Source organism: Microbacterium aurugineum (assembly GCF_023101205.1).
Lineage (GTDB): Bacteria > Actinomycetota > Actinomycetes > Actinomycetales > Microbacteriaceae > Microbacterium > Microbacterium aurugineum.
On the sequence record NZ_CP078078.1, the window covers coordinates 1 to 113,955 of the forward strand.

Annotated in this window: 106 protein-coding genes and 1 pseudogene (1 of these 107 only partly in view); 59 read left to right on the forward strand and 48 right to left on the reverse strand. The window is 68.5% G+C overall.

The features are described from left to right. The first annotated feature begins 9 nt into the window (after window positions 1-9). Window positions 10-1,830 (forward strand): DUF7507 domain-containing protein, encoded by a 1,821-nt coding sequence (locus KV397_RS00005; RefSeq protein WP_456085685.1) that lies wholly within the window; start codon window positions 10-12, stop codon window positions 1,828-1,830. A gap of 17 nt (window positions 1,831-1,847) precedes the next feature. Then, the gene (locus KV397_RS00010; RefSeq protein WP_261811859.1) at window positions 1,848-3,044 is read left to right on the forward strand and encodes an RCC1 domain-containing protein; all 1,197 of its coding nucleotides are present in this window, start codon (window positions 1,848-1,850) and stop codon (window positions 3,042-3,044) included. Window positions 3,045-3,069: 25 nt separating this feature from the next. Here the strand turns inward: KV397_RS00010 and KV397_RS00015 are convergent, their stop codons facing one another. The 3 genes from KV397_RS00015 to KV397_RS00025 all read right to left on the reverse strand — a co-directional run bounded on the left by KV397_RS00015 (window position 3,070) and on the right by KV397_RS00025 (window position 5,722). Further along, window positions 3,070-3,816 (reverse strand): ankyrin repeat domain-containing protein, encoded by a 747-nt coding sequence (locus KV397_RS00015; RefSeq protein ID WP_153243179.1) that lies wholly within the window; start codon window positions 3,814-3,816, stop codon window positions 3,070-3,072. 104 nt (window positions 3,817-3,920) lie between these two features. Further along, window positions 3,921-4,544 carry a response regulator gene (locus KV397_RS00020; protein WP_134352529.1) on the reverse strand — a complete coding sequence of 208 codons (624 nt, stop codon included), beginning with the start codon at window positions 4,542-4,544 and terminating at the stop codon, window positions 3,921-3,923. Then, window positions 4,541-5,722 (reverse strand): sensor histidine kinase, encoded by a 1,182-nt coding sequence (locus KV397_RS00025; protein WP_165875468.1) that lies wholly within the window; start codon window positions 5,720-5,722, stop codon window positions 4,541-4,543. The genes KV397_RS00020 and KV397_RS00025 overlap by 4 nt, the downstream gene beginning before the upstream one ends. A gap of 133 nt (window positions 5,723-5,855) precedes the next feature. Here KV397_RS00025 and KV397_RS00030 point away from each other — a divergent pair, with 133 nt between their 5' ends. Then, window positions 5,856-6,416, forward strand: coding sequence for a GlcG/HbpS family heme-binding protein (locus KV397_RS00030; RefSeq protein WP_315972134.1), 561 nt, complete (start codon window positions 5,856-5,858; stop codon window positions 6,414-6,416). 118 nt (window positions 6,417-6,534) lie between these two features. Further along, the gene (locus KV397_RS00035) at window positions 6,535-7,149 is read left to right on the forward strand and encodes a class I SAM-dependent methyltransferase (protein ID WP_261811860.1); all 615 of its coding nucleotides are present in this window, start codon (window positions 6,535-6,537) and stop codon (window positions 7,147-7,149) included. Between the two features lie 4 nt (window positions 7,150-7,153). Here KV397_RS00035 and KV397_RS00040 read toward each other — a convergent pair whose 3' ends face one another. The 6 genes from KV397_RS00040 to KV397_RS00065 form a co-directional block, all read right to left on the reverse strand. Next, on the reverse strand, window positions 7,154-7,381 hold the full coding sequence (locus tag KV397_RS00040) for an RNA-binding S4 domain-containing protein (protein WP_131493235.1): 228 nt from the start codon (window positions 7,379-7,381) through the stop codon (window positions 7,154-7,156). Window positions 7,382-7,477: 96 nt separating this feature from the next. Next, entirely contained in the window at window positions 7,478-8,296 is an 819-nt protein-coding gene (locus KV397_RS00045; RefSeq protein WP_261811861.1) for a hypothetical protein, read from the reverse strand. 79 nt (window positions 8,297-8,375) lie between these two features. Further along, window positions 8,376-9,668, reverse strand: coding sequence for a sensor histidine kinase (locus tag KV397_RS00050; protein ID WP_261811862.1), 1,293 nt, complete (start codon window positions 9,666-9,668; stop codon window positions 8,376-8,378). A gap of 16 nt (window positions 9,669-9,684) precedes the next feature. Further along, on the reverse strand, window positions 9,685-10,362 hold the full coding sequence (locus KV397_RS00055) for a response regulator transcription factor (protein WP_047522895.1): 678 nt from the start codon (window positions 10,360-10,362) through the stop codon (window positions 9,685-9,687). Between the two features lie 118 nt (window positions 10,363-10,480). After that, window positions 10,481-11,011, reverse strand: coding sequence for a putative immunity protein (locus tag KV397_RS00060; RefSeq protein ID WP_261811863.1), 531 nt, complete (start codon window positions 11,009-11,011; stop codon window positions 10,481-10,483). Next, window positions 11,008-11,454, reverse strand: coding sequence for a DUF6194 family protein (locus KV397_RS00065; RefSeq protein ID WP_131493245.1), 447 nt, complete (start codon window positions 11,452-11,454; stop codon window positions 11,008-11,010). Before KV397_RS00065 ends, KV397_RS00060 begins: the two co-directional genes overlap by 4 nt. Before the next feature lie 79 nt (window positions 11,455-11,533). Between KV397_RS00065 and KV397_RS00070 the strand changes: the two genes are divergently transcribed. Beyond that, the gene (locus KV397_RS00070) at window positions 11,534-12,250 is read left to right on the forward strand and encodes a MerR family transcriptional regulator (protein ID WP_261811864.1); all 717 of its coding nucleotides are present in this window, start codon (window positions 11,534-11,536) and stop codon (window positions 12,248-12,250) included. Further along, window positions 12,247-12,423, forward strand: coding sequence for a hypothetical protein (locus KV397_RS00075; RefSeq protein ID WP_047522894.1), 177 nt, complete (start codon window positions 12,247-12,249; stop codon window positions 12,421-12,423). The genes KV397_RS00070 and KV397_RS00075 overlap by 4 nt, the downstream gene beginning before the upstream one ends. 26 nt (window positions 12,424-12,449) lie before the next feature. Here the strand turns inward: KV397_RS00075 and KV397_RS00080 are convergent, their stop codons facing one another. The 3 genes from KV397_RS00080 to KV397_RS00090 form a co-directional block, all read right to left on the reverse strand. Continuing rightward, window positions 12,450-13,832 carry an LLM class flavin-dependent oxidoreductase gene (locus KV397_RS00080; protein WP_232763850.1) on the reverse strand — a complete coding sequence of 461 codons (1,383 nt, stop codon included), beginning with the start codon at window positions 13,830-13,832 and terminating at the stop codon, window positions 12,450-12,452. Between the two features lie 98 nt (window positions 13,833-13,930). Further along, window positions 13,931-14,188: a type II toxin-antitoxin system RelE family toxin gene (locus KV397_RS00085; RefSeq protein ID WP_261811865.1), complete on the reverse strand. Its 258-nt coding sequence runs from the start codon at window positions 14,186-14,188 to the stop codon at window positions 13,931-13,933. Continuing rightward, window positions 14,185-14,433: a type II toxin-antitoxin system Phd/YefM family antitoxin gene (locus KV397_RS00090; RefSeq protein WP_153243174.1), complete on the reverse strand. Its 249-nt coding sequence runs from the start codon at window positions 14,431-14,433 to the stop codon at window positions 14,185-14,187. The genes KV397_RS00085 and KV397_RS00090 overlap by 4 nt, the downstream gene beginning before the upstream one ends. Before the next feature lie 78 nt (window positions 14,434-14,511). Here KV397_RS00090 and KV397_RS00095 point away from each other — a divergent pair, with 78 nt between their 5' ends. From KV397_RS00095 to KV397_RS00120, 6 genes are read left to right on the forward strand one after another with little or no spacing between them, the layout of a single operon-like run. Continuing rightward, the gene (locus KV397_RS00095) at window positions 14,512-15,954 is read left to right on the forward strand and encodes an adenosylhomocysteinase (RefSeq protein WP_261811866.1); all 1,443 of its coding nucleotides are present in this window, start codon (window positions 14,512-14,514) and stop codon (window positions 15,952-15,954) included. Further along, window positions 15,951-17,246, forward strand: coding sequence for an amidohydrolase family protein (locus KV397_RS00100; protein ID WP_131493249.1), 1,296 nt, complete (start codon window positions 15,951-15,953; stop codon window positions 17,244-17,246). Before KV397_RS00095 ends, KV397_RS00100 begins: the two co-directional genes overlap by 4 nt. A 31-nt stretch (window positions 17,247-17,277) precedes the next feature. Continuing rightward, window positions 17,278-17,706 (forward strand): cupin domain-containing protein, encoded by a 429-nt coding sequence (locus KV397_RS00105; RefSeq protein WP_261811867.1) that lies wholly within the window; start codon window positions 17,278-17,280, stop codon window positions 17,704-17,706. A 58-nt stretch (window positions 17,707-17,764) separates the two neighbouring features. Next, window positions 17,765-18,616: an ABC transporter substrate-binding protein gene (locus KV397_RS00110; protein WP_261811868.1), complete on the forward strand. Its 852-nt coding sequence runs from the start codon at window positions 17,765-17,767 to the stop codon at window positions 18,614-18,616. Further along, the gene (locus tag KV397_RS00115; protein WP_047522889.1) at window positions 18,613-19,479 is read left to right on the forward strand and encodes an amino acid ABC transporter permease; all 867 of its coding nucleotides are present in this window, start codon (window positions 18,613-18,615) and stop codon (window positions 19,477-19,479) included. Before KV397_RS00110 ends, KV397_RS00115 begins: the two co-directional genes overlap by 4 nt. Continuing rightward, window positions 19,476-20,213, forward strand: a complete 738-nt coding sequence (locus KV397_RS00120) for an amino acid ABC transporter ATP-binding protein (RefSeq protein ID WP_261811869.1) — start codon at window positions 19,476-19,478, stop codon at window positions 20,211-20,213. The genes KV397_RS00115 and KV397_RS00120 overlap by 4 nt, the downstream gene beginning before the upstream one ends. Before the next feature lie 20 nt (window positions 20,214-20,233). Here the strand turns inward: KV397_RS00120 and pnuC are convergent, their stop codons facing one another. From pnuC to KV397_RS00135, 3 genes are all read right to left on the reverse strand, one after another. Continuing rightward, window positions 20,234-20,950, reverse strand: a complete 717-nt coding sequence (gene pnuC, locus KV397_RS00125; protein WP_153243170.1) for a nicotinamide riboside transporter PnuC — start codon at window positions 20,948-20,950, stop codon at window positions 20,234-20,236. 2 nt (window positions 20,951-20,952) lie between these two features. Beyond that, window positions 20,953-21,480, reverse strand: a complete 528-nt coding sequence (locus KV397_RS00130; protein ID WP_261811870.1) for a GNAT family N-acetyltransferase — start codon at window positions 21,478-21,480, stop codon at window positions 20,953-20,955. A 124-nt stretch (window positions 21,481-21,604) separates the two neighbouring features. Then, complete coding sequence (locus tag KV397_RS00135) at window positions 21,605-22,813, reverse strand: hypothetical protein (RefSeq protein WP_261811871.1); 1,209 nt, start codon at window positions 22,811-22,813, stop codon at window positions 21,605-21,607. Window positions 22,814-23,583: 770 nt separating this feature from the next. Here KV397_RS00135 and sbnA point away from each other — a divergent pair. From sbnA to KV397_RS00180, 9 genes are all read left to right on the forward strand, one after another. Beyond that, a complete protein-coding gene (sbnA, locus tag KV397_RS00140) occupies window positions 23,584-24,516 on the forward strand; it encodes a 2,3-diaminopropionate biosynthesis protein SbnA (protein ID WP_315972135.1) in 933 nt (310 codons plus the stop codon). Further along, window positions 24,461-25,501 carry a 2,3-diaminopropionate biosynthesis protein SbnB gene (gene sbnB / locus KV397_RS00145; protein WP_261811873.1) on the forward strand — a complete coding sequence of 347 codons (1,041 nt, stop codon included), beginning with the start codon at window positions 24,461-24,463 and terminating at the stop codon, window positions 25,499-25,501. The genes sbnA and sbnB overlap by 56 nt, the downstream gene beginning before the upstream one ends. Next, the gene (locus tag KV397_RS00150) at window positions 25,498-28,836 is read left to right on the forward strand and encodes an amino acid adenylation domain-containing protein (RefSeq protein WP_205802354.1); all 3,339 of its coding nucleotides are present in this window, start codon (window positions 25,498-25,500) and stop codon (window positions 28,834-28,836) included. Before sbnB ends, KV397_RS00150 begins: the two co-directional genes overlap by 4 nt. Beyond that, on the forward strand, window positions 28,833-30,593 hold the full coding sequence (locus KV397_RS00155; protein WP_261811874.1) for a non-ribosomal peptide synthetase: 1,761 nt from the start codon (window positions 28,833-28,835) through the stop codon (window positions 30,591-30,593). Before KV397_RS00150 ends, KV397_RS00155 begins: the two co-directional genes overlap by 4 nt. Next, on the forward strand, window positions 30,590-31,300 hold the full coding sequence (locus tag KV397_RS00160) for a thioesterase II family protein (protein WP_261811875.1): 711 nt from the start codon (window positions 30,590-30,592) through the stop codon (window positions 31,298-31,300). The genes KV397_RS00155 and KV397_RS00160 overlap by 4 nt, the downstream gene beginning before the upstream one ends. A 367-nt stretch (window positions 31,301-31,667) precedes the next feature. After that, entirely contained in the window at window positions 31,668-32,597 is a 930-nt protein-coding gene (locus tag KV397_RS00165) for an ATP-grasp domain-containing protein (protein ID WP_194239308.1), read from the forward strand. Then, a complete protein-coding gene (locus KV397_RS00170) occupies window positions 32,594-33,838 on the forward strand; it encodes an ATP-grasp domain-containing protein (RefSeq protein ID WP_153243167.1) in 1,245 nt (414 codons plus the stop codon). The genes KV397_RS00165 and KV397_RS00170 overlap by 4 nt, the downstream gene beginning before the upstream one ends. Beyond that, window positions 33,835-35,088, forward strand: coding sequence for an MFS transporter (locus KV397_RS00175; protein ID WP_205802356.1), 1,254 nt, complete (start codon window positions 33,835-33,837; stop codon window positions 35,086-35,088). Before KV397_RS00170 ends, KV397_RS00175 begins: the two co-directional genes overlap by 4 nt. Next, window positions 35,088-35,759, forward strand: coding sequence for a 4'-phosphopantetheinyl transferase family protein (locus KV397_RS00180; RefSeq protein WP_131493274.1), 672 nt, complete (start codon window positions 35,088-35,090; stop codon window positions 35,757-35,759). The genes KV397_RS00175 and KV397_RS00180 overlap by 1 nt, the downstream gene beginning before the upstream one ends. Before the next feature lie 152 nt (window positions 35,760-35,911). Here KV397_RS00180 and KV397_RS00185 read toward each other — a convergent pair whose 3' ends face one another. Both KV397_RS00185 and KV397_RS00190 read right to left on the reverse strand, forming a co-directional pair. Continuing rightward, window positions 35,912-36,829, reverse strand: coding sequence for a DUF808 domain-containing protein (locus KV397_RS00185; protein ID WP_131493276.1), 918 nt, complete (start codon window positions 36,827-36,829; stop codon window positions 35,912-35,914). A 78-nt stretch (window positions 36,830-36,907) separates the two neighbouring features. Next, complete coding sequence (locus KV397_RS00190) at window positions 36,908-37,633, reverse strand: FadR/GntR family transcriptional regulator (protein WP_227991857.1); 726 nt, start codon at window positions 37,631-37,633, stop codon at window positions 36,908-36,910. 130 nt (window positions 37,634-37,763) lie between these two features. Here KV397_RS00190 and KV397_RS00195 point away from each other — a divergent pair, with 130 nt between their 5' ends. The 11 genes from KV397_RS00195 (at window position 37,764) to msrA (ending at window position 50,969) form a co-directional block, all read left to right on the forward strand. Then, window positions 37,764-39,362: an ABC transporter substrate-binding protein gene (locus KV397_RS00195; RefSeq protein ID WP_261811876.1), complete on the forward strand. Its 1,599-nt coding sequence runs from the start codon at window positions 37,764-37,766 to the stop codon at window positions 39,360-39,362. A 77-nt stretch (window positions 39,363-39,439) separates the two neighbouring features. Beyond that, entirely contained in the window at window positions 39,440-40,396 is a 957-nt protein-coding gene (locus KV397_RS00200; protein ID WP_153243164.1) for an ABC transporter permease, read from the forward strand. A gap of 1 nt (window position 40,397) precedes the next feature. After that, a complete protein-coding gene (locus tag KV397_RS00205) occupies window positions 40,398-42,449 on the forward strand; it encodes a dipeptide/oligopeptide/nickel ABC transporter permease/ATP-binding protein (protein ID WP_261811877.1) in 2,052 nt (683 codons plus the stop codon). Then, a complete protein-coding gene (locus KV397_RS00210) occupies window positions 42,446-43,246 on the forward strand; it encodes an ABC transporter ATP-binding protein (RefSeq protein ID WP_131493284.1) in 801 nt (266 codons plus the stop codon). Before KV397_RS00205 ends, KV397_RS00210 begins: the two co-directional genes overlap by 4 nt. A gap of 16 nt (window positions 43,247-43,262) precedes the next feature. Then, on the forward strand, window positions 43,263-44,210 hold the full coding sequence (locus tag KV397_RS00215) for a dihydrodipicolinate synthase family protein (protein ID WP_261811878.1): 948 nt from the start codon (window positions 43,263-43,265) through the stop codon (window positions 44,208-44,210). After that, window positions 44,210-45,145: an ROK family protein gene (locus KV397_RS00220; protein ID WP_261811879.1), complete on the forward strand. Its 936-nt coding sequence runs from the start codon at window positions 44,210-44,212 to the stop codon at window positions 45,143-45,145. Before KV397_RS00215 ends, KV397_RS00220 begins: the two co-directional genes overlap by 1 nt. Continuing rightward, entirely contained in the window at window positions 45,142-45,828 is a 687-nt protein-coding gene (locus KV397_RS00225; protein ID WP_261811880.1) for an N-acetylmannosamine-6-phosphate 2-epimerase, read from the forward strand. The genes KV397_RS00220 and KV397_RS00225 overlap by 4 nt, the downstream gene beginning before the upstream one ends. Further along, window positions 45,825-46,745: a DUF4862 family protein gene (locus KV397_RS00230; RefSeq protein ID WP_261811881.1), complete on the forward strand. Its 921-nt coding sequence runs from the start codon at window positions 45,825-45,827 to the stop codon at window positions 46,743-46,745. The genes KV397_RS00225 and KV397_RS00230 overlap by 4 nt, the downstream gene beginning before the upstream one ends. A 121-nt stretch (window positions 46,746-46,866) precedes the next feature. Then, the gene (locus tag KV397_RS00235; RefSeq protein ID WP_261811882.1) at window positions 46,867-49,812 is read left to right on the forward strand and encodes an exo-alpha-sialidase; all 2,946 of its coding nucleotides are present in this window, start codon (window positions 46,867-46,869) and stop codon (window positions 49,810-49,812) included. A 138-nt stretch (window positions 49,813-49,950) separates the two neighbouring features. Next, a complete protein-coding gene (msrB, locus tag KV397_RS00240) occupies window positions 49,951-50,427 on the forward strand; it encodes a peptide-methionine (R)-S-oxide reductase MsrB (RefSeq protein WP_047522879.1) in 477 nt (158 codons plus the stop codon). Further along, window positions 50,424-50,969 carry a peptide-methionine (S)-S-oxide reductase MsrA gene (gene msrA, locus KV397_RS00245; RefSeq protein ID WP_047522878.1) on the forward strand — a complete coding sequence of 182 codons (546 nt, stop codon included), beginning with the start codon at window positions 50,424-50,426 and terminating at the stop codon, window positions 50,967-50,969. Before msrB ends, msrA begins: the two co-directional genes overlap by 4 nt. A 156-nt stretch (window positions 50,970-51,125) precedes the next feature. Here msrA and KV397_RS00250 read toward each other — a convergent pair whose 3' ends face one another. The 11 genes from KV397_RS00250 to KV397_RS00300 all read right to left on the reverse strand — a co-directional run bounded on the left by KV397_RS00250 (window position 51,126) and on the right by KV397_RS00300 (window position 63,065). Further along, on the reverse strand, window positions 51,126-51,926 hold the full coding sequence (locus tag KV397_RS00250) for an alpha/beta fold hydrolase (protein ID WP_261811883.1): 801 nt from the start codon (window positions 51,924-51,926) through the stop codon (window positions 51,126-51,128). Between the two features lie 151 nt (window positions 51,927-52,077). Further along, window positions 52,078-53,544, reverse strand: coding sequence for a catalase (locus KV397_RS00255; RefSeq protein ID WP_047524506.1), 1,467 nt, complete (start codon window positions 53,542-53,544; stop codon window positions 52,078-52,080). 66 nt (window positions 53,545-53,610) lie between these two features. Continuing rightward, complete coding sequence (locus tag KV397_RS00260; RefSeq protein WP_047524503.1) at window positions 53,611-54,030, reverse strand: Fur family transcriptional regulator; 420 nt, start codon at window positions 54,028-54,030, stop codon at window positions 53,611-53,613. 59 nt (window positions 54,031-54,089) lie between these two features. Beyond that, window positions 54,090-56,117 carry a hypothetical protein gene (locus KV397_RS00265; RefSeq protein WP_261811884.1) on the reverse strand — a complete coding sequence of 676 codons (2,028 nt, stop codon included), beginning with the start codon at window positions 56,115-56,117 and terminating at the stop codon, window positions 54,090-54,092. A 4-nt stretch (window positions 56,118-56,121) separates the two neighbouring features. Then, window positions 56,122-57,123, reverse strand: coding sequence for a glycoside hydrolase family 130 protein (locus tag KV397_RS00270; protein WP_261811885.1), 1,002 nt, complete (start codon window positions 57,121-57,123; stop codon window positions 56,122-56,124). Between the two features lie 27 nt (window positions 57,124-57,150). After that, window positions 57,151-57,993 carry a carbohydrate ABC transporter permease gene (locus KV397_RS00275; RefSeq protein WP_261811886.1) on the reverse strand — a complete coding sequence of 281 codons (843 nt, stop codon included), beginning with the start codon at window positions 57,991-57,993 and terminating at the stop codon, window positions 57,151-57,153. Continuing rightward, entirely contained in the window at window positions 57,990-58,886 is an 897-nt protein-coding gene (locus KV397_RS00280; protein ID WP_047524561.1) for a carbohydrate ABC transporter permease, read from the reverse strand. The genes KV397_RS00275 and KV397_RS00280 overlap by 4 nt, the downstream gene beginning before the upstream one ends. 4 nt (window positions 58,887-58,890) lie before the next feature. Then, entirely contained in the window at window positions 58,891-60,156 is a 1,266-nt protein-coding gene (locus KV397_RS00285) for an extracellular solute-binding protein (RefSeq protein WP_047524541.1), read from the reverse strand. A 68-nt stretch (window positions 60,157-60,224) separates the two neighbouring features. After that, window positions 60,225-61,229: a LacI family DNA-binding transcriptional regulator gene (locus KV397_RS00290; RefSeq protein ID WP_261811887.1), complete on the reverse strand. Its 1,005-nt coding sequence runs from the start codon at window positions 61,227-61,229 to the stop codon at window positions 60,225-60,227. A 191-nt stretch (window positions 61,230-61,420) separates the two neighbouring features. Then, window positions 61,421-62,341, reverse strand: a complete 921-nt coding sequence (locus tag KV397_RS00295) for a DnaJ domain-containing protein (RefSeq protein ID WP_047524545.1) — start codon at window positions 62,339-62,341, stop codon at window positions 61,421-61,423. Between the two features lie 70 nt (window positions 62,342-62,411). Continuing rightward, a complete protein-coding gene (locus tag KV397_RS00300; protein WP_131494440.1) occupies window positions 62,412-63,065 on the reverse strand; it encodes an IMPACT family protein in 654 nt (217 codons plus the stop codon). A gap of 114 nt (window positions 63,066-63,179) precedes the next feature. Here KV397_RS00300 and KV397_RS00305 point away from each other — a divergent pair, with 114 nt between their 5' ends. The 5 genes from KV397_RS00305 (at window position 63,180) to KV397_RS00325 (ending at window position 69,366) form a co-directional block, all read left to right on the forward strand. Further along, window positions 63,180-65,309 (forward strand): MMPL family transporter, encoded by a 2,130-nt coding sequence (locus KV397_RS00305; protein ID WP_261811888.1) that lies wholly within the window; start codon window positions 63,180-63,182, stop codon window positions 65,307-65,309. Continuing rightward, the gene (locus KV397_RS00310; RefSeq protein WP_153243150.1) at window positions 65,275-66,582 is read left to right on the forward strand and encodes a sensor histidine kinase; all 1,308 of its coding nucleotides are present in this window, start codon (window positions 65,275-65,277) and stop codon (window positions 66,580-66,582) included. Before KV397_RS00305 ends, KV397_RS00310 begins: the two co-directional genes overlap by 35 nt. Beyond that, complete coding sequence (locus KV397_RS00315; protein WP_153243149.1) at window positions 66,579-67,202, forward strand: response regulator; 624 nt, start codon at window positions 66,579-66,581, stop codon at window positions 67,200-67,202. The genes KV397_RS00310 and KV397_RS00315 overlap by 4 nt, the downstream gene beginning before the upstream one ends. Before the next feature lie 139 nt (window positions 67,203-67,341). After that, window positions 67,342-68,814: an MATE family efflux transporter gene (locus KV397_RS00320; RefSeq protein WP_131494443.1), complete on the forward strand. Its 1,473-nt coding sequence runs from the start codon at window positions 67,342-67,344 to the stop codon at window positions 68,812-68,814. A 135-nt stretch (window positions 68,815-68,949) separates the two neighbouring features. Then, entirely contained in the window at window positions 68,950-69,366 is a 417-nt protein-coding gene (locus tag KV397_RS00325; RefSeq protein ID WP_131494444.1) for a hypothetical protein, read from the forward strand. A gap of 4 nt (window positions 69,367-69,370) precedes the next feature. On the opposite strand, the gene KV397_RS00330 is transcribed toward KV397_RS00325, so the two are convergent. Beyond that, a complete protein-coding gene (locus KV397_RS00330) occupies window positions 69,371-71,080 on the reverse strand; it encodes an AMP-binding protein (RefSeq protein ID WP_261811889.1) in 1,710 nt (569 codons plus the stop codon). A gap of 142 nt (window positions 71,081-71,222) precedes the next feature. Beyond that, window positions 71,223-71,690: an Lrp/AsnC family transcriptional regulator gene (locus KV397_RS00335; protein WP_047524371.1), complete on the reverse strand. Its 468-nt coding sequence runs from the start codon at window positions 71,688-71,690 to the stop codon at window positions 71,223-71,225. Window positions 71,691-71,802: 112 nt separating this feature from the next. Between KV397_RS00335 and KV397_RS00340 the strand changes: the two genes are divergently transcribed. Beyond that, on the forward strand, window positions 71,803-73,017 hold the full coding sequence (locus tag KV397_RS00340; protein ID WP_261811890.1) for a trans-sulfuration enzyme family protein: 1,215 nt from the start codon (window positions 71,803-71,805) through the stop codon (window positions 73,015-73,017). Window positions 73,018-73,034: 17 nt separating this feature from the next. Here KV397_RS00340 and KV397_RS00345 read toward each other — a convergent pair whose 3' ends face one another. Further along, a complete protein-coding gene (locus KV397_RS00345; RefSeq protein ID WP_261811891.1) occupies window positions 73,035-73,508 on the reverse strand; it encodes an acyl-CoA thioesterase in 474 nt (157 codons plus the stop codon). Window positions 73,509-73,632: 124 nt separating this feature from the next. On the opposite strand from KV397_RS00345, the gene KV397_RS00350 reads away from it, so the two are divergent. After that, window positions 73,633-74,247, forward strand: coding sequence for a ClpP family protease (locus KV397_RS00350; protein ID WP_261811892.1), 615 nt, complete (start codon window positions 73,633-73,635; stop codon window positions 74,245-74,247). Continuing rightward, on the forward strand, window positions 74,244-74,834 hold the full coding sequence (locus tag KV397_RS00355) for a ClpP family protease (protein ID WP_047524369.1): 591 nt from the start codon (window positions 74,244-74,246) through the stop codon (window positions 74,832-74,834). The genes KV397_RS00350 and KV397_RS00355 overlap by 4 nt, the downstream gene beginning before the upstream one ends. Window positions 74,835-75,086: 252 nt before the next feature. On the opposite strand, the gene KV397_RS00360 is transcribed toward KV397_RS00355, so the two are convergent. From KV397_RS00360 to KV397_RS00375, 4 genes are all read right to left on the reverse strand, one after another. Further along, entirely contained in the window at window positions 75,087-75,419 is a 333-nt protein-coding gene (locus KV397_RS00360; RefSeq protein ID WP_134352501.1) for a helix-turn-helix domain-containing protein, read from the reverse strand. Window positions 75,420-75,483: 64 nt separating this feature from the next. Next, window positions 75,484-75,957 (reverse strand): MarR family winged helix-turn-helix transcriptional regulator, encoded by a 474-nt coding sequence (locus tag KV397_RS00365; protein ID WP_131493571.1) that lies wholly within the window; start codon window positions 75,955-75,957, stop codon window positions 75,484-75,486. 29 nt (window positions 75,958-75,986) lie between these two features. After that, window positions 75,987-76,646: a GTP cyclohydrolase II gene (locus tag KV397_RS00370; protein WP_047524366.1), complete on the reverse strand. Its 660-nt coding sequence runs from the start codon at window positions 76,644-76,646 to the stop codon at window positions 75,987-75,989. 60 nt (window positions 76,647-76,706) lie between these two features. Continuing rightward, window positions 76,707-77,588 carry a DMT family transporter gene (locus KV397_RS00375; RefSeq protein ID WP_261811893.1) on the reverse strand — a complete coding sequence of 294 codons (882 nt, stop codon included), beginning with the start codon at window positions 77,586-77,588 and terminating at the stop codon, window positions 76,707-76,709. A gap of 173 nt (window positions 77,589-77,761) precedes the next feature. On the opposite strand from KV397_RS00375, the gene KV397_RS00380 reads away from it, so the two are divergent. Continuing rightward, a complete protein-coding gene (locus KV397_RS00380; protein WP_131493567.1) occupies window positions 77,762-78,601 on the forward strand; it encodes a sulfurtransferase in 840 nt (279 codons plus the stop codon). Here KV397_RS00380 and KV397_RS00385 read toward each other — a convergent pair. Further along, window positions 78,589-79,512, reverse strand: a complete 924-nt coding sequence (locus KV397_RS00385) for a hypothetical protein (RefSeq protein ID WP_153243142.1) — start codon at window positions 79,510-79,512, stop codon at window positions 78,589-78,591. The two genes, KV397_RS00380 and KV397_RS00385, sit on opposite strands and share 13 nt — an antisense overlap. A 303-nt stretch (window positions 79,513-79,815) precedes the next feature. Here KV397_RS00385 and KV397_RS00390 point away from each other — a divergent pair, with 303 nt between their 5' ends. From KV397_RS00390 to KV397_RS00400, 3 genes are all read left to right on the forward strand, one after another. Continuing rightward, window positions 79,816-80,466 carry an acyl-CoA synthetase gene (locus KV397_RS00390; protein WP_134352497.1) on the forward strand — a complete coding sequence of 217 codons (651 nt, stop codon included), beginning with the start codon at window positions 79,816-79,818 and terminating at the stop codon, window positions 80,464-80,466. Then, window positions 80,463-80,819 carry a hypothetical protein gene (locus KV397_RS00395; protein ID WP_047524192.1) on the forward strand — a complete coding sequence of 119 codons (357 nt, stop codon included), beginning with the start codon at window positions 80,463-80,465 and terminating at the stop codon, window positions 80,817-80,819. The genes KV397_RS00390 and KV397_RS00395 overlap by 4 nt, the downstream gene beginning before the upstream one ends. A 76-nt stretch (window positions 80,820-80,895) precedes the next feature. After that, on the forward strand, window positions 80,896-82,317 hold the full coding sequence (locus KV397_RS00400) for an MFS transporter (protein WP_194239305.1): 1,422 nt from the start codon (window positions 80,896-80,898) through the stop codon (window positions 82,315-82,317). On the opposite strand, the gene KV397_RS00405 is transcribed toward KV397_RS00400, so the two are convergent. The 5 genes from KV397_RS00405 to KV397_RS00425 are packed head-to-tail and all read right to left on the reverse strand — an operon-like array spanning window position 82,314 to window position 89,056. Continuing rightward, window positions 82,314-84,476: an alpha-N-acetylglucosaminidase gene (locus tag KV397_RS00405; RefSeq protein WP_131493561.1), complete on the reverse strand. Its 2,163-nt coding sequence runs from the start codon at window positions 84,474-84,476 to the stop codon at window positions 82,314-82,316. The two genes, KV397_RS00400 and KV397_RS00405, sit on opposite strands and share 4 nt — an antisense overlap. After that, a complete protein-coding gene (locus tag KV397_RS00410; RefSeq protein ID WP_261811894.1) occupies window positions 84,473-85,861 on the reverse strand; it encodes a Gfo/Idh/MocA family protein in 1,389 nt (462 codons plus the stop codon). The genes KV397_RS00405 and KV397_RS00410 overlap by 4 nt, the downstream gene beginning before the upstream one ends. Then, complete coding sequence (locus KV397_RS00415) at window positions 85,858-86,730, reverse strand: carbohydrate ABC transporter permease (RefSeq protein WP_131493558.1); 873 nt, start codon at window positions 86,728-86,730, stop codon at window positions 85,858-85,860. The genes KV397_RS00410 and KV397_RS00415 overlap by 4 nt, the downstream gene beginning before the upstream one ends. Beyond that, complete coding sequence (locus tag KV397_RS00420) at window positions 86,727-87,683, reverse strand: carbohydrate ABC transporter permease (protein WP_131493556.1); 957 nt, start codon at window positions 87,681-87,683, stop codon at window positions 86,727-86,729. Before KV397_RS00420 ends, KV397_RS00415 begins: the two co-directional genes overlap by 4 nt. Further along, window positions 87,680-89,056 carry an ABC transporter substrate-binding protein gene (locus KV397_RS00425; RefSeq protein WP_261811895.1) on the reverse strand — a complete coding sequence of 459 codons (1,377 nt, stop codon included), beginning with the start codon at window positions 89,054-89,056 and terminating at the stop codon, window positions 87,680-87,682. The genes KV397_RS00420 and KV397_RS00425 overlap by 4 nt, the downstream gene beginning before the upstream one ends. A gap of 168 nt (window positions 89,057-89,224) precedes the next feature. Here KV397_RS00425 and KV397_RS00430 point away from each other — a divergent pair, with 168 nt between their 5' ends. Continuing rightward, complete coding sequence (locus tag KV397_RS00430) at window positions 89,225-90,232, forward strand: Lrp/AsnC family transcriptional regulator (protein ID WP_165875479.1); 1,008 nt, start codon at window positions 89,225-89,227, stop codon at window positions 90,230-90,232. Here KV397_RS00430 and KV397_RS00435 read toward each other — a convergent pair. Then, window positions 90,222-92,441 (reverse strand): outer membrane protein assembly factor BamB family protein, encoded by a 2,220-nt coding sequence (locus KV397_RS00435; RefSeq protein WP_261811896.1) that lies wholly within the window; start codon window positions 92,439-92,441, stop codon window positions 90,222-90,224. The two genes, KV397_RS00430 and KV397_RS00435, sit on opposite strands and share 11 nt — an antisense overlap. A 321-nt stretch (window positions 92,442-92,762) precedes the next feature. On the opposite strand from KV397_RS00435, the gene KV397_RS00440 reads away from it, so the two are divergent. After that, on the forward strand, window positions 92,763-94,064 hold the full coding sequence (locus KV397_RS00440) for an alkaline phosphatase family protein (RefSeq protein WP_261811897.1): 1,302 nt from the start codon (window positions 92,763-92,765) through the stop codon (window positions 94,062-94,064). A 20-nt stretch (window positions 94,065-94,084) separates the two neighbouring features. On the opposite strand, the gene purB is transcribed toward KV397_RS00440, so the two are convergent. Beyond that, complete coding sequence (gene purB, locus KV397_RS00445) at window positions 94,085-95,467, reverse strand: adenylosuccinate lyase (RefSeq protein WP_052193805.1); 1,383 nt, start codon at window positions 95,465-95,467, stop codon at window positions 94,085-94,087. Window positions 95,468-95,490: 23 nt separating this feature from the next. Then, window positions 95,491-95,940: a low molecular weight protein-tyrosine-phosphatase gene (locus tag KV397_RS00450; protein ID WP_231555083.1), complete on the reverse strand. Its 450-nt coding sequence runs from the start codon at window positions 95,938-95,940 to the stop codon at window positions 95,491-95,493. 176 nt (window positions 95,941-96,116) lie between these two features. Between KV397_RS00450 and KV397_RS00455 the strand changes: the two genes are divergently transcribed. After that, window positions 96,117-96,374, forward strand: a complete 258-nt coding sequence (locus KV397_RS00455; protein ID WP_261811898.1) for a hypothetical protein — start codon at window positions 96,117-96,119, stop codon at window positions 96,372-96,374. Then, on the forward strand, window positions 96,371-97,654 hold the full coding sequence (locus KV397_RS00460) for a hypothetical protein (protein WP_261811899.1): 1,284 nt from the start codon (window positions 96,371-96,373) through the stop codon (window positions 97,652-97,654). The genes KV397_RS00455 and KV397_RS00460 overlap by 4 nt, the downstream gene beginning before the upstream one ends. 32 nt (window positions 97,655-97,686) lie before the next feature. Here KV397_RS00460 and KV397_RS00465 read toward each other — a convergent pair whose 3' ends face one another. The 3 genes from KV397_RS00465 to KV397_RS00475 form a co-directional block, all read right to left on the reverse strand. Then, window positions 97,687-98,091 carry a phage holin family protein gene (locus tag KV397_RS00465; protein ID WP_047524196.1) on the reverse strand — a complete coding sequence of 135 codons (405 nt, stop codon included), beginning with the start codon at window positions 98,089-98,091 and terminating at the stop codon, window positions 97,687-97,689. A gap of 66 nt (window positions 98,092-98,157) precedes the next feature. Continuing rightward, a complete protein-coding gene (locus KV397_RS00470; protein ID WP_248570021.1) occupies window positions 98,158-98,520 on the reverse strand; it encodes a type II toxin-antitoxin system death-on-curing family toxin in 363 nt (120 codons plus the stop codon). Beyond that, window positions 98,517-98,723, reverse strand: a complete 207-nt coding sequence (locus KV397_RS00475; protein WP_047524198.1) for a ribbon-helix-helix protein, CopG family — start codon at window positions 98,721-98,723, stop codon at window positions 98,517-98,519. Before KV397_RS00475 ends, KV397_RS00470 begins: the two co-directional genes overlap by 4 nt. A gap of 85 nt (window positions 98,724-98,808) precedes the next feature. On the opposite strand from KV397_RS00475, the gene KV397_RS00480 reads away from it, so the two are divergent. The 5 genes from KV397_RS00480 (at window position 98,809) to KV397_RS00500 (ending at window position 105,745) form a co-directional block, all read left to right on the forward strand. Continuing rightward, entirely contained in the window at window positions 98,809-99,876 is a 1,068-nt protein-coding gene (locus KV397_RS00480; RefSeq protein ID WP_261811900.1) for a histidinol-phosphate transaminase, read from the forward strand. 106 nt (window positions 99,877-99,982) lie between these two features. Beyond that, complete coding sequence (locus tag KV397_RS00485) at window positions 99,983-101,110, forward strand: thiamine pyrophosphate-dependent dehydrogenase E1 component subunit alpha (RefSeq protein WP_131493541.1); 1,128 nt, start codon at window positions 99,983-99,985, stop codon at window positions 101,108-101,110. 11 nt (window positions 101,111-101,121) lie between these two features. Then, window positions 101,122-102,087 carry an alpha-ketoacid dehydrogenase subunit beta gene (locus KV397_RS00490; RefSeq protein ID WP_047524248.1) on the forward strand — a complete coding sequence of 322 codons (966 nt, stop codon included), beginning with the start codon at window positions 101,122-101,124 and terminating at the stop codon, window positions 102,085-102,087. A 120-nt stretch (window positions 102,088-102,207) separates the two neighbouring features. Further along, window positions 102,208-103,548 (forward strand): dihydrolipoamide acetyltransferase family protein, encoded by a 1,341-nt coding sequence (locus tag KV397_RS00495; protein WP_134352492.1) that lies wholly within the window; start codon window positions 102,208-102,210, stop codon window positions 103,546-103,548. Between the two features lie 199 nt (window positions 103,549-103,747). Continuing rightward, a complete protein-coding gene (locus tag KV397_RS00500; RefSeq protein WP_081997088.1) occupies window positions 103,748-105,745 on the forward strand; it encodes a BCCT family transporter in 1,998 nt (665 codons plus the stop codon). Window positions 105,746-105,781: 36 nt separating this feature from the next. On the opposite strand, the gene KV397_RS00505 is transcribed toward KV397_RS00500, so the two are convergent. After that, window positions 105,782-107,002, reverse strand: coding sequence for an ROK family protein (locus tag KV397_RS00505; RefSeq protein ID WP_131493537.1), 1,221 nt, complete (start codon window positions 107,000-107,002; stop codon window positions 105,782-105,784). Window positions 107,003-107,103: 101 nt separating this feature from the next. On the opposite strand from KV397_RS00505, the pseudogene KV397_RS00510 reads away from it, so the two are divergent. The 6 genes and pseudogenes from KV397_RS00510 to KV397_RS00535 all read left to right on the forward strand — a co-directional run. Beyond that, window positions 107,104-108,423, forward strand: a pseudogene (locus KV397_RS00510) (ABC transporter substrate-binding protein). Next, entirely contained in the window at window positions 108,420-109,358 is a 939-nt protein-coding gene (locus KV397_RS00515) for a carbohydrate ABC transporter permease (RefSeq protein ID WP_261811901.1), read from the forward strand. Before KV397_RS00510 ends, KV397_RS00515 begins: the two are co-directional and overlap by 4 nt. Next, complete coding sequence (locus KV397_RS00520) at window positions 109,358-110,236, forward strand: carbohydrate ABC transporter permease (protein ID WP_131493533.1); 879 nt, start codon at window positions 109,358-109,360, stop codon at window positions 110,234-110,236. Before KV397_RS00515 ends, KV397_RS00520 begins: the two co-directional genes overlap by 1 nt. A gap of 62 nt (window positions 110,237-110,298) precedes the next feature. Further along, window positions 110,299-111,987, forward strand: coding sequence for a glycoside hydrolase family 13 protein (locus KV397_RS00525; protein WP_261811902.1), 1,689 nt, complete (start codon window positions 110,299-110,301; stop codon window positions 111,985-111,987). A 163-nt stretch (window positions 111,988-112,150) separates the two neighbouring features. Beyond that, complete coding sequence (locus tag KV397_RS00530) at window positions 112,151-113,173, forward strand: metal ABC transporter solute-binding protein, Zn/Mn family (protein WP_153243135.1); 1,023 nt, start codon at window positions 112,151-112,153, stop codon at window positions 113,171-113,173. Continuing rightward, window positions 113,170-113,955, forward strand: the 5' portion of a protein-coding gene (locus KV397_RS00535) for a metal ABC transporter ATP-binding protein (RefSeq protein ID WP_261811903.1). 51 nt of this gene lie beyond the right edge of the window; only the first 786 of its 837 coding nucleotides appear in the window; its start codon is at window positions 113,170-113,172; its stop codon lies off the right edge, out of view. Before KV397_RS00530 ends, KV397_RS00535 begins: the two co-directional genes overlap by 4 nt.

The following is a 113,955-nucleotide window of genomic DNA, read 5'->3' on the forward strand; positions in this document are numbered from 1 at the left end:
ACGGGGACGGTGACGGTGACGGATCCGGTGGTGGATGATCCGCTGGTGGGGTCGGTGACGTGTCCGGTGTCGATCGCGCCGGGGGAGACGGTGACGTGTACGGCGGATGCGGATTACACGGTGGTGGAGGCGGACATCCTCGCGGGTGGGGTGGTGAATACGGCGTCGGTGTCGGCGACGCCGCCGGCGGGTGTGACTCCTCCGGACCCGGTGGAAGACACCGTCATCGTACCGACGGCGATTCCTGATGCGGGCCTGTCCTTGGAGAAGATCGCGGATCTCGCAGAAGCGGATGGTGACGGGATCGCCGAGATCGGCGATGTCATCAGCTACGAGTTCCTCCTCACCAACGTCGGCAATGTGACGCTGGTGGATGTCGGGGTCAGTGACCCGACAGTCGGCACGGTGATCTGCGACACGACCACGCTCGCGATCGGCGAATCCACCACGTGTGTCGCTCCTGCCACGCACGTGGTGACGGAGGATGACGTCCTTGCCGGGGCGGTGACGAACACCGCGACCGGCGTGGCCACACCGCCGGTGAATGTCGGGTTCCTTCCCCCGATCGACACCGCTATCGTCCCGACCGTCGAGGCGTCGGCGGGGCTGTCCATCGTGAAGGACGCGACGATCGACGACACGAACGGGAACGGTCTCGCGGACATCGGCGAGACGATCGCCTATTCGTTCGTGGTGATGAACACGGGCACGGTGACGGTGAGTGACATCACGGTCACGGATCCTCTGGCGGGGAGTGTGACGTGTCCGGCGACGTCGTTGGCGGGTGGTGCGTCGATGACGTGCACAGCCGATGTGCCGTACACGGTGGTGGAGGCGGATCTCCTCGCCGGTGGGGTGGTGAACACGGCGACCGCTGACGGCACGGTGCCTGACGGGGTGGAACCGTTCGAGCCACCCACCGACACGGTCACGACCCCCACCCCTGCTGACAGCGCGGGGCTGGCGATCACCAAGATCGCTCAGGTGGACGACGCGGATTCGAGCGGTCTCGCCGGGCTCGGCGAGACGATCGCCTACTCGTTCGTGGTGATGAACACGGGCACGGTGACGGTGAGTGACATCACGGTCACGGATCCTCTGGCGGGGAGTGTGACGTGTCCGGCGACGTCGTTGGCGGGTGGTGCGTCGATGACGTGCACAGCCGATGTGCCGTACACGGTGGTGGAGGCGGATCTCCTCGCCGGTGGGGTGGTGAACACGGCGACCGCTGACGGCACGGTGCCCGACGGGGTGGAGCCGGTCGAGCCGCCCACCGACACGGTCACCACACCGACCGATTTCCCCACGGCCGGAATCGAGATGGTGAAGAGCGCGACCCTCGACGATGCGAACGGAAACGGCCTCGCCGACGTCGGCGAGACGATCGACTACCGCTTCCAGGTGCGCAACACCGGGAATGTGACGCTCGCCCCCGTCACGATCGACGACCCGATGATCGGTGCTGTCACCTGCGACTCGGAGTCGCTGCCACCGGCGACGATGATGGAGTGCGCGGGTGCGCCCTACACGGTCACGACGGACGATATCGCTCGGGGCAGTGTCGTGAACGTGGCGACCGCGAACGGGACGCCCCCGGACGGCGTCGCGCCGCCTCCGCCGAGCGAGTCCAGCGTCACCGTCGCCACCGCAGCACCTCCGGCTCCCCCCGCGCCTCCGGGTGGAGGGGGCGGCGGTCTCGCCGTCACCGGTGCGGCGCTGGGCGGAGGACTCACACTCGCTGCGCTGCTCCTGGGGCTGGGCGCAGCCCTTCGCGCAGCCGATCGTGTCAGCCGGAAGGAACTGCTCATGAATGCGAAGAGCGTGCTGTAGGAAGAGACGAGATCACGATGGGGAGCCGAGAAGGCGGTCGGTCGCGACGAACGCTCCTGGCGAGCGGCGGGCTCCTGGTCGCGCTTGCCACGGTGATGCTCGTAGCCGTTCCCTCGCAGGCCAGCTTGCAGGATGCGGGCGCGGTTCAGGCGAGTGTGCGCAGCACCGATGCTGTGCCGATTCAGTTCGCGGGGATCGATGCGGGCGAGAGCTACTCGATCGGCTGGACTCCGGACGGGGCCCTGTACACGTGGGGCACCAACGCGAACGGTGTCTTGGGAGACGGCTCCACGGGTGGCTCGCGCCTCATCCCGGAGCGTGTCGTCGCGCTCAACGGAGAAGTGGTGATCGAAGCATCCGCCGGCATCAACACGGCGATCGCGCTGACCCAAGACGGCGAGGTGTTCACCTGGGGGAACTCCACCGTATCCGGGACGACCCCCACGCCCACTTCGCATCCGTTCTTCGCGTCGCTCGCTGATCCGGTCGTCGGTGTCTCCAGCGGTGGCTTCTACTACCTCGCCTGGACCGAGAGCGGAGCCCTCTACTCGTGGGGCGACAGCGGTGGAGGGCGCCTGGGGCGGGCGGCGACGGGTCAGAGTCCTCCTGCCCGAGTGACCGCGCAGGCCATGCTCACGCGGAATGTGGAGGACGCCTCCGCCGGGCGGTTCGGGGGAGCTGCTCGCGTCGACGGTGGTAGCACCGTGATCGCCTGGGGGAACCTCCTCGGGGCGGCGTCCGGCTCGATCGTCACGGGGATCACCACCCCGCCGGCGGCCGGCGTCACGGTAGGCAGCAACAACACCCTGGTCTGGACCGCGAGCGGTGACCTGTTCCACGGGACGACGAGCGCATTGTCACCCGTCGCGGGCGTAACCGGGGTCGTCGGCGCCGCAGCCTCGGTCCCGTCTGCGGGAATCTCGTCGTTCTACGCGTGGACGTCGGGCGGGCAGTTGTTCGCGTGGGGAGCCAATGCGGGGGGCCAACTCGGTCTCGGCACCAACAGCACTGCTGTGGCGGACCCGACACTCGTTCCACTGGCGCCCGGCTCGCTCACTCGCGAAGTCGGAGCGGGAGCGGGCCATGCCCTGTATCTCGGCCAGGAGGGCACCTTCGCCTCCGCAGGCAGCAATGGAACCGGCCAGCTCGGCACAGGCAACACCACCCCACGAAACGCGTTCGGTGCCACGGTTCCCATCTACCGCTGGCCCTGACGCGCGGCGATCGGTGATCCTCGGGTCATCCCATCGCCCGCACGATCTCGGCATGTCCGCGGTCCCGGGCGGTGTCGCGAGCGGTGCGCCCCTGGAAGTCGGCGATGCTGGTGTCGGCGCCCGCTTCGACGAGGAGGCCGACGACCTCGACGTAGCTCGCTGAGCCGTCTCCGAAGAGCACGGCCTCGAGCAGGGCGGTCCATCCGAGGTCGTTCACGTGGTCGACCGGGACCCCCGCGGCGAGGAGGATCCGCACCGTTTCGGCGTACCCGTGCTCGCTGGCCGGGATGAGTGCCGTTCCGCCGAAGCGATTGGTCGAGGTGACATCCGCGCCGTGCCGGATCGTCGCCTCGAGGATCCGGTCGTAGCCCTCCGCGCCCGCGTAGAGGAAGGCGGAGTCCTCGATGTCGTCCTTCGCATCGGGATCGGCGCCCGCCTCGAGCAGCTGGATCGCGGTGTCAGCGCTGTTGTTCTTCGTCGCGATCACGAGCGGGGTGCGGCCGGAGGAGTCGCGGGTCTCGAGGTCGGCGCCGGCGTCGATCGCTTCCGCGATGGCGGCATGGTCGTCGCGAGCGACCGCGTCGAACAGGGCAGTGGTCGCGGCGGCCACCTCGTCAGCCGACGGACTCGGCGAGGCATCCGCAGACGGCGACGCGGTCGGTGCGTGCGGCGTGACGGAGACCGCGGGAGCTCGTTCCGGCGTGCACCCGACGAGCGGCACCGCGGCGAGCGTGAGGATGATCAGAGCGGTGTGGGGCCGGCGAGCGGGCATGGGATCTCCTCGGAGGGTGAAACGCGGTCTCCTTCCAGCCTCGCCGACGACGTGCCGGCACGAATCAGCCGTTCGATAGAGATCCGCTCACGGCGCGTCGGCGGTCAGAGGCGGACGATGCCCTCACGGACGGCATGCGCGATCGCCGCGCCACGACTGTCGACGCGCAGCTTCGTGTAGATGTGGTGGAGGTGCGACTTCACCGTGCCCTCACTGACGAAGAGCGCATGTCCGAGTTCTTTGTTGGAGTACCCGCGCGCGAGGAGCTCGAGCACTTCGATCTCGCGCGCGGTCAGTGTCTCGTCCGGCTTCTGCGTGCGTCCGAGCAGGCGGGTCGCGATCGTCGGTGAGAGCGCGGAGATCCCGGCGGCGGCGGAGCGGATGGCGGCGAACAGATCGGCGGGGCGTGAGTCCTTGAGGAAGTACCCGGTGGCGCCTGCTTCGATCGCCCGCACGATGTCGGCATCGGTGTCGTAGGTGGTGAAGACCAGCACGCGAGTGCCGGGCGACTCCGCCCTCAGGCGGGCGGTGAGATCGATACCGGAGATCTCTGCTCCGAGATCCAGGTCCATCAGCACGACATCCGGCGTCTGCGTCGCTGCGAGCCGGATGACCTCATCGACGTCTCCCGTCTGCGCCACCACGCTCAGGTCATCCTGGGTGTCGATCAGTCCGGCCATCCCGTATCTCAGCACCGGATGGTCGTCGACCAGCATCACGCGGATCATCGCTCGTGCTCCGCGGTGCGCGGGGGAAGGGGGCTCGACGGAACGGTGGCGGAGATGATCGTGCCGTTCCCCGGGGAAGACTCCACGTCGAACGTGCCTCCCGCTGTGGTCGCGCGCCAGCGCATCGCGCGCAGGCCGTAGCCGCGGTCGGCGCGGCCTGCGGCTTCGGGGTCGAATCCGATGCCGTCGTCACCGACGTCGATCCCGATCCTGGCCTGGTCGAAGGTCAGGGTCACGATCACCCGATCGGCGTGCGCGTGCCGGACGGCGTTCACCATTGCTTCCTGGGCGATCCGGAGCAGTGCGTGCGCCTGTGGTTCCGAGATCACGTGATCGGTGCCGATCACGTGCAACTCCGCGCCGAGTTCCGCCGCGGACGCGGCCAACGCCGATGCCAGGGAGTGTTCGGCCAGCCGTGTGGACGAGAGGCCGTGCACGACCCGCCTCGTTTCGACCAGGTTGGCGCGGAGGACGTCCTGCGCACGGTTCGACTCGGGTGATGCCCCGCCGTTCCGCTGCTCCTCTGCCTCGAGGAGCAGCAAGGCGCTGGCGGTCCCCTGCACCACGGTGTCGTGGAGTTCGGCAGCGAGGCGACGTCGTTCGGCTTCCCTCCCCGCCTCGCGTTCGGTCGATGCCAGCCGCGCCTGTGTCGTCTCCAGCTCGGTGATGAGCGCACCGCGGGCCGCGTGCAGGCGTTCGAGCGCCGCGTACGCGAGCGTGAGGATCCCCCCGGCGCACAGGGGGCCGAACAGCATTCCGATGTCGAGCCACCCCGACCATCGGTAGAGGCTCACTCCGACGGCGACGACGATCATGACCGTGAGCGCGAGGGCCCATGCTCCGGAGAAAGCGCGATGGGCGGCGAAGAACAGAGGGAGGGCGCACCACGCGAAGCTGGGAGCCGCGACCACCAGGACGATCCAGGCGGTGATCGCGACCGCCACGCCGACGCGCCGGCGAACCACGCTCGGCTCTCGGACCCGACCGGCGAGGTAGGCGAGCCAGGAGATCGACGCGCCGATGAGGACGAACACCCCGACCTCGTCGAGGCCGTGGTTCACCACGTACCGTGACCCGCACACGACCAGGAGCACCGCGAAGGCCACGTCCACGGCGATGTCGATGGTCGACATCTCGACGGGCCGCGTCGTGGAGTCCGAGGAAGGCGCAGGGGTCATGTCTCCCACGATTATCCGGGCCCCGGCTGAGTGCATCATCCGTTCGATAGATCCTGCGCTGGCTGATCGGTCGATGTGGCGGCAGTCACGGCCTCGAAGGATGGAAGAGCACATCCACCGAAAGGACCATCCGATGACCATGCTCCGCCCCCGTTCCCTGTTCACCGCCGTCGGGGCGGTTTCCGCCCTGCTCCTCCTGGCCGGATGCACGGCCGCCACGGAATCGGGCCCGACAGAACCCGCAGACACCGAGACAGCAGTCGTCACCGTGACCGAGGATGCCGTTGTCACCCCGTCACGTCTGACGGCCGAGACCGCGATGGTCGCCGCGCAGGCCGCCCTCGCCCAGTGCCAGGCCGACGGGCTCGGCTTCGTCAGTGTCTCGGTCGTCGACCGATCCGGGCAGCTGCAGGCGTTCGTGCGCGGGGACAACGCCGCGGCGCACACCATCGAGGCTTCGCAACAGAAGGCCTACACCGCGGCGGCCTTCGGGACCGACACGAGTGACCTCGTCGCTCGCGCCGACGCCCTCCGCGACCTTCCCGGAACCCTCATCCTGGCCGGAGGCGTCAGCGTGAAGGTCGGTGACGCCTCCATCGCCGGCATCGGTGTGGGCGGTGCGCCTTCCGGGGACGCCGATCAGACGTGCGCTGCCGCCGGACTCGCCGCGATCAGCGAAGACGCCGAAAGCTGATCCGTTCGTGCCGCCCACCCACCCGAGGCCGGGCGGCACGAGGTCGGCGCCGTTCCCGGAGCCGCCCGCTACCGTGGGTGTCGACGATCCGGACGACCCGGTGAAGGGACGAACACCCATGCCGAGGAACACCGGGAGCGACGGCCGCATCCGCGAGGGATACTCCGCCCGCGCGGGGGAGTACGCGGAACTCTTCGGCGACATCGACCAGATGGATGCCGACGACCGCGAGCGCATCGCGAACTGGGCGGAGGGGATCGACGGTCGCCTCCTCGACGCGGGGTGCGGTCCCGGCCACTGGACGGCGTTCCTCGCCGCGCGAGGCCACGTGGCGGAGGGCATCGACCTCGTGCCGGAGTTCATCTCCCTCGCGACCGCCCGATACCCGGGTGTGCCTTACCGTGTCGCGTCGTTGTCCGAGGCCGACCTCGAGGAGGGCTCGCTCCGTGGCGTGCTCGCCTGGTACTCGTTGATCCATGCGAGCCCGGGCGAGCTTCCCTCGCTCCTGGCGACGGTGCGGTCGGCTCTCGAAGACGGAGGGGCCCTGCTCCTCGGCTTCTTCGACGGCCCCGACGGTGAGCCGTTCCCCCATGCCGTGACCACCGCGCACCACTGGAGCGTCGACGGGATGTCCGCGCTGCTGGAAGAGGCAGGTTTCTCGGTGATCGACAGTGAGACCCGCGTGCCGACCGGAGCACGACCTCACGCCTCGATCAGCGCCGTGGCGGTCTGAGGCGTCAGGGCCGGACGCGGACCGTGCGGCCTTCGAACGAGACCAGGTCCCCGTCGCGCAGCTGGCGGCCGCGGCGGCGATCCACCTCGCCGTTGACCGTCACGTAGCCGTCGATGATCACTTCCTTGGCGTCACCGCCGGAGTCGAGGAGACCCGCGAACTTGAGGAACTGTCCCAGGCGGATCACCTCACCGCCGATGGAGATGTCGTCGATCGGTCCGGAACTCGTCATCCCTGAATGCTAGTCGCGCGGCAAGCGTTCGAATCGCGCACACGGCTCGATGGGGGCACCGGATGAAGCCATGTGCGCGATTCGGACGGGGCTCGATCAGTCGACGTCGGTCCCGACGACCGCGAAGTCGGCGCTGAAGTCGATGTCGATCGAGCGGTTGTCGGAGGTGAGGACCGAGGCGTCATAAGGGCTGGTGTCATCCCCATCGACGTCGAGATCCGTGATCGTGCCCTCGGCCTCCTCGAAGGCTGCTGCGACGAGGGCGCGGATGGTGGCATCGTCAAGAGTGATCGTGGGTGCGGTGTCATCGTCGTCCGCGGCGTCCGTCGCGATGACGGATGCGGCGAGGTCTTCGGTGACTCGCACCTCGCTCTCACTGCCGTCGGAGGCCGTCAACTGCACCTCCCAGGTCCCGTCACGCTTCGCGTCGATCGATGTGACCTCGCCCTCGGCGGCGCCGCGCGCGGCATCCGCGATGTCGATCAGCTCATCGGCCGAGGACGCGCCGATACCGGTCGCGGGACCCCGGTCGTTCATCCGCGCGTCGTCGCGCTCGCCGCGGTGCTCCTCATGGCGACCGTCGTCGTGGTGGCTGTCGTCGTGGCGACCGTCGCCGGAGATCGAGGGGCGGTGATCGTCGTCGAACTCATCACTGATCGCGGCGCCGACGGCGATACCGCCGCCTGCGAGGACGACGGCTGCCGCGATGCCGCCCCCGATGAGCAGTGCGCGCGTGCGTCCCGACCTGGGAGCAGCTTTCGCCGGAGCGGCGACCGGATCGGCTGCGGGGAACGTCGGGTGCTGCCCGTCGCCGACGGTCGGAGCGGCGGACTCCGGAGCCGGGGATACCGGAACGGTCTGCGCATCCGGGGTGCTCTCGGGCGTCTGGTCGGGGGTGGGGGTCTTGTCATCCATGACCCGATGGTCCCCCGGAGTCGCTGAAGCCATCCTGAAGCGACCTGAAGACCTCTTCAGGATCGACCACCCCGGGCGTTCAGGGCGCGACGGGCAGTGCGAGCACGAAGCGGGCGCCGCTCCAGCGCGAGTCGTCGACCATCAGCGTCCCACCGGCGGAGACGGCGATGCCGCGGGCGATCGCAAGCCCCAGACCGCTCCCGCCGGTGTCCCGGCTGCGCGCTTCGTCGAGCCGGACGAAACGTTCGAAGATCCGCTCCCGCTCCTCGAGGGGGACCCCGGCGCCATCGTCTTCGACCATCACGAACACGTGCCCGTCCGCGGGGACGACACCGATGGCGACTCGGCCGCGACTGTGGCGGACGGCGTTGTCCGCGAGGTTCCGCACCAGTTGGCCCAGGAGACGGGGGTCCGCGTGCACCCGGGCCGCGGCGATCCCCGAGCCGTCGACGTCGAGTCCCGCCGCGCGCAATCGGCGCACCTCGCCCAGCGCGATGTCATCGAGGTCGACCGCTTCGCCGCGCGTGCTCGCCCCCTCGTCGAGACGCGCCAGGAGCAGCAGTGACTCGACGATGCCCTGCAGCCGGAGTCCCTCCTCCGACACCACCTCGGCCAGTTCGCCGATGCTCGTCACCTCCGGGTGGGCCTGCGCGAGCTCGGCGTGCTGGCGGATGGTCGCGAGCGGCGAACGCAGCTCATGGGAAGCATCGGACACGAAGCGTCGTTGTGCGGTGGCGGCGGCATCGAGGCGATCGAGCATGCCGTTCATGGTCGTCGCGAGTGCCGCGATCTCGTCGGCCGTCTCGGGCACCGGCACGCGCTGGTGGAGCCGCTCGGCGGTGATGCCGTCCACTTCTTCACGGATGCGTTCGACCGGACGCAGCGCGCGACCGACGACGAGCCATGTGGTCACCGCGACGAGCAGCAGCAGGAGGGGGACGGCGATCGCCAGCAAGGTCGCCACCGTCGCGAGGGTCTCGGCGTCGTCGTCGATCGCGACGGCGAGCACGAGCGTCCGGTCATCGTCGAGCTCTTCCGAGACGACGAGCACCGCGTCGCCGTCGACCGTCGTCGTCTGCGGGTCATCGTCGATGGGAAGCGGTGTGGAGCCCAGCTTCTCGCGGGCGTCCTCGCTCGCGGCGCGGACGGAGCCATCCGGTCCGATGAGCTGCAGGATCTCATCGTCGAGAGCGTCGATGCCCCGGCCGCCCGGTCCGCCCGTACGGTCGGAGAGCTGCTCGAGACGCTGCTCCGCCGCGCGCACGGTGTTCTCGTGCATGCTGCTGCGCAGGACACCGTAAAAGGAGAAGGAGCCGATGAGCAGGGCGACGGCCACGACCACCGTGGCTCCGAGCGTGGTCCTGCCGCGCACGGAGCGCCAACTGCGGCTAGCCACCGTCGGCCGCCAACCGGTACCCCGCACCGCGGATGGTCTCGATCGCCTCGCGTCCGAACGGCTTGTCGAGCTTGCGGCGCAGATGCCCCACGTACACCTCGACGATGTTCGGGTCCCCGTCGAAGTCGTCGTCCCAGACCCCCTCGATGAGGGCACGTTTCGACAGCACCTGGCCGCGGTGACGCAGGAGGTATTCGAGCACGGAGAACTCCCGCGCGGTCAGTGCCACCGGGGTGTCGCCTCGCCAGACACGATGCGCGGCGGGGTCGAGGCGCAGGTCCCCGGCCTCGAGGATCGCCGGGCGCGCGACGGCACCGCGCCGGACGAGGGCGCGCAGGCGTGCGACGAGGATCGCGAAGGAGAACGGCTTCGTGACGTAGTCGTCGGCCCCGGTTTCGAGCGCTTCGACCTGATCCCACTCGCCGTCCTTCGCGGTGAGCATCAGGACGGGCGTCCAGTTCTCCTCGGCGCGCAGAGCCTCGCACACCTTCCACCCGCTCATACCCGGCATCATGAGGTCGAGCACGATCGCGTCGTACCGTGTCTCCCGCGCACGCCAGAGCCCGTCGACACCGTTGTGCGCGACGTCGACGGCGAACCCCTCGGCCTCCAGGCCACGGCGCACGCCCTCGGCCAGACGCACCTCGTCGTCCACCACCAGGATCCGCATTCCTCCAGTGTGGCCCGTCGACGCTGAATCGTGGCTGAAGCGCCCTCCCCGCCCTTTCGAATCACGCAAACAGCTCGATCTCGGCGTCAGATGCGACCAGTTGCGCGATCCGAAAGGGTCAGGAGAGGGCGGCCTGGAGCTCCCGGATCACGGCGCCGAGGGTTCCGGTGGCGAGGAGGCCCGGGCCGAGCGGGCCCGCCGTGTTCGCACCGAGGGGCGGGAGTCGTCGGAGCGCCGCCGCGGCTTCGGGGGAGAGGTGCGCGAGCTGCCAGTGCACCTCTCCGGCACGAGCGTCGGAGTCGTCGGGGTGCGCGAGCTCGACCGCGCTCGCGGCATAGGCGGCCGCCCCGAACGCATGAGCGCCCATGTGCGCGACGCCCGCAGCCTGGGCAGCCGCCCGCGCAGCGGCCGCACCGGCGGGCGTGGTCGCAGCCTGGGTGGCGCGACCGGCGACGAAGCGGCGGCGGATCTCTCCCGCAGCGGTGAGTTCTCCCCGTGCGAAGGCGCGAGTTCTGGCGATGGCGTCGCGCGCACGGTCATCGTCCGGCGCCTCCCTCTCGAAGAGGGGCAGCACGCGTTCGGCACAGTCGGCGGCCCACACCGCGACCAGGCGCCGATCCTCCTCGGCCATGCCCTGCACGGTGGTCATCCTCGTCGCGCTCGGCGGTCGGCGCGAGCGCGGGCGGACTCGTGCGCGTCGCGGAGCAGGGCGAGCACGGTGTCCGACGTCCGCGCGGCCGGATCGATCACGCAGACCCACCCGGCCGTGCCGTACAGCGGATGCGGCTGGAACACATCGACATCGGTCGGCTGTGCGTCCGCGGCCACGAGTGGGTCGGCTTTGCCCTGGCCGACGTGGATGTTCACCCGGAAGCGCCCGGGGGTGTCGAGCGCGGAGGACTCGTCGTCCGGATAGTTCTTCGTGATGATCGTCCCGTAGGGCTGTGTGCGCTCCGGCATCCGCCCGTCCGGGGCGTAGTAGAAGTAGGCGTCTCCCCAGGAGAGCTCGGGGTAGGGGCCACCTGCTTGGGGGGTGATGACGAGGACGCCGTCGAATCCACGGACGGCATCGATGATCTTCTGCATGTTCATGCTTCAATGATGAAGTTGAAGCGCTTATGTGGAGTTTTTCTCCGTGGCGAAGGGAAATTCGATGATGAACCCTCAAGAGGTGACTCTGACGACAGCGCTGCTCGGGCGACGTGTGGGGTACTCGACCCAACAGGTGCGAGACCTGGAGAGGCTCGGCGTCCTCCCCGCGGCCGCGCGCGGGCCCAACGGCTACCGCCGCTACGGTCCGCACCATGAAACGGCGCTGCGTGCCTACCGGGCGATGGCAGCGGCCCTCGGCCCTGTGCCCGCACGACGACTGATGCCCGAACTGATCGACGCATCGATGGAAGACGCCGCCGAGCGGATCGACCTCTTGCACGCCGACCTCGCCGAGGAGCGCTCACGCGTGCGGGAAGCGCTCCGCGGCCTCGAGGTCGCCAGGGAGGAAGCCGACGACGACTTCGACGAGGATGATGCGATGGCCATCGGTGAACTCGCCCAGGCGCTCGGCATCCGCTCCTCCGCCCTGCGTCATTGGGAGCGCGAGGGGCTCGTCCACCCGCTCCGGAGTGCGGCGTCGGCGCGCTCCTACGGTTCCACGGCGATCACCGAGGCGCGTGTCGTCGCCGCACTCCGTTCGGGTGGGTACGGCATCCCTGCGATCGCCCGCATCCTCGACCAGGTACGCGCCCACGATCGCACGGACGAGGTGGAGGTGATCCTCGCGGAGCGGCTCGCGGCGCTCACCCGACGCAGCGTCGCGCTCCTCGCCGCCGCGGGGCACGTGCACGATCTGCTCGTTCTCCCGGTTCGACTCCGTAGGCTGGAGGCATGACGAAGAACATCTGGACCATCCTCGGCGTCATCCTCGCCGTCGTGATCGCGTGGTGGATCGTGAGCGCGTTGTTCTCGGTCCTCGCGTTCATCTTCAAGCTCGCGATCGTCGCGGTCGTCGCCGTGGTGGTCTTCCTCGTGCTCCGCGGGATCTTCAGCCGCAGCGACGACTGACGCACTCCTGCCCGTGAGCCTCCGCGTCAGGCCCGGGCGAACTCCCCGACCCGGTACTTCGCGGCACGGTGCGTGTCCTGCACCCGGTCGCCGCGACCGTGGAGCTTGTTGCGGAGGGTGCCCGGCGCGTACTCCTCCGGGTAGGCGCCGCGTTCGCGCAGGACCGGGATCACGTGCTCGATGATGTCCTGCCACGTGCCGGGGGTGACCGCGTAGGCGAGGTTGAAACCGTCGATGTCGGTCTCGTCCACCCAGGACTGCAGTTCGTCGGCGATCTCGACGCCGGACCCGACGATCGTGGGGCCGAGGCCGCCGATCGCGTTGTGCCGCCCGAAGTCCCCGACGGTCCATTCGCGGCCGAGGTCGGCCTCCTCCTTCAGGTGCTGCAGCACCGACTGGATCGCGTTGGACTCGACGTTCCCGACCGGCTCGTCCTCGGCGTACTGCGACAGGTCCACGCCCATCCATCCCGACATGAACGTGAGCGCACCCTCGGGGCTCGCGTAGGAGAGGTACTCGGCGTGCTTCGCGGTCGCCTCTTCGCTGGTGGCGGCGGTGATCACGGTGAGCAACGTGTAGATGCGGGCGTCGTACCGGTCGCGGCCCGCCGCTTCGAGGGCATCGCGGATGCGCTTCACGGTGCCGGCGAGCACCTCCTTCGAGGGGGCGGCGACGAAGATGGCCTCGGCGTTCTCGGCCGCGAATTTCACTCCGCGCGGACTGGCGCCGGCCTGGTAGATCACCGGCGTGCGCTGCGGTGACGGCTCGGAGATGTGGATGCCCGGCACGCTGAAGTGCTTGCCGTCATGCCCGATCGGGTGCACCTTGGCCGGGTCGGTGAAGATGCCGCGCTCGCGGTCCTCGACCACCGCGTCGTCCTCCCACGACCCCTCCCAGAGCTTGTAGAGCACCTCGACGTACTCGTCCGCATGGTCGTAGCGGTCGTCGTGCGCGAGCTGGTCCTCCTGGCCCATGTTCCGCGCGGCGCTGGGCAGGTATCCGGTCACGACGTTCCACCCCACGCGTCCCTGTGTGAGGTGGTCGAGCGTGCTCAGCCGGCGCGCGAAGGGGTAGGGGTGCTCGAAGGCGGTGCCGGCGGTGATGCCGAATCCCAGGTTCTCGGTGACGGCGGCCATCGCGCTCACCAGCAGGATCGGGTCGTTCACCGGCACCTGGGCGCCGTTGCGGATCGCGGCCTCGTTCGTGCCGCCGTAGACGTCGTAGGTCCCGAGCACGTCTGCGATGAAGATGCCGTCGAACGTCGCGCTCTCCAAGAGCTTCGCGAGGTCGGTCCAGTACGAGAGCGTGTTGTACTGCCGCGACCGGTCGTCGGGATGCCGCCACAGCCCGGACGACTGGTGGGCGACGCAGTTCATGTCGAAGGCGTTGAAGCGGATCTGACGTGTCATGCACCCATGAAAGGCGAACGGCGTGCGCGAATCCAGGGCGGCCGACACGCACGGACACATTTCAGGAGGAGGACTCGGTCACGTCGATCCGGTCGGGGTCAGGGCTTGTACACGTCGCGGCGATGGCCGAGCGTGACGACTGCGACGATCAGGACATCGTCGTCAACCGTGTAGATGATCCGATAGCTCCCGACACGGACGCGGAGTCCGTCGCGTCCCCGCAGGGCCTTTGCGCCGGGAGGTCGGGGGTTCTCACCGAGAAGAGCGATCGCGCCGCGAATCCGGTCGCGGTCCTGGTGGTCGACCCTCCTCAGTGCGCGAACTGCGGCGGGGCGCAGCTCGATCCGGTATCTCACGTCCAGCCCAGGTCGGCCTTCACCTGCTCCCAGGGGACGTCGGGACCCTCTTCTGCCATCGCCTCGTCGAATGCGGCGACATCTTCGGCGTCCTCGAGTGCGTCGAGCATCCGCTCATACTGCTCGGGGCTGATCACGACCGCAGTGCGCTGACCGCGACGCTCGATGAAGACCGCTTCCTCCTGAGAGCGGGCGATGACCGTGGAGAGGTTGTTGCGTGCGTCGGCGACGCTGATCGTGGACATGACCCAATTGTACATTTGGAGGTCTGGGATGTACATGATTGGTCCACCGCTCTCCTCCGCGGGCTCTACCCTTGACTGGTGACCGACGAGATCTCGACCGCCCAGCGTCTGGTGCGCCGATTCGCCCGTGAGACCAACCTGCTCGTGTCCGGTCGGGACTTCTCGGTCGTCGGGACGGATGCGGTGGCCGATGCGCTGCGAGCCCTCCTCCCCGCCCTCGGTGCGCGCCTCGGGGACGGCGGCGTCACCTTCGCGCCAGGGGGATCCTGCGAGATCCTGCTCGACGGTGGGCCCCTCCCGGTACGGGAGACCGCCGAGGACCGCGTGGACGCGGCCGGACGGCACATGTCGGTCGCCACCGCTCTCGCCGCACGCCTGGGCGACGCCGGCACGGTGAAAGGACTCCGGATCGGCATCGCGATGGTGCTCGAGCCGAAGACCGCCCAACTCGCCCTGCTGCTGCGGGATGCCGGAGCCATCGTGGCCGTCTACGCCCATCCCGATGAGATCGACGTCGAGGTCGCCGCGGTGCTGCGCCGGCGCGGGATCCCGGTCGACGGGGATCCGAGCCTTTCGGGTGCCGCCGAGCGCGCTGCCGCCGTGGACTTCCTGCGCCGTGGCTTCGACCTGCTGCTCGACGACGGCTCGCACCTGATCCGCCTGGCGCACGAGGAGGGCCTCGCCGCCGAACTGCGAGGTGCCGCGGAGGAGACCACGAGCGGGCTCGCCCCGTTGCGGCTCATGGAGCGTGAGGGAGTGCTCGAGATCCCGGTCATCGCGGTCAACGACGCCCTGACCAAGACCTCCTTCGACAACCGGTACGGCACCGGTCAATCGTGCGTGTTCGCGATCGCCGATGCGCTGGACGCCGTGGGGATCGACCTCCGCGACCAGCCGGCCGTCGTCGTCGGCTACGGCCCCGTCGGTGAAGGCGTCGCGGCGCACCTGCGCGCGCTCGGGGTCGACGTCTTCGTCACCGAGACCGACCCCGTCCGCGCGTTGCGCGCCGCCCACGACGGATTCCGTATCGGCCGCCTGCACGACCTCGCCCCGGGCGCGCTCGTCGTCTCGGCCACCGGTGCTCCGCACACCATCGACGCCGAGGTGCTGCGCGCTGCGGCGATCGTCGCGGTCGCCGGGGGAGTTCCGCACGAGGTCGACCTCGACCCTGCCATGCTGCGACCGTACACGGGCGAGAACGGCCAGGCCTCGAGTGCCGTCGAACGCGCCGGTGACGGCGCACTCGTGATCGCCCGGGCAGGCTGCGTGAACCTGTCCGCCGGTGAGGGAAACCCCATCGAGATCATGGACCTGTCGTTCTCGGTGCAGCTCTTCGCCGTCGGGCACCTGCTCGCGCACGACCTGCCGCCCGGGGTGCATCCGCTTCCGGCCGAGGCCGACACCACGATCGGCGCCGCCGCGCTCGCAGCCCGCGGTGAGCGCATCGACCAGCGCAGTCCGGCGCAGGTCGAAGCGCAGCAGGAGTGGCGCTCGCCACGGTTCCGAGGAGAGTCCGCATGAGTGCCGTCACGGTCTATTCGGCAGGACTGGTGGTGCCGATCACCGCGCCGCCGATCGTCGATGGGGCGGTCGCCGTGCGGGACGGCCGGATCATGCACGTCGGGGAGCGCGCCTGGGTGCTGCATTCCCTCGCGGAACGGGGCATCGACGCCGACGAGGTGCACTGGCCGGGTGTCCTGACCCCCGGCCTCGTGAACGCGCACACCCATCTGCAGTACACCGGCATGGCCTCGGTCGGAAGCGGGCAGTACGACGGCTTCGAAGACTGGGTGCGCGCGTTCGACCCGGTGTACGAAGGCGGGCGTGACTGGGCCGCAGATGCTGCGGACGGCGCGACACAGGCCTTGCGGGCGGGTACGACGGCGCTCGCCGACGTGGTGACCGACCGCTCGGCCGCGACCGCCCTGCACGACGCGGGGCTGCACGGGATCACCTACTGGGAGGTGATGAGCTGGACCAATGCCGACTGGGCGCGCACCGGACGCGCGCAGGTCGAGCAGGCGCTGGACGCCCTGCCGACCCCGCCCGGGACCGGCCTGTCGCCGCACGCCCCGTACTCACTGGACATCGAGCCCCTCCTGGAGATCCCCGACATCGTGCGCGAGCGCGGCGGGCGCATCCACATCCACCTCGGCGAGGCCGCATTCGAGAGGGAGTTCGCGCACGAGCATCCGCAGGCGTGGCACACGGCCGGGCTCGCCAGCTTCCAGGAGCTGCGCAAGGCCGGATTCGGCACCAGCGCGACCGAGTTCGTCGACCAGCTCGGCGTGCTCGGACCCGACTGCCACATCGCGCACGGTGTGTACATGAGCGCCAGGGACCGTGCGATCCTGCGCGAGCGCCGCACGACGGTGGCCCTGTGCCCGAGGTCCAATGCCGTCATCGGACTCGAGGAGCCCCCGATCGCCGCGTACCTGCGTGAGGGCAGCCCGATCGCGGTGGGGACCGACTCGTTGTCGTCGAGCCCCTCGCTCGACGTGCTCGCCGATGTGGCCGAACTCGCCCGCATCGCCCGGTCGCAGGGCTACACCGACCGTGATCTCCCTGCACGCCTGCTCGGCGCGGCCACCCTCGGCGGCGCCCACGCGATGGGCATCGACGTCGGCCCGGACCGCACCGGCTACCTCGCCGTGGGTGCGCTCGCCGACCTCACCTTCTTCGACGTGCAGGCCGGACCGGATGCCGTCGCGGAACTCGTCGACCACGGCGCCGGCCGCACCGCCGCGACCGTGGTGTCGGGCGAGGTCCGCTACGCGATCGACAGCTTCGACCGTCCGGCGGTCGCCCCGTGACCGTACCCGCATCCGAACCCGGAGGTGTCGCGTGACACAGCGCCCCACGACCGCCGAGCGCCTCGACCTCGCGCCGCATCCCGAGGGCGGATGGTTCCGCCGCACGTGGACGAGTCCGCTTCCGGTCGAGACCGCGAACGGCCCGCGACCCGCGGCGACGTGCATCCACTACCTGCTGCGGCCCTCCGAGCGCAGTGAATGGCACGTCGTGACCAGCGACGAGCTGTGGCTGTGGCACGGTCCCGGCCGACTCGAGCTCCGTCTCGGCGGAGATGCGGCAGAGCCGGGCGAAGACACCGCGATCGTGCTCGGTCCCGACGACGCGGCCCAGGTACTGGTGCCCGCCGGCGTCTGGCAGGCAGCGCGTCCCCTGGATGCCGAGGAAGTCCTCGTCTCGTGTTTCGTGTCCCCAGGTTTCGATTTCGCGGATTGGCGACTCGCCGCATCGCCTACTCTGTAAGGGCAGACCCGTCCTGCCTCGCAGCTTCCTCCTCACCCTTCCTCGCACTGGAGTCATCGTGCCCTTCGCTCCCTCCCTCCGCCGTGCCGCAGCCGCCGCTGCTGCCACCGTCCTCGCCGTCACCCTCGCCGCCTGTGCCTCTCCGTCCGCCGACACCGGCGACGACGGTGACGACTCCGGTCTGCAGACCGTGACGGCGGGCAAGCTCACGATCGCCACCGGGGAGCCGAACTACGAGCCGTGGTTCGTCGACGACGACCCCTCCAACGGTGAGGGCTTCGAGGGCGCGGTGGCGAACGCCGTGGCCGAACAGCTCGGCTTCGCGGCGGATGACATCGTCTGGGTCCGCACGACCTTCGACGGCGCCATCGCTCCGGGTCCGAAGGACTGGGACATCAACCTCCAGCAGTTCTCCATCACGGACGACCGCAAGAAGGCCGTGGACTTCTCCTCGCCGTACTACACGACCACGCAGGCGGTCGTCGCGGTCAGCGGTTCGCCCGCGGCCTCCGCGACGACCATCGACGAGCTCACGGCCACGACGGTCGGCGTCGCGAGCGGCACCACCAGCTACACGGTGGCCAAGGAGCAGCTCGGCGAGGCGAACCTCAGCGTCTTCAACTCGGTCGATGACGTCGTGCTCGCGCTGAAGGGCGGCCAGATCGACGCGATGATCACCGACCTCCCCGGCGCCTTCTACGTCGTGGGCGCTCAGCTCGACGACGGTGTCGTCACCGGCCAGTTCGCCGACGCGAACGGCGGGGACGACTTCGGCATCGTGTTGCCCAAGGGATCCGCCCTCACGGCGGATGTCACCGAGGCGGTCGACGCCCTGCGCGAGAACGGCACGCTCGACGAGCTGCAGCAGAAGTGGCTCAGCGACGCCGTCGACGTCCCCGTCCTGAAATGACCTCGACCTCCGTCGACGCGGAGTGGCAGCCGAGCGAACTCGAGCTGTCACGCCGCGTTCTGCGGCGACGGGCGACCACGCGTTCCGTCCTGATCGCGCTCCTCAGCAGCATCGTCCTCGTGACGGTGCTGCTCCTCGTCGTGGTCAACACCCCCGGCTGGGCGGTCGTCAGTCAGACGTTCTTCGACCCGCAGGTCGCACTGGAGAGCATCGGGCCGATCTTCCAGGGCCTGCTCGTCAACCTCCTGGTGCTCGCGATCGCGGTGGTCTGCGTCGCGATCTTCGGCACCCTCCTGGCGACGATGCGCTCGTTGCGCGGACCGGTGTTCTTCCCGCTGCGCGCGCTCGCCGCCGCGTACACCGACTTCTTCCGCGGCATCCCGCTGCTGATCGTGCTGTACCTGGTCGGCTTCGGTATCCCGGCACTGATGATCTTCCCGCGCATGCCCGCGATGTTCTGGGGCACGATCGCCCTGGTCCTCACCTACTCGGCGTATGTCGCGGAGGTGCTCCGCGCAGGGATGGAGGCGGTGCACCCCTCGCAGCGCATCGCCGCACGATCGCTCGGGCTGACGCACGGGCAGACCCTCCGCATCGTCGTGATCCCGCAGGGCGTCCGCAAGGTGGTCCCGGCGCTGATGAACGACTTCGTGTCGATGCAGAAGGACGTGGGTCTGATCTCGGTCCTCGGTGCCGTCGACGCCGTCCGCGCCGCCCAGCTGATGGTCGCCGAGACCTACAACTACACGCCCTACCTCGTCGCAGGGCTCATGTTCATCATCCTCAGTTGGCCCATGATCCGCCTGACCGACATCGTGACCGCGCGGATGAACAAGCGCGAGCAGGCCGGAGGAGTCGTATGAGTGTCCCGGTGATCGAGGCCAGGGGCGTGCGCAAGCGCTTCGGCGACCATGACGTGCTGCGCGGTATCGACCTGTCGGTGGGCACCCACGAGGTGGTCGTGCTGATCGGCGCATCCGGCTCCGGCAAGTCCACCCTGCTCAAGACGATGAACCTCATCGAGAACATCGACGACGGGCAGATCTTCCTCGTCGGCGAGGACATCACCGACCCGCGCGTGGACGCCGACGGGGTGCGGGCGCGGATCGGCGTCGTCTTCCAGCACTTCAACCTCTTCCCGCACCTGACCGTGCTCGACAACGTCACGCTCGCCGCCGTCCGGGTGCACGGCATGCGCAAGGCGGAAGCCCGTGCCAAGGCGCGCGAGCTCCTGGAGACGCTCGGACTCGGTGCCAAGGCCGACGAATACCCCGACCGACTCTCCGGTGGCCAGCAGCAGCGGGTGGCGATCGTGCGCGCGGTGCTCACGCAGCCCGAGGTGCTGTTGCTCGACGAGATCACGAGTGCGCTCGACCCGCAGCTGGTGGGCGAGGTGCTCGACCTGGTGCGGGAGCTGAAGCGTCAGGGCGCGACGATCGTGATGGCGACGCACGAGATGTCGTTCGCCCGCGAGGTCGCCGACCGCATCGTGTTCCTCGAGCACGGCGTCGTCGTCGAGCAGGGGCCGCCGTCGCAGGTGTTCGACGCCCCGCAGGAGGCCGCGACTGCGGAGTTCCTCGCTCGCGTGCGGCACTGACCGCGGTCCGATCCTCCGCGTCAGGCGAGCTCTTCCTCTTCCTCCGGCCGCCGCGGGCTCGGGTCGGGCGGCAGGATCTCGATCGGGTGGGCGGCGCGGCGCTGCGCTCGCCACCAGATCACGAACCCGATCGCCGTGAAGACTCCGTAGAAGACGTACATGAAGCCGGTCGCGTAGTAGCCGGAGCTGAACAGCAGTGGTACCCCGACCACGTCGACGGCGATCCAGATCAGCCAGAACTCGGTCCACCCCTTCGCCATGCCGTAGGTGGCGAGCAGGGAACCGACGAAGGTCCAGGCATCGGCCCAGACCGGCTCCCACGATCCGAGCAGCCGGAACAGCGGGGTCAGGGCGACGGTGCCGATGATCATCACCAGGACCATGCCGATGCGCGCGCTCGTCGGCGCCCAGCGCGGCACCACGCGGCCGCCGTCGAGATTCCGCCAGCGGATCCAGCCGTAGACGGCCACGGCGATGAACATGATCTGCCGTCCGGCCTGCCCCAGCAGGTGCGGCAGCGAAGGGTCGGGGCTCAGGGCGGAGCCCAGGAAGACCGTGAGCAGGAGCAGGTTGCCGATGATGCCGACCGGCCAGGCCCACACCTTGCGGCGCATGCCGCCGAGGGCGCTCGCGAGGCCGAAGGCGTTGCCCACGACCTCACGCACGAGGAGCGTCTGCCCGCCCGGCAACACCCACTGGGAGGTGAACGCCTCGACGAACCACTGCAGCAGGTTCATAGTCAGGATCCTGCGTCGGGATCGGGGCGGTCGTCGAGGACGAGTTGGAGCATGCTCAGATCGAGCCAGCGCCCGAACTTGGCGCCGACCTGCGGCATCCGCCCTACCTCGACGAAGCCCAGCCGTTCGTGCAGGGCGATGGATGCGGTGTTCCCGCTCTCGATGCCTGCGATCATCACGTGCATCCCCGCAGCGGTGGCGCGTTCGATGAGCGCGGCCATCAGGGTGGTGCCGATGCCGCGGCCGTGCTGACCACCGAGAACGTAGACCGAGTGCTCGACGGTGAGCCGATAGCCGCTGTGCGGTCGCCACTGCGCGTAGGACGCATAGCCCAGCACGCCGGAATCGTCGACGGCGACCAGGACCGGGTAGCCGTGCGCGGTGCGGTCGGCGAGCCAGGCGGCGCGGTCGTCGAGGTCCACCGCCTCTTCGTTCCAGATCGCGGTGGTGTGCACCACGGCGTGGTTGTGGATCGCGGTGATCGTCTCGAGATCGGCGGTCTCGGCATCCCTGATTCGCACGGCTGTCATCGGCGGGCGGTCTCTCTTCTTCTGCGCTTCGGGTGCGCATGCTGCGTCGGCGCTTCGGGGCGCATCGCCGACGCTAGCAGGATGCGAGGACCACGGATGCGTCGCAACCGAACAGTTACGCCCGTCAGCGCGACGGTGTCGTGTCGATCGCATTGCGCACGAGGATCGCGCGGCGCATGTCGACCATGATCGGGTCGAAGAATCGCTCGCGGTAGCGAGTCTCGCTGACGGCGGAGAAGACGAACGGGAGGGCCGCGATCACCGCGAGGATCGTCGCCACCTTGAGGAGGTTGACGGTGAGCGGCAGCGTCGCCCCGAAGAACTCGAGAGGCTGCACCGTCATCGGCTGTGTGGCGCTCCCGGGCCCGAGCCAGAGGCCGACGAGCCCCGCGGGGACGGTGATCGCGCCGATGATGATCAGCAGCGCCGCGAGCAGCCCGGCGAAGAACAGCGCCTGCACCAACTGCGCGACGGTCAGGGCGAGCAGGATGTTGATGCGTTGCGGTGCGCGCAGCCTTCGCGGTGCGCCGGGCGCGACGCGGCGTCCTTCGGCGGGTGTGCCGACGAGCAGGGCGGTGCGCTGCTCATCCGACGGCGCCTGCGCGTCGTCCTCGATCTCGGAGGCGGCGACGCGCAGCACGACGATACCCGCGAGCACCGCGACGACGAGGGTGAGCAGCGCGATCGATCCCCAGGACATCGCGGAGGCCATCTGCCACACCTCGACGGAGAAGAAGGAGAACACGACGAGCATGAGGATCACCGGCAGCGCGATCGAGGCCATGTGACCGATCGCCGATGCGTTGCGCACCGCGAGGCGGGAGGCCCAGGAGATCAAGGCACCACCGCCCATGCCGGTCACCAGGATGCAGAGGCCGAGCACCAGGAGCGTGCGGAGGACGGGTCCGACCGAGGCGTCCGGCTGTGCGCTGTAGCCCCACGCGATCGTGAAGGCGAGGCATCCGGCTATCACGAGGAGGGCGACCGCGGTGCCGATGCCGACCGGAAGCCGACGCAGCAGGGCACGGACGAGGAAGTAGGCGGCCCAGGCGAGACCCGCCGCCAGCACGAAGATGACCAGCGCCAGGAACAGCATGAACGCGGCCACCTCGGGGTACTCGTCATCGATGGCGAACTCGATCACGAGCTCGATCCCGTCCTGGAAGAGGTACGCAGCCACGGCGACCCAGGCGATCAGCGGCGCCACGCGTCGGGGCAGATCCGTGAACCAGCGGCGCAGCGGCACGAACGTCGGGAGCCCCTGCTCGCGGAACCAACGGTCGGCACCGCGCGACGCGTCGCCGGGCTTCAGCGTGTGCGGGGAGGCGGACATGGCGTCGAGGATACGGCAACGGCGATGCGGGAGTAGTCACTCGGTCGCGGGGCCACACAGAGGGCCTCGCTAGGAGTACTCACTTTTGCCGCGCTGATACTCAACTCCCCTCACGCCTCAGGGATGCGCGGACGCTTATCGGTATCGTCGCGCAGAACTGCTCGCCAACCTGGAGGATGACGATGTCCAAGAAGTCAGTGCGGGACGGACCACGGTGGAGAACTCCCACGACGCTGAAGAGGGATCAACTACCTCGTGGGTTGGCGACGCAGGCGGTCAGGGCCGTGTTGCAGGATCCGGCCGTGGTGGAGGCGCCGGCCTCGGGAGGAACGCCAGAAGTTCGTTGCGGAGAATCGTGACCAGCCGGAACGCATCCGTGAGGAAGCCGTGAAACGGAAGGCGAAACTGCTCACGATCGTCACGGAGAATGCGCCGGCCGCACCGTGATGTTCCAGTCCGCCGAAGAGGATGGCGCGGCAACAGAGAACGAGCCGACGACATCGGTCGGTGTCCACAGGTCTCGGCCGTGGCGCTGATCGCGTCGGTTCTGGTGGCTGGATTCTGGTTCGCGACGCGGTTTCAGTCGCCGGCGCAGCATGAGGCGAACGTAGATGGATAACGGCGATATGCGATGGGAAGATGAATTTCGCCATGGCCCAAGAGATTGAATAGATCACTTCTAGGGGGAGTTCGTGAAAGTAAGTTCTATCGAAGGAATGCGGGAGAACTCTCTCTTCATGCGCATGCATTAGGCGTTCCCGGATCACGAGTTGTACGTGAAACTGGAGGGCTTGAACACGGCTGGCTCGATCAAATTGACGACCGCGGTGGCATTGATCGACGATCTGGAGAAGGATGGTCGGTTGCAGCCTGGTGGTGGCGTCGTCGAGTCTTCGTCGGGCAGCCTCGGTGTCGCCCTCGCGGCCGTGTGCGCGCGGCGCGGATACAGCCTCACGATCGTCACGGATCCAAACGCGAACGATGCGACCGTCGCGCACATGAAAGCCTTAGGCGCTCGAGTCGAGGTCGTGAACGAAAGAGACCAGTCCGGCGGCTATCTGGGAACTCGACTCGCGAGAATTCAACAACTTCAGAGTTTGAAGAACGGCCCCGTGTGGACCAACCAGTATTCAAACTCGGCGAATTCGACGGCGCACAGCACGCTGACGTATCCGGCGATCGTGGCAGAACTCGGCGATCCAGATGTCATCTTCGTCGGCGCGGGAACGACCGGAACTCTGATGGGTGTGATTCACGGCGTCGCAGCCCGTGGTGTGCGTACGGAGGTGTATGCAATTGACAGTGCGGGTTCCGTCACCTTCGGTGGGCCGCCTTCGACAAGGCACATTCCTGGTCTGGGGGCGAGCGTAAGGCCCCCGCTATTCGACCGCTCTCTTGTTCCGCACCAGTATTACGTGAGTGAAGAGGACGCAGTACGTGAATGTCGGCGAGTGGCCGCTTCTGAAGGATACCTTCCAGGGGGGTCGACCGGAACAATATTGGCAGGGTTCCGCGCGCTTTCTTCAACAATTCCAACGGGGAGCCGAATCGTCGTCGTGGCACCGGACCTCGGAGAACGTTATCTGAATACCGTGTACAACGACATTTGGGTGAACCAGAAATTCGGACCTGCGGCGCTGGACGTCGATGTTTCGCCGATGGCGAGTTCAGCAATCTATGACTACGAGAAAATCAATGTTTGACACCAAGGATCTGACAGTCATCGGCGCCGATCGTGTCGATGAATTCCTCCGTGGACGTGAGACGGAGATCATCGACATCGTCGAAGACACCTACCTGACGCACAACCGCGGCGAGACAGTGAACCCCGACAGCTATTTCCTGAGGTTCCCCGAGCAGCCGCAGGACCGCATCATCGCCCTGCCCGCGCACATCGCGAAAGAGGGCTCGCGATCGATCGGCATCAAGTGGATATCGAGCTTCCCTGCCAACGTGGAGCGCGGACTCCAGCGCGCGTCAGCGGTGATCATCCTGAACGATCCGGACTCCGGATTCGCAACCGCACTGATCGAGGGGAGTCGCATCAGCGCCGCGAGGACGGCTGCTTCGGCCGCCCTTGCCGTGAGATCCCTGCACGGAGCGCCGTCCAGCATCGGCGTCGTCGGCTCCGGGCCGATCGCTCGTGCGATCCTCAGATTCATCGGCGCTCTCTATCCGACCGCTGTGCCGGTGCGCGTCCACGACCTGAATCCGGACTCCGTCGCGCGGATGATCGCGGAATCCGGAGGTGATCACGCAGCAGGAACCCTGGACGAGGTCATGGCGGCCGACGTGCTCGTGTTCGCCACGAGCGCCGGAACGCCCTATGTCTCGAACACGAAGCGCTTCGAGCCGGGTCAGCTTGTGCTGAACGTGTCGCTTCGCGATCTCGCCCCCGAGACGCTTCGCGACACCAACAACATCTTCGACGATGTGGAGCACTGCCTGAAGGCGAACACTACGCCGCACCTGCTCGAACAGCTCGACGCGACTCGCGATTTCGTCACAGGGACTCTCGCGCAGGTCATCGAGGGCGATGTCGAACTGGACCCGACGCGGGCGACCGTCTTCTCGCCCTTCGGGCTCGGTGTACTCGATCTGGCCATATCGCACGCGCTTTTCGAGCAGGCGAAGATCGACTGCTCAGGCGTTCGGGTCACGGACTTCCACGGCGAGATGGGGCGATGACCACCATGAACTTGACAGAGAGTCTGCAGTGGAACGGTCTTCAGCTGATCACTCACGGGGCTGCGTTGGTCAGTCCGGCGAGGGACTGGGATCTGGGCCTCACCCTCTACGCCTATCTCGAAGACTGGGCTGAAAGGCAACCGGAGCGCATAGCGGCCGTCGACGTCGAAGGCGAGCAGATCAGTTATCGCGAGATGCTCCTGAGAGTCCGACGTCGCGCGGCCCACCTCCGCGAGGTCGCCGCTGCTCAGCGCTTCGTTCTCTCGCGCCGGGGCAGAAGCGTCGAGTGCCTCATCGACATCGTGGCTTGCAACGCCATCGGTGCCATCTACGTTCCCGTGGACCCGGCCTGGCCTGCGTACCGGCTCGAGCACGTCACGCGGACGACGGATCCCGCGATCATCCTTGCCGACGACGCTGAGGCTGACGTTACATACGATCCCGCCACTCATGGCGAGCTCATTCGCCGGGTCTCGGATCCTGCGAATGCGCCCGCCTACTGTCTCTTCACGTCGGGGAGCACGGGGCAGCCGAAGGGCGCGCTCGTAGCCCAGATGGGCATGCTGAATCACCTGCACAGCAAGGTCGAGTTGCTTGATCTCGACCGGGATTCCGTGGTCGCAGAGACGGCTCCGACGACGTTCGATGTGTCCGTGTGGCAGTTCGCTGTGGCGTTGCTGGTCGGCGGAGCTGTTCGGGTCGTCCACGATGATGAAGCTCAGGACCCGTTCGGACTGTCGGATCTTCTCACCCGAGAGCGCATCACGCATGTCGAGGTCGTCCCTACTGTGCTCCGTGAACTCATCCACGCGATACCGACGGCTGCGAAGCTGTCGGCGCTTGCCTGCATGATGGTGACAGGGGAAGAGCTCCCCCTCCGACTCGCGCAGGACTGGGGCGCGAGATTCGAGCACATCCCACTCGTGAATGCCTATGGTCCGACCGAGTGCTCCGATGATGTCACTCATGCGGAGATCAGTGAGAAGACACTCGCACCGGGCACGGTTCCGATCGGCGCGCCCATCGCGAACACTGCGCTCTACGTGCTGCGGCACTCGGAGGATTCCTGGCATTCCGTCTCGCCGGGCGAGCAAGGCGAACTCTTCGTCGCCGGCCCGTGCGTCGGACTCGGCTACGTCGGTGAGGACGAGAAGACCGCCGGAGCTTTCGCGACCGTCGACGGTTACCCCTTCCGCATCTATCGCACAGGCGACCTCGTTCGGGTCCGCGCGGACGGTCTGCTCGTGTACGAGGGCCGTAGCGATCGTCAGGTCAAGATCAACGGGGTTCGCATCGAACCCGGAGAGATCGAGAACAGGATCCTCCGAGAGACCGCCGGGCTGAGCGCGGTCTCGGTGGTGAAGTACATACCTGCGGTTCGCGAACGAAGCGCCATCGTGATCCGCGAGACGAACGAGTCTTTCCTGCGTCCAGGGGACGCGCGTCTCGTGGCCTTCTTCTCGGTGGCCGACGGCAGTCCCGTCACGTCGGAGGCACTGGAGATGCGGGCGAGGGATGTGCTGCCCGCTCCGATGCGACCATCGCGGTGGCTTCAGGTCGACGAACTCCCGCTCACGGCGAACGGGAAGGTCGACATCAATCGGCTCGAATCGCTCGCTGTTGAGCTCGGTGGTGGTGACGAGGTGCTCGGACGCACGGCGCTCATCGATCGTCATCGACCTGACGGGGAGCCGGCGAGAACGTCGTTCCTCTCGCTGGTCGAGAGCGTTCTCGGGCACGGGGTCGACTCGACGTCCAGCTTCGTCGAGGCCGGTGGTGACTCGCTTCGCGCGATCCAGCTGTCCAGTCGTCTCCGGGCACAGGGGAAGAGCGCGCGCGTCGCAGATCTCCTCTCGGGCCGCCCGTTGGAGGAGCTCGAACGGGATGTCGCCTCGAAGCGTGACGACCCCGTCGCAGACTCCACGATCGAATCGCGGGTGATGAGCGGAAGCACGGACGATCGGCTCCCGGCCACCTGCCCGATGAAGCTGGCTCAGATGGGCATCTACTTCCAATGGCTGCTTGAGCCGGAAAGTGCGTACTACAACTATCAGGTACTTCTCGAGAGCCGAGGAGGTCTCGACGCTCCGAAGACTCGTCAGGCGCTCTTCTCCGCCCTTCACGCCAACCCTCAGTTGTTCGCGCGGTTCGAAGTCGCAGAGTCCGGTGAGTTCATCCAGGTCTTCCCCTCCGCGGGCGACATCCCGCAGACGGCCGATGTCGAGTACGTCTCGTCGCGCGCGGATGCGCGTGCGAGGTCCAAGGATCTCGCCGCTCAGCCGTTCGACCTCGAAAACGAACCGTCATTGCGCGTGCATGAGCTGCGAGTGGAGACCGGTGAGACCTGGTTCGTCGTGACGATGAACGAGATCCTCATCGACGGCTGGGGCACGATGAAACTCGCCGAGTTCATCTCGGAACTGTATGACGCAGACGGCGCTGACACGGCGGCCGAGTTGGCGCGCGCCAACCTCTCTGCCGTGGCCCGGTACTTCAACCGCCCCGTGGTCGATGTGGAGATGTCCGAGGAGTCTCGTGCCTTTTGGTCGAAGAGCCTGAGCGGCATCTCTCTGCAGCCGCTCCTCAGCGACATCGACGATGCGTCTCACGACGCCTACTCCTCGTCGATCGTGGAGGCATCGCTCGGTCATGACACCACCGTGGCCATCAGAACGAACGCGAGCGCACTCTCCACCACCCCGTTCGCCGTCTTCGTTCTTGCGTACTCTCTCGCGTTGGCGACAGTCACCGAAAGTGACGACTTCGTGGTCGGGGCGCCCGTGTCCCGCCGAGAGCTGCACACCCTCGTGGATGTCCCGACGCTAACGCTGAACATGGTCGCGATGCGAATCCTCATCGATCGTGGTCGCCCGTGCGACGAGCTGGCGCGAGATCTGTCCTCTTCGGTGACGCGCGCCGTCTCGTTCAGCGACAGTCCGTTCAGCTCGGTCGTGTCGGAGTATGCCGAACGCACCAACGGGGACCCTCTCTTCAGCACGATGGTGAACATGCTGACCTACCCCACGTCCGAGTCGTGGAAGGGCACTGAGAGCATTCGGTTCATCGAGCTCGACACGGGCTTCACGAAGTATGACGGTTCGCTCTACGTCCAGCAACACGGCGAGGACTACACGATTCAGCTGGCCTTCAAGCAGGCGAATGTCTCGCAACAGAGGGCGCGACAGATCCTTGCGCTGACCGCCTGGTATCTACGATCGGATCTGCGTTCGTCCTCGGTCCGCGTGGATGAACTCATTCGGCGGGCCATGCACGATCTCGACCTCTCCGGCATACGCGCTGTGGAGTCGGTCGACACCCGAGAGAAGGTGGGATGATGGCCCCGCTGATGGAGATGCCGACTGCTCCGCTGCGGACCGGCACGGTCCGGTCGGATGCTGTTTGCGTGGAAGCGGCCGACGGGGCATCGCAGACCTATGGCGAGTTCTTCGGCAATGTCGAGAAGTGGCGCCGATGGATCGAGCGGACGGTGACGAGGGATCAGGTGCTCGCTGCTCAGCTCGACCTCTCACCGATCTCGATGGCCCTGATGGTCGCATCGCTGACGGTTCATTCCCGCACCGCCTGGATACCTCCCGGGGAGGCCGCGTCCCGAGAGCAGCGAATGATCGAACAGCTCGGCGATTCGGTGTACCTCTTGGACGACGCGTCAGCCGCACGCATTCTGGACGAAGCGGAGTCTCCGCGACTCACCGAGATTCGTCTCGATGCTTTCGGCCCTGAGCGGTGGGCCACAACGACGAAGTTCATCTACTTCACGTCCGGCTCGGAGGGACGCCCGAAGGCGGTTCAGGTCGGAATCGGCGCGATCGCGAACCGGCTGCAGTGGATGTGGACGGAGTTCCCCTTCGCACCCACGGACCGCGTGGTCGTGCAGAAGCCCCTCTCCTTCGTCGCGTCGTACTGGGAGATTCTGGGTTCCGTTCTGGGTGGTGTCGTCGCGGTCCTGATCTCGAGCGCGGAACGAGGGCGGCCGGATCTCTTCTTCGACGTCGTATCGTCCGCGGACGCTACACACCTCTTCGCGACCTCCGTGGCCCTGCGCGGCCTGGTGGAAGCCGCAGAAGAGCACGGATCTGCTCTTCCTGCGCTGAAGCTGGTGTGCAGTAGCGCGGATCGGTTCCCGACGAGCCTCGGCCGCGACCTCGCGGTGACCGCTCCGAATGCACGGATCCTCAACCTCTATGGGGCGACCGAGACGACGGCGAACACCAGCGCCTATGAACTCTCATCGACGGACCTCTCCGCGGCATCGGTTTCACTCGGATCTCCGATCCCTCACACCCGAATAGTCATCCGCGATTCGTCCGGTGTCGAGTGCGACGAAGGCGTGGAGGGATCCGTCGCAGTGCAGGGGCTGCCGCTTGCGGACGGGTACCTCATCCGGGGGGTTCTGTCCGACGGTGACGCGTTCTCAGGAACGGGAGAGTTACGGGAATTCCGATCAGGTGACCTCGGATATATGCAGGATGGCAAGCTCTTCCTCACTGGTCGTGCCGACAACGCGGTCAACGTCTCAGGGTTCAAAGTGCATCTGGAGGAGATCGAAGCAGCGGCCATGCAACTCAGTGGCCGGACGGGCCAGTGTGCTGCGGTGTACATCGAAGACTCCGGAGCGAGCGTTCTCGCGCTCGTGGTGCCCGAGGACTGGCGGGGTCGAGTATCGCGCACAGCGCTCGCGCGTTCGCTGCCGCCGCACATGGTGCCACGACTGCTCGTTCCCGTCGAGACGCTTCCCACTGTCCGCACGGGAAAGGTGGATCGTGCGGAGTGCGCCGCGCTGGTGAAAGAGGCGATGCGGGACAGTCGGAACTCGGGGTACTCCGAGGGCGGCTCGGTCGAGCGGGACACCCTAGCTCGTCTGTGGACGAGTTCGCTCGGCCAGGATTCGACTGCCGTGGGAGATGACTATTTTCACGACGGTGGTGACTCTCTGCGCGCAGTAGGTCTTCTGGCTGCGGTGCGGCGACAGTTCGGAGTGCGGGTGCCCCTGCGCGGGTTCTACGCCGATCCGTCGATGACGTTCGTGCTCAGCGTTATTCGGGACTCGGATCCGAAAGGACTCAGTCGATGAAGAACTCCTCATGGCAGCAGGTGAGTCACGCCGATGATTCGCGCGCAACAGTCCTCTTGTTCCCGCCGACCGGGGCGGGAGCCCCTGCGTTTCGATCGGCGCGGGCGCTTCAGGGCGTGTACGACTCATGGGCGTACTGTCCGCCAGGGCGCGGTACGCGCTTCGGTGAACCGGGTTTCACAGAGATGGAGAAGTTCGTCGAGGAGACCATCGCCACGATCGATCTCGACGACTCGACTCTGATTGTCGCGGGAGTGAGCTTCGGTGCGGCTCTGGGCTTCACGGTGTGCGCTGCTCTGGAGGGGCGCGACGTGCGGGTCGATCGACTCGTCGCCATCTGCGGTGTCGCTCCGGGCAACTACGTCCGTGCCCAGACGGGGTGGGATCTTGATTCTGCCCGCGCACGCATGATCGACTACGGGCTCACCCCGCGTGAGGTTCTCGAGATGGAGGACGCGGACGAGATCTTCGTGCAGCCGACCCTGGACGATCTTCTGCTCGCCGACTCGTACGGCGGCTCCGGTGGCGTGTCTCTGCACGCCGACCTGACGTGCGTGACAGCGTCCGATGATCACCTCGTTCCAGAATCCGAAGCGGCGTCCTGGGAGAAGGCGACGCGATCTACGTTCACGCACCTGCACCTGCCCGGTGGCCACTACGCACACGCGGACTTCGGGACGAAGGAGTGGATCGATGTTCTCTCGTGAGTCGGCGGACAAGAGCCCTCAGTGGGCGGTTCTGGTGGGAGTGATCACTTCGGGCTCGACGGCGTCGAGAAGCTGGTTCGAATCGTTCGCACGAGCATGTCGTGACAAGGGAATGCTGATCTGCGGTGTGGAGTTCGAGGGCGCACTTCGCGCTGGTCGCCCTCCCATCGTTCTCGATCACGTCGTCACCATTCCCGGGCCGTATGCGCGAGAAGTTTCGTCGGAGTCTCTGGGGCACGTCGCTCGAGCTCTCCGACGGGCGCGTGTTGATGACATCGGGCTGGTCACGGCCATTCGGGAGAACTATCAGCTTCTCTCCGCGCAGATCGGTGCCGAGCTCGGTGCTCGGAGCAACAGCGTCGATGTGGTGAAGACGATCCAGGACAAGCCGGCGTGCAGGGAGGCTCTTCGCAGCGCCGGCATTCTCCAGCCTCAGAGCTATCGAGTTGTCGCCCGAGCGAATGGCGGCAACGTCCTCGTCTCGGAGGACGGCGACGACGTGTCGGCGCAGGAGATCCACTCAACCAGCGGCTGGATCCTCAAGCCGGCGACGGGGATGGGCAGCGCTGGAGTTCGGTATCTCAGCTCCACGGCCGAAGTCATCGACGCGCTCGCCGCGTCGGAGGCGGAGGGATACTGCGCGGAGGAGTTCGTGACGGGCGAGGAGTTCTCGGTCGAAGGCATCACCGTGGACGGAGTCGTGCGAGTCTACGGCGTGACGACAAAGGCGAAGAACACAGGATTCGTCGAGATCGGTCACCGGTTCCCGGCTCACCACCCTCAGCTGCCCGGAGATGAGGAGATCTCTCGTCAGCTGCAGCGGTGCGTCGACGTCCTCGCCATCGAATGGGGGCATCTCCATGTCGAGTTCTGGGTGCGTGATGATGGGTGCCTCGTGTGGGGAGAGTTCCATGTGCGCCAAGCGGGCGGTCTCATCGCTCCCGACATGATCGAGGCAGCACGACCCGGCCTGAGTATCTACGATGAGCTCATCGACTCGTTGAGTGGGCGTTCTCTGCCGGCGCTTCCCCAGAAGAAGGCATATGCGGCCGTGGATTTCATCGAGTCCAAGCCTGGTCGCGTGATGATGGCCGGAGTGAATTCATCGTTGCCCCCTGCATCGTCGGTTCACTGGGAGTACGGCGTGGGTGAGTACGCCCCACCCGTCAACGGGCTCCGAGCGAACATCGCCGTGATCTTCGCGGGTGCAGACACCGTGGAGCATGCCGAACAGATTCTGCGATCCGCACGTCAGGCGTGCAGTTTCGCTGTCGATTCCGTGGAGGACATAGCATGACTCGCAGAACGGCGATGGTCGGCATAAACCGCAATGCGACACAGCAGATGCACGCTTCGGGAGCGAGCCCGAGTCATTACTGCGAAGAGCGTGAAATCTGGAACGCGAAGAGTCTGGGGAAGTGGCTTTCCGATATCGGTGTGGTCGAGGCGCGCCCCCTGTGGTACGAGTACCAGCACGAGCCGCTCGAGGTTCCGCCTTCGCTGGTGCGCGATCTTCAACGAGACGGCGTGGTGGGGATCCTCCCCGGGCTCGAATATGCGGTGGAAGGGGCCGCGCAACTCGCTCTTGCGATGGACCTTCCCGGCGCGGGTGTCCAGGCGGCTCGCACGTTAAGGAACAAAGCGCTTCTGCGGGAGACCACGTCATCATACGACTGGGGCTCTGTGGCCTTCAGGCTGGTGTCATCGCCCGAAGAGCTCTCCGACTTCCTCGCCCGTCAGGCGGACAGTGCGATCGTCAAACCGGTCGATCGACAGGGGAGTCTCGGTGTGGCACGAGTGGATCGGCACTCGGATGGGCCGGCGCTCTGGAACGACATTCTCAGTGCATTCGAGAAGGATCAGACAATCACGGGATGGTCAGGACAATCCCGGGCGCTAGTCGAAGAACTCCTCGTCGGCGATGAGTGCAGTGTCGAAGCGCTGGTGAGTGACGGTCGCGTGCAGTGGGTCAACCTCACTGCGAAGCATGTGCTTGACAGTCGTCATCGAGTGGAGATCGGTCACGAGATCGTCGCGGTCGAGGACTGGTGCCTCCCTGTCATGCAGGAACTCGTATCGTCCATCGGCTTCGAGTTCGGGTTGCTGCACGCTGAGTTCATGAGAACCGCTCAGGGACCGCGCTTGATCGAGTGCGCGGGGCGGCCCCCCGGCGATCAGATCCTCAACCTGATCGAGCACGCTTGGGGTTTCTCTCCAACTGCGGCGTGGAGTGCGATCATGTGCGGCGGTTCCTTCGCATTCCCGGATCGAGCGTGGGGAAGGGCTTCCGTCGCATTCATCTATGCGGATGTCGACGGGAAAATCGTCTCGGACGTCGACGCAACGATGCTCTCACCAGAGTACGTCTCGTCGTACACCGGTGCTCGAGGAGACATCGTGCGCCGACCCCGGTCCTCGTGGGACCGCCTCGGATTCGTGGTGAGTGCCGAGGCACTGGGAGCCCGTGGCCTGTACGACGACGCGCGCGAGCGAGCAGATCAGCTTCGACCAAGAGTCGAGAGCGGGATGCGCGATTGAACGATTCCGCGGAGCCCGCCAAGCAGGAGGCCCATCAGGCGCAGGGCGTTCGCGCGCGCCTAATGAGCCTCATCTCGGCCGACCAGATTCTGAGCCAGGGAGCCTACTTCGCTCTGGTCCCCATCCTGCCGCTCCTGCTCACGATGAGGCTAGGCGACGACAATGGTCTTTGGGCGGCGTGGGCCATAGCCGCGCTGACTCTGATGACGCGTGGCGGTTCGCTCTTCGTCTCGCCGGTTCTGCACCGGCTGTCGGTCCGTGCGAGTCTGCGATCTGCGCTCGGCCTGATCGCGATCGCCTACGGTGTCATCGCGATCAGCGAGAGCCCGCTCGTGCTCGTCATGGCGCTGGGCTTGGCGGGACTGGGATTCAGCACCAACGGGACATCGGTTCGCAGCTTCGTGGTGCTGTCCACCGCCGATCGTGCACGACAGAATAGATGGTTCTCTGTCATCCAGGTCGTGGCCAACAGTTGCGCCGCGCTCGGGCCGATCCTCGGGAGCTTTGTCTTCGATGGCGGTCTGTACGTACAGTTCCTCATCGGTCTCAGCGGGGTCTTCATGCTGGCTGCGGTTTTCGTGCCCTTCACAGTGCCGCGGGATGTGCTCCTCAGCCACGGGTCCAACCGGCCACCGCTCACATGGGGAATTGTACGCGAGCTCCTAAGAACGCCGGAGGCGCGTCGAATCACCCTTATCGCCACCTGCGGCAGCGTGCTCATGGGACAGTTCTTCTCGAGCTTCGCGCTGGTCTTTTCTGCTGTCTCAGACGATCCTCTGACGCGGGCACTCTTTTACTCGCTGAACGGTGTGCTGGTAGTCGCTATTCAGTTGCCCGTCTCGTTCGTCGTTGAAAAGATGATGAGGAGACGAGTCTCCCTCCTGGCGATCCTGCTCGGAGGCGTGGTGATTCTGGGTGGAGCCATGATCTTCTTCATTTTCGAGAAGGGTGAGTTCGCGGTCCTCCTGATTGGCATCGGCGTCGTGATCTTCTCGGTGGGAGAGACTGTCTTCACACCCGTGCTGAACGTCGTCTTCTCGAACGCCTCCGCCGGGCGTCCCGTTGTCGAATCGATGAACATGAGGCAGCTGACTTCGGCTGTCGGAGAGAGCCTCGGGTCGTGGGCAGGGCTTTCCGTCTTTCTGTTCGTGTCACAGGCGGGTCTCGCTCCTGCCTACTGGCTTCTTCTCACGTCTCTGGCAGGCGTTGCCATCGCAGCGTTCGTGGTGCGGCCCGTGAGCAGGCTCTGATGTCCGGCGAGATGGCTCCCGAGCCGAATCTGCTCGACCGTCTGACGCCCGATGAGGTCATATGCGTCGAGAGTTTCGGGCCCGGGGTGTCTGGCGGGCTCCGTTCCGACGAAACGTCGTTCATCGAAGGAAGTGTCGAGTCCCGGCGACGCGAGTTCGCTGCGGTCCGGTCGTGCGCTCGGGAAGCGCTGGGAGCCCTGGGGGCGCCCGTCGGCTCGATTTTGCCCGGACCCGGAGGCGCGCCTGTGTGGCCGGATGGCGTGGTGGGATCCATGACTCATTGCGCCGGCTTCCGTGCTGCTGCGGTGGCGCCCAGCCGCAGGGTGTACGCGCTGGGGATCGATGCGGAGGTGAATGAACGCCTCCCGGATGGCGTCGCCTCGGAGATCGCTGATCCTTCCGAGTGGGCGCGCCTCGATCGGCTTCCGGACCGGGGAGTGGCGTGGGATCGACTCCTGTTCAGCGCGAAGGAGTCGACGTTCAAGTGCTGGTATCCCGCGACTCATCGGTGGGTGGGCTTCTCTGACATCGTGGTCGACCTCGATGTCTCGGGATCTTTCAAAGCCCGACTCTCGCCGGGTCTGGCGCGTGGCGCAGGCTTTCCCCGCAGCGTCGTTCGTGGCAGGTGGGGACTCCTCGGGACAGTCGTGGCGACCGCCGTCGTCCTATGACGGCGTGCGTCCAGGTCAGATGTGCGCCCGCAGTGAGTGCGTGTAACAAGCCGAGGCTCTTGGCTGCTTCTCACTTGACCAAGTAGAGAGCGGGTGGTCGTCTGAATCATCCCTGGCTTGATGCCGCCACCGTGAGCGCTGCTCCGCTCCGCTCAGACGTGCAGGTCGGCGGGGGACGCCTCGCCCTCGTGGAAGTTCGGAGTCTTGCCGAAGAGCCGGGCGATGCCCAGAACGATCCCGACGATCACCAGCCCGAGCGCGAGGCCGGCGATCGCCGACACGATCGTCTCGACCACCCAGACCACGAAACCGCCGAACGGCTCCAGCGCATGCTCGATCCCGTGCAGCACGTCGACCGGGAAGTGCCAACCCACCTCGCCGAGGTTCACCAGCACGAGGTGACCGCCGACCCAGAGCATCGCGACCGTGCCCAGCACGCTGATGAAGCGGAACACCGCAGGCATGGAGCGGACGATCCTGGTGCCGGTGTGACGCACACGCTGCACCGGGTTCTTCGCCATCTTCAGGCCGATGTCGTCGATCTTCACGAGCAGTGCGACCGCGCCGTAGACGACGCCCGTCATCAGGAGGGCGATCACGGCGAGGATCGCCAGCGTCGCCCAGATGTCGAGCCCCTTCTCGAGGCTCGCGAGAGAGATGAGCATGATCTCGGTCGAGAGGATCAGGTCGGTGCGCACGGCGCCGAGCACCAGCTTCTTCTCGTCGCGGGCGCCCTCATCGGCGTGACCGTGCTGCACCCCGAACCATTCGAGCACCTTCTCGGCGCCCTCGAAGCACAGGTACGCCCCGCCGAGGATCAGCAGATACGGCAGCACCCACGGCGCGAACGCGGTCAGCAGGAGCGCCGCCGGGATGATGATCAGGAACTTGTTCGCCAGCGACCCGAGAGCGATCTTGCCGACGACGGGCAACTCCCTGGCCGGTGTGAGACCTTGCACGTACTGCGGGGTGACCGCGGCGTCGTCGATCACGACGCCGGCCGCCTTGGCCGACGCCTTCATCGCGGCGCTCAGGATGTCGTCGACGACGGCGAGCAGTCCAACGGACATGGGCGGTTCCCCTCGAGAGGTTGCGGTGCGGAGGCAACTCTATCGATACGGAGGACGTGTTCCGTGCGGTGTCGCGGCTCAGCCCTGGGCGTCGGCCTCCGCGCTCGCCAGCACGCGCTGCAGCGGCTGGTAGTGCTCGATGACCGCGCGTCGGTAGCGCTCGACATCGCCCGAGCGTGCGGCCTCGAGCATGTCGCCGTGCGCTTTCGCTGTCTTGTGGATGTCGTCGGGTTGAGGGATGCCCAGCTGCGGGAGCACGGCGGTGTGCACATCCCAGAAAGCACCGACGAGCTGTCCGACCAGGCGGTTGTCGATCGCGCCGAAGAGTCGAGTATGGAACGCACGGTCCTCGTCGAGGAAGTGCTCCCCACGCCCGGCTTTGTCGACCATGTCGGCGACGAGTGCATCCAGTTCGGGATCGGGGTCCTGCTGGGCGGCGGCCACCACGCGTTCGGCCATCGACAGGTCCAGCGCCAGGCGCACCTCCACGACCTCGCGCAGTGCCTGCAGGGATCCCTCCGGCGACAGCACCCCGCGGAACACGAGGGCTTCGACCATCGGATCCAGCGACATCGCGCCGACGTAGGTGCCATGCCCGTGACGCACATCGACGATGTCGAGCGTGGAGAGCGTGCGGATCGCCTCACGCACGGAGGATCGCGAGACGTCGAGCTCGTCACAGAGCTCCGCCTCGGTCGGCAGCGGGTCGCCCGGCGTGAGTCCGCGGGTCAGGATGAGCTGCTTGATCTGATCCGCCGTGGTCGAGCGCCGCATGCGTGACGCCCTACTCGTGGTGGACTTCATGGGGCTCCTTCTCGTGCCTGGCAGAAACGCTCCGATCATCTCACCCTTGTGATCTGATCGAACCTGTGTTTAGAGTACATCAGACATCAGATGTCCTCAAGATGTCCACCCCCACCACCCTGGAGCACACATGAACCGATACATCACCCGCCGCCGCGCGGGTCGATTCGCGATGGCGGTCGCCGGCACGGTCGCCGCGTCCGTCGCCCTCGCCGGCTGCGGCGCAGGCACCACCAGCACCCCCGACGGGAGCGCTGCGGCAAGTGAGATCGACCCCGACGGCATCATCGAAGCGGGTATCTCGTACACGCTGAACGGCAGCTTCGACCCGATGGTCGCGTCCGGTGCCGTCACGGTCTCGGCGAACTGGCACATCTTCGAGGGACTGATCGACCTCGACCCCGTCACGCAGAAGGCGGCGCCGGCCCTCGCGGCCGACTTCCCGACGAAGGTCGACGACACGACCTACGAGATCGACCTGCGTGAAGGAGCGACCTTCCAGAACGGCGACCCGGTCACGGCAGACGACGTCGTCTTCAGCTACGACCGTGTGCTCGACCCGGACAACAACTCGCTCTTCCTGTCGTTCGTGGACTTCATCGACACGGTCACCGCGGTCGACGACGACACGGTGCGGATCACCACGGACTACCCGTTCTCGCTGATCGACGATCGTCTCGGCGTCGTGAAGATCGTTCCGAAGTCGGTCGTCGAAGCCGACCCCGAGGGTTTCGCTGCCAACCCGGTCGGCTCCGGCCCGTACTCGTTGGTCTCGGCGGTCCCCGAGGACAAGCTCGTCTTCGAGCGCTACGAGGACTACAACGGCCCGCGCCCCGCGCTCGCTGCCGGCATGAACTGGAACCTGCTCGCCGACGCCTCCGCCCGTGTGACCGCGATGTCCACGGGAACCGTGCAGGCGATCGAGGACGTGCCGTACATCGACGTCGACACCCTGGCTTCGGCAGCCGACGTCGAGAGTGTGCAGTCGTTCGGCCTGCTCTTCATGATGTTCAACACCAAGGCTGCGCCGTTCGACGACGTCCGCGTGCGTCAGGCCCTGCACTACGCCCTCGACATGGACAAGATCATCGGCACCGGCATGCTCGGAAACGCCACCCCGGCGACGTCGTTCCTGCCGGAGACGTACCCGAACTACCACGAGGCCTCCACGGTCTACACGTACGACCCCGAGAAGGCGAAAGAGCTGCTCGCGGATGCCGGCGTCTCCGACCTGTCGATCACGCTGCTCACGACCGACACCGGATGGGTCAAGGAGGTCGCTCCGCTGATCAAGGAGTCCCTCGACGCGATCGGCATCGACACCACGCTCGACATCGGGCAGTCCGCCTCGATGTACGAGAAGGTCGACTCCGGTGACTACACGGTCGCCGTCGCGCCGGGCGACCCCTCGGTCTTCGGTGTCGACCCCGACCTGCTGATGAACTGGTGGTACGGCGAGAACGTCTGGACCCAGACCCGCACGAACTGGGCCGACTCCCCGGAGTACGCCGAGTTGCGCACGCTCCTCGACACCGCCGTCCAGCAGGAGGGCGAGGAGCAGCAGAAGTCCTGGGACCAGGCCTTCGATCTGATCTCCGACGAGGCCGTGCTCTACCCGCTGTTCCACCGCAAGCTGCCGACCGCGTGGAGCGGCCAGGAGCTCGTCGGATTCCAGCCCGTCCCCACGACCGGACTGTCGTTCCTCGACGTCGGCGTGGCGGCGAAGTAGCACCCGACCGACCCCGGCGGGGGTGCACTCACCCGAGGAGCGCACCCCCGCCCCACCCCACCCGGAAGGAGCGGCACGTGTCCCACACGCTCCGCCTCATCGGCCGGCGACTGCTGCAGCTGCCGCTGATGATCCTCGGCATCACGTTCCTCGTGTTCTTCGTGATGTCGTTCTCTCCCGTCGACCCCGCGCGCACCGCGCTCGGTGAGACGGCGTCACCCGAGGCCCTCGAGGCCTACCGTGAGGATCACGGCCTCAATCTTCCCCTGTTCGCCCGCTATGTGAACTTCCTCTTCGGACTGGTGCAGGGCGACCTCGGCACCTACTCCGCGCGCAGCCTCCCCGTGATCGACGAGGTCGCCCGCGCCTTCCCGGTCACCCTGGCGCTCACCTTCCTCGGTCTCATCATCGCCGTGATCGTGGCGTTTGCGATCGGCGTCCTGGCTGCGGTGTACCGCGACCGGTGGCCCGATCAGGTGATCCGCGTCTTCGGCGTCGCCGCGCTCTCCACGCCGTCGTTCTGGCTCGCCATCCTGCTCATCCAGGTCTTCACCCTCGGCCTGAACCTGCTTCCCGCCTCCGGGCCCCTCCCCGACTTCTGGGCCGACCCCGCCGGATGGTTCGCCCGGATGGCGCTGCCTGCCATCGCGCTCGCCGTGCCGGTGATCGGGCAGCTGTCCCGCGTCGTGCGCACCTCGATGGTCGAAGAGCTCGACCGCGACTACGTCCGGACCGCTCTCGGTGCCGGCATCCCGCGGGTGATCGTCGTCGGACGCAATGTGCTGCGCAACGCCCTGATCACTCCGGTGACGGTGCTCGGGCTCCGCATCGGCTACCTGCTCGGCGGTGCGGTCGTGATCGAGATCATCTTCGCGATCCCCGGGATGGGAACACTCATCCTCAACGGCGTGACCAACAACGAACCCAACCTCGTGCAGGGCGTGACGCTCGCCGTAGCGCTGGCCTTCGTCGTGATCAACATCATCGTCGACCTCCTGTACGTGCTCATCAATCCTCGAATCCGGGCGGTGTGACATGCGACGCAAACTCACGGAACGGCTCTCCGTCCCCGGCCTCCGCTGGGGCCGACTGTCCCTCGGGTCGATCATCTGCATCGCGGTGCTGGCGATCATCGGTCTGGCCGCGATCTTCGCGCCGCTCATCTCCCCGTTCGATCCGCTGGCGTCCGGCACTCCCGTGCAGCCGCCGAGCGCGGAGCACTGGTTCGGCACCGATCGCCAGGGCCGCGACATCTTCTCCCGCCTGGTGTACGGAGCCCGCTACTCGCTCGTGATCGGCATCGGCGCGACCCTGGTCGCCCTGCTCGCCGCCTGTGTGCTCGGGACCATCGCCGCCACGGCGCCGAAGTGGATCTCCGAGACGCTCATGCGGGTCATGGACGTCATCATGTCGTTCCCCGGCATCGCGCTCGCCGCCGTCTTCGTGGCGGTGTTCGGCAAATCGCTTCCGGTGCTCGTGCTCACGATCGCGTTCCTCTACGTGCCTCAACTCACTCGCATCGTCCGTGCGAACATCCTCGACCAGTACGGAGAGGACTACGTCTCGGCCGTGCGAGTCATGGGTTCGGGGACCCCGCGCATCATCGTCCGTCACGTGGCGCGCAACGCGATGGCCCCGGTGCTGGTCTTCGCCACCGTGCTCGTCGCCGACGCGATCGTGTTCGAGGCCTCGCTGTCGTTCCTGCAGGCCGGGGTACCGGATCCCGAGCCGTCGTGGGGCAACGTGATCGCCGCCGGACGCAACCTGCTGATGAGCGGCGCATGGTGGGCGACCTTCTTCCCCGGCATCCTCATCATGCTCACGGTCCTGTGCCTCAACATCCTCTCCGAGGGGATGACCGATGCGATGGTCTCGCCGCGAGCGCGCAAGATCACGACCGACGCCGCCAACACCGAGGAGTCGACCCACGAGCTCGAGGTCGCTGCCGTGGCGGACGACACCCACGTGATCCCCACCGTCGACACGGCGGTGAACCTCTCGGTGCCGAGCGGGGTGCCCGACACCCTGGTGCCGCGCGCCGAGGCCGTGCCTCTCGCCGAGCGACTGACCGAGCTGCGTCAGCGCGAGTTCTCGCGCACCGACCGACTCGTCTACACGGGCGATGACAGGCCGTTGCTCGACGTGCAGGACCTGTGCATCTCGTTCCCCCGGCACGGCGACGTCGACGTGGTCGATCACGTCAGCTTCACGGTGCGTCCCGGCGAGACCATGTCGCTGGTGGGGGAGTCCGGCTGCGGCAAGTCGATCACCTCACTGGCGATCATGGGCCTGCTCGACCCGAAGGCCGACATCCGCGGGCGCATCCTGTTCGACGGGGAAGACCTGTTGCAGATGGCCCCGAAGGAGCGCAACGCCCTGCGCGGACACGACATCGCGATGGTGTACCAGGACGCACTGAGCTCGCTCAACCCGGCGATGCTCATCCGCTCGCAGATGAAGCAGCTCACCTCGCGCGGCGGCACCCGCACCGCGGCGGAACTGCTGGAGCTGGTGGGACTCGACCCCGACCGCACGCTCGCCTCGTACCCCCACGAGCTCTCGGGAGGTCAGCGTCAGCGCGTGCTCATCGCGATGGCCCTGACCCGTGACCCGCGACTGGTCATCGCCGACGAACCGACCACCGCCCTCGACGTCACGGTGCAGGCGCAGGTGGTCGAACTGCTCATGCGTCTGCAGAAGGAGCTCGGCTTCGCGCTCCTGTTCGTCTCGCACGACCTCGCTCTGGTCGCCGAACTCACCCACCGCATCACCGTGATGTACGCGGGGCAGGTCGTCGAGCAGGGCACGACCAGGGAAGTGCTGACCCAGCCCGTGCACGAGTACACCCAGGGTCTCCTCGGCGCGGTGCTCTCGATCGAGGCCGGGTCCGACCGGCTGCACCAGGTCTCCGGCGTCGTGCCGTCACCGCGCGACTTCCCGGCAGGAGACCGCTTCGCACCGCGCTCCAGCGATCCCGTGCGGTACGCGGGGGTCACCCCGGTGCGGCGACACATCGAAGGCACCGAGCACTACTACTCCGCGCATCCGGACGATGCGCCCGTTCAGGCGATCGGAGCAGGGCGATGAACGAATCCGTGATCGAGCTCAAGGACGTGCATGTCCGTTACAAGACCCGGGCCTCCTCGCTCTTCCGGCCCGAGTACGTGGATGCACTCGCGGGCGTCTCGCTCACCGTGAAGCGCGGGCAGACGCTCGGCATCGTCGGCGAGTCCGGTTCGGGCAAGTCGACCTCGGCCAAGGTGCTGATCGGTCTGGAGAAGCCCACCAGCGGACAGGTCGTGTTCGGCGGGGAGCCGGTGCGGTCCTTCACGCCCGCCGTGCGCAAGCGGCTCGGACGCATCCTCTCCGTCGTGTTCCAGGATCCGGCGACCGCCCTGAATGCACGGATGACGGTGCGCGACGCGCTCCTGGATCCTCTGCAGGTGCACCGGCTCGGCAGCCCGTCGACCAGGAACCGGAAGGTCCGTGACCTGATCGGTCTCGTGGGGCTCCCGGCATCCGCCCTGGACGCCTTGCCCAGCCAGCTCTCCGGTGGTCAGCGTCAGCGCGTCGCGATCGCGAGAGCACTCGTGCTGGACCCGCAGGTGATCGTCGCCGACGAACCCACCTCGGCGCTCGACGTGTCGGTGCGCGCGCAGATCCTCAATCTGCTCACCGATCTGAAGGAGCAGCTCGGCCTCGGCATGGTCTTCATCTCCCACGACATCCAGACCGTCCGCTATCTCTCCGACGAGATCGCCGTCATGAACAAGGGGCGGGTCGTCGAGTTCGGCGATGCGGCCCGCGTGTTCGAGGCCCCCTCCGACGACTACACCAGAACGCTGCTGGGCGCTGCGCCCTCGCTGCTCGAACCCCACCACTGAAACGACCGGAACACACATGTCTGCCACCTCCTCCGCCCCTGTCTTCGCGGGCGTCGTCCCGCCTGTCGCCACCCCGCTGCTCGACGACGGGTCGATCGATCACGTCTCCCTCGCCCGCCTCGTCGACCGCCTCGTCTCCGAGGGGGTGTCCGGGCTCTTCGCCCTCGGCTCCACCGGTGAGACCGCGTACTTCACCGACGACCAGCGCGTCGAGCTGCTCCGCACGATCGTGTCCGTCAACGCCGACCGGGTTCCGGTGATCGCCGGCGCCATCGAGCTCACCGCGCCCCGCATCATCGAGACCGCTCGACGGCTGATCGATGCCGGTGCGCAGGCGATCGTCACGACGGCACCGCTGTACACCCTGAACTCGGCCACCGAGGTGGCCGACCATTTCCGGACCATCGCCGCCGCCATCGATGCCCCGCTGTGGGCCTACGACGTGCCCGTGCGCGTGCACTCCAAGCTCGGCATCGACCTGCTCGTGCAGCTCGGCACCGAAGGGGTCATCCACGGGGTGAAGGACTCTTCGGGTGACGACGTGTCGTTCCGGCGCCTGATCGCGGCGAACGACGCGGCGGGTCGACCGCTGCAGCTGCTCACCGGCCACGAGGTCGTCGTCGACGCCATGGCCCTGGCCGGCGCCGACGGTGTGGTCCCCGGACTCGCGAACGTGGAGGCTGTGGGATACGTCCGACTGTGGGAGGCCGCGAAGACGGGCGACTGGGTCACGGCTCGGACCGAGCAGGAGCGCATCAACCGGCTGTTCGACATCGTTTTCCAGCCGAAGGGGCTGTCGGGCGACGCGACCGGTGTCGGTGCGTTCAAGGCGGCGATGCACGCCCGCGGCATCATCGACCACGCCACGATGGCGAACACCGTGCAGGCGCTCGACGCCGACGCGGTGTCCCGGATCCGCGCCATCCTCGACGAGCTGCACCTGCTCCCCGTCGCCGTCGGCTGATGGAGGAGGTCGTCCTCGCCGTCGACATCGGCGGTACCAAGACGGCCGCAGCGCTCGCCGACCGCCACGACCGGTTGTTGCGGACCGAGGTGGCAGCGACCCCCGCACCCGAAGGACCGTCAGCCGTCGTGGCGACCGTCGTCGCGCTCGCCCGGCGGCTGCTCGCGGGGTCCGGGTTGCGTCTGTCCGGGGTCGGCATCGGCACGGCGGGCGTCGTCGACGTCGGGAGCGGCACGATCGTCTCCGCCACCGACACCTTCACCGACTGGCCGGGCACACCGCTCGCCGCACTCGTCCGCGCAGGGCTTCACGACCAGCTGATGCCGGACGCGCCCGTGGAAGTGCAGAACGACGTCGACGCGCACGCCCTGGGCGAGTATCGGCACGGCGCCGCAGCCGGGGCGCCGAGCGCGCTCGTCGTCGCGGTCGGCACCGGGGTCGGCGCAGGGCTCCTCGTGCGTGACAGGCAGATCCGCGGAGCCCATCACGTCGCGGGCGAGATCGCGCACCTTCCCGTGCCGGGCGCCGTGCACCTGCGCTGCCCGTGCGGACGCCACGGTCACCTCGAGGCGATCGGCTCCGGTATCGGGATGCACCGGCATTTCCTCTCGATCGGTGGCGACCCCGGCATCCCCGATGCGCGCGGCATCGCCATCGCGGTCACGGCGGGGGACCCCCTCGCCCGACGCGCCCTGGACGAGTCGGCCGCCGCCGTGGGGCGTGCTCTCGCAGGCGCGGCGACGCTGCTCGACCCCGAGCGCATCGTGGTCACCGGGGGTGTCCCGAACATCGGCGAGGACTGGTGGCGCCCGATGCGCGCCGCGTTCCACGCCGAGGCGATCGATGCGCTGCAGCGCACCCCCATCCTGCCGGGAACGCTCGGCGACGACGCGCCGCTGCGGGGAGCCGCGGCATCCGCCTGGAGGAACTCATGAGATTCACCGACACCCTCGAAAGACTGCGGGGCGGACTGATCGTCTCGTGCCAGGCCTACCCCGGCGAGGCCATGCGGGACCCCCGGACGATGGCGCAGGTCGCCGCGGCCGCCGTGGTCGGTGGGGCCGCCGGCATCCGCGTGCAGGGGATCGAGGACATCCGCGCGACCGCGCACCTCCCGGTCCCCGTCGTGGGGCTGTGGAAGGACGGCGACGCCGAGGTGTTCATCACTCCGACCCTCGTGCACGCGAAGGCCGTCGCCGACGCCGGTGCCGACATCGTCGCGCTCGACGGGACGCGCCGACGCCGCCCGGACGGGCTGACCCTCGCGGAGACGATCACCGGCCTCCGTGCGCACACCGATGCGCTGATCATGGCCGATTGCGGCTCCCTCGACGATGCGATCGCCGCCGAGGCCGCGGGCGCCGACCTCCTCGGCACCACCCTCTCGGGCTACACGGACGAGCGCCCGAAGAGCACGGGGCCGGACGTGGAGCTCATCGAGCTGGCCGCCGCCCGGTGCAGCCGTCCGATCGTCGCCGAGGGGCGTATCCACACTCCGGTGCAGGCCGCGGCCGCGATCAGCGCCGGGGCGTTCGCCGTGTGCGTCGGCACCGCGATCACCCATCCCTCGACGATCACGGCATGGTTCGCTGAGGCGGTCGGCGGAGCCCGCTCATGACCGCGCCGGTCCTCGTCAGCGCGTACCCCGCCTCTCCCGCGCACGAACGATGGGATCCGGCGCTCGAAGCCGAGCTGCTGCCCGCACTGTGCGCGCTGCCCGGGGTCGGCGGGCTCGAGGTGCCGTGGATGGGAGGCCTCCATCCGTACGACGACGCCTGGTTCCTCGCGAACGTGCCGGCGGTCGCGCTCGCCGTGACCCCGATCCCGTTCGTCATGAGGCGACTCGGGGACGATCCCCGGTACGGCCTCGCGTCGGTCGACGAGGACGGACGGGCGGCGGCGATCGCCGACCTGCAGGGTGTCGCCGCCGACGTCGCACGCATCAACGACGAGAGTGCCGCTTCCGTCGCGGTGGTCACGGTGCACACCGCTCCACGAGCGGCTGGAGCCGGGGAGCCCCTCGTGAGGTCTCTCCACGAGATCGCCGCGTTCGAGTGGTCGGGTGCCCGTCTGGTGGTCGAGCACTGCGACGCGTTCGTGCCCGGCCAGGTGCCGGAGAAGGGGTTCCTGACGCTCGACGAGGAGATCACCGCGATCCGTGCGGCCGAGGTGCCGATCGGACTGTGGCTCAACTGGGGGCGTTCCGCGATCGAGCTGCGCCATGCCGATGCCGTGACCGCGCAGATCGCGACGGCTGCGGCCTCCGGGCTCCTCACGGGTCTGGCGTTCTCGGGTGCGGCGCCGGTTCAGGGACCGTACGGGGCGGCGTGGGTCGATGCGCACCTGCCGATCGCTTCGACCCACCCCGAATCCGGTTCCCTCCTCGATGAGGCGCAGGTGCTCGAGGCGCTCACCGCCGCGGGTCACGTCGATTGGCTGGGGCTCAAGGTGGCCAGACGCCCCGAGGACGTCACCGCTGCGGATGCTCTGCGCACGGTCGCCCGGAACCTCGCGGTCGTGCGCGCCGCGGGCTGAGCGCCGGGCACTCCCGCATCCTCGCGAGATCGAGCTCTTGTCCGGCGGGAGGACCCTCGCTAGAGTGACTTGAAATCAGACATCAGACGTCTGATTTCCGCACGAACAGAAAGGTCTGTCCATGCACGTTCCTCCCACGCCCGCCCCCCGGAGTCGCCGTCGGCACTGGCTGCGATGCGGCACGATCGGGGCGCTGGTGCTCGCGCTGAGCCTCCCGGCCACGGCGGCCACGGCTGCGCCCGCACCCGGCTATCTGACCGACCCGAACTCCGCGCCCGGCGACTACCTCGAACTGAACCTCGGTGCCGACCGCACCGCGGCGAACTACTTCTACCGCATCCCCGCGCTCGCCCACCTCGGTGACGGTGTCGTCATCGCGGCATGGGACGCGCGGCCGGGGAGCGCGGCTGACGCCCCGAACCCGAACTCGATCATCCAGCGCCGCTCGACCGACAACGGTCGCACCTGGGGTCCGCTGCAGATCATCGCCGCGGGGAAGACGGGGAGCGACCGGTACGGATACTCCGACCCGAGCTACGTCGTCGACCGGGAGAGCGGTCGCGTCTTCGCGTTCTTCGTGCACTCCAAGGATCAGGGATTCCAGGGGAGCGCGTACGGAGACGACGATGCGAACCGGCAGATCATGGGCGCTGCGGTGATCCACTCCGACGACGGCGGAGCGACGTGGAGCGCGCCACGACTGATCACGGACGTCGTGAAGACCTCGAACGGCACGATGAGCGGCGGCGTCTACAGCCCGGTCGCCGGAGACGTGAAGGGAACGTTCGCCACCTCGGGTGAAGGGATCCAGCTGCGCTACGGCGAGCACGCCGGGCGTCTCCTCCAGCAGTACGCCGGCACGGTGCGCCAGGCCGATGGATCGACCGCGATCCAGGCGTACTCGGTGTACTCCGACGACGGCGGCGAGACCTGGGAGCGCGGCGAGTACATCGGCACCGGAATGGACGAGAACAAGGTCGTCGAGCTGTCCGACGGGCGTGTCATGCTCAACTCACGGGACAGTTCCAACGGGCGTCTGCGCAAAGTCGCGATCTCTACCGACGGGGGTCACAGCTACGGTCCGGTCATCCGCGACGCCGAGCTGCCCGACCCCACGAACAACGCCTCGATCACCCGTCTGCACCCGGAGGCCGCCGAAGGCACCGTCGATGCGAAGAAGCTGATCTTCACCAACGCCAACAACGGCGCCAACGGCAACCGCGTGAACGGAGCGGTGCGGCTCTCCTGCGACGACGGCGAGACCTGGCCCGGGCTGCGCACGCTCGAGACGGGGACCTTCGCCTACTCGAGCGCGACGGCGATCGACGAAGGCAGGGTGGGCGTGTTGTGGGAGGCGGGGTACACCGACACGATGCAGTTCTCGTCGTTCGACGAGGAGTGGATGAATGCGGTGTGCGCGCCGCTCTCGGTGCCGGCGATAGCACTCACCGCAGGCGTGGCCACCGCGGTCCCCGTCACGGTCACGAACCAGGAGGCGACGGCGCTCAGTGGGTCCGTCACCCTCCACACGCCGGCCGGATGGACGGCGACCACCGCGCAGATCGCGGATCTCGCACCCGGCGCGACCACCACCGTCGAGCTGCAGGTCACCGCACCGCAAGGGGCCGCCGGCGCTCAGCGCCTGCAGGCCGCTTTCGCGGCCGCGGACGGACGCCTGAGCCAGACGACCGCGACGTTCACGCTGCCGCAGACGTCGGTGCTCGGAGCGACCCTCACGATGACGAACACGTCGGCGGCGCGGAACGTCGTCACGAACCCGTACACCGCGGGGGAGCAGCTGAGCTTCCAGGTGCGGGTCGTGAGCACAGCGGGCATGACGACGGTCGTGACCCCAGCGGCGAACACCTTCACCACGGGCTTCGCCCCCACCGCCTGCCGGTGGCTGAGCCTGCCGGCCTACGACGCCTACAACTGCAACACTCCGCGGCGTACGCTCACTCAGGCCGATATCGACCGTGGCTGGTACACACCCGAGTTCGCCTTCACGGTGGCGCCGGTCGACGGCTCCGCCCCCGCGGTGACCGTGACCCACACGGGGGCTCCGGTGGTGCTCCGGGACGGGGTCCTGACCGCCACGATCACGGGGGCGCGGGCCGACGCCGGGCGCGACCTCGGGTCGAACCCCTACACGGTCGGCGAGCAGGTTCCCTACGCGTTCCGGGTCGACAACGGCAGCCCGATGACCGTGACCGTCGTTCCTGCGACCGGCGACTTCTCGCCGTTCCTCCCACCCGCGGCCGGGAACTGCCGCTACCGGAACCTGTCGCTCGGCGCGGGCTATGACTGCGGCACGGCACGTCACACCGTCACCCAGACCGACATCGACCGCGGCTTCTTCGTCGCCGACACGACCTGGACCGTCGAGGCGGCAGGGCAGACGACGACGCAGCTGACGGTGGCGGGGGGAGAAGTCGATGTGATCGCGCGCACCCCCGCGGTCTCCGGTCAGACCGCAGGCGAGTGGGCGGACGAGAACGGGAACGGGGTGGCGGACGCGTTCGACACCGTGACCTGGACCCGCACCGTCGAGAACACCGGCAACGTCGCGCTCGAAGCCGTGACGGCCGCCGGAGCCGACGTGGGTGCGCTCGCGCCCGGTGAAGCGGTGACCCTCGATCCGGTCGTGGTCCGGCTCACGACCGACGACGTGGCGCAGGGCTCGCTCGCGGCGGAGCCCTTCGAGGCGACGGCGGCGAACGGGGCCCGCACCGTGTCGACCTCGTCCGACGCCGGGACGCTGACTCTGCCCACCGCGGCGGCGTGGAGTGCGAAGAGCGTCTACACCGAGGGGGAGCTCGTTTCGCTCGACGGCCGCCTGTGGCAGGCGTCGTGGTGGACCCGCGACCAGCGCCCCGGCGATCCCGTCGGTCCCTGGCAGGAGCTCGCGTCGGACGAAGAGGGCGCGACGGTGTGGACGCCTTCCCGTGTCTTCACCGCAGGCGACGACGTGGTGCACGACGGCACGCGCTTCGAGGCGAAGTGGTGGACGCGCAACCAGCAGCCGCACGCGGCGGCGACCGGGGGTCCCTGGCAGAAGGTCGGCTGAGTCGGCACCGGACGGCATCGCTCCGACGAGCGGCCCGAAACTCACAGCCCGTTCCCAGGGCTGCGGGACCAAAACGGGCCGCTCGTCGGTTCTCCTCTATGACGCCGCAGCCAGCGACGTCGGACAAGGAGTCAGATCATGTCGAACGACTACGGCAAGACCCCCGAGGCCGTCAGCGGCCTCAGCCCCCTGCAGTACGAGGTGACCCAGCAGGACGCGACCGAGCCTCCGTTCCGCAACGCGTACTGGAACAACCACGACGACGGCATCTACGTCGACGTCGTCTCGGGCGAGCCTCTGTTCTCGTCCACCGACAAGTTCGACAGCGGCACCGGATGGCCGAGCTTCACCAAGCCGATCGATGCGGATGCGGTGACCACGCGGACCGACCGCTCGCTGTGGATGACGCGCACCGAGGCACGTTCGGCGGGCGCCGACAGCCACCTCGGGCACGTGTTCGACGACGGTCCCCGCGCCGAGGGCGGCCTGCGCTACTGCATGAACTCGGCGGCCTTGCGCTTCATCCCGGCTGACAGGCTGGAAGAGGAGGGGTACGGTCGCTACAGTCCCCTCTTCGCACACCCCACCACCGATTCTTCTGAGGAGCAGTCATGACCGACACCGGAACCATCACCCGCACGCCCGGGACCGAGACGGCCGTCCTCGCCGGCGGCTGCTTCTGGGGCATGGAAGACCTGATCCGCCGCCAGCCGGGAGTCCTCGACACCCGGGTCGGCTACACCGGCGGCTCGAACGACCATGCCACCTACCGCAACCACCCCGGTCACGCGGAGGCCGTGGAGATCGTGTTCGATCCGGCGAAGACGACGTACCGCGACATCCTCGCGTTCTTCTTCCAGATCCATGATCCGTCGACGCTGAACCGTCAGGGCAACGACATCGGGTCGAGCTACCGTTCCGCGATCTTCCCGCTCACCCCTGAGCAGGAGACGGTCGCACGCGACACGATCGCCGACGTCGACGCCTCGGGCCTGTGGCCGGCGAAGGCCGTCACCACGATCGAGCCCGCCGGTCCGTTCTGGCAGGCTGAGGAGGAGCACCAGGACTACCTGGTCAAGTACCCGAACGGATACACCTGCCACTTCCCGCGTGCGGGTTGGGTGCTGCCGAAGCGTGACGAGGCCGCCGCGGTCTGACGCGGACCTCCCCCGGGAGCTGCCCGCCGAGACCCCCGCACCGCGCCGAGACCCCCGCACCGCGCCGAGACCCCCGCACCGCGCCGAGACCCCCTCCTGCTGGCGCCAGCAGGAGGGGGTCTCGGCGGTGGAGGGGGGTTTCGGCGCTATGCCTCGCTATGCCTCGGCGAGGAACGCGACCGCCGCTTCCTTGAAGTCGCGCGAGCCGGGCGCGTTGAAGTGGTTCCGGTTCGGGATCTCGAAGAAACGCCCGTCGGGGGCCGCGGCGGCCAGAGCCCGGGACCCCTCGATGATCGCGTCCTTGGATCCGGTGGCGAAGAGGATCGGCCGGGTCGGAGCATCCGAAGGATCGGGGTCGATCATGCCCGAGGCCCGCATGCCCTCCGCGAGCGCGACCAGCGCCTGCAGGTCGTTGCCGGGAACCCTCTCGGTGAGCGTGATGTAGTTCTGCGTGGTCCGATCCGCGACGGGGGTGCCGTCCGCGATGTAGGCCCGCACCTGGTCGAGGTCGAGCCGGGCGAGGGGGATGCCGTCGGGCACGCCACCCAGCACGGCCCGTCCGATGCGGTGCGGAAGCTCACGGACGACCTCCCATCCCACGCGGGCTCCGAGCGAGTATCCGACGTAGAAGGCGTCGTCAACCAGGTACGTGTCCATCACGGTCTCGACGTCCGTGACGAGGGTGCGGATGCGGTACCCGTCGGGGTCATGCGGCTTCTCGCTGAGGCCGTGCCCGCGTTGGTCGAGTGCCAGTACGCGGTATCCGGCGCCCGTGAGCGCGCGCACCCACCCGGTGAGCACCCAGTTGTCGCGCGCGCTCGAGGCGAAGCCGTGCACGATCACCACGACGGGGGCATCGAGCTCCCCCCAGGTGTAGGTGGCCAGCCGTGTGCCGTCGAGGGCGTACACGTGCTGGGGGTCGGGCATGGAGGTCAGGTCGGAGAGCGGGACGGTCACGCCATCCATTCTGTCCCTCCCCTCTGTCCCTCGCCTCCGGCCGACGCCCCCTTTCACCGTCGAGGCCCCCTCCTGCACGCGTGTACAGGAGGGGGCCTCGACGAGCCGCTGGGGCCTCGACCCAAAAGGGAGGGGGAGGAGGGGGCGGGGGTCAGACCTGCGCGCGCAGCGCCTCACCCAGCCCCGCGTCGACGTTCGTCCAGTACTGGAAGAAGCGCTCGCGGATGCCGTCGACCGTGATCGAACGGCCCTGGCCGGTCAGTGTCTCCAGGAACCGGGCCCGCTGCACATCGTCGAACACCTCGCGGTAGAGCGTGCCGGCCTGGCCGAAGTCGTCGTCCTCGGCGTGCAGCGTCGCGGCGGAGCGGATCAGCTCGCCGTCGGACTCCCAGCTCGCCTCGACGCCTGCTGCCGGATCGGCCTCGGGCCCGCCGGCCGCACCGTAGGAGTTCGGCGTGTAGGTGCGGTGCTCGGCCGGGTTGAACCGGTACTGCATCTGGCCTTCGTGCATGTAGTTGCGCACCTCGGCCGCGTGCGGCTGGTTGACCGGCAGCTGGTTGTAGTTCGCGCCGATGCGGTGGCGCTGCGCGTCGGAGTACGAGAACACCCGTGCCATCAGCATCTTGTCGGGCGAGATCCCCGTGCCGGGCACCTGGTTTCCGGGCGAGAACGCGGCCTGCTCGATCTCGGCGAAGAAGTTCTGCGGGTTGCGGTTCAGCGTGAACGTGCCCACCTTGATGCGCGGGTAGTCCTTCTTCGACCAGGTCTTCGTGAGGTCGAACGGGTTGAACCGGTAGGCCTTGGCCTCGTCGTACGGCATGATCTGCACGTACACGTCCCACGAGGGGTGGTCGCCCCGGCTGATCGCATCGAAGAGGTCACGGCGGTAGTAGTCGGCGTCCGACCCGGCGAGCTTCTCGGCCTCGTCGGCCTCCATGGTCTCGAAGCCCAGGGTGGAGAGGAAGTGGTACTGCACCCAGAAGCGCTCTCCGGCCGCGTTCACCCACTGGTACGTGTGCGAGCCGTAACCGTTCATGTGCCGCCAGCTGCGCGGGAGGCCCCGGTCGCCCATGAGGTACGTGACCTGGTGGGCGGTCTCGGGCGAGAGGGTCCAGAAGTCCCACTGCATGTCGGCGTCGCGGAGGCCGGAGTCGCCCAGACGCTTCTGCGAGTGGATGAAGTCGGGGAACTTCATCGCGTCGCGCAGGAAGAACGTCGGGGTGTTGTTGCCGACGATGTCGAGGTTGCCCTCGGTCGAGTAGAAGCGCAGCGAGAAGCCGCGCACATCGCGCCAGGTGTCGGGGGAGCCCTGTTCACCGGCCACCGAGGAGAAGCGCAGGAGCGTCTCGCTCTCCGCTCCGGGCTGGAACACGGCTGCCCGGGTGTACGCCGACACGTCTTCCGTGACGACGAAGGTGCCGAAGGCGCCGCCGCCCTTGGCGTGCGGGTTGCGCTCCGGCACCCGCTCGCGGTTGAAGGAGGCGAGCTTCTCGACCAGATAGCGGTCGTGGAGGACCGTGGGACCGTCGGCCCCGACCGTCAGGGAGTGCGCGTCGCTGGCGACCGGTGTGCCGGTCTGCGTCGTGGTGGCGGGTTTCGGGGTGGCAGGGTTCGTCATGGTGTTCTCCTTCTGCGCGCTGGCGCGGCGAATGCTCCACCCGTTGAGGGGAGGATCGCCGGGGACCTACGCGGCGTTCTGGCAGCTGGGGCAGACGCCCCAGAAGGTGACTTCGGCTGTCTGGACGGTGAATCCCGCCGCGGAGGACGGGGTGAGACACGGCGCGTCGCCGACCACGCAGTCCACATCGCCGACCGCACCGCAAGAGGTGCAGACGACGTGGTGGTGGTTGTCGCCGATGCGCCGCTCATAGAGCGCCGCGGAACCTGCCGGTTCGATCCGACGGATGAGGCCCGCCGTCGTCAGGTCCGCGAGGATGTTGTGCACCGACTGGATCGACGTGGTCGGGAGCACGACGGAGACGGCGCGGTAGAGCCGCTCCGCATCCGTATGGGCCATGGAGTCGAGAGCTTCGAGAACGGCGACGCGGCCCGCGGTCGACCGTAGCCCGGCGCCGTGAAGCACCGAGTCGAATTCTGTCTCCATGTCCCCGAGCCTAGCGCTTCTTTTGAGTGATTCAAAAGAACGGCGTGTCGGAGCCCGATTCAGCGGGTGACGGTGAAGCCTCCGCCGTGAACACGCACCTTCCCGTGACCGGCCGCCGGTCCGCGCTGGCTGCCTTCGGCGTCGTAGGAGCGTCCGGAACCCGGGGCCAGGGGAGCGACCTGCTGCGTGCGACCGGTCGCCTCGGTGTAGAGCACGGCCGGGCGTCCGGTCGTCGAGTACACCGCGCTCGCCACCCGCGGCTGGATCAGAAGCGCGTCGAGCCGGACGTCGCCGCGACTCGTGCACCGCACGGTCACCGGAGCATCCGGCAGATCGCCGCCGAGTCGTTGCGGTACCAGCATCCCCTCCGCCTCGGTGAGCCCGGGGTCGCCGGTACCTCCGGCGGGTGTCCGTGTCGTCCAGAGGCGACGTCGACCGCGGAAGACCTCCCACACCGCCTCGCCTGCCTGCGCGGCCTGACGCCAGACGACACCGTGCAGGACGGCGTCGGCTTCCGTCACGTCGAACTCGACCCACTCGCCCTTCGGCAGGTGCACGAAGGATCCGCCGGACAGGTTCCCCTCGCCGATCCACGCGCCCGTCTCGGGGGTCACGACCACGGCGCCGGGCGACCGTCGCGCTGCCTCGGCCTCCAGCACCCGCAGCCCCGAGAACGAGGCGAGGCCGGTGATCGAGGTCGCGAGGTCGGCCACATCACGGTTGGCGTCGAGCAGGAGCATCGTGAGCAGCCCGTGGATCGTCGACTCAGCACCGGAGTTGCGATTCACCCGCCCGTCGGTCTCCACCCCGTCGAAGGTCACGCCCGTCGCCGGGTCGTACACCGGAACCCCCGCCGTGTTCGCGCCGAAGAACCACCCGGCGGCGAGACCCGCGAGCACGCGCAGCCCGTCGCCGCCGACGGCCGACGCTTGCAGAGCTCCCGCGACGCGGCCGTGGGCACCGTAGGCGATCTGGGCCTCGGCCGGCAGAGGTGCCCAGGCGTTGTGCGGACCCCCGCACGTGAGCACCTGCGGGGTGAAGCGCCCGGCATCCGCGATGGCGGCGGCGGACCACTCCCGCCGCCGGAGCAGCGCCCCGCCGCGGGCCAGCGCCTCGGGTGCCGCGGCACCCCAGGCGTGCCAGAACCCGAGCGAGCCGGTCCAGGGCAGGACCGCGCCGAAGGGCCAGCCCTTCGAGGGATCGGTGGCCATCGCGGCCACGCCTTCGCCGTAGGTCTGCAGCGCGGCGCGGCTGCGGGAGTCGCCGACCTCGGCCGCGGCGGCGAGGCCGAGCATGGCCTCGGCCGTCGCATCCGCGCCACCGGCGATCAGCCAGGCGGGCAGCCTGCGACCGTCGCTCTTCACCCATCGCCCCGCTCGGGAGAGCGACTCGCGGCGCAGCGCATCCAGGCACAGGTGCAACCGCTCGCGCAGGAACGCCGCGAACTCGGGATCCTCGCGACGGAAGGCCGCGTAGCCCTCGCCGAACGCCCAGACGCTGCGTGCCAGCCAGTAGGACTCGGCGGAGTCGGACGGATCGGGCAGCTCCACCGGGATCGCGCTCGGGGTCAGCGTGCCGTCCTCCTGCTGCCACAGGACCACGCGCCCGGCGTTCGGCCCCGATGTCGTCTGCAGGAACGCCAGAGAGCGGAGGACGTCCTTCGCCTCGTCGCGGCTCTGCGTGTCGCGCGTCGCCTTCCAGTCTCGGAGGAACACGATCGCCGCGCGCGCGATGTCGTCCGCGTTGTACGCTCCCTGCGACCAGTACCCCGTCGCCGCGTCGAGGGTGCCACCGCCGACCGGGCGGTACCCGCCTGCTCCATCGGTGTCCGCGTAGGTCCAGGGAGCGCGGACCGTCGGCTTCGCCTCGATGTCGAACGTGGTGTGCGTCGCGCTCGCCGTGACCGGGACCTCCGCGAGGAGGAATCGCAGGTGGGCGAGGTTCGTCAGCCTCCGCCGGTGCGGGCCCCCGAGCCGGACAGCCGAGTCGGGCGTCACGGAAGCGGCGACGGCCGACTCCGCGGGGACGAGAGCGAGGGCGGACGCCGTCGCCGCAAGGGTCAGGAACGTGCGTCGTGAGGTCTCCATGGCGTCACTCTCCGGCTTCCGCGCGCGAGGCGGCATCGGTGCGCAGTGCCCGTCCCCAGGGCTGCGCGGGGTCGTGGATCGCCACAGCGAGAGTCGTGTCGGACTGGCCGTAGTACGCGAACCACTTGCCGTGGAACTTCACCAGCCCCTCCACGAAGGTCACGTTGGAGACGAGTCCGTGCGTGTCCTCGAACGTCTGCGGGCGCAGCCAGGGCTCCTGCAGTCGCGCGATGACACGTGTCGGCTCGTCGGGGTCGATCGCGATCTGCCCGCAGCGGTAGTCCACCTCCACCGTGCCGTCGTCGTGCACGGTGCGGGTGGCACCGTTGGTGAGGAAGAGCAGCAGCCCGTTGTCGGTCACCACGGGAGAGGCGCCGATCTCGACGAGCGCCTCGTCCCAGGTGCCGGGCGTCGGCGAGTACATCGGCTCGGTGTCGGGCGTTCCGGGGGTCCAGTGGATCAGATCGTCGCTGGTCGCCCAGTAGATCGCGCCCTCGCCGAAGTACATCCACCACGTGCCGTGCATGCGCTGCGGCACGATGACCCCGGCCTTCGACCAGTTGAATCCGCGCGGGTCCATGGTCTTGAACGTGTCGAAGTCGTCGAACAACGGACCGTGCTTGGTCCAGGTGCGCAGGTCGGTCGAGGTGGCCAGGCACAGCTGTGCACTGCGGCGATCCCACCCCGTGTAGGTCAGGTAGTACGTGCCGTCGATCAGCGCGATACGCGGATCTTCGCAGCCGTAGCGTTCGTAGTCTTCGGACGGGGACAGGATCGGCGCATCCTCGCGGGTGAACGTCACCCCGTCCTTCGACCGGGCGATGCCGATGTGGGAGACGATGTCGTCGGCGTGCGCTCGGTAGAGCAGCACGACCTCGTCGCCATCGACGAGGGCCGCCGGGTTGTAGAGGTTGGCCGATTCCCAGCTGTCACCCCGAGGGCGCAGGATCGGGTTGCTTTCGTAGGGGGTGAACGGACCGAGGGGGAAGGAGGCTCCGGTGAACATGGGGCACTTTCTGTCGGGGGATGGGGGCTAGCCTTTGACGGCCGCGCCGAGGTCGGTGGCTTTGAAGAAGCGCTGGAAGACGACGAAGAGGATGACGACGGGGAACGCGAGCGCCGTGGCGCCGGCGAGGATCGCGCCGTTCGGGTTGGCCGTCGACTGCGCCACGTTGGAGATGTAGTTGGCGAGGGACACGGCCAGCGGCTGCAGGCTCGCATCCTTCGTGATGAGGAACGGCCAGAGGAATTCGTTCCAGGGGCCGATGAACGTGACCAGCACGACCGTCACGAGCACGGGGCGGATGAGCGGGATCGCGACCGATGTGAGCAGGCGGATCTCGCCGGCACCGTCGATCCGTGCGGCCTCGAAGATCTCCACCGGCAGCGCCTTGAAGAACTGCACGAAGATGAACACCGCGGTGGTGTTGATCAGGAACGGCAGGATCATGCCCAGATACGAGTCGCCGAGTCCATAGCTGCGGGTGATCTGCACGTAGAGCGGGATCATCAGCAACTGGAACGGCACCATCTGCACGAGCAGCATCAGCACCCAGACCACGCCGCGCCCCCGGAAGTCCAGGCGAGCGATCGCGTAGCCGGCGAGCAGCCCGAACACGACGGTTCCCAGGAGGACGCCCGCCGTGAAGATCAGCGAGTTGACCAGCGAACCGACCAGGTCGATGCGCGAGTCGATCGCGATGAAGTTGTCGACCGTCCACCCGCTCGTCGGGAACAGCTCGCTGGGGGAGTTCGTCGGGTTCTCCTGGAATGCCCCGACGATCATGAAGTAGAACGGGAAGGCGAAGCCGATGGCCGCGATCGTGAGCAGGATGATGCTCAGGATGCGGGGCAGTGAACGCTTCTTTCGCATCATCGCTCCCTCGTCGCTCGATTGGCCGCCAGCGACAGCATCCCGACGAAGATCACGAGGATCATGCCGATGGCCGCCGCCGTATCGGGGTTCTGCTGTTGGATGCCCAGCTGGTAGATCAGCAGGACGGGGGTGGTCGAGGCGCCGTCCGGGCCGCCGCCGTTGGTGAGCAGGTACGGCTCGGTGAAGAGGTTGGCTCCGGTGATGATCGAGAGGATCAGCACGAGGGTCGTGGCGCTGCGCACCCCGGGGATCGTGACGTGCCGGAAACGCGAGAACACTCCGGCGCCGTCGGTCTCCGCCGACTCGTAGAGCTCCCTCGGCACGTTCTGCAGGGCCGCCAGGTAGAGCAGGATGTAGAACCCGAGCTGCTTCCAAGTGACGTAGAACGCGATCATCGGCATCGCGAGTCCGCTGTTCACGAGCCACGACGGATCCGGGGCGAGCGGGCCGAGGATGGTGTTGATCAGCCCGTTGCCCGAGAACAGCAGCATCCACACGCCCACGAGGGAGACGCTCGCCGTCAGGTAGGGGACGTAGAACGCGACCCGGTAGGCGGCGACCCAGCGGATGCCGGTGTTGAGCGCCGCGGCGAGGACCAGGGCGAGCACCGCCGTGAGCGGCACGTTGATGACGAGGAAGATCAGGGTGTTGCGGAAGGATCCGAGGACCCGCGGGTCGGTGAGCACCGTGACGAAGTTGTCGAAGCCGACGAACGGGCGGTCGACCTCGGTGCCGGGTGCCGTGAAGAAGTAGTCGTGGAAGGCGATGTAGACGGCGAACGCGAGCGGATACGCGAAGATCGCGATCACGAACACGAAGTACGGCAGCGCGAACAGCCCGCCGACCGGTTGCGCACCCAGCCATCGGGTGCGCAACCGCTTCTTGTCGGTCACGATGTCACTCGGCGACGAGCTCGTCGATCTTCGTCGCCGCATTCCCGAGGAAGTCGTCGATCGACTCCTTGTCGAAGATCACGGCGGAGGAGTACTCGTCGCGGAACGCCTGCCATGCCTCGACGGAGTTCGGGATGCTGGGGACGTCGGCGGTCTTCTCGGCCTGCTCGGCGAACGCCACGTAGTTCGGGTTCGCGGCGAAGTAGTCGCCGTAGGCGTCGGTGAGGCCGGTGCGCATCGGCATCTGACCGGTCGCCTCGAGCAGCTGTCCGTCGCTCTCCTCGCTGGTCGAGAACTTCAGGAACTCCCACGCCGTGCCCTGGTTCTCACAGGCCGTGAACATCGACACGCTCTTGGAGTCGGCGAAGGTCGTGGGGTTGTCCCGGCCGTCGCTGGTCGGCACGGGCATGAAGCCGACATCGACGGTGTCGGCGTACGACGGGATGGCCCAGGGGCCGGCGAGCTGCATGGCGGTGGTGCCGGCCGACATCGCGTCGTCGGTCGACGCCTCGTTCGGCGACAGCTTCTCGTCGTAGAAGGTCTTCCAGAACTCGGAGACCGTGCGCCCGGCGTCCGAGTCGAACGTGGCCTTGCCGTCTTCCACCAGCATCGTGCCGTCCGTCTCGGCCAGGTACAGCGGATAGAAGTCGAACCACGGCTGGTAGAACTCGCTGGTCGGAGCGGGCCAGATGGCGCTCTGCACACCGGAGTCGACGATCGCACGCGAGCCTTCGAGGAAGGAGTCGTAGGTGTTCATCTGCGGGTCTTCGGGGTCGATGCCGGCGGCTTCGAAGAGCGCCTTGTTGTACATGACCATCACGGGGTTCGACTTCCAGGGCAGCTGGTAGAAGCTGCCGTCACTGGCATAGGCGTCGACATCGCCGCCGCGCTCGGTGATGTAGTCGGCGCCCCCGTCGATCGCGCTGAGGTCGACGAGGCCTCCCTGCTTGACCCAGCCCGAGACCGCGGCAGGGGCCACGTTGTACACGAGGCAGGGCGCGGTGCCGGCGGTGATCGCGGCGGTGATGGCCTCTTCCGACGACGATCCGGCGGGAATCTCCTGTGCCTTCACCTGCTCGTCGGGATGCTCGGCGTTCCAGGCCTCGACGACGGCGGTGCCCCAGGCGACCTCCTGCTCGTTGTTGGAGAGCCAGATGCTGATGGGGCCGGTGCCGTCGGCGGATCCCTCCCCGCCACCTCCTCCGGCCGAGCATCCGGTGGCGACGAGAGCGGTGGCGCCGATCAGGGCGATTGCGCGGAACTTCTTCATGATGTCCTCCTTGACACTGCGGGGTACGGCTGCATGGCCGTGGGGTGGTGCGGTAGGTGGTGGTGTGGTCAGGCGCGTGCTGCCGACCCGGTGCTCTCCCGGAAGTGCACGACGTTGCAGTCGACGACCTCGGTGCGCGGCGGCGCTCCGATGATCTCCGCCCGCAGGAGCCGGGCGGCGGCGCGGCCCCGGGCGGCGGGATCAGAGGAGACGCTGGTCAGCGCCGGCGACAGGTGGGCGGAGAGGTGATCGTCGTCGAATCCGGAGATCGCGAGGTCCTGGGGAATCGAGAGTCCCTGTGCGCGTGCATAGGAGAGGCCGGCGATCGCCATGGTGTCGTTCGAATAGAGGATCGCGGTCGGCCGGTCGGGCAGGGCGAGGAGCTCGGCGGTGCGGGCGCGCCCGCTCGCGGCCGTGAAGTCGCCCTCGCGGAGCAGCTCGTCGTCGCCGACCGCCTCGACGTAGGCCTCGGCGCGTGCCTTCGAGTGCACGTAGTCGAGGGGGCCGGAGACATGGGCGATGCGTCCGTGCCCGGCGGCGCGGAGGTGTGCGACGAGCTCGCGGATCGGTGCGGCATCGTCGGTGCGCACGCACGAGAACCCGGTCGGCTGGTCGTAGGCGCCTACCAGCACGGTCGGCAGGCCGAGGTCGTCGAGGAACGGCACGCGCCAGTCGTCGGTACGCAGATCGAGCAGGAGCGCCCCGTCGGCCCTGCCGTGGGTGAGCGTGCGGTACGCCCGTTCCTCGGCGTGGCGGTCGGGGACGACCTGGAGCAGGAGCGCGGTCTCGGTCTCGGCGAGCACCGACTCGACCCCCGCGATGAAGGCCGGGAAGAAGGAGTCGTTCGCGATGACCTCCGGGTCGCGGGCGAGGACGACTGCGATGGCGTTGGCCCGGCGGGTGGCGAGTGCCCGTGCGCTCTGGCTCGGGGCCCACTCCAGCTTCTCGGCCGCGGCGAGCACCTTCGCCCGCGTCTCCTCGGAGATGGGGCGGTTGCCGCTCAGGGCGTGCGACACGGTGGCCTTCGTGACGCCGGCTTCCCGGGCGACATCGGCGATCGTCGTGCGGCTCATGCCACCTCCTCGTGGACCCGGCACGCGGACAGCGTGAACCGGTTTGACGAGTGTAAACCGGTTTGATTCCGGAAGTCAACGGTCCTGTCGGCGGTCCTGCCCGGTCCCGTCGGCCTTCGAATCACCCAAATGGCGCGACGAAGACGCTGGATACGACCGTTCGCGCGATCCGAAAGCGGAGGACCGGCAGGTCAGACGAAGCGGACGGTCTGCTGCAGGCGCGTCCGGACGTCGAACAGCTCGTTGCCGCCGATCGCACGCGCGTGCGGCACACCCTGACGCAGCACCATGGCGAGCGCACTGCGGCGCACCACCACGACCGGGACTCCGCGACTGGTGCCCAGCGGTGTGACGGCCTGGGCGAGGTCGTCATCGGGCAGCACCACGATGGCGCCGCTGAATCGGACGCGTGCGGCCTTGGCGATCGTTCGCATCCGGCGGAGGGCCGCGGTGACGGGCGCCCGCGTGCCGAGGCTCGGTCCGGTGATCTCGCCGCGACGGAAGCCGACGACCCCGCCGAAGTCCTCCGACATCACGCCGTACAGACCCGAGGGGCCGAGGATCACGTGGTCGAGCTTGTCGTCAGCGTCTGCTCCGGCCACGACGTCGTGCCAGACGGTGTAGCCCATCCCGAGGTCGGAGACCGTGCGCGCCGTCGCCTCTTCCGCGAGGGCATCGGCGAGGAGGCGGCGCACGTCACGCGGTGCCGAGCGCACCAGGGCGGGGTCGTAGGGGTCGGGCACGTCGACGCCGCGGCCCGCCCATTCGCGGATGAGCGCCAGGTAGCGCTCCCGGCGCCAGCCTCCGGGGTGGCCGTAGGCACGGGCGCGCGGACGTGTGTCGGTGCGAGCGGCCGGCGGTCGCCATCCGCTCCACTCGGCACCGGCATCGTGGGTCACGCCGGTTCGGCGGTCGTAGGCGGCGCGGCTCTCGACGGTGCCGACCAGCTCCCACGCGCGCTGCACCTGGATGAAGACAGCGGCGTCGCCGCCCGTGTCCGGATGGGTCTGCCGAAGGCGCAGGCGGTAGGCGCGGCGCAACCCGTCCTCATCGATCGAGGGGTCGACGCCGAGGACCTCATAGGCCGACGCCGAGAGCGGACTGTCGAACATCGCTCTCCCTCCGCGACCGCGGCATCCAGGATATCCACCCCGACTGGCTTCCTTCGCGATTCGAAGGGGGTCAGGCGGGCACGTCGACGATGCGCTCGACGCCGAGCACCGGGACGACTGCTCCCGCGGACGCGGCGGCCAGATCGTCGGTGAGTCGAGGGAGCTCCGTCTGCGGGGCCCACAGCTCGAGCGTGGCCGTCGCGGCATAGGTCGGTTCACCGAGCGTCGCGCCGTGATGAGCCGCCCACTCGCGCAGCAGGTTGTCGTAGCGACCCGCGTCGGCGTGCGGCACCTCGAGCGTCACCTGCCGCAGCGCTGCCCTGCGCACGAGGGCCGCCTGGTCGAGGGTCTCCGACACCGCGGAGGAGTATGCGCGCACGAGCCCTCCCGCCCCGAGCTTCACCCCGCCGAAGTACCGCGTCACCACGGCGACCACGTCGGTCAGGTCACGCCGACGCAGCACTTCCAGCATCGGGATCCCGGCCGTGCCCGAGGGCTCCCCGTCATCCGACGACCGAGCCTGATCGCCGAGCAGGCCGGTGACCATCGCGGTGCAGTTGTGGTTCGCGTCCCAGGCCCTCTTGCGGATCCCCGCGATGACCGCCTCCGCCTGCTCGACCGAGGTCACGGGCTCGACGTGCGTGAGGAAGCGCGACTTGCGGATGACCGTCTCGTGCTCGATCGCGGCGGCGATGGTGGCGGGATAGCTGCGGACGGAGGTCACCCGCCTCACGATACCCAGGCCGCATCCCGCCCGGAGCGGATCCATCGAAGGGTGGAGACCCGTCTCCGCCCCGCGCGCGATCCGCCGGGGAGTCGCGGCGGCTGGACTGGATCCATGCTCCGCACCCTCCGTTCCCTCCCCCTGTGGCTCACCTACCGTCGCGGCGCGTGGGTCTCCCTGCTGATCGCGGTGGTCGCCTTCACCGCCCTCCTCGGTGCGCTCGGACGGGCGTCGCTTCCCGCCGGCACCGACGTCGCCCCGCCCGACTCGGAATCCGCACAGGCGGCGATGCTCGCCGAACAGTTCCCCGACGCGGACGAGCACACGGTGCTGCTGGTCGCCGCCCGTGACGACGGCGGGGAGCTCCGCGACGCCGACCTCACCGCCCTCGGTGCCCTCGCGGCCGACGTCGAGGAGGAGACCGGACACGAACCGCGTGGTCCGATCATCAGCGACGACGGCGAGGCCGCAGCGATCCAGGCGACGCTGACGCTCGACGGCGGTGATGATGCCGCCGCGGAGGCCGTGCACGCTCTGCGCGACACGGTGGCGGCGCATCCGATCGACGGGGTCGGTGTGCAGGTCACCGGTGGTCCCGCGTTCGGTGTGGACGTCGCCTCCGCGTTCGACGGCGCCGACTTCACCTTGCTGATCGTGACCCTCGGGATCGTCGCACTGCTGCTCATCGTCACCTACCGCTCACCCGTGCTCTGGATGATCCCGCTCGTCGTCGTCGCGCTGGCCGATCAGCTGGCGAACAAGGCGACCGCCGCGATCGGCGCCGGGCTCGGTCTGCAGTTCGATTCCGGCATCGTCAGCGTGCTCGTGTTCGGGGCCGGGACGAACTACGCCCTCCTGCTCATCTCGCGCTATCGCGAAGAGCTCGCCCGTGAGGCCGATCACCGCCGCGCCCTGGTCGCCGCGTGGCGGGCCACCGCTCCGGCGATCGTCGCCTCGAACGTCACCGTGGTCCTTGCGCTGTCGACGCTGGCCCTCGCTGTGATCCCGGGCACGCGGGGGCTCGGTATCGCCTCGGCCGTCGGACTCCTGATCGCGCTCGCCGCCGTGCTGCTGGTGCTCCCGCCGGCGCTCGCCGTGTGCGGTCGTCGGCTCTTCTGGCCGTTCGCGCCGCGCGTGGGCGACACCGCCGTCACGGGGCGCGTGTGGGGCGTGGTGGCACAGCGCGTCTCCCGTCGCCCGTGGGTGCCGCTGGTCGGCGGCCTCGCGCTCCTCGGTGTCCTCGCCGGCGGTCTGGCCGGGGCATCCGTCGGGCTCACCCAGGTCGAGAAGTTCCGGGTCGCGTCGGAGTCCGCCGCGGGGCTGACGACGCTCGGGGATCACTTCCCCGCAGGCGAGGCGCAGCCGATAGTCGTGATCGGAGGGACGGCGGAGGCCGAGGCGCTGGCCGCGGCGATCGACGACGTGCCGGGTGTGCTGCGGGTGTCGGCCACGGGCGACAGCAGCGACGGCGCGCTCACCCGTCTGCTCGTCGTCGGAGAGCCGGCACCGGGCACGACCGAGAGTCTCGATCTGGTCCGTGCCGTGCGAGAGGCCGCGGCGTCGGTGCCGGAGGCGGATGCCGCGGTCGGGGGGCCCGTTGCCGCAGATCTCGACGCGCGCGACGGCAATCAGCGCGATCTGCTGCTCATCGTCCCGCTCGTGCTCGCGGTCAGCCTGCTCGTGCTCATCGTGCTGCTGCGCTCCCTGGTGGCACCGGTGCTGCTGCTCGCGGTGAACATCCTCAGCGCGGTCGCGGCGATCGGTGCGGGCACGTGGCTGAGCCGGGTCGTGTTCGGATGGGAGTCGCTCGACCTGCAGGTGCCGCTGCTGTCGTTCCTGTTCCTCGTGGCGCTCGGGATCGACTACACGATCTTCCTCGTCCATCGCGCCAGGATCGAGGCGCTGACGGTCGGGACGCGGCAGGGGATGGTGCGAGCGGTCACCGCGACGGGTGGGGTGATCACCAGCGCCGGAGTCGTGCTCGCGGCGGTTTTCGCGGCGCTCGGGTTGCTGCCCCTGGTCACGCTCGGACAGATCGGGCTCATCGTCGGGATCGGGGTGCTCGTCGACACCTTCGTCGTGCGCACCCTGGTGGTCCCTGCGTTGTTCGCCCTCGTCGGCGAACGGATGTGGTGGCCGCGGAAGGTCGGGGGTGCCGGATCCCGCGCCGATCGACACGGAGACCACCCGCGCGGGGGAGAATACGAGGATGCCGCAGTCGCCGTCCCCGCAGACGCGGGCTGAGCGTCCCGGCCGCGTCGACCCCGCGGCAGGGATCCGCGCGCCGCGCACGTGGGCGAGCCTGGTCGGGTCGATCCGGATCGGCCAGGCCGTCATCACGGTCGTGCTGGTCGCGATCGGCGCCTGGCGTGCGGCCGCCGACGGCGTCCCGCTGCCGTGGGTGCTCGCCCTCTCGCTCGTCTTCCTCGGCTGGTACGGCGGCGGCCTGCTGCTGGGCGAGCGGACCTCCGACCGTCGTCTGGCGACCGGGTGGCTGCTCGGGCTGACGCTCATCTGGCTCGGCGCGGTCGTGGTCTCTCCGGAATTCGTGTGGCTCGCGTTCCCGCTGTGGCTGCTCGCCGGCTTCGTGATGCGCCTGCGGTGGGCGCTGCTGCTGAGCGTGGTGGTGCTCGCCGTCGTGGTCACCGCTCCGCTGCTGCACACCGGCACCACGACCTACGCGAACGTGATCGGTCCTCTCGTCGGCGGTGTCTTCGCGCTGGGGATCTCCCGCGGGTACCTCGAGCTCGTGCGTGACGGCCGGGAGAGGCGTCGACTGATCGCGTCTCTCGTCGCGACGCAGGAGGAGATGGCGGCTCTGCAGGACGAGCTCGCCCGTACCCAGCGCGAGTCGGGGGCGAGCGCGGAACGCACCCGGGTCTCTCGCGACATCCACGACACGGTCGCGCAGAGCGTGTCCTCGATCGGGATGCTGGCACGGTCGGCGCTGGAGGCGGATGATCCGGCACAGCGCACCCGCGCGCTCGAACAGATCGGTGCGCTCGCCACGGAGGGGATGGCGGACGCGCGGCGCATCGTGAACGCGCTGATGCCTGCCGAACTCGAGTCCACCGCGCTCGGCGACGCGCTCGCCCGCATGCTCGCACGACTGGCCGAAGAGACCGGGATCGAGGGGACGCTGAACGCCGACGACGACCTCCCGGCGCTCGGCATCGACGCGGAGGTCGCCCTGTTGCGGACGGCGCAGTCCGCTCTCGCGAACGTCCGGTCCCATGCCGAGGCCTCTCGCGTCGTGGTCACCCTGGCCGACGCCGGTGACGCGGTGCGGCTCGACATCGTCGACGACGGAGTCGGCTTCGATGCCCGGCGCTGGGACACGCAGGGCGGAATCGGCAGCACGGGCGGGGGCTACGGGCTGCGCTCGATGCGCGCGCGGCTGCGGGAGCTCGGCGGAGGGCTCGACGTGGAGAGCGCCGCGGGCGACGGCACCGCGCTGTCGGCCCATGTCCCGCTCGGTGGAACAGTGCCGGCGCAGCGGACGGAGGGCACGGCATGACCGCCGTACGCGTGCTGCTCGTCGACGACCATCCCATCGTCCGGGCCGGAGTGCGCTCGCTGTTCGACCATCGTGACGACGTCGAGGTGGTCGGGGAGTCCGCCTCCGGCGAGGAGGCCGTGGCTCTCGCGCGACACCTGCATCCGGACGTCGTGCTCTGCGATCTGCGGCTCGGCGACGGCATGAACGGCGTGCAGACGACGGCCGCGCTCCGCGGGCTGGATCCGGCGCCCGCCGTCCTCATCCTGACCACGTTCGACCGTGACGCCGAGATCCTCGGAGCGATCGAAGCCGGCGCCTCCGGGTACCTGCTGAAGGATGTGGCCCCCGAAGACATCGTCCGCGCGATCCGTCAGGCGGCCGCCGGAGGACTCGTGCTCACCCCGGAACTCAGCGAACGGGTCGTGCAGGTCATGCGCGCACCGCGGGTGCGGCTGACCGAACGCGAGCTGGCGGTGCTTCGGCTGCTCGACACGGGCGCCTCGAACCGCGAGATCGCGAAGACCCTGTTCGTGACGGAGGCCACAGTGAAGACGCACCTCGTGCACGTGTTCGAGAAGCTCGGCGCCGACAGTCGTGCCCGCGCCATCGCCATCGCCCGCGACACCGGTCTGCTCTGAGCCTTCCGGCATCTCCAGCTCTTCCTGGCCCTGCGCAAGCGTCTGCTCCCGGCGAAGTCCGCCTGACCCCGCCTTCGAATCGATTCGATATGCTGGTGTGCACCCCGATCCATCCCCCAGCTCTGCGAGCCGCTCCTTCATGGCCACCTCCCTCACCACGGGCCGTCCGTGGCGCGTCATCCTTGCCTTCTCCATCCCCCTCCTGCTCGGCAATGTGGTCCAGCAGCTCTACCAGTTCGCCGACGCGATCGTCGTCGGCAGGCACCTCGGCGTCACCTCGCTCGCCGCCGTGGGCGCGACCGGCAGCCTGCTGTTCCTGCTCCTCGGGTTCGCCTGGGGTCTGACGAGTGGATTCGCGATCCCGATCGCGCAGGCGTTCGGCGCGCGTGACGATGCCGCCGTACGCCGCTCCGTCGCGACGGGTGTGTTCCTCAGCGCCATCACCAGTGTGATCCTCACGGTCGCGGCGCCGCTGCTCGCCGGTCCCATCCTGGCGCTGCTGCAGACACCGGCCGAGCTCATGCCCGAAGCCACGACCTTCACGCAGATCAGCTTCCTGGGCGCCAGCGCGACCATGTTCTTCAACTACCTCTCGGCGATCATCCGCGCCATCGGCGACTCCAAGACGCCCCTGGTCTTCCTCACCATCGCCTGTGCGTTGAACGTCGGACTCGTCGTCCTGATGGTCGGCCCGCTCGGATGGGGTGTGGGCGGAGCCGCCCTCGCGACCGTCGTGGCGCAGGCGGTCTCGGTGGCGCTGTGTCTCGAGTTCGTGCGCCGCCGCCTGCCCATGCTGCACCTCCGCCGTGCCGATTGGCGCATCGGGCGGGACGACATCGCCGAGCACCTGCGCCTCGGCCTGCCGATGGGCTTCCAGGCCTCGATCATCGCGATCGGCACGCTCACCGTGCAGGTGGCGTTGAACACCCTCGGGGCTGATGCCGTCGCCGCGTACACGACGGGATCCCGGGTCGACAGCCTCGCGGTCGCGCTGCTCTCGTCGCTCGGCCTCGCCGTCTCGATGTACGTGGCGCAGAACCACGGCGGACGTCGGCCCGATCGCATCCGTCGTGGTGTCGTCGAAGCGACGTGGATGGCGGTCGGCGCCGGCGTGGTGCTCGGCGTGCTGCTGATCGCCTTCGGTGCGCCGATGGTGCGCCTGTTCATCGGAGAGGGATCCGACGACGTCGTCGACATGGCGCATCGGATGCTGATCATCAACGGCTGCGGCTATTGGGCGCTCGGCATGCTGTTCGTGCTGCGCGGCGCGCTCCAGGGCCTCGGCCACACGCTCGTGCCCACCGTGACCGGCGTGATCGAGTTGGTGATGCGCGTCGGAGCGGCCATCGTCCTCGGGGCCTGGATCGGTTTCGACGGCGTGGCCCTGAGCAATCCGCTCGCCTGGGTGGGGGCGATCGTGCTGCTGGTGCCCGCCTACATCCGCGCGCACCGGGCGCTCGCGCATCTCCCGGTCGCGCCTGCCGAGGCGACCGAGACCTCGGCGATCGCGATCGTCGGACCGACCGACGGCTCGATGGTCGTGGACGCCGTCGTCACCCAGCCCGTGCGCGTGGTGCGCGCCCGCCGGCTGCGGTGGCCGAGTCGGCGCTGAGGGTCCGCGACGCCGCCGTCGTGCCGACGAGATATCCGTCTGCAGGATGATGTGGATCGGACTTGAGACGGATGGCCTTTCCGAGACACACTTCTAGTGTCGAGGTAGCGGGATTTCCGCTGACGGGGGGTCGTCATGACGACAATGAGAGTGGCCAGCGATCTGGCTGCGGTGATGGTGCCGATCGGTTATGTGGGCGCGGCGATCGCCGCCGCCTGTGCGATCGTGGCGGCGGTCGCGGTGATCCGCGGGTCCGGAGGGCTCGCCGGGGGAGCCGTGGGGGTGTGGATCGTCGGTGCGCTGCTGAGCGTCACGGCGTCGTTCGCCCAGGAATGGACGCCGTTGATCCTTTCGGGGGCGGCGCTGGTCGGGATGCTGGTGATCGGGGGTGTCGTGCGGGCCATCATGACCGCGGCCGGTGCCGGACGGCCGGCGCGTGAGACGGATGCGGCACTGCCCGCAGCCGTGCCGGTGTCGAGGCCCGCGGTCGGGTCCAAAACGGCGCGCGTGGCGACGTCGCCGACGACCGCGTCGATCGCGGTGGTCCCCTGAGCGCTCAGCGATAGTCGCGGTCGCGGTGCTGTCCGGTTTCGTCGCCGGATTCCACGCGCGCGGCCTCGCGCCCACGCAGCTCGACACGACGGATCTTGCCGGAGATGGTCTTCGGCAGCTCGGGCACGAACTCGATGATCCGCACCCACAGGTGCGACGACAGGCGCTCGTGGGCGTAGGTGAAGATCGCTCGGGCGGCGTCCGTGTCGGCGACCGTGGCTCCGGGGGTCAGGCAGACATACGCTTTCGGCACGGCCAACCGTGTCGGATCCGGGCTCGGGATCACCGCCGCCTCGACCACGAGGTCGTGTTCGAGCAGCACCGACTCGAGCTCGAACGGCGAGATCTTGTAGTCCGAGGCCTTGAACACGTCGTCGGAGCGCCCGACGTAGGTGAGGTATCCGTCGGAGTCGCGCACCGCGATGTCACCGGTGTGGTGGTAGCCGCCGGCGCGTGACTGCGCTGTCTTCTCCGGGTCGTCGAAGTAGCCCGCCATCAACCCGAGCGGCGGGTTCGTCAGATCGAGTGCGATCTCCCCTTCGTGCTCGACGACGGCCCCGGTGACCGGGTCGAGCAGGACGACGGGGTAGCCGGGGAGGGGGCGCCCCATGGATCCGACCTTCACGGTCTGCCCCGGAGAATTCCCGATGCACGCCGTCATCTCGGTCTGCCCGAAACCGTCGCGGATCGTGCCGCCCCACGCATCGCGCACCCGGTCGATGACCTCGGGATTCAACGGTTCGCCCGCACCGACCAGCTCGCGCGGAGGGTGGGTGAGACGCGAGAGATCGGCCTGGATCAGCATCCGCCAGACGGTGGGCGGTGCACAGAACGTCGAGACGTGGTGAGTCTCCATGACCTGCATGAGGGTGTTCGCGTCGAAGCGGGCGTAGTTGTAAACGAACACGGTCGCCTCGGCGAGGAACGGCGAGTAGAAGCTCGACCAGGCGTGCTTCGCCCAACCGGGCGACGAGATGTTGAGGTGCACGTCGTCGGGGCGCACCCCGAGCCACCACATGGTCGACAGGTGTCCGACCGGGTACGAGACGTGGGTGTGCTGCACGAGTTTCGGGCGGTTCGTGGTGCCCGAGGTGAAGTAGAGCAGGGCGGTGTCGGACGCGGGGGTGGGTCCGACCGGCTCGAAGGTGGCGGGGGCGTCGGCCGAGTCGTCGAAGCGCTCCCACCCCGCGGAGATGCCGTCGCCCACACCGATGCGCAGGATGCCGGGGTCGAGGGTCAGGAGCCGGTCGCCGAGGGTTCCGAGGGTGATGACGGCGCGGGCGCGGCCGTGGTCGACGCGGTACTCGAGGTCCGATGCCGACAGGAGCGTGGACGTGGGGATCGACACCGCGCCGATCTTCGTGATCGCCAGCATCACCTCCCACAGTTCGATCGTGTTGTTCAGCATCACGATCACGTGGTCGCCCCGGCGGAGGCCGAGGCCGGTGAGCCAGGCGGCGACCTGGTCGGATCGCGTCGAGAGCTCGCCGTAGGTCCAGGTGCGCAGGCTCAGGTCGGCTTCGACGATCTGCACCGCGGGACGATCCGGCTTCTCGGCGGCGACCACATCGAACCACTCGAGGGCGAAGTTGAACTGGTCGACCTCGGGCCAGGCGAACCCTGCTCGCGCGGCCGCGTAGTCCGTCGCGTGGGTGAAGAGGAAGTCCCGCATCTCGCGGATGCTCTGCGTGGCGGCGGTCGCGCTGCGGCTCATGGTGCTCCCTTGTCGCGTGTTCCATCTTGTCGCGCGTTCCATCTTGTCGCGTGCGAGTGCAGAAACGCGCCTGACAGCCCCGTCTCCGGCGCACTTTTGATCCCGCAACCGGCGGGGGACGGGACGGGGGACGGGGACGGGGTCAGCGGGGGAGGGGGCCGGGGCCGTCGCGCAGTTCGAAGACGAGCTGGGTCTCGGTGCCGCGCACGACGGGATGGACGGTGATGTGCTCGAGGACGATGTCGCGGAGCGCCGTCGCGTCCTCCACGGCCACATGCACGAGGAAGTCGTCGACGCCGGCGACGTGGAACACCTGCAGCACACGCGGGACGCCGGCGAGAGCATCGAACAACGCCGTCACCTTGTCGCCCGTGTGATTCGCGAGCCGCACCTTGATGATCGCCTGCAGCGGGAAGCCCAGGGCCGCGCCATCCACACGGATGCGGGTGTCGCGGATCACCCCGCGCTCGCGCAGGGAACGCACGCGATGCGCGCACGTCGACTCGGCGAGACGCAGGCGGTGCGCCAGGGCTTTGTTCGTGATCTCGGCGTCGCGGGTGAGGACCGCGAGCAGTTCGAGGTCGGTCTCATCGAGTTGTGCTTTCGCCAACCTTCGGCTCCTTCGTCGGACGGATCCTGCACAGGATAGCGAAACAGCCTCGATTCATGGTGGATCCTGTCGACTTCCTGCAAAAGTGCCGCGATTCCGGCAACGTGGAAGCATGACTGCACCGTTGCATCCCGACACCGCCGCCGTTCACAGCGGCCGTTCCGACCTCGAGGGTCTCGGGGTGCACGCTTTGCCGATCGACCTGTCGACGACCAATCCGCTCCCCGACATCGAGCGCGGGGGCGACTCGTACGAGGCCATGGCCACAGGTGGCCGCCCGCCGGCGGACGGCAGCATGGTCTACGCCCGGCTCTGGAACCCCACGGTCGCCCGGTTCGAGGACGCTCTGGCCGAACTCGAGCACGCCGAGGCCTCGGTCGCGTTCGCCTCGGGGATGGCGGCGATGACAGCCGTGATCCTCGCGCACACCGGCGCGACGGGCGCACGCCACGTGGTCGCGGTGCGTCCGCTCTACGGCGGCACCGATCACCTGCTCGGCTCCGGACTGCTCGGCGTCGAGACCACGTACTGCCATCCCGACGAGGTCGCCGCCGCCGTGCGTCCGGACACCGGCCTCGTCGTCGTCGAGACCCCGGCGAACCCGACCCTCGACATCGCCGACATCGCCGATGTGGTGCGCCAGGCCGGGTCAGTGCCGGTCGTGGTCGACAACACGTTCGCGACCCCGGTGCTGCAGAACCCGATCGATCTGGGCGCCGCGATGTCGTTGCACAGCGCCACCAAGTACCTCGGCGGCCACGGCGATGTGATCGCCGGTGTCGTCGCCTGCAGCGAAGAGACCGCGGAGGCGCTGCGCCGCGTGCGGGCGGTGACCGGGGGGCTCCTGCATCCGCTCGGGGCGTATCTGCTGCACCGCGGCCTCACGACCCTGCCGGTGCGGGTGCGGCACCAGCAGGGGAGTGCGCAGCGGGTCGTGCAGTGGCTGATCGACCGGCCGGAGGTCGCCGAGGTCTTCTATCCCGGGCTCGACGGCGATCCGCGCGGCATCCTGGAACGGCAGATGCGCGGCACGGGGGCGATGATCGCGATCCGGATGCGGGGCGGATTCGCTGCCGCCTCCGCCGTGACGACGGCGACGAGGTTGTTCACCCATGCCGTCTCGCTCGGCGGCGTGGACTCGCTGATCCAGCACCCGGCGGCGCTCACCCACCGGCCCGTGCCGCCCGAGGCCCGCCCGGCCGCCGATGTGCTGCGGCTGTCGATCGGGTTGGAGGATGTCGATGACCTGATCGCGGATCTCGCGCAGGCCTTCACGGTCGCCGATTCCGCCCGCAGCGGCGCGCCGGCAGAGGCCGTTCCCGCGTAGCCGCAGGGGGATCCGCGTCAGAGCGAGGGCAGGCAGATCGTCCCGGTCGCGATGCGCTCGGTCGGCATCCGATCGCGATCGTAGGTGATCTCGTGGTAGCCGTGCGGGGTGGGCACCCCGTCGTCGTCCAGGCTCACGAACACGATCTTCTCGATCGTCAGGATGCGCTTGCGGGTGATCATGTTGCGGGCCACGGCGCGCATCGTCAGGGAGGTCGTGCCGAAGTGCGTGGCCTGCAGGCCGATCTCGATCAGATCCCCCTGCACCGCGGAGGCTTCGAAGTTGATCTCCGAGATGTGCTTGGTGACGGCGCGGTAGTTGCCGAGCTGGACGATCGCGTAGATCGCCGCCTCCTCATCGATCCATTTCAGCAGGCTCCCGCCGAACAGGGAGCCGTTCGCATTGAGATCTTCCGGGCGCACCCACTTGCGGGTGCGGAAGTTGAGTCCGTCTTCCGACCACTGCCAGGCCGGTGCCTTCTGCTTCGCCATGAGCTCGAGGGTAGGGGTGCCGTGAGTCGGCGATGTTACGGCGCGTTTTCGACATCTGCTCAGGGCAGAGCCGCCCACGGCAGAATCCCGCCGTACGCGGCACGCGAGAGCGGAAGCTGGGGGCATGAGCGAAGACAACCCCATCCCGCACTTCGGCCCCGAGGCCCGGCGTGCGCTGTTCCACGAGCGGGTGCTCGTGCTCGACGGCGCGCTCGACGACGACAACGGCACCCTGCTGATGACGCAGCTGCTCGCACTGTCGTCCGAGGACCCCGTCGCCGACATCGTCCTCTGGATCCACTCGCCCGGCGGCTCCGTGCCGTCCATGCTCGCGATCCGCGACCTCATGCGACTCGTTCCGAACGACGTCGCGACCCTGGCCCTGGGCCTTGCCTGCAGTGCGGGGCAGTTCCTGCTCTCCGCGGGCACGCCGGGCAAGCGACGCGCCCTCCCGCACGCGCGCATCCTGATGCATCAGGGGTCCGCGGGGATCGGCGGGTCCGCCGGCGAGCTCGAGACGCAGGCCGACGATCTGCGCCACATGCGTGACACCGTGCTCGGACTCATCTCCGCCGACACGGGGCAGCCCCTCGAGCGCATCTTCGAGGATTCGCTCCACGACCGCTGGTACACCGCGACGCAGGCGCAGGAGTACGGGTTCATCGACGGGATCGTGGCTTCGATCGCCGAGGTGATGCCGCGACGACGCCCGCGGGTCGGATTGGGGGCGGACGCATGAGCAGCTACACGATCCCGAACGTGATCGCGCAGCATCCCCGGGGGGAGCGGGTCATGGACGTGTACTCGCACCTCCTCGCCGAGCGCGTCATCTATCTCGGCACCGGCATCGATGCGGGCGTCGCCAACGCGCTGATCGCCCAACTGCTGCACCTCGACGCCGACAGCCCGGAGTCCGGCATCCAGTTCTACATCAACAGCGAGGGCGGCGACCCCGGAGCGGCGCTGGCGATCTACGACACCATGCGGCACATCCGCCCGCGCATCGCCACGACGTGTGTCGGACAGGCGATCGGACCCGCAGCGCTGCTCGTCGCCGCGGGAGAATCCGGGGAGCGAGCCGCTCTCGCGCACGCGCGCATCGTGCTGCATCAGCCCGCGGGACAGTCGCGGGGTGCGATCCCCGACCTGATCCTCGCGGCGGACGAGGTGGTGCGGGTGCGCTCCGACATGGAGGGGATCCTCGCCGAGCACACGGGTCGCACGGTTCCGGAACTGCGCGCCGACACCGACCGCGACCGGGTCTTCACCGCCTCCGCCGCCCGGGACTACGGCCTGATCGACACCGTGCTGGGCGCGCGCACCTGACGCCCCCGCCCGAACGGATGCCCGTGGACGCATTCATGACTCGGGGACGGATGCACGACTCGCGAACGGATGCCGGACGGATGCATGACTCGGGGACGGATGCATGAGTGGCGCGGTGCTCGTGGTCATGCATCCGTCCGCGGCTCATGCAGGTGAAGCACGCCGCAGGGCAGGTGAAGCACGCTGCCGGGCAGGTGAGCACGCCGCAGGGCAGGTGAGCACGCTGCCGGACGGATGGCTGACGCACGCGGCTCAGGCGGCGAGCGCGAAGGCGCCGCGCGGGACCGTGGTGGTCGTGCGGAGTTCCTCGGCGACGGCGCTCGTGAGCTCGATCAGGCTCGTGTCCAGAGCCCCTGCGATCGCGGCGATCATCTCGCTCGACGGCTCCTTCAACCCGCGCTCGACCTCGGAGAGGTATTGCGGCGAGAGGCCGGCCTTCTCCGCGGTGGCGGTGAGCGTCTCGTCGCGGTCGTGTCGACGTCGGCGCAGCTGGTCGCCCAGGAGGTGTCGCCACAGGGGCTCGGGTCCGTGGGGCTGTGGACGGTCGGAACGAGGAGTGCGCGGGAACGGGACGATGTCGGCCATGCCTCACGATAAACCGGGGTCTCCGGAGGCTTCGAGCGGTTCTGCTCAGAGCAGAACCCGACCTTTACAGGGCCGCGGTGACTCCCGGCAGCAACTTGCCGAGGATCGCCCCGAGCTGGTCGCGCTCTTCGGGGGTGAGCGGATCCAGCACCAGTTCGCGCACCTGCTCGACGTGCACCGGAGCCGCCGTGCGCAGCATCTCCCGACCGGCAGGGGTGAGAGCGGCCGAGAGGGTTCGCTTGTCGGTGCTGCAGGACGTGCGCTCGACCCAGCCGCGCTCCTCGAGCGAGTCGAGGGCATGGCTCAGGCGTGAGCGGCTGAGCCCCGCGATGCGTGCCAGCTCGGTCATCGTGACGATGCCGTCCCCCTGCCCGGCGAGTGTGACGAGGATGGCGTAGCGGGCGTGGTTGAGGCCGACCTCCTCCTTGAGGGTGCGGTCGAGCACCTGCGGGAGGAGTTGGACGAACCGGATGATGGGGAGCCAGGTGTCCATCTCGGTGTCGTCGAGTCGCCGCGGCTGCTGCTGCTCCGCCGTCATGGTGTCCTCCTCGGATGTCACGCCGGGTGTCACGCCGCCGACAGGTCGAGCGTGTGCGCCGTGTGGTCCCTCTTGGCCTGCAGGTAGCGCGAATTGGACTCCGACAGGTGCACCTCGGTGCGCACCCGCTCGGTCACGCGGATGCCGAGTGCTTCGAGCTGCACGGCCTTGTCGGGGTTGTTGCTGAGCAGGCGGATGCCGTCGACGCCGATCGCGTTCAGCATCTGGGCGGCCACGGTGTAGTCGCGCTCGTCCTCACCGTGTCCCAGGGCGACGTTCGCCTCGTAGGTGTCCAGCCCCGCGTCCTGCAAGGCGTAGGCGTCGAGCTTGGCGTAGAGGCCGATGCCCCGACCTTCCTGTCGCAGGTAGAGCAGGAAGCCGCCGTCCTCCGCGATCCGCTCCACGGCTTCGCGCAGCTGGGGGCCGCAGTCGCAGCGCTCCGAGCCGAAGACGTCGCCGGTCAGGCACTCGCTGTGCGGGCGCACGAGCGGGGCCTCGCCGCCCTCGGTCGCGCGTTCGAGCGCTGCACGCCAATCGCCGAGTCCGAGCAGCAGGTGCTCACGGCCGTCGATGAGCCCGTCGAAGGTGACGACGTCGGCGGTCGTGGAGAAGCCGTCGCCGAAGCGCAGCGGCACCCGGACGCGCGTGCGCTCCGTGGCGACCGGAGCGACGGTTGAAGTTTCAATCATGCCGGGTGCAACGCGCAGTCCAGCGGAGTATTCCCCGACCCTCGGATGTCTCCTGGTTGTCTACCTGTCAGGCGGGCGTTCCGCCGGAGTGCGCCGCACGAGCTTCAGCTCGCTCGCGAGGATCCCGAGCACCACGAGTGCCCCGCCGATGAGTGCGGTCACGGGCAGACGCTCCCCGGCGATGCGTCCGATGACGCCGGCCCACACCGGCTCACCCGCGTAGATGATGGTCGCGCGCGTGGGGGAGACCGACTTCTGCGCCCAGTTCATCGTCAGCTGGATCAGACAGCTCGCCGCTCCGAGGCCGACCGCGCAGCCGACCCAGATCCACGAGAACTCCGGCACGCCCTCACCCACCACGGGCATCGTGAGCAGCCCCAGCACGCCGGCCGTCAGCAGCTGGATCACCGTGATTCGGCCGAGATCGACCTTTCCCGCGAAGAGGCTGATCAGGATGATCTCGGCGGCGATCGGCAACGTGCTGATCATGGTCACGACCTCACCGGTGCCGAGGGTGAGCGCGAAGGCGTCGGGCCCGGCGATGAACAGCAGACCCACGAACGCCAGCCCCGCGCCGACGAAGGCCATGAACGGAGGACGCGTGCGGAACACGGCCCACTGCGCGAGCGGGACCAGGGGCACGTACATCGCGGTGATGAAGGCGGAGGTGCTGCTGTCGATCGTCTGCAGCCCCTGCGTCTGCAAGCCGTAGCCGAGGTAGATCATCACCCCGATCGCCACGCCCGCGCCGACGTCGCGCCACCGGATCCCGCGCAGCACCCGGCGGAAGATCACGACGCTGATCAAACCCGCGATCAGGAAGCGGATGCCCACGAAGAACCAGGGTCCGGAATGGTCCATCGCCCAATGCACGAGCAGGAAGGTGCCGCCCCAGACCGCGGTGATCGCGAGGAGCGCGGCCTCCTCCGGGCGGAACCGCATCCAGCGAAGTCGAGAGGGCATCGTGGGCCCTTTCTCGACGTTGCCGGATCGAGCCTAGTGGCCGGAATCCTCTTTCGAATCGCGCAAATGGTCCGATTCCGGCGCCGGATGCGGCCATTCACGCGATTCGAAGGTGAGGACGGGGTGACCCGAGGATTCGGTAGCCTCGCAGCATGAGCGACTTCGTGAGTGCCGTCGAGCTGAACGACCTGTTGACCCGGGGTGCACCGGTGCGCGTGATCGATGTGCGGTGGCGGCTGGATCGCCCGGAGACGGGGCACGACGACTACCTCACGGGGCACATCCCCGGCGCCGTGTTCGCCGCGCTCGACACGGAGCTCTCTACCCACGGAGAGCCCTCGGACGGACGGCACCCGCTGCCGTCGACGGCCACGCTCCAGGCCGCGGCCCGGCGCTGGGGTGTCCGCGTGGGCGACACGGTGGTCGCCTACGACGATGCCAAGGGCACGGCGGCGGCGCGCGCGTGGTGGCTGCTGCGGCAGGCGGGGGTCGACGTGCGCGTGCTCGCCGGCGGCCTCCGCGGGTGGCAGGCCGAGGGGTTCGAGGTCGCGACCGATGACGTGAGTCCGGAGCCCGGCGACGTGGTCCTCGAGGAGATCGGGCGCGATGCCCTCTCGATCGACGAGGCGGCGGCGTTCCCGGAAGCCGGAGTCCTGCTCGACGTGCGCGCCCCCGAGCGGTACCGCGGCGAGACCGAGCCGCTCGACCCGGTGGCCGGTCACATCCCGGGCGCGCGCAACCTGCCGACCACGCTCCACCTCGACGACCAGGGGAGACTCCTCGACACCGATACCGTGCTCGCCACCCTCGCGGCGGTCGGGGTGACCCCGGGTACGCCGGTGGCTGCGTACTGCGGTTCGGGCGTGACCGCCGCCCACACCGCGCTGGTCCTGCACGAGGTGGGGATCGAGGCGAAGGTGTTCCCCGGATCCTGGAGCCAGTGGTCGAACACCCCTGGCCGCCCGGTGGCGACCGGCGATCAGCCGGGCTGATCCTCGCGGGGTCCGTATCCCCAGCGCAGGCCGAGCGCACCGGGGCCGAACGCCCGGCGCACCAGGTGCACCGAGGTGCCTCGGGGCGGCGGCAGCGGTGTCAGAGTCACGCCTTCAGGGGTCTCGAGGTGCTCCTCGCACCAGTCCGGGATCGCGTCCGGATGGAAACGGGTCCACACCAGCAGTTCCCGGGCCTTCTGCGCTAGCGCGTGCCCGGTGTCGCGCGTCTCCGGGTAGTCGGGCGGATACTCCGCCGACCACTCGACCATCGCGGTGTCCGGGGCCGTCAGCGGGATGTCAAGCTCGAACAGCACCCCGTGGACCTCGCCATCGGGGTGGGAGTACCGTGCGGCGATCCTGCCTCCGGAGACGGCTTCGATCACGGGTGCGGGCGTGCGAACCCCGGGAGTGATCTCCAGGAACGGGATCGCCGTGATGGTGCCGACCGTGGACTGCACGATGCTGCGGGTGACGCTGTAGGCGATGTTGCCGTCGGCCCCGACATCCGTCACCGAGTGCGTCGTGAGCTCTCGGGAGGTGTCGGGATACGACGCACCGAGCGCCTGGAACGCGTCCATGACCGCGCGCTCGAGCTCTTCCTCATCGATCGGGAACTGATTGGGCCCGAGCGGTCCCGTGCGGTTCGTCGACCGGAGAAGCCTGCTCAGGGCCCCGGCCTCGAGTCGGAGGAGGTCCTCGATGTCGGCGAGTGCGGCGAGCGACTGCACCCCCTCGGGGTGCCGGGCGCCGGAGCGCCAGTAGCTCAGGGTGGCCATCGAGACGCGGTTCCCGCGCGCATTGAGCTGTTGCTGCAACCAGGAGAGTGTCACGTCCCTGGCGTTGATCGCATCGCGCAGCGCTCCCGCGAATGCGCCGGATCCGGATCTGCGCGCGTCATATTCGTAACTCATCACAGCCCCCATCCGGTATGTGAAGCCCACCGTCCTAGAGTGAGCATACGACCGCACGCGCATACCTCAGGGGACCGGGTGGGCATGTGGGGTCACTTGGCCGTCGTCGCAGGTAGGGTGCCCGACCGTGCGAAGACCGGCCTGACGCAGTGATGCCCCCCTTGCTGCGTACGTCGTGAAGCCCGGCAATCGATCTGGGGAGATCCGCCGGGCTTCACGAAACCTCCTCCGCACGCCGCGGGCGCGGCGGCTCTGCGCCCCCGCGTAGACTGGGAGCAACACCCCGGAGGACTCTGGATCGTCATGTCTGCCCCTGCTCGCGCATTCACCATGCGCCACGTGCAATTGCTGCGCGCACTGTTCGCCGCCGTCGCCGCCCTGATGATCACCTTCTCGTCGGACCACTCCGCTCCCGTCGGCCTCTCGGTGTTCAGCGGCTTCGTCTTCGTCACCGCGCTCATCCAGCTGCTGGCCGCGTGGCTGGTGCTCCCCGCGGGGTCCCGCTGGCCCTACATCCTGCTCGGTGTCCTCGGCACGCTCGCCGGCGCCGTGAGCGGCATCCCGGCCTGGCGCTCCGATGACCTGTTCTTCATCGTCGTCTCGACCTGGGCGATCCTGAGCGGCGGCATCGAGCTCCTCGCCGGCATCCGCTCTCGTCGAAACGCCGATCCGCTGTCCCGTGACGCGATCACGGTCGGCGCGCTGGGGGTGCTGCTCGGGATCGTGCTGCTGCTGATCCCGGCCGGCTTCGTCCAGGAGTACACGATCGAGAAGGCCGGCACGTTCGTGTTGTCCGGCATCATCCTCGGCGTCGGGATGTTCGGTGGGTACGCGGCGATCCTCGCCGTCTTCCTCGGCATCGCCGGCCTCACCCCGAAGCGAGTGGACACCGTCACCGCGGTCTCCGAATCGAACGACGACACCGCCGCTGCGGAGCACGGAGGAACGCGATGAGCGACGAGAAGCCCACCCGTCGGGACATCCTGCGCCCGCTGCACCTGCTGCTGATCGCGCTGGGTTGCGGCGTCTTCGCCATGGTCGTGACCCTGGTCTCGACCGGAGCCTTCACCGCCAGGGTGAACACGGCGATCGCGAACGGCAGCTATGACGGGCTGACCCCGGTGGCGCTCGGCCTCGTGGTCGGCGGTGGCGCGTTCATCGTCACGCTCCTGATCCTCGCGATGCTGATCCTGGCGGTCGACCCCGCCGATGTCACCAAGACCATCGACCGTCCGGTGCTCTACGACGACCCGGAGCCCGAGGGCGAGGCGGACGGCGAGCAGCCCGGCCGCGCGGCTTCGTCGTGACCGTCGGGCGTGCGGCATCCCCTGCTGTTCCGCCCTCGTCCGGAATAGTCGCGCCGTCCGACCGCTTGTTCCTGAAGTGACCGCCCCCGTCGACCGCGCCTCCATCGGACTCCGCTCGGCGCGAGGCCCCATCCTCGGCGCGCTGATGCTCGCCACCGGCCTCATCGCGATCGACGCCACGATCCTCGCGACCGCGGTCCCGAGCATCGTCCGCGATCTCGGCAGCTACCAGCAGTTCCCCTGGCTGTTCTCGGTATATCTGCTGGCGCAGGCGGTGAGCGTCCCCATCTACTCCCGGTTCGCCGACACGGTGGGCCGCAAGCCGATCATCCTCCTCGGGATCGCCCTGTTCCTGCTCGGCTCCGTGCTCTGCGGGTTCGCGTGGAGCATGCCCGCGCTCATCCTGTTCCGCCTCATCCAGGGCTTGGGGGCGGGCGCGGTCGCGCCGATGGCGATGACGATCGTGGGCGACATCTACACGGTCGCCGAGCGCGCGAAGGTGCAGGGGTACATCGCGAGCGTGTGGGCGATCTCGTCGGTGGTCGGACCCGCGCTCGGCGGCATCTTCGCGCAGCTCGACGCGTGGCGATGGATCTTCTGGGTGAACATCCCCCTGTGTCTGATCGCCGCGTGGATGCTGCAACTCAAGTACAAGGAGGAGAAGCAGACCCGTCGGCACCGGATCGACTACGCCGGGGCGGTCCTGCTCACGATCGGGCTCACCGGACTCATCCTCGGGATGCTCGAGGGTGGGAACGCCTGGGACTGGATCTCCGTGCCGAGTGCGCTCTGCTTCGGGGTGGGCGTCGTGGCCCTCGCGTTCTTCGCGATGGTCGAGCGGCGGGCGGCGGAGCCGATCGTCGATCTCCGGCTCGCGGCGCGGCCGTTGATCCTGACGACCACGCTCGTGTCACTCGGGGTGGGGGCGCTCATGATCGGTGTGACCAGCTTCGCCCCCGCGTACCTGGAAGGGTCACTGGGCATCGCGCCCCTCCTGTCCGGCCTGGCGGTCGCCGCCTTGACTCTCGGCTGGCCCATCGCCGCGGCGAACGTCGGACGACTGTACCTGCGCATCGGCTTTCGCCGCACCACCCTGATCGGCATGAGCATCGCCACGTTCGCGGCGACCGTGCTCGCCGCGGTCTCCTCGTGGCCGAACCCGTTCGTGATGTCGGTGATCGCGTTCGTGCTCGGCTTCGGCCTCGGCTGGTCGGCCGCCCCGACCCTGATCGCCGCACAGTCCTCGGTGGGCTGGGGGGAACGCGGTGCCGTGACGGGCATGAACGCCTTTGCACGTTCCGCCGGGAGTGCGGTGGGCGTGGCGGTGTTCGGCGCGATCTCCAACGCGGTCATCGCGCAGGGTGCGGGCGCCGACGACCCGGAGACGATCATCCACGCCTCGGTGTGGGTGTTCGTCGCCGTCGCCGCGACGGCCATGCTCACGCTGCTCGCTGCCGCGTTCATGCCGCGGGATCACGTCGAGGAGCATTCGGGTTAGGCGTATCCCGCGCGGGTGAGCAGTTGGGCTGCGAGCGCGAGAGGATCTTCGTCGGATCCGTCGTCGGAGCCGTGGGCCTCCCGCCACTGCTCCTCGATCTCCACGATGACGCGGCGCAGATCGTCCTCGCTCGGCCGCGTCCCGTGTTCCACCGCGTCGGCCAACCATGACACCCAGGCGGCCCACCGCCGCGCATAGAGGTCGCGGATCAGACCCGACCAATGCCGCCCGGAGTAGTCGTGCAATCCGCTCGACTGGTGACCCCACACCGACACCAGGCTGCGTGCATCTCGCTCCATCACCTCTCGCTCGGCATGCGTGTCTCCCCAGGAGCGCGCCTGTGCGATCCACGTCGACACCCGGGATTCCCGCCTGGTGGCTGCCAGCCGGTCCAGGGCGAGCAGGTCGTCGTGCAGCCGGGCGCCCTCTCGGCGCAGCGTGCTCACGTCACGGTCGGTGAAAGCCCGAAGGATCCCCCGGATGCGAAGCCGCGTCTGCTGCGCAAGCACGTGCGAGGTGAGCTCGACCACGTCTCGTTCCTGAGCGTCTCGTGAGTCCGTCTTCGTTCCGAGGGAGATCAGGAGGCTGGCTGCGCGCGCGATCGACGGCAGGTCTCCCAACACCGCAGGGTCGTTCTCCGCGTCGATGTTCGCCGACATTCGTGCAGGCTCCGCGACGAGCGCTTCCCCAGCCAGCCGCTGCGAGGCGAAGGGCGCAGCGGCGCTCCATGGCCGTGCGATCACAGGTGACGGGATCGATCGGGTTCGCCCGCGACCGTACAGCGTGGATCCGAGCAGACGCCAGGCCTCGCGTGCCGCGTCGTCGTCCACACCATACCGCTGCATCGCGAAGTCGTCGAGCCACGCGTCGACGTCCACGTCGTCCCAGACGAGGTCGGCCGCGAGCTCGTAGAACACGGTATTGTTCTCGATCGCCTCCGGCGCAACGCCGATGCCCTCCAAGCGCTCCGGGTGCCGCGCGCGCAGTTCGGCGACGTCGCGGGCAAGCCCGCACAAGTCGCCGAAGAGCGCGAAGCGTCCGCCGAAGTTGTGCACGGCGGTCCACAGCCAACGACGCCCGTGCATCCCCTCTCGCCACATCGGTGCGTGCTCGCCCCAGAGGTCGATCAGCAAAAGTCGCTCGTGCGGAATGCGCGACAGGTAGGCGCCGACGCGATCTGACGTCCAGAAGGCGCGGTGGTAGTGGAACGGCCAGCCCTGCAGCAGCCACGTCGCCGCGGGGTAAATAGCCGTGATCGCCGTGTGCACCCCCGCGCCCGCGGCTGCGAGCTGCGCCGAGTCCGTGGACGGCGGGAGGGATTCGATGTAGGGATCCACGGCGAACACGGGCTCGGGCCCGGGGTCACCGAGCAACCTGCGCTGGGTCTCGAGGAACAGCCTTAGCATGTGCGCGAACGCGGGCGAGGCGGGGTCGAGCATCGGTGTTCGCCAGCCCTGCCACTCGATCTCGGCGGCCTCGTCGCCCGTCACTGCGGCGGGCAGATGCCCACCGGGCAACGGCAGCACGGGTGTCATGCCGAGCTCGCGTGCACGCGCGATGATCCGACGAGCGAGCGCGAGTCGGCGCTCATCCCACCGTGACGGGAGCGGTCCGCCGAAGTCGTGAACCCCTCCCATAGACATCCAGGGAAGGTGCGCAGCGCTGCCTATCCAGGTTCGAGCGATGGCCTCGTCGATGCCGAGGAGCCCCAGAGTCTCAGCGAGAACCGCTTCGTAGCCTGTGAGGACGAGCGGGTGAGTCACGCCATGCAACGCCATCCAATCGAGCTCCTGCTCCCACCGAGCCCAATCCCAGTACGGCGTCGAGTACCCGTGCGTGACGACGTTCAGGTGGTATCGGATCGCGAACGGCGTACGCACGTCGGTTCTGTCCGCGTCGGGCCAGGGCGTGAGAGGTCGGATCGGCCGCGGGGACTCCCAGGTGATGCGGTGACCCTGTGAATGCAGATAGCGGGCGAAGGCGCTCGCTGCCGCTGAGGCATCGGATCCACGTAGGGTGAGCACGCCCTCGCTCGCCTCGAATCCCGCGATGCGTGAGCCGGAGGAGGCCTCCTGCAGGATTTCGATCCTCACCGTCGCCGCATCGCCGCCGACCCTGTCGATCAGCGCACGCACAGCGGACTCGACATGACCGCTCATGCGCGCAGCCTGTCGTCCAGGTGCAGATCGATCTCAGCCGTCCACGCTGCGAAGTCGAGGGGCTCGCCGGATCGGCGCGATGCCTCGGCGCCGAACGCCATCAGGTGGCTGTCGAGAGCCGTCTGGAACGACAATTCTCCCCTACCTACTGATCCCTGGCGCACCGCCTCGATGAATTCCGCCATCAGCCCGGCGTCGCCACCACCGTGGCCGGCGTGGTCGCCAAGGTCGGGGTTTGGCAGCGTCACCCGCAAGATGTGGCGTTCGTGAGCCATAGGCGACTTGGTGTGCACCTCATGCGCGTCCAGTGGCAACCCTTCCGGGATCCGCGCCGTCGGAGAGAACAGGTCCACCACGATCTCGCCGTTCTCCATGTGGCCGGAGATCTGGCCGGCGGACCCGGTGATCGTGACGTGTCGAGTGTTCTCGGCGGTGAATGCCGAGGCAGTGAGCGTGGCCGTCACGCCCATCGGGAATCGCATGGTCGTCTGCTGGTGGTCTGCCACGTCGTTGTCGCCGCGGTACACGCATCGGCCGTAGTCGCCGTCGCGCAGAGCGCGCATGCGGCCAGCGGGAGAAGTGTCGGCACCCAGGAGGTGCACCGGGTGTCCAGTTACGCCGGCGAGCGCATCGACGTAGTATCGCGGAGCGAAGAAGGGGCAGCTTTGTGAGACCGGGCAGCCCTGGACGCAGAACTCCGGCGCCCCCTCGGGGGCGTTCTCCCGCCGGAACCAGCTCAGCTCGCCGATGCTGTACATGCTCTCCGGAGCCGTGCCGACCAGCCAGCGGATCAGGTCGAGGTCGTGCGAGGTCTTCGTCAACGCCATAGGTCCCGAGGTGGCGCTGTTGCGCCAGTTGCCGCGCACGTAGGAGTGCGCGAAGTGCCAGTAGCCGACGTTCTCTCTGAGCTCGAGGGTGAGCATCCGCCCGATCGTCCCCGCGTCGAGGATGGCCTTCACCGACCGCCAGAACGGCGTGAACCGCAGGACATGGCCGATCGCGAGTGCTGACGACGTGCGGCGCGCATGCTGCACGAGCCGCCGCAGCTCACCGAGGTTCGGCGCCGCGGGCTTCTCTAGGAGGAACGGCAGGCCGGCGTCGGCGACCGCGATCGCGACGTCCACGTGCAGTGCGTCGGGAACGGCGATGACCACCGCGTCGGCCTTGAGCGCGGCGAGATCGGCTACCGCGCCTTGCCAGTCGTCATAGGTGCGGGCGCCGCCGGCATCCGCGGCCAGTGCGTGCCTTCGCTCGGGCGACGGATCGGCGACCGCCACGACCCTGGCTCGATCCGGGTGCTCTACGGCCCACCGCCCGTACGCATCGCGGCCACGTCCGCCCGCGCCGATGATGACGATCCGCTGGGGTCCGTCGGGTGTGCTCATTTCTCGGCTCCTGCCGTCAGTCCCTCGACGAGGTAGCGCTGCGCGAGGAAGAAGAGGATGACAATGGGGATGGTGACGGCGATGGAACCCGACAGCAGCACGGTGACCGGCACGTTGAAGTCCGCCAGCTGTGAGATTCCGAGCGGCGCCGTCCATTGCGAGCGGTCGCGAACGAGGAAGAGCAGAGCGTAGAAGTACTCGTTCCAGGCGATCATGAAGACGTAGATCGAGGTTGCGACCACTCCGGGCAGGGCGATCGGCAGCACGACGCTCCGCAACATCTGCGGAAGCGAGGCGCCGTCGACGATCGCGGCCTCCTCCACGCTTTCGGGGAGCGCCTGGAAATAGTTGCGCAACATGTAGATCGATACCGGGACGGTGGTGGCAACGTAGACGAGGAATAGGCCCACCAGCGAGCCGGTCAGCCCGGCTCTGGCGAGCAGCACGAAGAGCGGTACGGACAACACGATGCCGGGGAACAGGTACACCGCGAGGATGATCGCGTTCATCCCGCGTCGTCCCCGGTACCGCAAGCGGGCTGCTGCGTAGGCGCCGAGGATTGACACGAGCACGGAGAGCACCACCGTCCCAAGCCCGACGAGCAAGGAGTTGATCACGAATCGCCCCAGGCCGAATCCGCCCTGATCCGGATCGAGCATCGCGGTGGTGTAGCCGGAGAAGTCGAGCTCGTCGAAGGACGGGATCAGGTTGAGCGGCTCCTGCACGATCGACGAGTATGGCCGGACCGACAGGATGAAACCGTAGAGAACCGGGCCGATCGCGACGAGGAGCGCGACGGCGATGAGGAGTACACGACCGACGGTTGCGGCGGGCCGCGGACGCGACGGCGAGCGACGGCGGGTGGTCATTCGGTATCGACCTTTCTGCGCGTGGCGATGACGTACACGGTGAGGAGCGCGATGAGCACGACGGACATCAGCAGTCCGTATGCGGAGGCGCTGCCGATGTCGGCGCGCGTGACGAGCTCCGTATAGACCTTGAGGGCCATCAGCTGAGTGCCGCCGGCGCCTTCAGTCAGCAGGTACACCTCGCTGAAGCTCTGGAAGGTCCAGATGAAGCGCAGCAGACACAGCAGTAGGATGACGCCCTTGAGTTGCGGCATCACGATGCTCCACAGAATCTGCCGCGGCTTCGCGCCGTCGAGCGCGGCCGCCTCTTCGATGCTGGGCGAGACCCCTTGCAACCGCGCCGTGAGGAAGAGGAATGCGAGCGGCGCGGAGGTCCAGATCTCGAAGGCCACGACGACCAGAAGTGACACCGGCACCGAGACTCCGAAGACCTGTGCGGTCGAGGTGTTGAGGAAACCTACGGCCTGCTCCCAGCCGAGCACCTCCCGGCCGAAGGCGTTCACGAGCCCGTACTGCGGGTTCAGCATCGTCTGCCAGATGGTGACGGCGGCGATGAGGGGGAGGACGTACGGAACCAGCAGCAGTGCCCGGACGATGCCGCGGCCGCGGAAAGGCCGACGGAGGGCGAGGGCGAGCGCCAGGCCGACCCCGACCGAGCCCACCATGGTGAGGGTCGAGTAGAGCAGAGTGGTGCCCAACGCTTGCCAGAATGAGGGGTTGGCGAGCGCGCGACGGAAGTTGTCGAGAGTCCACTCGATCGGTTCCGTACCCAGGCGCGGGATGTCGACGAGTCGGATCTCGCTGAAGGCGAAGACGATCACCAGCAGCAGCGGGATGATCGACGCGAGCAGGATGACGAGGAAGGTCGGGGTCGTGAGCAGGAGTCCATTGCGGTCGTCCCGTCGGGAGCGGCGGGGCCGCTCCCGACGGTGACGGAGAGGTGCCGTGCTCACAGGCCCGCCTTGACCTCCTCGACAGCCGCCTTCATCGCGGCTGTGACGTCGGCGGCCGGAGCGCCGTTGTAGAGTGCCTCGATCTGGTTCGCAAGCACGCCCTGGCTGAACACGAGACCGGCGAGCGTGGCATCGTCGGTGCCCATCCCCCACAGGTAGACGGAGTTGATGCCCTCGCTCATGCCGTCGACGAACTCGTCGCCGTAGATCTCAGCCGAGGTGCGATCGTGCGCGGGTCCGATGCCGAGCCCACCCCACGCGGCGGCGAACGCCTCGGGGTCGTCGCCTGTGCCATTGCGCAACGGGATGCGGCCCTCGGTTGCGACGCCGAGGGTGTCGGCGTAGCCCTCGTCGAGCACGAACTCGATGTACTCCTGCGCGGCCTCGACGTTCGCTCCGGTCGGGATGCCGTAGCCCAGAATCGCTCCGTACTGTCGCGGCTCGTCGCCGAGAACGGTCAGGAACTCGGTGTTCTGCGCGAGGAAGTCCGGGGTGCCGGTGCACTCCGGGCAGGTCGCCGGGGTGGCCGGGTCGAGCCCCGCCAGCTCGTCGAGGATGTGCGTGGAGAAGAGGAGCATGGCAGCGTCGCCGTTGAGGTAGGCCGCGCGGGCGCTGATGACGTCGAAGTCGCCCGCGGTGGACGAGTCGCGCAGTGCGAGGAACTGTTCCGCGGCCACTGTGCACGCGTCGGAGTCGATGGTGACCTCTCCGTCCTTCACCAGCTCACAACCGGCGCTCTGGAACAGCGACTGGATGCCCTCGGTCGCCGACGCCGTGCCGGCCTGCGTGCCGAATGCCAGGCCCGTGATGCCGAGCTCGTCCTTGACGGTCGCCGCCGCCTCGGCGAGTTCTTCGACGGACGCGGGGACGTCCACTCCGGCCTCCTTGAGCAGGTCGGCGCGGTAGGCGATCACGTGCGACCAGCCGTCGCTGGGCACCGCCGAGATCTCGCCGTCGATGGTGACGGCCGTGAGGGCATTCTCATTGAACGTCGTGGCGTCCAGTGTGTCGACGAGGGTGCTCGCGGCCGCGGTGTCGAGCAGACCCTGCGAGGTCCACGCGCCGGTCTGGGTGGAGGCGTGCAGGATGACGTCCGGTACGTCGCCGCTCGCGGCGCCGGTGACGAGGGCCTGATCCTGGTCGGCACCCGCCATGGGTACTACCTCGACCTCAATGCCGGTCTTTTCTGTGAAGGCCGCGGCGACTCCCTCCTGAGCCGCGAGCCGCTCGGGAGTGGTCTGCGGAGTCCAGAACACGATGCTCTGCGCCTCAGCGGCGGAGTCGTCGGCAGGTGCGGAACATCCGGCGATCAGTACTAGCGCGGCGAGAGCCGCGAGGGGAGCCGCGATGCGCGGCGCTGACGAACGGGTCAAGTCAACACTCCTCGGGTTGTGGCGCCATGCGCCGGGGAGAACCACCGGGCGGCAGTGCCGCGGCAGTCCTGTGATCTTCCCGCGGCGCGAGGGATTATGGTGAGATTCCTTGCGTTGATGCAAAGAATCATCTTCTGGAACGCTCATAGTGAAGGTATTGTACGATCCGTGGATGATCTCGACCGACGCATCGTCGGTGCGCTGCTGGCCAACCCGCGTGCCACGAATGCCCAGATCAGCGATGCCGTGTTCACCTCCGAGGCAACGGCATCGCGCCGGGTGTCGCGGCTGATCGCTGAAGGGGCCGTGCGCGTGATCGGCGTGCTCGACGGCGAGGCGACCGCACGCTCCCGATCCTTGTTCGTGCGGCTGCGATGCCGGCCGGGCGACGGCAACCGGTCGGCGCAGAGGCTCGCAGCTTGGCCTGAATGCGGCTCGGTCAAGCTCGTCACGGGAAGCGTCGACTGCGTCGCCGAGATCAACTACACCTCGAACGACCACCTGCTCGCCATCACCCTCGAGCAGCTCCCCTCGCTCGACGGCGTCCTGGCTGTCTGGAGCAACCAAGTCGTTCGCCGCTTCGCCACCCCGCACAGCTGGCTGCCGGAGCTGCTGTCCGAGGAGATCGCGGCGCAGTTGCGCTCGCAGCGGTTCGACCCCTGGCGGGATCCGCTCCCAGGAGACCTCGTGCGGTTGGACGCGTTGGACGAGCGGATCGCCGACGCGCTCGCAGGCGATGGGCGCCTCGGGTGGCAGCAGTTGGCCGACCGCTGCGACGCGAGTCCGGTCACCGTGCGCCGCCGCGCGGAGGCGATGTTCGGATCCGGTGCGCTCCGCATGCGCGCGGTGGTCGACCCGGAATCGGTCGGCCTTCCCGTGAACGCTTTCATCTCGTTGAGCGTGAATCCCACACAGTTGGGACGTGCAGGCGAGATGCTGGCGGAGCATCCGTCTACGCTGATGATCTCGGCGACCACGGGCGACCGAAACCTGTGCGGCGAGGTCGCCCTCTCGTCGGACGCCGCCCTGTACGAGTTCATCTCTTCGGCGATCGGCGGCCTTCCCGGGCTTCAGCACGCCGACGTCGCGGTGGCGCTGCGCTCCGTCAAGCGCGCCGGGCTCCTCCGCGACCTCGCGGTGAAGAAGCCCGGCGCCGCCGTCCGGCTCAGAGGGTGAAGGCGCGCAGCACACCGTCCTGAGCCGCGACGACGAGGCGATCCGCCGCCAGGACAGGCGTCGAGAAAGTGTTCGCCGTGAACAGCTGCCGATCTACCGACGCGGCTCCGTCGGCGGTGCGCACCTCAGCGAGCAGGCCGCCGACCGAGACGAGCCACGCTGACCCGGTGCGAGGGTCGATGACCGGCCCGGCGTTGACGACGCGCGGGACCGCCTGCGTGCTCCACCGCGTCGCACCGGTCGCCTGGTCTACAGCAGTGACCACCCCCCACTCCGAGGTCAGCAGCAACCCGCCGTCCGGAAGAGGCAGGCTCGGCGCGAAGATGTAGCTCCCCGGTGTGCGCCAGATCTCCCTGCCATCACGCGGATCGACGGCGATGGCATCGGCGACTGTGCTGAAGACCACCGCGCCCGTCGGAAGCACCTCGACCCAGTCGTCCCAAGGCCCGTAGATGAGCTGTCGGTACCGGTCAGGACGGTCGGTTGTCAGAACCGACCAGAGCACAGTGCCGGTGTGCAGGTCATAGGCGTATCCCCGCCCATCACCGGCGCCGACGTAGACGCGCTCGCCGTCGCACGCGGCGCGCCCCGCAGTACGCACCGGCACCGGGGCCTCCCAGAGAGTCGCGCCGTCCACGGTGAGGCACCGTAGCGTGTCCTCCGCAGACACGAGGATGCGACCGCCGTGCTCCGCGGTGGTGGCCACGAGAGGCGTGGTGAGTACGGGCTTCTCGAAGTGACTGGTCCAGACGGTGCGTCCCGTGCCTGTGTCGAGCGCGAGCAGGCGCCCGTCCGTGCTGGGCACGATGACCGCCCCGCCGTCGGGGGTGAAGGCGGCGCCTCGATGCACAGGACCAGCCTCCGCGGTCCAGATGCGACGAGGCTTGCCCCGCCCGGCTGCGTCCACCGCGGTGACGTGGCCCGACGTGGAGCACGCGACTACCGTCGAATCGCGCGCGATCAGGGCTCCCTGGAGCTGGCCGCCGATGTCAAGCTCCCAGGCGAGGCGGGCGCGTGTGGAACCAGGCAGTTCGACCTCCGTCCATTCCTCGCGGCGCCCACCGGTCTCGTCGACCGCGCGTACCTGCACGCGATGGATGCCGGGGGCGACTCCGACGCGGTCGACCGCACCGTGCCAGGAGCGTCCCCGGGCGGCGAGGGGCATCCACGCGCGCTCGTCCCTCGCGCCGAACACGGACTGCGGGTGCAGCCGGGCGTCGACGGCGACCGCGGACCGGCCCGCGACTGCGGTGAGGGCGACCTCGTCCGGGCCCGGGCGCGCGGCGATGCGAATCGTCTCAGCAGACGCCGAGGGCTTCTCAAGCGGGATCTCGGCAAGCGCTTCCACCGTCGGCACCTCGGCGTCGGTCGCGCCCAGGGCCACGTGCTCAACGACGAGCATCCGCCCCTGCCGACCGTGGCGCTCGGTGACCCGCAGGTAGAACGGCCCCGGGCGCGCGGCGTTGGTGGTCACCTGGGTCAGGCCGTTGAAGCGGTCCACTTCGTTGAGGTGGCGATGTCCTGCGAAGATGCCCCGCACAGGGAAGGGGGCAATGGTGCGCAGCAGCGCATCCGTGTCGTTGACGTAGTAGTTGGCTCCGCCGACCGGATAGTGCAGGAAGAGGAGCGACGGTCGGTCGCCCACCCCGCGAAGCTCCTCCTGCAGGGCCGCGAGGTCGTCGGCGAAGAGGCCGGGCTCCTGCAGCAACTGTGTAGGGTCGAGCGCCATGAAGTGCACGCCTCCGGCGTCGAAGCCGTAGCTCGTCGGCCCGAACCAGTGCTGGAATCGTCGGCGGGCGCTGGTGTCCCACCGGATCTCGTGGTTTCCCGGTACGTGCCGTACGCGCTCCCAGAGCGCGGACGGGATCAGGTCGCGATAGGCGCTGAACGATTCGTCGCTGCCGTAGTCGGTGATGTCGCCACAGTGCAGGACGAACTGGGGATCCTCCGCCTCGACAGCCGCGAAGATCCGGCGGAGGTTGGCCATCCGGGTGGCCTCGTCCTCGTTGGCGTGAGTGTCGGTCAGGACGGCGAACCGCAGCGTGCGCCCTCCGTGATCGTCCGTCGCCGCGGCGGCCACCCCGGCGCCGGGCCATGGCCCCCATGCCGCCGTCGCTCCGATGGCGATCCCCGCCGCTGACAGGCCGAGGAATCCTCGCCGGGTCAGCGGGGTCTCCGCCGGGGGTCTGTTCGATGGTGTGTGCTCCACTGTCCGCTCCTCCTCGTCGTGGGCGTCCCTGCAGCACCCAATCGAGACCCCGCCACGGGTGCCGTGCACGCGCGGAGGAATGCGAGGGATCGACAGCAGGGGGCTTCGGTGCGCAAGAAACCGTTCATCCCCGGAGGTGGCCGTGCGTGCCGGAATCGCTCAAGCGGCGCGACCGGATGGGTGATCCCTTGCACTGGATGCCTCGCACCTTGAATCCCCGCGTGGGCTGCCGACACCGTCGATTGCAAAGGCTCGACGATGGGCTCGAGCCGGAATGACGTGAGGAGAGGCAGAATGAGCGGATCCACGACGAGGAGAACGATGAAGGCGACAGGGGTGCTGAGCCTGGTCGCCGCCGTGGCGATGGCCACGAGTGCCGTGGCGGCTCCCGCGGCCGCAACGCCGGGAGGGTCAGGCGGCGGTTCGGGGAGTCCGTCCGTGTTGGCCGATCACGTGGTGCTTATCGCGTTGGACGGTTTTGACCCCCACTACCTCGCCGGCAACGCGATGCCGAACCTGCGCGCGCTGGCGAAACGCGGCGCCATCAGCGAGTCGACCGGTGTGATGACCTCGATCACGAATCCATCCTGGTCGTCGATCGCCACGGGAGCGTGGCCGGAGACGCACGACAACGCTGCCTACTTCTTCGACCCCGCTACGGGCAAGGCTGTGGGGCAGCAGCGTGACCTCGCGGTGCCGACGATTGCGGAATCGATCAGGGATCAGGGCGGTGCGGTGCTGTCGTCGCAGTGGTTCATCGTTCAGAATCACGGTACTGCGTTCGGTGATCCCCAAGGCCTGTACACACAGCCTGGCGGCGACTGTGCGCGCCGCACAGACGACGCTGTCGCCGTGTTGGAAGGGCGGCCCGTGATGAGCGCGGGGATGTCGGTGCAGATGGCGGGCATCCCAGAGCTGCTCGCGGTGTACTGCGACCGTCTCGACGCCCTCGGTCACGCCGACGGGAAGGATGCCTCCGACATGCCTGCCGCGATCGCCGAGGTCGACGAGCAGATCGGTCGCCTCGTGCAGGCGACCAAGGATGCCGGGATCTTCGGACGCACGGCATTCGTGGTGACCGGGGACCACGGCATGGAGACCTTCACGCAGGGTATGCGCGACGAGCTGCTCTCGACGATCACCGGCGCCGGCTACCAGGCGGAACTGCTGACCGCCGGCCAGTCTCCTCGGCCCGACACCGACGCGGTGATCGTCGTGGGCGGCGTCGGATCATTGCACCTCGTGGGCGAGGCGGCAGGAGACCCGGTCGCTGCGGCCGCCATCGAGACCGCCGTCGCCGCGATGCCGCACGTCGCTGCCGTCTACGACGAGGCTGATCAGCAAGCGATGCGCATGTCGGCCAAGTACGGAGAGCTGGTGATCGAGCCCGAGGAGGGATGGAGTCTCGGGGGGACTCCGTCGGACGGTGTGTCCGGTGTGCATGGGGTGTCGCGTACCATGCAGACGGTGCTCGTGCTCGCCGGATCCGGTGTGCGGCCGCATCACGTCGCGCAGGCTCCGCGGCACGTCGACATCGCGCCCACCGTCTCCGCCCTTCTGGGCATGGACCCCCCGGCTGCTGCAGAGGGACGAGTGCTCAACGAGGCGATCCGGAGGCGCTGACGGCGCGGCGGAGCGTCTAGCTAGCGGGCCAGGCGCTCCGCGATGCCGGTGTAGGTCGCGGGGGTCAGCGCGAGGAGTCGCTGCTTGGCGGCATCCCCGATCTCGAGGCCCTCGACGAACGTCGCGAGCTCGGCGGCGCCCACCCGGTGACCGCGCGTCAGCTCCTTGAGGAGCGCGTACGGATCCGTGATCGTGGACCGACCGGCCACCACCTCGGCGCGGATGACGGTCTGGATGGCTTCGGCGAGCACCTCCCAGTTCACGTCGAGGTCGGCGAGCAGCACGTCGCGTGAGAGCGAGATCGCGTTGAGGCCGCGACGCAGGTTGTCGAGTGCGAGCAGCGAGTGTCCGAAGGCCACACCGATGTTGCGCTGCGTGGTCGAGTCGGTCAGGTCGCGCTGCAGGCGGCTGGTGACGAGCGTCTGGCCGAGCGAGGCGAGCAGGGCGCCCGAGATCTCGAGGTTCGCCTCGGCGTTCTCGAAGCGGATCGGGTTGATCTTGTGCGGCATCGTCGACGAGCCGGTGGCCCCGGCGACCGGGATCTGCGCGAAGTACCCGAGCGAGATGTAGGTCCAGATGTCGGTGGCGAGGTTGTGCAGGATGCCGCCGGCGTGACGCACACGGTCGTAGAGCTCGACCTGCCAGTCGTGCGACTCGATCTGGGTCGTCAGGAGGTTGAAGCCCAGCCCCATGCCCTCGATGTACTCACGGGCGATGGTCGGCCAGTCGGCGTCGGGGTCGGCCGCGAGATGCGCCGACCAGGTCCCGGTCGCACCCGAGAACTTGGCGAGGTACTCGGATGCCGCGATCTGACCGCGCACGCGCTCCAGACGCCATGCGAACACCGCGAGCTCCTTGCCCATGGTCGACGGGGTCGCGGGCTGGCCGTGCGTGCGGGAGAGCATGGCCGCATCGGCGTGCTCGACGGCGAGTTCGCGGAGCTTCGCGATGACGGTGTCGAGGGCGGGGAGCCAGACCTGCTCGACCGCCCGCTTCACGGTGAGCGCGTACGAGGCGGAGTTGATGTCCTCGCTCGTGGCGGCGAAGTGCGTGAGTTCGGCGATGGCGTCGAGGCCGAGCGTCGAGAGGCGGTCGCGCACGAGGTACTCGATCGCCTTCACGTCGTGCTGCGTGACGGCTTCCTTCTCGGCGAGCCAGTCGATCTCGGCCTGGCCGAAGTCGCGATACAGCGCGCGCAGGCGATCCTTGTCGGCGTCCGAGAGCGGCGTCGTCTCGAACAGCGAGCGGTCGGTCAGGGCGATCAGCCACTCGACCTCGACCTCGACCCGCGCGCGGTTGAGTCCGGCTTCGGAGAGGAAGTCGGCGAGACCGGTGACGGCGCCGCGGTAGCGACCATCGAGCGGGCTCAGGGGCTGCGGCGGGAGCGAAGGCTGGAAAGTCAGGGGAGTCCTCCTGATCGGGCCCCTCAGAGGCGGGGCGTGCGGGGCTGGCGCAGGGCGGGTTCGAGTTGGCGGAACAGGCCCCGGGTCGCCGTCTCAATCATACCGAGCACCGAATCGAACATCTCCGCCCCGGCGTAGTAGGGGTCGGGGACATCGTGGGTCGAGGCGTTCGGGTCGAAGGCCATCAGCAGGGTGACCTTGCCCTCCTCATCTTCGTCGCGCGCCCATTCCCGCAGGATGCGCTCGTGCGTGCGGTCGAGTGCGACGACGAGGTCGTTCTCGGCGAACGAGGCGAACGTGAACTGCCGTGCGCGGTGGAGCGAGCCGTCGTACCCGCGGCGGGAGAGCGATTCGATCGTGCGTTCGTCGGCGCGCTCGCCGAGGTGCCAGTCTCCGGTTCCGGCGCTGCGAGAGACGATGCGCGACCCGAGTCCCTGCTTCTCGGCGAGGTCGCGGAACACGACTTCGGCCATGGGGGAGCGGCAGATGTTCCCTGTGCACACGAAGATCACGCGGAAGGGAACGGGGGACGTCACAGGTACATTCTGCCCGCCTCGGGCCATCCTGCACAGCGTGGAGGAGTCCCCACCTCTCCACCGGCCGTGGGTATGGCGCTCAGAGACGTCGGCCGATCCCGCAGGCTGAAGCCATGTACTCGCTCTCCCCTGGACGTGTGTTCACCTCCGCCGACGTCTGGGCTCGGCTCGTCGCCCACCGAGAGATCGGGGCGGCCGTGTCGATGCTGGAGGATGCGGGTGCGGCGCTGGTGGGACTCGTCGACGACGCGGACTGGCAGTCCGAAGGATTCCGTGCGCTGCACGACCTGCTGGGACGGCTCCGAGAGGAGACGGGCGTCGAACTCGGACACCTGACCGTGCGCGAGTGGGAGCTCGGAGCGCAGGGGTGAGCGGGCTCGAGATCGGGCACGGCGGGGCGATCGCCGTCGACACCGGACAGCTGCGCGACGTCGGATCCCGGATGCGCGGCGTGGCCGAGCGCTACGAAGACGCCCGTTCCGCGGTCGTGCGAGCGCAGGAGATGATCCTCTCGGCACCGGCCGCCTGTCCGCAGGTCGATGTGAACGCCTTGGCAGCGAGTGCGGAGCGACTCGGCGCCCTGGGGGCCGAACTCCTCGACGCGTGCGTAGGCACGGAGCTGATGGCCGATGCCTTCGAGGTCGTCGAGCTGCGGGCCGAGATCGAGGCGCTGGCCCTCACCGACGCGGCGGCAGCGGCAGCGGCAGAGGCGCGTCTGGAGCAGTTGGTGAGCGGCGACGAGCGGGTCGGGGTGATGGCCGAGTGGCTGGTGGCGGGCTGGGAGGATCGGCGGTTCGAGGGGACGGGACGCCAGTTCGACGCGGGCGGCCTGCTCTCTCCTCTGTTCCTGGCCGGGGCGTTCATCGGCGTCGCCACGGGGCTCGGCGCGGTGGTCGCAGGGGCGCCGCTGAAGGGGCGGCCGGATCCGATCCGGGTGACTCCGGTCAAGGCCTCGACCCCTGCCACGCCGCAGAACCTCGCCGGCGCGCTCCGGCGGATGCCGTCCTCGACGGCACAGGTCGCGGTGGAGAAGTACACGATGGCCGACGGCGGGACCCGCTTCGTGACGTACATCGCGGGAACGAGGAACGGTGCGCCGTGGGAGGGTGGGAAGGGGGAGCCGTGGGACATGAAGTCGAACGTCGAGCTGTATCAGGGACACGCATCGGCGTCGTACCAGGCGACCCTCGAGGCGCTGACCGAGGCGGGGGCGGAGCCCGGCGACCGGGTCGACGTGGTCGCCTACTCGCAAGGGGGCATGATCGCGGCGCACCTGGCGACGGAGAGCCCCTACGACGTCGGCATGCAGATGACCGCGGGGAGTCCGCAGCAACCTTCGTTGGGTGACGATCAGACGCTTGTCCAGCTTCGACACTCCGATGACCTGGTCTCGAACCTCGCCGCGGGTGGGTCGGCGGCGGGCACCGGGTCGGCGGACAGCTTCACGGCGACGCGTGTCGGTGATCCTCGGGCCGGGCTTCAGGATGTCGCGCTGCGGGCGCACGCACTCGAGACGTACATCGAGACGGCCGAGATGGTCGATGCGTCGGATGATCCGCGGGCCGAGGCCCTCGACGCCTACTGGGCCGAGCTCGCCACCGCCGTGGAGATCGAACGCACCGAGTACCGCGCCGAGAGGACACCCCGCTGAGCGGGACGACGCTCCGGCTCGAGGCCGGGGCCTCAGTCGCGGCGGGAGTTCTTGTTCTGCGGGCGCAGGATGAAGCCGAAGATGCCGTTGATCACCGAGATGATGAGCGCGGCGAGCACGCCCCACCAGAAGTCGCCGACCGCGAGGCCCCATCCGAAGCCGCTCGTGATCCATGCCGTCAGCCACAGCAGGAAGCCGTTGATGACGAAGCCGATCAGGCCGAGCGTGAGGATGTAGAGGGGGAACGCGACGATCTTCACGACGGTGCCGATGATCGTGTTCACGAGCGCGAAGATCGCGGCGACCGCGAGCAGGGTGAGCACCAGCTGCAGGGTCTCCCCGGGCGGGAAGGGCGTGATCACGACCTGCAGAGCCGGGATCAGGGTGACGACCCAGATGGCGAAGGCGTTGACGACGACGCGGATGAGGAAGCGCATAGTCCGACCAGTGTCCCACGGACGTCCGCGGCTGTCAGCCTGCGGCGGCGCTGATCGCGCGGACGCTCAGCGTCGGTTCGAGCGGAGCAGTGCGGCGATCTCGTCGAGATCGGCCAGGCTCTGGGCTGCGCGGAGGATGAGGTCGAAGGCGACCTCCGTGTTCATGTCGATGACGATGCTGTTCATCTCGAGGAACGTGAGAGTGATGATCCAGGAGAAGCGCTTGTTCCCATCGAACAGAGGGGGGTTCTGGCTCAACGAGGACAGGAGGGCGGCAGCCTTGACTTCGAGGTCCGGGTACGCCTCGACACCGAACATCGAACTGGAGGGACGGGCCAGGGCAGAGGAGAGGAGCCCGATGTCTCGGATGTGGAGGCCCAGTTCCTCGGCGACCGCGACGGCGTGTGGAAGCTCGAGGTACCGGGTCACGCGTCTTCGAGCTTCTTGAGAAGGTCCGCGTACCGGTCGGAGATGCCGCGGGCGATGCCCACCGCTTGCTCGGTGGTTACCTCCTCGCGGAGGAAGCGATCCGCCGCCTCGATCAGGAGGGCGTGCTTCGACGTGTGTCGTCGTGATGCCAGCTCGCCGAGCTGCGCATCGAGTTCTTCCGGAAGTCGCACCGTCATCGCCATACCAAAATGGTACCACCGCGCATCGGGCGGGAACAGAGCGTATCGACACTGCTGCCACGGCCGCGGTCCTCGTAGACTCGACCTCGTGACCGAGCCGATCCTGCCCCGCATCCGTCCTGCCATCGCCGCACTCGCGCCGTACCGTCAGGGCAAGCAAGCGGGGCCAGACGCGTTCAAGCTGTCCAGCAACGAGAACCCCTTCGATCCGCTGCCCTCCGTGCTCGAGGCACTGGAGCGGACGACGCCCGTCAACCGCTACCCGGATGCCACCGCGACTCGTCTGCGCGAACGACTCGGTGCCCGGTACGGGGTCGAGCCCGACCAGGTGCACGTCGCGTCCGGCAGCGTGTCGATCCTGCATCAGCTGATCCTCGCGACCGCGTCGGAGGGCGACGAGGTCATCTACGCCTGGCGCTCCTTCGAGGCGTACCCGAGCCTGCCGCTCGTGGCCGGCGCGACCGGGGTGCAGGTGCCGCTCACCGCGGATTCCCGCCACGACCTCGGCGCCATGGCGGATGCGGTGACCGAACGCACCCGCGCGATCATCGTGTGCACGCCCAACAATCCGACCGGGCCCATCGTCACCTCGGCCGAGTTCGCCGCCTTCGTCGAGCGCGTCCCGAACGACGTCCTGATCATCCTCGACGAGGCGTACGCCGAATTCGTCACGGCACCGGATGCGGTCGACGGTCTCGCCGAGCGCGTGTTCGACGCGCACCCCAACGTCGTGGTGCTGCGGACCTTCTCGAAGGCGTACGGCCTCGCCGGTCTCCGCGTCGGCTACGCGATCGGGCACGAGAAGGTGCTCGACGCCGCACGCACCACGGGCATCCCGCTCTCGGTCACCTCCGCCGCGGAGAACGCCGCGATCGCGAGCCTCGACGCCGAGGCGGAGCTCCTCGAGCGCGTCGCCGTGATCGTCGAGCGCCGTGACCGCCTGGCCGAGGGGCTCCGCGCGCAGGGCTGGGACGTCCCCGACTCGCAGTCGAACTTCGTGTGGCTGCCCACGGGAGAGCACACCGACGACGTGGCCGCGGCGTTCGTCGCCAACGACCTCATCGTCCGTCCGTTCTCCGGAGACGGCATCCGCATCTCCGTCGGCGAGGAAGCCTCCATCGCCCGCGTGCTCGAGGTCGCGTCTTCGGTCCGCTGAACGTGTCGCCCGGGCGTCTTCGCCCGTGTTTCTCCGGTTTCCGGGCAGTTGCGAGGGCGTCCTAGGTATGCGTGACCGGGCATGCGGGCGCGGGTAGCGTGAGAGCGTGACCACCTCCGAGACACCCCTTGTGAGCGTTCTGGACGAGACCGGACGGTTCGCTCCGTCCGCCGCCGCTGAGCGATACCTTCCCCTGATCGAGGCGATCAGCGATGCCGAGCTCGAGCAGTTCTACCGGGACATGGTCGTCATCCGTGCGATCGACACCCAGGCGACGAACCTGCAGCGACAGGGGCAGCTGGCGCTCTGGCCGCCGAGCCGGGGACAGGAGGCGGCGCAGGTCGGCTCCGGTCGTGCCGCCCGTGCGCAGGACACGATCTTCCCCTCCTACCGGGAGCACGCGGTCACCCGCATCCGCGGTGTTGATCCGGTCGACATCATCAAGCTGATGCGCGGCGTCTCACATGGCGGGTGGGATCCGACCGACCCGAAGAACGGCAACACCCGGCTGTACACCCTGGTGCTCGGTTCGCAGGCGCTGCATGCGGCCGGCTACGGGATGGGACTCGTGTTCGACGGCCGCACCGGAACCGGTGAGGCCGACCGTGACGAAGCGGTCATCGTCTACTACGGCGACGGCGCTTCCAGTCAGGGCGACGTGCACGAGGCGATGGTCTTCGCCGCGAGCTATCAGGCGCCGACCGTGTTCTTCCTGCAGAACAACCACTGGGCGATCTCGGTGCCGGTCTCGACGCAGTCGCGGGTTCCGCTCGTGCAGCGCAGCGCGGGCTACGGCATCCCGAGCGTCCGCGTGGACGGCAACGACGTGCTCGCCAGCTATGCGGTCTCCCGCACAGCTCTCGACGAGGCCCGCAGCGGCAAGGGTCCGCAGGCGATCGAAGCGGTCACCTACCGGCTCGGCGCACACACCACCAGCGATGACCCGACGAAGTATCGCGGCAGCGACGAGGAGCAGTACTGGGCCGGGCGCGACCCGATCGTCCGGATGCGCGCGTTCCTCGAAGGCCGCGGAGCCTCGGCGCAGCTGTTCTCCGACGTGGAGGCCGAGGCGGCGGATGCCGCGGAAGATCTGCGCGCCCGCACGGTCGAGCTGGGACCGCCCAGCCCGGACAAGATGTTCGACCACGTGTACAGCGAGCCGCATCCGCTGATCGACCAGCAGAAGGCTTGGCGCGCGCAGTATGAGGCGTCGTTCGAAGGAGGAGCCCAGTGACCCTCGAGACGATGCCGCTCAGCAAGGCGCTGAACGCGGGGATGCGCAAGGCCATGGAGGACGACCCGAAGGTCGTGCTGATGGGCGAGGACATCGGCAAGCTCGGCGGCGTCTTCCGTGTGACGGAGCACCTGCAGCGCGACTTCGGCGACCGCCGGGTGCTCGACACCCCGCTGGCCGAGTCGGGGATCGTCGGGACCGCGATCGGCATGGCGATGGTCGGGTACCGCCCCGTCATCGAGATCCAGTTCGACGGATTCGTGTTCCCCGCGTTCGACCAGATCACGACGCAGCTCGCCAAGCTCACGAACCGGCACGAGGGCGCGATCAGCATGCCGATCGTGATCCGCATCCCCTACGGCGGGCACATCGGCGCGGTCGAGCACCACCAGGAGAGCCCGGAGGCGTACTTCGCGCACACTCCCGGCCTGCGCGTGGTCTCGCCGTCGACGCCCAACGATGCGTACTGGATGATCCAGGAGGCGATCGCGTCGAACGACCCGGTGATCTTCATGGAGCCGAAGAGCCGGTACTGGCAGAAGGGCGAGGTCGAGCTCGACGCCTCCGCTGTGCCGCTGCACTCCTCACGTGTCGTCCGCACCGGCAGCGATGTGACGCTCGTCGGACACGGCGCGATGGTCACGACGTTGCTGCAGGCCGCCGCGCTCGCCGAGGCCGAGGGGACGAGCTGCGAGGTCGTCGACGTGCGTTCACTGTCGCCGGTCGACTACGAGCCCATCCTCGACTCGGTGCGCAAGACCGGACGCATGGTCTACGCCCAGGAGGCGCAGGGCTTCGGCAGCATCGGCGGCGAGATCGCGGCGACCGTGATGGAGCGGGCGTTCTATGCGCTCGAGGCCCCGGTGCTGCGCGTCTCCGGCTACGACACCCCGTTCCCGCCCGCGAAGCTCGAAGGCACCTACCTCCCGGATGCGGACCGCATCCTCGAGGCCGTCGATCGCTCCCTGGCCTACTGACCGTCCGTCCATGTGCACAACTCCTCAAGAAAAGCTCGGGTGGGGCTCAAGCCCTGTTCGGATGACGCGCTCGGTGTCGGAATTGCGGAGTTATGCACGCGGTCCACGAGAGGATCAATCATGAGCACGCAGAACTTCAACCTCCCGGACGTCGGGGAAGGGCTGACCGAAGCCGAGGTCGTGGCCTGGAAGGTCGCCCCCGGCGATACGGTCGCGATCAACGACGTGATCTGCGAGATCGAGACGGCGAAGTCCCTCGTCGAGCTGCCGTCTCCGCACGCGGGGGTGGTGGGCGAGATCCTCGTCGAGGAGGGCGCGACGGTCGAGGTCGGCACGCCCATCATCACCTTCGTGACCGATGCCCCGGCACCTGCTCCGGCTGCACCCGCTGCTCCGGCCGCGGAAGAGGGCGGCGGCTCGGTGCTGGTCGGCTACGGCACGGGCGGCGGCGCGACCTCACGTCGCAAGCGTCCGGCCGAGCGCCCGGTGCGTTCCTCGGTCGGTGTCATCGCGAAGCCGCCGATCCGAAAGCTCGCCCGCGACCTCGGCGTCGACCTCACCACGGTCGCCGCGACCGGCTCCGACGGCGAGGTCACCCGGGATGACGTCATGAAGCACGCGTCGCAGGCGAGTGTCTTCCGCAACATCGAGACCCCGGAGTGGGGGACCGTGCGCGAGGAGACCGTGCCCGCTCCGCAGGCCGCACCGGCAGGACTCGCGCGTGGTCTGGCCCCGACCCAGCCGTCGGCTGCGGGAGATGACCGCACCGAGTCGATCCCGGTCAAGGGTGTGCGCAAGGCCACCTCCTCGGCGATGGTGCAGAGCGCGTACTCGGCCCCGCACGTGACGGTGTGGAAGGAGATCGACGCCAGCCGCACGATGGAACTCGTCAAGCGCCTCAAGGCTTCGCCCGACTACGCCGACATCCGGGTCTCGCCGCTGCTGATCATGGCCCGCGCCGTGATCTGGGCCGCCCGCCGCACGCCCATGGTCAACGCGGCGTGGATCGAGACGGAGGCCGGCGCGGAGATCGCCGTGCGCCACTACGTGAACCTCGGGATCGCCGCCGCCACCCCGCGCGGTCTGCTGGTGCCGAACATCAAGGACGCGCAGGACCTCGGGATGAAGGACCTCGCGCGAGCGCTGAACCGTCTGACGCTGACCGCGCGCGAGGGCAAGACCCCGCCGGCCGATCAGCAGGGCGGCACCATCACCATCACGAACATCGGTGTGTTCGGGATGGATGCCGGCACCCCGATCATCAACCCCGGTGAGGCCGGCATCGTGGCGATGGGCACCATCAGTCAGAAGCCGTGGGTCGTCGACGGCGAGGTGCGTCCTCGGTGGGTGACCACGGTCGCCGGATCGTTCGACCACCGCGTGATCGACGGCGACGGTATGAGCCGCTTCATCGCCGACGTCGCCTCGGTGCTCGAGGAGCCCGCGCTGCTGGTCGACTGAATCCACGCCGTGCGAGCGGCAGCGTCTCACCGGGGCGTGCCGGTCCTGCGTCGCGCCTCGGGAGACGCCGAGTTGGCGCGGAGTCGTGTGTTCCTGCGCGGTTCCGCGCGGAAACCTCGCCTATCGTGAGGTCCAGTACCTCAGCCCTCGCGGGAAAGACCAGTTCGACCCGAAGAACCGGCCGTGTAAGGAGATCACGATGATCGACCGAGAACGAGACGCCGAGAGCAAGACCTCAATACCAGGGAAACCTTCGCCGAAGAAGATCCTGAAAGAAGTGACCCACCCCGCGCTGATCCCCGGGATCGGTGTGGAAGACACGCCCCGTGTGTTCAATACGAACTGGATCGTGTTCGGCGTCGCCGGCGTGCTCGTGCTGGCGGTCGTGATCTGGGGCTTCCTCGCCCCGGAGAGCATCAGCGCGGCGGGTGCCGCATCGCTCGGATGGGTGACGGACAACTTCGGGTGGCTGTTCTCCCTGCTGGCCGTGGTGACGATCGCCTTCATGTTCGTGGTCGGCTACGGCCGCACCGGCGGCGTCCGGCTGGGCGCCGACGACGAGTCGCCGGAGTTCTCGACCGTGTCGTGGATCGCGATGCTGTTCTCCGCGGGCATGGGGATCGGCCTCCTGTTCTGGGGGCCGGCGGAGCCGCTGACCTACTTCATGGATCCTCCGCCGGGCTTCACGGCTGCCGAGGGGAGCCGCGACGCGATGCTCGACGCTCTCGCACAGTCGATCCTCCACTGGGGTCCGATGGCGTGGGCGTTCTACGCGCTCGTCGGTGGGGCGATCGCCTACGCGGCGTATCGAAGAGGCCGCGCTCCACTGATCTCGGCGATCTTCCGGCCGATCTTCGGCGAGCGCACCGATGGCTGGATCGGCGCCGTGATCGACGTCTTCGCGATCATCGTGACGCTCTTCGGTACCGGTGTCACGCTCGGCATGGGTGCCCTTCAGATCGCCAGTGGTGTGGAAGTCGTCACGGGTATCGGGCCGCTCGGTAACACGGGCCTCATCGTCATCATCACGGTCCTCACGGCCGCGTTCGTCGTCTCCGCCGTCTCCGGCATCAAGCGCGGTATCCGGGCGCTGTCCAACATCAACATGGTGATCGCTGCCGTGATCGGACTGTTCATCTTCATCGCCGGTCCCACCCTGTTCCTGTTGAACATGATCCCCGCCAGCGTCTCCGCCTTCTTCGGGGAGCTGTGGATCATGCTCACACGCAACCCCGCCCAGAGCGAGGACGCCGCCGCGTTCATGTCGAGTTGGACGAACTACTACTGGGCCTGGTGGATCTCCTGGACGCCCTTCGTGGGAATGTTCATCGCGAAGATCTCCCGCGGTCGGACGCTTCGGGAGTTCGTCACCGTCGTGATCGTCGTGCCGTCGATCGTGTGCGTCGTCTGGTTCGGGATCATGGGCGGGACCACGATGCTGTTCGAGTCCGAGGGGCGTGGCATCGCGGAGGCGGGGTCGCCGGAAGCGATCCTCTTCGCGGTTCTCGGCGAGCTGCCGTTCGGTGTGGTGCTCTCCGTGCTCGCGATGATCTCGATCATCCTGTTCTTCGTGACCTCGGCGGATTCCGCTGCGATCGTGATGGGCTCGATGAGCCAGCGCGGCAAACCGGAGCCGTCGACCTGGGTGACGATCACGTGGGGGCTTCTGCTCGGCGCGGCAGCACTCGCGCTCCTCCTCGCGGGTGGTCAGACCGCTCTGTCCGGACTGCAATCGATCATGGTGGTGTCGGCGCTGCCGTTCGCGGTCATCGTGATCGGCATCATGATCGCGTGGGCGAAGGAACTGCGAACGGACCCCTACATGCTGCGTCATCGATACGCGCGTGCGGCGATCGCACAGGGAGTGCGTCGCGGGATCGCGGAGCACGGCGACGACTTCGTGTTCGGCGCGACCGAGGTCGCCGCCGACGAAGGTGCGGGCGCGGGGATCGACACGGATGATCCTGCCCTGACGGAGTGGTACGAAACCGCCACCGGGCAGATCCCCGTCGTCTCGGCCGAAGACGTCACCCGGACGCTCGAGCCCGGTCGTATCCAGCCTCGGGGGCCCGGCAATCCCGCCCACACCGCCTCCGGAGACGCCTCCCTGACCGTCGGCGAGAACCGGCGGGAGACTCGACTCCGCGCGCGCCAGAAGCCGGAGGAGACGACGGGGGACGAGGAGGGTCGCGACTGACCGCGCGCCGCTCCTCCGCCTTATGCGCTCGCGGCCTTACGCGCTCGCGCGGAGGCGTTCCTCGGCGAGCCGGGGCACGGCGTACTCCCTGGCCGCGCGGCGAGCGGTCGCGACGGCTCCGCGTGAGACGACCTCGGCACCGAGCGTCGAGGCGAGGATCTCCGGTGCCGGCAGGTGCAGCTCCTCGGGGAGGATGCGCCGGGCGGCGGTCAGCACGGGCTCGATGCTCTCGGCGACCGCTCCGCACACGATGACGCGCGCCGGGTCGTACATGCTGCCGAGCACGCCGACGATACGGGCGACGGTGGCGCCGACACGAGAGGTGACCAGCTCGGCATCCGGGTCACCCGACGCGGCGAGGGTGAGCACGAGGCGGGGATCGATGCGGTCTGCTGCGACGAGGCGTCCGACCGCGCTGTCCGCCGCGATCTCGCCCTCATCCACCGCCGCCCGCACCTGATCCTCCACCGCGTAGCGGAGTCCGAACGCCGACCCGACGCCCACGATGTGGTCGAACACGACGCCCTCGCCGACGCCGCCGTGCGCGCCGTGCAGCACGTGGCCGTCGACCACCACGCCGCCGCCGAATCTCTCGCTCGCGAGCAGAGCGACGTAGTCGCGGCATCCGATCGCCGCTCCCTCCGTCCCCTCGGCGATCGCGGCGAGCTGCGCATCGTTCTTGATCTGCACGACGGGAGCCCAGTCGCGCAGGGCCTCGGCGAGGCCGGGGTTGGTGCGCTCCCAGAAGCCGTCGGGGTGCGGAGGGGACACACCATCGCGGTTCACGGGCGCCGCGACGCCGACGCACAGCGCGAGCACCCGGTCGGGCGTCACCTCGGCTTCGGTGAGTGCGTCGCCGAGGCGTTCGAGGATCGTCGCGCGTCGTTCGTCGGCCGACTGCGAGGGCGTGAACTCCAGGCGGTGGTGCACGAGCGTGCGGTCGAGGGGGTCGGCCACGGTGACGGCGAGGTGGGTGTCTCCCGCATCCACGCCGATCACGACCCCGAGGTCGGGGGCCAAGACGAAGCGCCGCGAGGGTCTGCCGGAGCGGTACGCGCCGACCGCGCGGGCGTTCGGAAGCTCGCACAGCACGGCGGCCCCGACCAGGGTGTCGATCGCGTCGATGGCCGTCGAGCGGGTCAGGGAGGTGCCCGCCATCGCCTCGGTCGCGGTGAACTCGCCGGCCGTCCAGGCGAAGTCGAGGACCGCCCCCACGCTCGCGCGGCCGGTGCCCAGGTCTGCGGAGACTTCTGTCACGACACTTGACCTCCCTGTCTTCTCAATGAGAGAGTACCGTTCGACAGAGTAAATTCGCTCACTAGATTTAGTCTGTGGATTTATATATCGGAAGGACGACGGTGTCTGAGAGACGAACACGAGCGGCCCGAGCGGTGGCCGCAGCCCTGGGGGTCACCCTGGTCGGCACGGCGCTCGCCGGATGCGCCCCCGGCTCAGGAGCGGAGACCATCCGCTTCACCTTCAGCAAGCGCGAGGCGATCGAATTCATGACCGCCCTCGTCGCCGAGTACAACGCGTCGCAGAGCGACGTGCGGGTCGAGATCGACACCTAGGGGGTCGATGTCGTCTCGGCGAGCTTCGTGCGGGGCAATCCGCCCGACATCATGCTCGCCAACTACAACTACGAGATCGCCCGTTTCGTGCAGCGCTGCGCCCTCACCGATCTGTCCGAGACAGACGCGGCCGCGGACATCCGCGACGACCTGCAGCCGCTCATGGATCAGTACGGCTCCTGCGAGGGGCGGACGAGTGCTCTGCCGTATTCGGTGATGGCCGCATCGGTCATCTACAACAAGGAGATCTTCCAGGCGCAGGGTCTCGAGGTTCCGCAGACCTGGGACGAGCTGCTCGCGGTGTGCGACCAGCTGAAGGCCGCCGGCATCGACCCGTTCTACGGCACGTTCAAGGACGACTGGACCGTGGGGCAGGGCTGGTACGACTACACCGCGGGCGGCTCGGTCGACGTGATCGAGTTCTTCGACGCCCTCGCGGACGAGGGGGCGGAGGTGGGGCCCGACTCCGAGGTCTCGTTCTCGAAGGACTTCGCCGAGCCGATGGACAAGATGATGCAGCTCGCGAACGACTACACGAACGCGGATGCGCCGAGCCGCGGCTACGGCGACGGCAACCTGGCCTTCGCCAAGGGGGAGGCCGCGATGTACCTGCAGGGGCCGTGGGCGTTCAGTGAGATCGCGAAGACCGCGCCGGATCTGCAGCTGGGCACTTTCCCGCTGCCGATGACCGATGATCCGGACGACCTCGGCGTGCGTGTGAACATGGACCTCGCCGCGATGATCCCGGAGGGCTCCCGTCACAAGGAGGCCGCCCGGGACTTCCTCGAGTTCCTCTACGAGCCCCGGAACATCGAGGAGTACAACGCCTCGCAGCTGGGCTTCACCCCGACGAAGGGGGCGCCGGCTCCGGACGACCCCCGTGTCGAGGGGATGATCGAGTACTACGACGAGGGCCAGATCTATCAGGGCCCGTCGGTGCTCGTTCCCAAGACCCTCCCGATCTTCAACTACGCGCAGGCGATGGTGCTCGGGGCCTCGCCGACCTCCATCCTGCGCACGATGGACGCGGACTGGGCCCGTATCGCCTTCCGTGCGCCGATCCCCTCGACCCAGGACAACGCCGCCGGTGAGGAGGGCGCATCATGAGCACCACGACGACCCCCTCGGCGTCGGACAGCACGACCGTCATCGTGACGGGCGGCGACCGGAAGCTCCGGCGGCACACGCGTCGCGTCGAGCCGATCTACTACCTGTTCCTGCTGCCCACGCTGGTGCTCTTCACGCTCGCGATCACGATGCCGGGCGTCATCGGCATCTTCTTCAGCTTCACGGACTCGATCGGCATCGGGGAGTGGAGCTTCAACGGGCTGACGAACTACATCGCCCTGTTCAGTGATCCGTCGATCCTGCAGAGCTACCTGTTCACGTTCGGGTTCTCGATCGCCACGGTCGTCGTCGTGAACGTGGTCGCGTTCCTGCTGGCGGTCGGGCTCACCTCGCGCATCCGGTTCAAGACGGGCTTGCGGACGATCTTCGTCATCCCGATGGTGATCTCGGGCATCATCATCGCCTACGTCTTCAACTTCCTGTTCTCGAACTCGATCCCTGCGGCGGGAGCGGCGGCCGGCATCCCGTGGCTCGAGACGAGCCTGCTCGCCAATCCGGACCTCGCCTGGATCGCCATCGTGATCGTCACGGCCTGGCAGGCCGTGCCCGGGACACTGCTGATCTACATCGCCGGCCTCTTGTCCGTCCCCGGCGAGGTGTACGAGGCGGCGAGCATCGACGGGGCCAGCAAGGCGCAACAGCTCACCCGCATCACGCTCCCACTCGTCGCGGGCTACGTCGTGATCAACGTGATCCTCGGGTTCAAGGGCTTCCTGAACGCCTACGACATCATCGTCGGCCTCACCAACGGAGGTCCGGGCACGTCCACCCGCAGCGTCGCGATGACGATCATCGCGGGCTTCAACGGCGGCGACTACGCCTACCAGATGGCCAACGCGACCATCTTCTTCATCGTCGCCGTGCTCATCTCCCTCCTCCAGCTGTCGCTGACGCGCGGAAGGAACGCACTCTGATGTCGACGCAGACACTCACCACCATCCCCACCTCGGGCAAGAAGCCGCGCGTGCGCATGGAGCGCGTGAACTGGTCGGGCACGGTCATCCTGATCCTGTGCGCGGTCACCGTCCTCCTGCCCCTGTACGTGACCATCTCGATGGCGCTCAAGACCACCGGGCAGGCGGTCGACGGCAACGCCTTCTCGCTCCCGGCCCCGTTCAGCTTCGACGGCTTCGTCGAGGCGTGGACGCTGACGAAGTTCCCCGTCGGCGCGGGAATCTCCCTGCTGGTCACCGCCGGTACGGTGACCGCGACGATCGTGCTGGCCGCGTTCGCGTCCTACGCGATCGTGCGCAACTGGGACCGTCGGTTGTTCCGCTACTCGTTCTTCTACCTGCTCGCGGCGATGTTCATCCCGTTCCCCGTCGTGGCGCTGCCGCAGATCCAGCTCACCGGACGCGTCGGACTCGACAACCCGTTCGGGGTGATCATCCTCGCGACCATGTTCCAGCTGAGCTTCAGCGTGCTGCTGTTCACCGCGTTCCTGCGGTCGATCCCGATCGAGCTCGAGGAGAGCGCCCGCATCGACGGCGCCACGACCTGGCAGACGTTCTGGAAGCTGATCTTTCCGCTGCTCGCGCCGATGAGCGCGACCGTCGGCATCTTCGCCTTCCTCTACGCCTGGAACGACTTCATGATGCCGTCGCTCATCATCGCCGATCCGGCGCTGCAGACACTGCCCGTGCGGCAGAACCTGTTCCAGAACCAGTTCAGCAACAACTACAACGTCGCCTTCGCCTCGTACCTGATGGCGATGGCACCCGCGATCGTGGCCTACCTGTTCACCCAGAGATGGGTCATGGAGGGCGTCACGCAGGGTGCCGTCAAGGGCTGACCACCTCCTCGAACGACACGAACCACCGGAACCACCGGAAACACAGAAGGAGTCCTCCTCTCATGACCGACGCGCTTCTCGCCGAGACCCGCACCGCCGAAGATGCCGCCTGGTGGCGTCAGGCCGCCGTCTACCAGATCTATCCGCGCAGCTTCGCGGACGCGAACGGCGACGGCATCGGCGACATCCCGGGCATCGTCTCCCGGGCCGACTATCTCCGCGACCTCGGCATCGATGCGGTCTGGCTCAGCCCGTTTTACCCCTCGGCGCTCGCCGACGGCGGGTACGACGTCGCCGACTACCGCGACGTCGATCCGCGGCTCGGCACACTCGCCGACTTCGACGACATGGTCGAGGCGCTGCACTCCCGCGGCATCCGCGTGATCGTCGACATCGTCCCGAACCACTCGTCCGACCAGCACGAGTGGTTCCAGGAGGCGCTCGCCGCCGGTCGGGGATCGGCCGCGCGCGAGCGCTACATCTTCCGTGAGGGCAGTGGCCCCGACGGATCCGAGCCGCCGACCGACTGGGACTCGGTGTTCGGTGGCAGTGCGTGGGAGCGCGTGGCGGATGGGCAGTGGTACCTGCACAACTTCGCCGTCGAACAGCCCGACCTGAACTGGGATCACCCCGAGGTGCGCGCCGACTTCCTGAAGACGCTGCGCTTCTGGTCGGACCGCGGCGTCGACGGGTTCCGCATCGACGTCGCCCACATGCTCACGAAGGACCTCAGCGAGCCGCTGCCCTCGCGCGCCGAACTCGACGCGATGGACCGCACCTCGGGCACGCATCCGATGATCGACCGCGACGACGTGCACGAGATCTACGCCGAGTGGCGTGCGGTCTTCAACGAGTACGACCCGCCCCGCACCGCCGTCGCCGAGGCCTGGGTCGAGACCCCGGAACGCCGTGCGAAGTACGCCTCGGCCGAGGGGCTCGGGCAGGCGTTCAACTTCGACCTGCTGGTCGCCGACTTCGACGCCGCGCAGTTCCGGAGCATCATCGCCGACAACCTGCAGCAGGCGGGGGCCACCGGATCGTCGACCACCTGGGTGCTGTCGAACCACGATGTCACGCGTCACGCCACCCGCTACGGACTTCCGGCGCTGAACGGCCGTCCGGTCAAGCAGGGCACCGGGTGGGTGAAGGCCGGCGGGCCGGCTGAGGCGCTGGACCGTGAGGGCGGACTCCGCCGGGCGCACGCCGCGACTCTTCTGCTGCTCGGCCTCCCCGGCAGCACGTACCTCTACCAGGGGGAGGAGCTCGGACTCCACGAGGTCGCGCAGATCACGCCCGAGCAGCGTCAGGACCCCGGCTTCTTCCGCGGCGCCGAGTTCGACGGACTGGGCCGTGACGGATGCCGCGTGCCGCTGCCGTGGACGGCGGAGGGTTCCTCGCACGGCTTCGGTGCCGCGGGCTCGCACCTTCCGCAGCCGGAGTGGTTCGCGGAGTACGCGGTCGACGTGGAAGCGGCGGATCCGTCGTCGACACTGTCGCTGTACCGGGAGGCCCTGCGCCTGCGGCATCTGCTGCAGACCGACGAGGCCCTGGAGTGGATCGAGACCGGGCGCGACGACGTGCTGCACTTCGCCCGGCCGAACGGATGGCAGGTGGTGTCGAACTTCGGCACGGCCCCGTTCGACCTTGGTGCGGACGCCGCCGACGTGGTCCTCTCGAGTGCCCCCCTCGACGGTTTCGTGCTTCCCGGCGAGGCCACAGCCTGGATCGCTCCGGCGCGCCTGCTCGGCTAGCGACCCCCGCCTGTCGTCGAGACCCCCGTCTGGCGCCGAGACCCCCGTCTGTCGTCGCGCGTCAGCGGGGGTCTCGGCGCGCATGGGGGGCGTGGACGGCAGGAAAAGGAGAGGCTGGACTCTCAGTTTGATAATGGTTCTCATTAGCGTTTAGAGTGGGAGCATGAAGAAGCCCGTCCTTGTCCTCGCCCTCGCATCCGTTGCCGCCCTCACGCTGGCCGGATGCTCCACCCCCGCCGAGGGGGAGGGCGACGACGGCACCATCACGGTCGTCGCGAGCACGAACGTCTACGGGGACATCGCGTCGCAGATCGGCGGTGACCGCGTCGATGTGCAGTCGATCATCACCTCCGCCTCGCAGGACCCGCATTCCTACGAGGCGAGTGCCCGCGACCGGCTCACGGTGCAGAAGGCCGACCTGGTGATCGAGAACGGCGGGGGATACGACGCCTTCATCGACACGCTGCTGCAGGATGCGAAGGACCCGCACGTCATCACGGCCGTCGAGTACTCGCACGACTTCCCCGGCAATGAGGGCCACGACGACGAAGCGGACCACGACCACGCCGACGAGTCCGCCACCGATGCGCCCGAGGAAGAGGGCCACGACCACGATCATGCCGAGGGTGAAGAGGGTCATGAGGGGCACGACCACATCGAGGGCTTCAACGAGCACGTCTGGTTCGACCCGCACACCATGATCCACGTCGTCGAGGCGATCAGCGAGGAGCTGGCCGAGCTCGACCCCGACGGGGCGAAGGACTTCACGGCCAACGCCGACGACCTCATCGCCGACCTGGAGGGCTTCGAGGCCGACCTCGAGGGCATCAAGGCGGACGCCGCGGGTGTCGAGGTCTTCATCACCGAGCCGCTGCCCGGGTACCTCGCCGCGGCTGCGGGCCTGACCGACGTCACCCCGGGAGGATTCGCGGAGTCCGTGGAAGAGGGCACCGATGTCGCGCCCGCCGTCCTGCTCGAAGCGCTCGATGTGATCGGCAGCGGCACGGTGGGCGCTCTGCTGACCAACGCTCAGACCGGTGGTGCGGAGACCGAGCGCGTCGAGGCCGCGGCCGAGGAGGCCGGCATCCCCGTCGTCGCCTTCACGGAGCTGCTCGAGGACGGATCGTCGTACTCTGAGTGGATGAGTGACGCGATCCAGAGCCTCGCCGCCGCCGTCGAGTCGTGAGCGGCGGCGCCGCACCGCGCGACAATCCGGTCCTCGAGATCTCCGACGCCTCACTGCATCGCGGCGATCGGGAGCTCTGGTCGGGACTCGACCTCACCGTCGAGCCGGGAGAGTTCATCGCCGTGCTCGGCCCCTCCGGGTCGGGCAAGACCACTCTCCTGCGCAGCATCCTGGGGCTTCAGCCGCTGTCGTCCGGCGTGATCAAGGTCGCCGGAGAGCCCGTGCACCGCGGCAACCCCCGCATCGGCTACATCCCGCAGCAGCGCTCGCTGGCTCCGGACACGAGCATGCGGGCACGTGATCTCGTCGCCCTCGGAGTGCAGGGGAGCCGCTTCGGCTTCCCGATCCCGCACCGCGGCGACCGCGCGAAGGTCGACCGTCTACTCGAGGCGGTCGGCGCGTCGGAGTTCGCCGAACGACGGGTCGGGCTGCTGTCGGGCGGAGAGCAGCAGCGGCTTCGGGTCGGACAGGCCCTCGCCGACGAGCCCGCCCTGCTGCTGTGCGATGAGCCGCTGTCGAACCTCGACCTCGCCAACCAGGTCGCCGTGACCGACATCATCGACCGTCAAACGCGCGAGCGCGAGGCGGCGGTGCTGTTCGTCACGCATGACATCAATCCGATCCTCGGCCGGGTCGACCGCATCCTCTACATCGCCGGCGGACGGTTCCTGCTCGGGACCCCGGACGAGGTGCTGCAGACCCGCGTGCTCACCGACCTCTACGGCACCCCGGTGTTCGTGCTCCGTGCGGGCGACCGGTTGGTCGTCGTCGGCGTTCCGGAT

Bases quoted from the DNA above. Each gene is read 5' to 3' on its own strand.
- KV397_RS00010 (WP_261811859.1), top strand. From the start codon at position 1,848: ATGGGGAGCCGAGAAGGCGGTCGGTCGCGACGAACGCTCCTGGCGAGC.
- KV397_RS00015 (WP_153243179.1), bottom strand. From the start codon at position 3,816: ATGCCCGCTCGCCGGCCCCACACCGCTCTGATCATCCTCACGCTCGCC.
- KV397_RS00020 (WP_134352529.1), bottom strand. From the start codon at position 4,544: ATGATCCGCGTGATGCTGGTCGACGACCATCCGGTGCTGAGATACGGG.
- KV397_RS00025 (WP_165875468.1), bottom strand. From the start codon at position 5,722: ATGACCCCTGCGCCTTCCTCGGACTCCACGACGCGGCCCGTCGAGATG.
- KV397_RS00030 (WP_315972134.1), top strand. From the start codon at position 5,856: ATGACCATGCTCCGCCCCCGTTCCCTGTTCACCGCCGTCGGGGCGGTT.
- KV397_RS00035 (WP_261811860.1), top strand. From the start codon at position 6,535: ATGCCGAGGAACACCGGGAGCGACGGCCGCATCCGCGAGGGATACTCC.
- KV397_RS00040 (WP_131493235.1), bottom strand. From the start codon at position 7,381: ATGACGAGTTCCGGACCGATCGACGACATCTCCATCGGCGGTGAGGTG.
- KV397_RS00045 (WP_261811861.1), bottom strand. From the start codon at position 8,296: ATGGATGACAAGACCCCCACCCCCGACCAGACGCCCGAGAGCACCCCG.
- KV397_RS00055 (WP_047522895.1), bottom strand. From the start codon at position 10,362: ATGCGGATCCTGGTGGTGGACGACGAGGTGCGTCTGGCCGAGGGCGTG.
- KV397_RS00060 (WP_261811863.1), bottom strand. From the start codon at position 11,011: ATGACCACCGTGCAGGGCATGGCCGAGGAGGATCGGCGCCTGGTCGCG.
- KV397_RS00065 (WP_131493245.1), bottom strand. From the start codon at position 11,454: ATGAACATGCAGAAGATCATCGATGCCGTCCGTGGATTCGACGGCGTC.
- KV397_RS00075 (WP_047522894.1), top strand. From the start codon at position 12,247: ATGACGAAGAACATCTGGACCATCCTCGGCGTCATCCTCGCCGTCGTG.
- KV397_RS00080 (WP_232763850.1), bottom strand. From the start codon at position 13,832: ATGACACGTCAGATCCGCTTCAACGCCTTCGACATGAACTGCGTCGCC.
- KV397_RS00090 (WP_153243174.1), bottom strand. From the start codon at position 14,433: ATGTCCACGATCAGCGTCGCCGACGCACGCAACAACCTCTCCACGGTC.
- KV397_RS00100 (WP_131493249.1), top strand. From the start codon at position 15,951: ATGAGTGCCGTCACGGTCTATTCGGCAGGACTGGTGGTGCCGATCACC.
- KV397_RS00115 (WP_047522889.1), top strand. From the start codon at position 18,613: ATGACCTCGACCTCCGTCGACGCGGAGTGGCAGCCGAGCGAACTCGAG.
- KV397_RS00120 (WP_261811869.1), top strand. From the start codon at position 19,476: ATGAGTGTCCCGGTGATCGAGGCCAGGGGCGTGCGCAAGCGCTTCGGC.
- pnuC (WP_153243170.1), bottom strand. From the start codon at position 20,950: ATGAACCTGCTGCAGTGGTTCGTCGAGGCGTTCACCTCCCAGTGGGTG.
- KV397_RS00130 (WP_261811870.1), bottom strand. From the start codon at position 21,480: ATGACAGCCGTGCGAATCAGGGATGCCGAGACCGCCGATCTCGAGACG.
- KV397_RS00135 (WP_261811871.1), bottom strand. From the start codon at position 22,813: ATGTCCGCCTCCCCGCACACGCTGAAGCCCGGCGACGCGTCGCGCGGT.
- sbnB (WP_261811873.1), top strand. From the start codon at position 24,461: ATGTTTCGCCGATGGCGAGTTCAGCAATCTATGACTACGAGAAAATCA.
- KV397_RS00150 (WP_205802354.1), top strand. From the start codon at position 25,498: ATGACCACCATGAACTTGACAGAGAGTCTGCAGTGGAACGGTCTTCAG.
- KV397_RS00155 (WP_261811874.1), top strand. From the start codon at position 28,833: ATGATGGCCCCGCTGATGGAGATGCCGACTGCTCCGCTGCGGACCGGC.
- KV397_RS00160 (WP_261811875.1), top strand. From the start codon at position 30,590: ATGAAGAACTCCTCATGGCAGCAGGTGAGTCACGCCGATGATTCGCGC.
- KV397_RS00170 (WP_153243167.1), top strand. From the start codon at position 32,594: ATGACTCGCAGAACGGCGATGGTCGGCATAAACCGCAATGCGACACAG.
- KV397_RS00180 (WP_131493274.1), top strand. From the start codon at position 35,088: ATGTCCGGCGAGATGGCTCCCGAGCCGAATCTGCTCGACCGTCTGACG.
- KV397_RS00185 (WP_131493276.1), bottom strand. From the start codon at position 36,829: ATGTCCGTTGGACTGCTCGCCGTCGTCGACGACATCCTGAGCGCCGCG.
- KV397_RS00190 (WP_227991857.1), bottom strand. From the start codon at position 37,633: ATGAAGTCCACCACGAGTAGGGCGTCACGCATGCGGCGCTCGACCACG.
- KV397_RS00195 (WP_261811876.1), top strand. From the start codon at position 37,764: ATGAACCGATACATCACCCGCCGCCGCGCGGGTCGATTCGCGATGGCG.
- KV397_RS00205 (WP_261811877.1), top strand. From the start codon at position 40,398: ATGCGACGCAAACTCACGGAACGGCTCTCCGTCCCCGGCCTCCGCTGG.
- KV397_RS00210 (WP_131493284.1), top strand. From the start codon at position 42,446: ATGAACGAATCCGTGATCGAGCTCAAGGACGTGCATGTCCGTTACAAG.
- KV397_RS00215 (WP_261811878.1), top strand. From the start codon at position 43,263: ATGTCTGCCACCTCCTCCGCCCCTGTCTTCGCGGGCGTCGTCCCGCCT.
- KV397_RS00220 (WP_261811879.1), top strand. From the start codon at position 44,210: ATGGAGGAGGTCGTCCTCGCCGTCGACATCGGCGGTACCAAGACGGCC.
- KV397_RS00225 (WP_261811880.1), top strand. From the start codon at position 45,142: ATGAGATTCACCGACACCCTCGAAAGACTGCGGGGCGGACTGATCGTC.
- KV397_RS00230 (WP_261811881.1), top strand. From the start codon at position 45,825: ATGACCGCGCCGGTCCTCGTCAGCGCGTACCCCGCCTCTCCCGCGCAC.
- KV397_RS00235 (WP_261811882.1), top strand. From the start codon at position 46,867: ATGCACGTTCCTCCCACGCCCGCCCCCCGGAGTCGCCGTCGGCACTGG.
- msrB (WP_047522879.1), top strand. From the start codon at position 49,951: ATGTCGAACGACTACGGCAAGACCCCCGAGGCCGTCAGCGGCCTCAGC.
- msrA (WP_047522878.1), top strand. From the start codon at position 50,424: ATGACCGACACCGGAACCATCACCCGCACGCCCGGGACCGAGACGGCC.
- KV397_RS00255 (WP_047524506.1), bottom strand. From the start codon at position 53,544: ATGACGAACCCTGCCACCCCGAAACCCGCCACCACGACGCAGACCGGC.
- KV397_RS00260 (WP_047524503.1), bottom strand. From the start codon at position 54,030: ATGGAGACAGAATTCGACTCGGTGCTTCACGGCGCCGGGCTACGGTCG.
- KV397_RS00265 (WP_261811884.1), bottom strand. From the start codon at position 56,117: ATGGAGACCTCACGACGCACGTTCCTGACCCTTGCGGCGACGGCGTCC.
- KV397_RS00270 (WP_261811885.1), bottom strand. From the start codon at position 57,123: ATGTTCACCGGAGCCTCCTTCCCCCTCGGTCCGTTCACCCCCTACGAA.
- KV397_RS00275 (WP_261811886.1), bottom strand. From the start codon at position 57,993: ATGATGCGAAAGAAGCGTTCACTGCCCCGCATCCTGAGCATCATCCTG.
- KV397_RS00285 (WP_047524541.1), bottom strand. From the start codon at position 60,156: ATGAAGAAGTTCCGCGCAATCGCCCTGATCGGCGCCACCGCTCTCGTC.
- KV397_RS00290 (WP_261811887.1), bottom strand. From the start codon at position 61,229: ATGAGCCGCACGACGATCGCCGATGTCGCCCGGGAAGCCGGCGTCACG.
- KV397_RS00295 (WP_047524545.1), bottom strand. From the start codon at position 62,341: ATGTTCGACAGTCCGCTCTCGGCGTCGGCCTATGAGGTCCTCGGCGTC.
- KV397_RS00305 (WP_261811888.1), top strand. From the start codon at position 63,180: ATGCTCCGCACCCTCCGTTCCCTCCCCCTGTGGCTCACCTACCGTCGC.
- KV397_RS00310 (WP_153243150.1), top strand. From the start codon at position 65,275: ATGCCGCAGTCGCCGTCCCCGCAGACGCGGGCTGAGCGTCCCGGCCGC.
- KV397_RS00315 (WP_153243149.1), top strand. From the start codon at position 66,579: ATGACCGCCGTACGCGTGCTGCTCGTCGACGACCATCCCATCGTCCGG.
- KV397_RS00320 (WP_131494443.1), top strand. From the start codon at position 67,342: ATGGCCACCTCCCTCACCACGGGCCGTCCGTGGCGCGTCATCCTTGCC.
- KV397_RS00325 (WP_131494444.1), top strand. From the start codon at position 68,950: ATGACGACAATGAGAGTGGCCAGCGATCTGGCTGCGGTGATGGTGCCG.
- KV397_RS00330 (WP_261811889.1), bottom strand. From the start codon at position 71,080: ATGAGCCGCAGCGCGACCGCCGCCACGCAGAGCATCCGCGAGATGCGG.
- KV397_RS00340 (WP_261811890.1), top strand. From the start codon at position 71,803: ATGACTGCACCGTTGCATCCCGACACCGCCGCCGTTCACAGCGGCCGT.
- KV397_RS00345 (WP_261811891.1), bottom strand. From the start codon at position 73,508: ATGGCGAAGCAGAAGGCACCGGCCTGGCAGTGGTCGGAAGACGGACTC.
- KV397_RS00350 (WP_261811892.1), top strand. From the start codon at position 73,633: ATGAGCGAAGACAACCCCATCCCGCACTTCGGCCCCGAGGCCCGGCGT.
- KV397_RS00355 (WP_047524369.1), top strand. From the start codon at position 74,244: ATGAGCAGCTACACGATCCCGAACGTGATCGCGCAGCATCCCCGGGGG.
- KV397_RS00360 (WP_134352501.1), bottom strand. From the start codon at position 75,419: ATGGCCGACATCGTCCCGTTCCCGCGCACTCCTCGTTCCGACCGTCCA.
- KV397_RS00365 (WP_131493571.1), bottom strand. From the start codon at position 75,957: ATGACGGCGGAGCAGCAGCAGCCGCGGCGACTCGACGACACCGAGATG.
- KV397_RS00370 (WP_047524366.1), bottom strand. From the start codon at position 76,646: ATGATTGAAACTTCAACCGTCGCTCCGGTCGCCACGGAGCGCACGCGC.
- KV397_RS00375 (WP_261811893.1), bottom strand. From the start codon at position 77,588: ATGCGGTTCCGCCCGGAGGAGGCCGCGCTCCTCGCGATCACCGCGGTC.
- KV397_RS00380 (WP_131493567.1), top strand. From the start codon at position 77,762: ATGAGCGACTTCGTGAGTGCCGTCGAGCTGAACGACCTGTTGACCCGG.
- KV397_RS00385 (WP_153243142.1), bottom strand. From the start codon at position 79,512: ATGAGTTACGAATATGACGCGCGCAGATCCGGATCCGGCGCATTCGCG.
- KV397_RS00390 (WP_134352497.1), top strand. From the start codon at position 79,816: ATGTCTGCCCCTGCTCGCGCATTCACCATGCGCCACGTGCAATTGCTG.
- KV397_RS00395 (WP_047524192.1), top strand. From the start codon at position 80,463: ATGAGCGACGAGAAGCCCACCCGTCGGGACATCCTGCGCCCGCTGCAC.
- KV397_RS00405 (WP_131493561.1), bottom strand. From the start codon at position 84,476: ATGAGCGGTCATGTCGAGTCCGCTGTGCGTGCGCTGATCGACAGGGTC.
- KV397_RS00410 (WP_261811894.1), bottom strand. From the start codon at position 85,861: ATGAGCACACCCGACGGACCCCAGCGGATCGTCATCATCGGCGCGGGC.
- KV397_RS00415 (WP_131493558.1), bottom strand. From the start codon at position 86,730: ATGACCACCCGCCGTCGCTCGCCGTCGCGTCCGCGGCCCGCCGCAACC.
- KV397_RS00440 (WP_261811897.1), top strand. From the start codon at position 92,763: ATGAAGGCGACAGGGGTGCTGAGCCTGGTCGCCGCCGTGGCGATGGCC.
- KV397_RS00450 (WP_231555083.1), bottom strand. From the start codon at position 95,940: ATGGCCGAAGTCGTGTTCCGCGACCTCGCCGAGAAGCAGGGACTCGGG.
- KV397_RS00455 (WP_261811898.1), top strand. From the start codon at position 96,117: ATGTACTCGCTCTCCCCTGGACGTGTGTTCACCTCCGCCGACGTCTGG.
- KV397_RS00465 (WP_047524196.1), bottom strand. From the start codon at position 98,091: ATGCGCTTCCTCATCCGCGTCGTCGTCAACGCCTTCGCCATCTGGGTC.
- KV397_RS00475 (WP_047524198.1), bottom strand. From the start codon at position 98,723: ATGGCGATGACGGTGCGACTTCCGGAAGAACTCGATGCGCAGCTCGGC.
- KV397_RS00490 (WP_047524248.1), top strand. From the start codon at position 101,122: ATGCCGCTCAGCAAGGCGCTGAACGCGGGGATGCGCAAGGCCATGGAG.
- KV397_RS00495 (WP_134352492.1), top strand. From the start codon at position 102,208: ATGAGCACGCAGAACTTCAACCTCCCGGACGTCGGGGAAGGGCTGACC.
- KV397_RS00500 (WP_081997088.1), top strand. From the start codon at position 103,748: ATGATCGACCGAGAACGAGACGCCGAGAGCAAGACCTCAATACCAGGG.
- KV397_RS00515 (WP_261811901.1), top strand. From the start codon at position 108,420: ATGAGCACCACGACGACCCCCTCGGCGTCGGACAGCACGACCGTCATC.
- KV397_RS00520 (WP_131493533.1), top strand. From the start codon at position 109,358: ATGTCGACGCAGACACTCACCACCATCCCCACCTCGGGCAAGAAGCCG.
- KV397_RS00525 (WP_261811902.1), top strand. From the start codon at position 110,299: ATGACCGACGCGCTTCTCGCCGAGACCCGCACCGCCGAAGATGCCGCC.
- KV397_RS00530 (WP_153243135.1), top strand. From the start codon at position 112,151: ATGAAGAAGCCCGTCCTTGTCCTCGCCCTCGCATCCGTTGCCGCCCTC.